Source organism: Klebsiella sp. JB_Kp004 (assembly GCF_040065795.1).
Classification (GTDB): Bacteria; Pseudomonadota; Gammaproteobacteria; order Enterobacterales; family Enterobacteriaceae; genus Klebsiella; species Klebsiella quasipneumoniae.
This window is the reverse complement of sequence record NZ_JBEAKW010000032.1, coordinates 1-109289: the sequence shown is the minus strand read 5'-3', so window position 1 is coordinate 109289 and position 109289 is coordinate 1. Positions and strand designations below refer to the sequence as shown.

97 protein-coding genes, 4 pseudogenes and 1 riboswitch are annotated in these 109289 nt (G+C 57.7%); of the genes and pseudogenes, 48 read left to right on the top strand and 53 right to left on the bottom strand.

Going from position 1 to position 109289, the window contains the following annotated elements:
- Nucleotides 1-164: 164 nt before the first annotated feature.
- From ABLX76_RS14340 to ABLX76_RS14325, 4 genes are all read right to left on the bottom strand, one after another.
- On the bottom strand, nt 165-536 hold the full coding sequence (locus tag ABLX76_RS14340; protein ID WP_017900087.1) for a plasmid partitioning/stability family protein: 372 nt from the start codon (nt 534-536) through the stop codon (nt 165-167).
- A gap of 9 nt (nt 537-545) precedes the next feature.
- Nucleotides 546-1502: a plasmid segregation protein ParM domain-containing protein gene (parM, locus tag ABLX76_RS14335; RefSeq protein WP_032454592.1), complete on the bottom strand. Its 957-nt coding sequence runs from the start codon at nt 1500-1502 to the stop codon at nt 546-548.
- A 275-nt stretch (nt 1503-1777) separates the two neighbouring features.
- The gene (gene melB, locus ABLX76_RS14330) at nt 1778-3193 is read right to left on the bottom strand and encodes a melibiose:sodium transporter MelB (RefSeq protein ID WP_241515946.1); all 1416 of its coding nucleotides are present in this window, start codon (nt 3191-3193) and stop codon (nt 1778-1780) included.
- 92 nt (nt 3194-3285) lie between these two features.
- Complete coding sequence (locus ABLX76_RS14325) at nt 3286-4638, bottom strand: alpha-glucosidase/alpha-galactosidase (RefSeq protein WP_348874703.1); 1353 nt, start codon at nt 4636-4638, stop codon at nt 3286-3288.
- Between the two features lie 239 nt (nt 4639-4877).
- On the opposite strand from ABLX76_RS14325, the gene melR reads away from it, so the two are divergent.
- Nucleotides 4878-5816 carry a transcriptional regulator MelR gene (melR, locus tag ABLX76_RS14320; protein ID WP_004206385.1) on the top strand — a complete coding sequence of 313 codons (939 nt, stop codon included), beginning with the start codon at nt 4878-4880 and terminating at the stop codon, nt 5814-5816.
- A 49-nt stretch (nt 5817-5865) separates the two neighbouring features.
- On the opposite strand, the gene proP is transcribed toward melR, so the two are convergent.
- Nucleotides 5866-7368 (bottom strand): glycine betaine/L-proline transporter ProP, encoded by a 1503-nt coding sequence (proP, locus tag ABLX76_RS14315; protein ID WP_023291673.1) that lies wholly within the window; start codon nt 7366-7368, stop codon nt 5866-5868.
- A gap of 544 nt (nt 7369-7912) precedes the next feature.
- Between proP and ABLX76_RS14310 the strand changes: the two genes are divergently transcribed.
- The 12 genes from ABLX76_RS14310 (at nt 7913) to phnP (ending at nt 16744) form a co-directional block, all read left to right on the top strand.
- Entirely contained in the window at nt 7913-8248 is a 336-nt protein-coding gene (locus tag ABLX76_RS14310) for a zinc ribbon domain-containing protein YjdM (RefSeq protein WP_023291672.1), read from the top strand.
- A gap of 227 nt (nt 8249-8475) precedes the next feature.
- Entirely contained in the window at nt 8476-8910 is a 435-nt protein-coding gene (gene yjdN, locus ABLX76_RS14305; protein WP_023291671.1) for a VOC family metalloprotein YjdN, read from the top strand.
- 155 nt (nt 8911-9065) lie between these two features.
- Complete coding sequence (gene phnF / locus ABLX76_RS14300) at nt 9066-9791, top strand: phosphonate metabolism transcriptional regulator PhnF (RefSeq protein WP_348874701.1); 726 nt, start codon at nt 9066-9068, stop codon at nt 9789-9791.
- On the top strand, nt 9792-10244 hold the full coding sequence (gene phnG / locus ABLX76_RS14295; protein WP_348874699.1) for a phosphonate C-P lyase system protein PhnG: 453 nt from the start codon (nt 9792-9794) through the stop codon (nt 10242-10244).
- On the top strand, nt 10241-10825 hold the full coding sequence (phnH, locus tag ABLX76_RS14290) for a phosphonate C-P lyase system protein PhnH (RefSeq protein WP_348874698.1): 585 nt from the start codon (nt 10241-10243) through the stop codon (nt 10823-10825). The genes phnG and phnH overlap by 4 nt, the downstream gene beginning before the upstream one ends.
- Nucleotides 10826-11890, top strand: coding sequence for a carbon-phosphorus lyase complex subunit PhnI (locus ABLX76_RS14285; protein WP_080901632.1), 1065 nt, complete (start codon nt 10826-10828; stop codon nt 11888-11890). It abuts the gene before it with no gap.
- Nucleotides 11883-12731 carry an alpha-D-ribose 1-methylphosphonate 5-phosphate C-P-lyase PhnJ gene (locus ABLX76_RS14280; RefSeq protein WP_080901633.1) on the top strand — a complete coding sequence of 283 codons (849 nt, stop codon included), beginning with the start codon at nt 11883-11885 and terminating at the stop codon, nt 12729-12731. Before ABLX76_RS14285 ends, ABLX76_RS14280 begins: the two co-directional genes overlap by 8 nt.
- Complete coding sequence (gene phnK, locus ABLX76_RS14275; RefSeq protein ID WP_023291666.1) at nt 12728-13486, top strand: phosphonate C-P lyase system protein PhnK; 759 nt, start codon at nt 12728-12730, stop codon at nt 13484-13486. Before ABLX76_RS14280 ends, phnK begins: the two co-directional genes overlap by 4 nt.
- A 107-nt stretch (nt 13487-13593) precedes the next feature.
- The gene (phnL, locus tag ABLX76_RS14270; protein ID WP_023291665.1) at nt 13594-14274 is read left to right on the top strand and encodes a phosphonate C-P lyase system protein PhnL; all 681 of its coding nucleotides are present in this window, start codon (nt 13594-13596) and stop codon (nt 14272-14274) included.
- Nucleotides 14271-15407 (top strand): alpha-D-ribose 1-methylphosphonate 5-triphosphate diphosphatase, encoded by a 1137-nt coding sequence (gene phnM / locus ABLX76_RS14265; protein WP_348874697.1) that lies wholly within the window; start codon nt 14271-14273, stop codon nt 15405-15407. Before phnL ends, phnM begins: the two co-directional genes overlap by 4 nt.
- Entirely contained in the window at nt 15407-15970 is a 564-nt protein-coding gene (gene phnN / locus ABLX76_RS14260) for a ribose 1,5-bisphosphokinase (protein ID WP_004206368.1), read from the top strand. The genes phnM and phnN overlap by 1 nt, the downstream gene beginning before the upstream one ends.
- 15 nt (nt 15971-15985) lie before the next feature.
- The gene (gene phnP, locus ABLX76_RS14255; protein WP_023291662.1) at nt 15986-16744 is read left to right on the top strand and encodes a phosphonate metabolism protein PhnP; all 759 of its coding nucleotides are present in this window, start codon (nt 15986-15988) and stop codon (nt 16742-16744) included.
- Between the two features lie 22 nt (nt 16745-16766).
- Here the strand turns inward: phnP and yjdP are convergent, their stop codons facing one another.
- Together yjdP and ABLX76_RS14245 are read right to left on the bottom strand one after the other, a co-directional pair.
- A complete protein-coding gene (gene yjdP, locus ABLX76_RS14250; RefSeq protein ID WP_032429059.1) occupies nt 16767-17123 on the bottom strand; it encodes a DDRRRQL repeat protein YjdP in 357 nt (118 codons plus the stop codon).
- Between the two features lie 70 nt (nt 17124-17193).
- Nucleotides 17194-19479: an ATP-binding protein gene (locus ABLX76_RS14245; RefSeq protein WP_348874696.1), complete on the bottom strand. Its 2286-nt coding sequence runs from the start codon at nt 19477-19479 to the stop codon at nt 17194-17196.
- A 179-nt stretch (nt 19480-19658) separates the two neighbouring features.
- Between ABLX76_RS14245 and ABLX76_RS14240 the strand changes: the two genes are divergently transcribed.
- The 4 genes from ABLX76_RS14240 (at nt 19659) to ABLX76_RS14225 (ending at nt 24237) form a co-directional block, all read left to right on the top strand.
- Complete coding sequence (locus ABLX76_RS14240) at nt 19659-21179, top strand: sugar ABC transporter ATP-binding protein (RefSeq protein ID WP_048296446.1); 1521 nt, start codon at nt 19659-19661, stop codon at nt 21177-21179.
- On the top strand, nt 21176-22174 hold the full coding sequence (locus ABLX76_RS14235; RefSeq protein ID WP_348874695.1) for a ribose ABC transporter permease: 999 nt from the start codon (nt 21176-21178) through the stop codon (nt 22172-22174). Before ABLX76_RS14240 ends, ABLX76_RS14235 begins: the two co-directional genes overlap by 4 nt.
- A gap of 30 nt (nt 22175-22204) precedes the next feature.
- A complete protein-coding gene (locus tag ABLX76_RS14230) occupies nt 22205-23146 on the top strand; it encodes an ABC transporter substrate-binding protein (RefSeq protein ID WP_023319512.1) in 942 nt (313 codons plus the stop codon).
- 74 nt (nt 23147-23220) lie between these two features.
- Complete coding sequence (locus tag ABLX76_RS14225) at nt 23221-24237, top strand: carbohydrate kinase family protein (protein WP_032454581.1); 1017 nt, start codon at nt 23221-23223, stop codon at nt 24235-24237.
- 40 nt (nt 24238-24277) lie between these two features.
- Here the strand turns inward: ABLX76_RS14225 and ABLX76_RS14220 are convergent, their stop codons facing one another.
- Nucleotides 24278-25006 (bottom strand): response regulator transcription factor, encoded by a 729-nt coding sequence (locus ABLX76_RS14220; protein ID WP_348874693.1) that lies wholly within the window; start codon nt 25004-25006, stop codon nt 24278-24280.
- A 272-nt stretch (nt 25007-25278) separates the two neighbouring features.
- Between ABLX76_RS14220 and fdhF the strand changes: the two genes are divergently transcribed.
- Together fdhF and ABLX76_RS14210 are read left to right on the top strand one after the other, a co-directional pair.
- The gene (gene fdhF, locus ABLX76_RS14215; RefSeq protein ID WP_077598907.1) at nt 25279-27426 is read left to right on the top strand and encodes a formate dehydrogenase subunit alpha; all 2148 of its coding nucleotides are present in this window, start codon (nt 25279-25281) and stop codon (nt 27424-27426) included.
- 197 nt (nt 27427-27623) lie between these two features.
- Nucleotides 27624-28310: a tetratricopeptide repeat protein gene (locus tag ABLX76_RS14210; RefSeq protein WP_348874691.1), complete on the top strand. Its 687-nt coding sequence runs from the start codon at nt 27624-27626 to the stop codon at nt 28308-28310.
- 34 nt (nt 28311-28344) lie between these two features.
- Here the strand turns inward: ABLX76_RS14210 and gltP are convergent, their stop codons facing one another.
- A complete protein-coding gene (gltP, locus tag ABLX76_RS14205) occupies nt 28345-29658 on the bottom strand; it encodes a glutamate/aspartate:proton symporter GltP (protein ID WP_004206354.1) in 1314 nt (437 codons plus the stop codon).
- Between the two features lie 111 nt (nt 29659-29769).
- Nucleotides 29770-29970 (bottom strand): annotated as a pseudogene (locus ABLX76_RS14200) (hypothetical protein).
- 100 nt (nt 29971-30070) lie between these two features.
- Here ABLX76_RS14200 and acs point away from each other — a divergent pair.
- The 3 genes from acs (at nt 30071) to actP (ending at nt 34177) form a co-directional block, all read left to right on the top strand.
- Nucleotides 30071-32029, top strand: a complete 1959-nt coding sequence (gene acs / locus ABLX76_RS14195) for an acetate--CoA ligase (RefSeq protein WP_080901640.1) — start codon at nt 30071-30073, stop codon at nt 32027-32029.
- A gap of 184 nt (nt 32030-32213) precedes the next feature.
- Nucleotides 32214-32525, top strand: a complete 312-nt coding sequence (locus ABLX76_RS14190; protein WP_004206350.1) for a DUF485 domain-containing protein — start codon at nt 32214-32216, stop codon at nt 32523-32525.
- The gene (gene actP / locus ABLX76_RS14185) at nt 32525-34177 is read left to right on the top strand and encodes a cation/acetate symporter ActP (RefSeq protein ID WP_348874704.1); all 1653 of its coding nucleotides are present in this window, start codon (nt 32525-32527) and stop codon (nt 34175-34177) included. Before ABLX76_RS14190 ends, actP begins: the two co-directional genes overlap by 1 nt.
- 49 nt (nt 34178-34226) lie before the next feature.
- Here actP and ABLX76_RS14180 read toward each other — a convergent pair whose 3' ends face one another.
- The 7 genes from ABLX76_RS14180 to ABLX76_RS14150 all read right to left on the bottom strand — a co-directional run bounded on the left by ABLX76_RS14180 (nt 34227) and on the right by ABLX76_RS14150 (nt 41503).
- On the bottom strand, nt 34227-35318 hold the full coding sequence (locus ABLX76_RS14180) for a type 1 fimbrial protein (protein WP_348874689.1): 1092 nt from the start codon (nt 35316-35318) through the stop codon (nt 34227-34229).
- A gap of 33 nt (nt 35319-35351) precedes the next feature.
- The gene (locus ABLX76_RS14175) at nt 35352-35966 is read right to left on the bottom strand and encodes a fimbrial protein (protein WP_348874687.1); all 615 of its coding nucleotides are present in this window, start codon (nt 35964-35966) and stop codon (nt 35352-35354) included.
- Nucleotides 35963-38554, bottom strand: a complete 2592-nt coding sequence (locus ABLX76_RS14170; RefSeq protein ID WP_348874686.1) for a fimbria/pilus outer membrane usher protein — start codon at nt 38552-38554, stop codon at nt 35963-35965. The genes ABLX76_RS14175 and ABLX76_RS14170 overlap by 4 nt, the downstream gene beginning before the upstream one ends.
- Nucleotides 38508-39194, bottom strand: coding sequence for a fimbrial assembly chaperone (locus tag ABLX76_RS14165; protein WP_048322709.1), 687 nt, complete (start codon nt 39192-39194; stop codon nt 38508-38510). The genes ABLX76_RS14170 and ABLX76_RS14165 overlap by 47 nt, the downstream gene beginning before the upstream one ends.
- 52 nt (nt 39195-39246) lie before the next feature.
- Nucleotides 39247-39783 (bottom strand): fimbrial protein, encoded by a 537-nt coding sequence (locus ABLX76_RS14160; protein WP_017900102.1) that lies wholly within the window; start codon nt 39781-39783, stop codon nt 39247-39249.
- Nucleotides 39784-40410: 627 nt separating this feature from the next.
- A complete protein-coding gene (locus tag ABLX76_RS14155) occupies nt 40411-41100 on the bottom strand; it encodes an LrgB family protein (protein WP_080901797.1) in 690 nt (229 codons plus the stop codon).
- Nucleotides 41093-41503: a CidA/LrgA family protein gene (locus ABLX76_RS14150; protein ID WP_017900104.1), complete on the bottom strand. Its 411-nt coding sequence runs from the start codon at nt 41501-41503 to the stop codon at nt 41093-41095. Before ABLX76_RS14150 ends, ABLX76_RS14155 begins: the two co-directional genes overlap by 8 nt.
- Before the next feature lie 105 nt (nt 41504-41608).
- Between ABLX76_RS14150 and ABLX76_RS14145 the strand changes: the two genes are divergently transcribed.
- Nucleotides 41609-42490: a LysR family transcriptional regulator gene (locus ABLX76_RS14145; protein WP_017900105.1), complete on the top strand. Its 882-nt coding sequence runs from the start codon at nt 41609-41611 to the stop codon at nt 42488-42490.
- 135 nt (nt 42491-42625) lie between these two features.
- On the opposite strand, the gene ABLX76_RS14140 is transcribed toward ABLX76_RS14145, so the two are convergent.
- From ABLX76_RS14140 to soxR, 4 genes are all read right to left on the bottom strand, one after another.
- Entirely contained in the window at nt 42626-44272 is a 1647-nt protein-coding gene (locus ABLX76_RS14140; protein ID WP_004206334.1) for a Na+/H+ antiporter, read from the bottom strand.
- A 147-nt stretch (nt 44273-44419) separates the two neighbouring features.
- Nucleotides 44420-45769 (bottom strand): NCS2 family permease, encoded by a 1350-nt coding sequence (locus ABLX76_RS14135; RefSeq protein WP_004206333.1) that lies wholly within the window; start codon nt 45767-45769, stop codon nt 44420-44422.
- A 390-nt stretch (nt 45770-46159) separates the two neighbouring features.
- The gene (locus tag ABLX76_RS14130) at nt 46160-46828 is read right to left on the bottom strand and encodes a glutathione S-transferase (RefSeq protein WP_080901798.1); all 669 of its coding nucleotides are present in this window, start codon (nt 46826-46828) and stop codon (nt 46160-46162) included.
- A 259-nt stretch (nt 46829-47087) separates the two neighbouring features.
- Entirely contained in the window at nt 47088-47546 is a 459-nt protein-coding gene (gene soxR, locus ABLX76_RS14125; protein ID WP_004206331.1) for a redox-sensitive transcriptional activator SoxR, read from the bottom strand.
- Between the two features lie 84 nt (nt 47547-47630).
- Between soxR and soxS the strand changes: the two genes are divergently transcribed.
- A complete protein-coding gene (gene soxS / locus ABLX76_RS14120) occupies nt 47631-47960 on the top strand; it encodes a superoxide response transcriptional regulator SoxS (RefSeq protein ID WP_023291646.1) in 330 nt (109 codons plus the stop codon).
- On the opposite strand, the gene ABLX76_RS14115 is transcribed toward soxS, so the two are convergent.
- The gene (locus ABLX76_RS14115; protein WP_277476055.1) at nt 47945-49549 is read right to left on the bottom strand and encodes an EAL domain-containing protein; all 1605 of its coding nucleotides are present in this window, start codon (nt 49547-49549) and stop codon (nt 47945-47947) included. The two genes, soxS and ABLX76_RS14115, sit on opposite strands and share 16 nt — an antisense overlap.
- 508 nt (nt 49550-50057) lie before the next feature.
- On the opposite strand from ABLX76_RS14115, the gene ABLX76_RS14110 reads away from it, so the two are divergent.
- Nucleotides 50058-50339, top strand: a complete 282-nt coding sequence (locus tag ABLX76_RS14110; protein ID WP_002885064.1) for a YjcB family protein — start codon at nt 50058-50060, stop codon at nt 50337-50339.
- 46 nt (nt 50340-50385) lie between these two features.
- Here ABLX76_RS14110 and ABLX76_RS14105 read toward each other — a convergent pair.
- Nucleotides 50386-50628 (bottom strand): annotated as a pseudogene (locus ABLX76_RS14105) (ABC transporter permease); the annotation flags it as partial.
- 25 nt (nt 50629-50653) lie between these two features.
- Here ABLX76_RS14105 and ABLX76_RS14100 point away from each other — a divergent pair.
- Nucleotides 50654-50848 (top strand): annotated as a pseudogene (locus tag ABLX76_RS14100) (inositol monophosphatase family protein); the annotation flags it as partial.
- A 27-nt stretch (nt 50849-50875) separates the two neighbouring features.
- Here ABLX76_RS14100 and iraM read toward each other — a convergent pair.
- Both iraM and ABLX76_RS14090 read right to left on the bottom strand, forming a co-directional pair.
- On the bottom strand, nt 50876-51229 hold the full coding sequence (iraM, locus tag ABLX76_RS14095; protein ID WP_023291644.1) for an anti-adapter protein IraM: 354 nt from the start codon (nt 51227-51229) through the stop codon (nt 50876-50878).
- Between the two features lie 269 nt (nt 51230-51498).
- Nucleotides 51499-52446 (bottom strand): LysR family transcriptional regulator, encoded by a 948-nt coding sequence (locus ABLX76_RS14090; RefSeq protein ID WP_080901800.1) that lies wholly within the window; start codon nt 52444-52446, stop codon nt 51499-51501.
- 122 nt (nt 52447-52568) lie between these two features.
- On the opposite strand from ABLX76_RS14090, the gene ABLX76_RS14085 reads away from it, so the two are divergent.
- Nucleotides 52569-53735 carry an L-dopachrome tautomerase-related protein gene (locus ABLX76_RS14085; protein WP_032454566.1) on the top strand — a complete coding sequence of 389 codons (1167 nt, stop codon included), beginning with the start codon at nt 52569-52571 and terminating at the stop codon, nt 53733-53735.
- 287 nt (nt 53736-54022) lie between these two features.
- Complete coding sequence (locus tag ABLX76_RS14080; protein WP_080901801.1) at nt 54023-55603, top strand: lytic transglycosylase F; 1581 nt, start codon at nt 54023-54025, stop codon at nt 55601-55603.
- A 128-nt stretch (nt 55604-55731) separates the two neighbouring features.
- Here the strand turns inward: ABLX76_RS14080 and ssb1 are convergent, their stop codons facing one another.
- Nucleotides 55732-56256: a single-stranded DNA-binding protein SSB1 gene (gene ssb1 / locus ABLX76_RS14075; RefSeq protein WP_004151744.1), complete on the bottom strand. Its 525-nt coding sequence runs from the start codon at nt 56254-56256 to the stop codon at nt 55732-55734.
- A gap of 254 nt (nt 56257-56510) precedes the next feature.
- On the opposite strand from ssb1, the gene uvrA reads away from it, so the two are divergent.
- Entirely contained in the window at nt 56511-59336 is a 2826-nt protein-coding gene (uvrA, locus tag ABLX76_RS14070) for an excinuclease ABC subunit UvrA (protein WP_004206306.1), read from the top strand.
- On the opposite strand, the gene ABLX76_RS14065 is transcribed toward uvrA, so the two are convergent.
- The 6 genes from ABLX76_RS14065 to dnaB form a co-directional block, all read right to left on the bottom strand.
- Nucleotides 59337-59693, bottom strand: a complete 357-nt coding sequence (locus ABLX76_RS14065; RefSeq protein ID WP_023291634.1) for an MmcQ/YjbR family DNA-binding protein — start codon at nt 59691-59693, stop codon at nt 59337-59339. It abuts the gene before it with no gap.
- A 3-nt stretch (nt 59694-59696) separates the two neighbouring features.
- Nucleotides 59697-60113 (bottom strand): secondary thiamine-phosphate synthase enzyme YjbQ, encoded by a 417-nt coding sequence (locus ABLX76_RS14060; protein ID WP_004206303.1) that lies wholly within the window; start codon nt 60111-60113, stop codon nt 59697-59699.
- Nucleotides 60114-60244: 131 nt separating this feature from the next.
- Nucleotides 60245-60958, bottom strand: a complete 714-nt coding sequence (aphA, locus tag ABLX76_RS14055; RefSeq protein ID WP_087848895.1) for an acid phosphatase AphA — start codon at nt 60956-60958, stop codon at nt 60245-60247.
- Nucleotides 60959-61149: 191 nt separating this feature from the next.
- On the bottom strand, nt 61150-62343 hold the full coding sequence (gene tyrB, locus ABLX76_RS14050; RefSeq protein WP_048296433.1) for an aromatic amino acid transaminase: 1194 nt from the start codon (nt 62341-62343) through the stop codon (nt 61150-61152).
- A gap of 177 nt (nt 62344-62520) precedes the next feature.
- Nucleotides 62521-63600 (bottom strand): alanine racemase, encoded by a 1080-nt coding sequence (alr, locus tag ABLX76_RS14045; RefSeq protein ID WP_047718370.1) that lies wholly within the window; start codon nt 63598-63600, stop codon nt 62521-62523.
- Between the two features lie 31 nt (nt 63601-63631).
- Entirely contained in the window at nt 63632-65047 is a 1416-nt protein-coding gene (gene dnaB, locus ABLX76_RS14040) for a replicative DNA helicase (protein WP_002884942.1), read from the bottom strand.
- Nucleotides 65048-65216: 169 nt separating this feature from the next.
- On the opposite strand from dnaB, the gene ABLX76_RS14035 reads away from it, so the two are divergent.
- Nucleotides 65217-66200 carry a quinone oxidoreductase gene (locus tag ABLX76_RS14035; protein ID WP_023291630.1) on the top strand — a complete coding sequence of 328 codons (984 nt, stop codon included), beginning with the start codon at nt 65217-65219 and terminating at the stop codon, nt 66198-66200.
- A 181-nt stretch (nt 66201-66381) separates the two neighbouring features.
- Here ABLX76_RS14035 and pspG read toward each other — a convergent pair whose 3' ends face one another.
- The 3 genes from pspG to ABLX76_RS14020 form a co-directional block, all read right to left on the bottom strand.
- Complete coding sequence (pspG, locus tag ABLX76_RS14030) at nt 66382-66624, bottom strand: envelope stress response protein PspG (protein ID WP_004206297.1); 243 nt, start codon at nt 66622-66624, stop codon at nt 66382-66384.
- Nucleotides 66625-66764: 140 nt separating this feature from the next.
- Nucleotides 66765-67763: a tRNA dihydrouridine(20/20a) synthase DusA gene (gene dusA, locus ABLX76_RS14025; protein WP_072199093.1), complete on the bottom strand. Its 999-nt coding sequence runs from the start codon at nt 67761-67763 to the stop codon at nt 66765-66767.
- 100 nt (nt 67764-67863) lie between these two features.
- A complete protein-coding gene (locus ABLX76_RS14020) occupies nt 67864-68352 on the bottom strand; it encodes a cupin domain-containing protein (protein ID WP_023291628.1) in 489 nt (162 codons plus the stop codon).
- A gap of 247 nt (nt 68353-68599) precedes the next feature.
- Between ABLX76_RS14020 and zur the strand changes: the two genes are divergently transcribed.
- Nucleotides 68600-69115 carry a zinc uptake transcriptional repressor Zur gene (gene zur, locus ABLX76_RS14015; protein ID WP_023291627.1) on the top strand — a complete coding sequence of 172 codons (516 nt, stop codon included), beginning with the start codon at nt 68600-68602 and terminating at the stop codon, nt 69113-69115.
- 95 nt (nt 69116-69210) lie between these two features.
- On the opposite strand, the gene ABLX76_RS14010 is transcribed toward zur, so the two are convergent.
- Complete coding sequence (locus ABLX76_RS14010; protein WP_023291626.1) at nt 69211-69420, bottom strand: CsbD family protein; 210 nt, start codon at nt 69418-69420, stop codon at nt 69211-69213.
- 65 nt (nt 69421-69485) lie between these two features.
- Between ABLX76_RS14010 and ABLX76_RS14005 the strand changes: the two are divergent.
- Nucleotides 69486-69597, top strand: a pseudogene (locus tag ABLX76_RS14005) (hypothetical protein); the annotation flags it as partial.
- A gap of 60 nt (nt 69598-69657) precedes the next feature.
- Here ABLX76_RS14005 and dinF read toward each other — a convergent pair.
- The 3 genes from dinF to ABLX76_RS13990 all read right to left on the bottom strand — a co-directional run bounded on the left by dinF (nt 69658) and on the right by ABLX76_RS13990 (nt 72143).
- Entirely contained in the window at nt 69658-70974 is a 1317-nt protein-coding gene (dinF, locus tag ABLX76_RS14000) for an MATE family efflux transporter DinF (RefSeq protein WP_044525128.1), read from the bottom strand.
- Between the two features lie 69 nt (nt 70975-71043).
- Nucleotides 71044-71652, bottom strand: coding sequence for a transcriptional repressor LexA (gene lexA / locus ABLX76_RS13995; RefSeq protein WP_004206291.1), 609 nt, complete (start codon nt 71650-71652; stop codon nt 71044-71046).
- 122 nt (nt 71653-71774) lie between these two features.
- Nucleotides 71775-72143: a diacylglycerol kinase gene (locus ABLX76_RS13990; protein WP_004206290.1), complete on the bottom strand. Its 369-nt coding sequence runs from the start codon at nt 72141-72143 to the stop codon at nt 71775-71777.
- 128 nt (nt 72144-72271) lie between these two features.
- On the opposite strand from ABLX76_RS13990, the gene plsB reads away from it, so the two are divergent.
- A complete protein-coding gene (gene plsB / locus ABLX76_RS13985; protein WP_348874682.1) occupies nt 72272-74695 on the top strand; it encodes a glycerol-3-phosphate 1-O-acyltransferase PlsB in 2424 nt (807 codons plus the stop codon).
- A 63-nt stretch (nt 74696-74758) separates the two neighbouring features.
- Here the strand turns inward: plsB and ubiA are convergent, their stop codons facing one another.
- The 5 genes from ubiA to malK form a co-directional block, all read right to left on the bottom strand.
- Nucleotides 74759-75625: a 4-hydroxybenzoate octaprenyltransferase gene (ubiA, locus tag ABLX76_RS13980; RefSeq protein ID WP_002884808.1), complete on the bottom strand. Its 867-nt coding sequence runs from the start codon at nt 75623-75625 to the stop codon at nt 74759-74761.
- A gap of 12 nt (nt 75626-75637) precedes the next feature.
- Entirely contained in the window at nt 75638-76135 is a 498-nt protein-coding gene (gene ubiC, locus ABLX76_RS13975) for a chorismate lyase (protein WP_017900123.1), read from the bottom strand.
- Between the two features lie 187 nt (nt 76136-76322).
- Nucleotides 76323-77252, bottom strand: coding sequence for a maltose operon protein MalM (malM, locus tag ABLX76_RS13970; protein ID WP_008807310.1), 930 nt, complete (start codon nt 77250-77252; stop codon nt 76323-76325).
- A 114-nt stretch (nt 77253-77366) separates the two neighbouring features.
- Nucleotides 77367-78656, bottom strand: a complete 1290-nt coding sequence (locus ABLX76_RS13965) for a maltoporin (protein WP_002884747.1) — start codon at nt 78654-78656, stop codon at nt 77367-77369.
- Nucleotides 78657-78741: 85 nt separating this feature from the next.
- Nucleotides 78742-79851 (bottom strand): maltose/maltodextrin ABC transporter ATP-binding protein MalK, encoded by a 1110-nt coding sequence (gene malK, locus ABLX76_RS13960; RefSeq protein ID WP_025713802.1) that lies wholly within the window; start codon nt 79849-79851, stop codon nt 78742-78744.
- A gap of 370 nt (nt 79852-80221) precedes the next feature.
- Between malK and malE the strand changes: the two genes are divergently transcribed.
- From malE to malG, 3 genes are all read left to right on the top strand, one after another.
- Nucleotides 80222-81412, top strand: coding sequence for a maltose/maltodextrin ABC transporter substrate-binding protein MalE (malE, locus tag ABLX76_RS13955; protein WP_004206285.1), 1191 nt, complete (start codon nt 80222-80224; stop codon nt 81410-81412).
- Between the two features lie 129 nt (nt 81413-81541).
- Complete coding sequence (gene malF, locus ABLX76_RS13950; RefSeq protein ID WP_023291623.1) at nt 81542-83086, top strand: maltose ABC transporter permease MalF; 1545 nt, start codon at nt 81542-81544, stop codon at nt 83084-83086.
- Nucleotides 83087-83100: 14 nt separating this feature from the next.
- Nucleotides 83101-83991: a maltose ABC transporter permease MalG gene (gene malG, locus ABLX76_RS13945; RefSeq protein ID WP_002884725.1), complete on the top strand. Its 891-nt coding sequence runs from the start codon at nt 83101-83103 to the stop codon at nt 83989-83991.
- 193 nt (nt 83992-84184) lie between these two features.
- On the opposite strand, the gene psiE is transcribed toward malG, so the two are convergent.
- The gene (psiE, locus tag ABLX76_RS13940; RefSeq protein ID WP_004206282.1) at nt 84185-84595 is read right to left on the bottom strand and encodes a phosphate-starvation-inducible protein PsiE; all 411 of its coding nucleotides are present in this window, start codon (nt 84593-84595) and stop codon (nt 84185-84187) included.
- A 370-nt stretch (nt 84596-84965) separates the two neighbouring features.
- On the opposite strand from psiE, the gene ABLX76_RS13935 reads away from it, so the two are divergent.
- The 6 genes from ABLX76_RS13935 to ABLX76_RS13910 all read left to right on the top strand — a co-directional run bounded on the left by ABLX76_RS13935 (nt 84966) and on the right by ABLX76_RS13910 (nt 88843).
- A complete protein-coding gene (locus ABLX76_RS13935; protein WP_348874680.1) occupies nt 84966-86243 on the top strand; it encodes an L-serine ammonia-lyase, iron-sulfur-dependent, subunit alpha in 1278 nt (425 codons plus the stop codon).
- A gap of 62 nt (nt 86244-86305) precedes the next feature.
- Nucleotides 86306-87046: an AzlC family ABC transporter permease gene (locus ABLX76_RS13930; RefSeq protein ID WP_023291621.1), complete on the top strand. Its 741-nt coding sequence runs from the start codon at nt 86306-86308 to the stop codon at nt 87044-87046.
- Nucleotides 87039-87359 (top strand): AzlD domain-containing protein, encoded by a 321-nt coding sequence (locus ABLX76_RS13925; protein ID WP_004206276.1) that lies wholly within the window; start codon nt 87039-87041, stop codon nt 87357-87359. Before ABLX76_RS13930 ends, ABLX76_RS13925 begins: the two co-directional genes overlap by 8 nt.
- Nucleotides 87360-87379: 20 nt before the next feature.
- Nucleotides 87380-87760: a Rid family detoxifying hydrolase gene (locus ABLX76_RS13920; RefSeq protein WP_047718378.1), complete on the top strand. Its 381-nt coding sequence runs from the start codon at nt 87380-87382 to the stop codon at nt 87758-87760.
- 109 nt (nt 87761-87869) lie between these two features.
- Nucleotides 87870-88379, top strand: coding sequence for a GNAT family N-acetyltransferase (locus ABLX76_RS13915; protein WP_101977424.1), 510 nt, complete (start codon nt 87870-87872; stop codon nt 88377-88379).
- 8 nt (nt 88380-88387) lie between these two features.
- Nucleotides 88388-88843 carry an acyltransferase gene (locus ABLX76_RS13910; protein WP_023291618.1) on the top strand — a complete coding sequence of 152 codons (456 nt, stop codon included), beginning with the start codon at nt 88388-88390 and terminating at the stop codon, nt 88841-88843.
- A gap of 47 nt (nt 88844-88890) precedes the next feature.
- Here ABLX76_RS13910 and pgi read toward each other — a convergent pair whose 3' ends face one another.
- A complete protein-coding gene (gene pgi / locus ABLX76_RS13905) occupies nt 88891-90540 on the bottom strand; it encodes a glucose-6-phosphate isomerase (RefSeq protein WP_023291617.1) in 1650 nt (549 codons plus the stop codon).
- Nucleotides 90541-90888: 348 nt separating this feature from the next.
- Nucleotides 90889-91124, top strand: a riboswitch (Lysine riboswitch).
- Nucleotides 91125-91303: 179 nt separating this feature from the next.
- Between pgi and lysC the strand changes: the two genes are divergently transcribed.
- The 3 genes from lysC to ABLX76_RS13890 all read left to right on the top strand — a co-directional run bounded on the left by lysC (nt 91304) and on the right by ABLX76_RS13890 (nt 94110).
- Nucleotides 91304-92653, top strand: coding sequence for a lysine-sensitive aspartokinase 3 (lysC, locus tag ABLX76_RS13900; RefSeq protein ID WP_348874679.1), 1350 nt, complete (start codon nt 91304-91306; stop codon nt 92651-92653).
- Between the two features lie 138 nt (nt 92654-92791).
- Nucleotides 92792-93721: a ketopantoate/pantoate/pantothenate transporter PanS gene (gene panS, locus ABLX76_RS13895; RefSeq protein ID WP_017900130.1), complete on the top strand. Its 930-nt coding sequence runs from the start codon at nt 92792-92794 to the stop codon at nt 93719-93721.
- A 116-nt stretch (nt 93722-93837) separates the two neighbouring features.
- Nucleotides 93838-94110 carry a DUF3811 domain-containing protein gene (locus ABLX76_RS13890; RefSeq protein WP_004177859.1) on the top strand — a complete coding sequence of 91 codons (273 nt, stop codon included), beginning with the start codon at nt 93838-93840 and terminating at the stop codon, nt 94108-94110.
- On the opposite strand, the gene rluF is transcribed toward ABLX76_RS13890, so the two are convergent.
- Nucleotides 94107-94982: a 23S rRNA pseudouridine(2604) synthase RluF gene (gene rluF / locus ABLX76_RS13885; RefSeq protein WP_023291614.1), complete on the bottom strand. Its 876-nt coding sequence runs from the start codon at nt 94980-94982 to the stop codon at nt 94107-94109. The two genes, ABLX76_RS13890 and rluF, sit on opposite strands and share 4 nt — an antisense overlap.
- Nucleotides 94983-95180: 198 nt before the next feature.
- On the opposite strand from rluF, the gene pepE reads away from it, so the two are divergent.
- Nucleotides 95181-95870: a dipeptidase PepE gene (gene pepE, locus ABLX76_RS13880; protein WP_048336442.1), complete on the top strand. Its 690-nt coding sequence runs from the start codon at nt 95181-95183 to the stop codon at nt 95868-95870.
- Nucleotides 95871-95982: 112 nt separating this feature from the next.
- Here pepE and ABLX76_RS13875 read toward each other — a convergent pair whose 3' ends face one another.
- Together ABLX76_RS13875 and metH are read right to left on the bottom strand one after the other, a co-directional pair.
- Nucleotides 95983-97614 carry a Na/Pi cotransporter family protein gene (locus tag ABLX76_RS13875; protein ID WP_004206824.1) on the bottom strand — a complete coding sequence of 544 codons (1632 nt, stop codon included), beginning with the start codon at nt 97612-97614 and terminating at the stop codon, nt 95983-95985.
- 129 nt (nt 97615-97743) lie between these two features.
- A complete protein-coding gene (gene metH / locus ABLX76_RS13870) occupies nt 97744-101427 on the bottom strand; it encodes a methionine synthase (protein ID WP_218810459.1) in 3684 nt (1227 codons plus the stop codon).
- A gap of 194 nt (nt 101428-101621) precedes the next feature.
- Here metH and iclR point away from each other — a divergent pair, with 194 nt between their 5' ends.
- Nucleotides 101622-102452 carry a glyoxylate bypass operon transcriptional repressor IclR gene (gene iclR, locus ABLX76_RS13865; RefSeq protein WP_004206826.1) on the top strand — a complete coding sequence of 277 codons (831 nt, stop codon included), beginning with the start codon at nt 101622-101624 and terminating at the stop codon, nt 102450-102452.
- Nucleotides 102453-102502: 50 nt separating this feature from the next.
- Here the strand turns inward: iclR and aceK are convergent, their stop codons facing one another.
- From aceK to metA, 4 genes are all read right to left on the bottom strand, one after another.
- A complete protein-coding gene (aceK, locus tag ABLX76_RS13860; RefSeq protein WP_348874676.1) occupies nt 102503-104287 on the bottom strand; it encodes a bifunctional isocitrate dehydrogenase kinase/phosphatase in 1785 nt (594 codons plus the stop codon).
- Nucleotides 104288-104389: 102 nt separating this feature from the next.
- Nucleotides 104390-105694 carry an isocitrate lyase gene (gene aceA, locus ABLX76_RS13855; protein ID WP_004206828.1) on the bottom strand — a complete coding sequence of 435 codons (1305 nt, stop codon included), beginning with the start codon at nt 105692-105694 and terminating at the stop codon, nt 104390-104392.
- Between the two features lie 80 nt (nt 105695-105774).
- Nucleotides 105775-107376, bottom strand: a complete 1602-nt coding sequence (aceB, locus tag ABLX76_RS13850; protein WP_023291609.1) for a malate synthase A — start codon at nt 107374-107376, stop codon at nt 105775-105777.
- 260 nt (nt 107377-107636) lie between these two features.
- Nucleotides 107637-108566: a homoserine O-succinyltransferase gene (gene metA, locus ABLX76_RS13845; RefSeq protein ID WP_004146576.1), complete on the bottom strand. Its 930-nt coding sequence runs from the start codon at nt 108564-108566 to the stop codon at nt 107637-107639.
- Between the two features lie 156 nt (nt 108567-108722).
- Here metA and ABLX76_RS13840 point away from each other — a divergent pair, with 156 nt between their 5' ends.
- The gene (locus ABLX76_RS13840) at nt 108723-109184 is read left to right on the top strand and encodes an acetyltransferase (protein ID WP_065883729.1); all 462 of its coding nucleotides are present in this window, start codon (nt 108723-108725) and stop codon (nt 109182-109184) included.
- The last annotated feature ends 105 nt before the right edge of the window (nt 109185-109289 follow it).

The following is a 109289-nucleotide window of genomic DNA, read 5'->3' as shown; positions in this document are numbered from 1 at the left end:
GGCTACGCCTGACCCGGCCTACAAACTAAGCACAGCGCAAGCCGGGGAATTTCCCAGTCGCGGCGTTCCGCCTTACCCGGGCTACCGGACAGTGTAAACAGTAGCCCGGCTAAGCGCAGCGCAAGCCGGGGAGTTTCCCGGATAGCGCAAACCGCGAATAGCGCTTAGTCCGGCAGCGAACCGGCGAGGTTGCGCGCCGAAACGCTCTCGCTGACCGGCGCGGGCGGCTCCGGCGCCTTAGCCGGGGCGGCCGCTGGTGCGGCTGTCGGGGCGGAAGAGGCCGGCTGGATCTCAAGGAACGAGGCCAGCATCTTGCGCAGCGTTTCCGGTTTCGTGTCTTCCGCCAGCAGCGCCGCCAGCATCGACGGCAAGCGGCTATCGACTTCCCCTAACGCCAGCCCCGCCAGCAGCGCCGTGCGCGACATATCGCCACGGTCGCCGCGATGGTGGGCCTCAATTTTTGCGTCCGCGAAGCGCTCGCTGGCGCTGATATCCGGGCGCAGGTAAATCAACACTTTTCTGCGTTCCAGAGTCATAGACGCTCCTTAGCCAATAATTTTCAGACCACGCACCAGGGCGAACTGCGGCTCTTCAGCCACCACGAAACGGTCCTCACGCAGGCCCATACGTTCACGAATGGCATCGGCAACCAGCGGCGCGCCGCCGCCAATCACGATGGCATGCGAGTAGCCTTTAAAGCTATCGATAGCCGTCAGGACGCGGGTGGTCAGACGTTCGATGCTGTTAGTGATCACCTTTTTCACCTCAGAAACCGCATCCGGATCGTTGATGTTATCGGTCAGGTACGCTTCGTCATGGCGATTGATAATGATCTGGTCGACGTTATAGCTTGAGGTATCGGTATTCGCCCGCGCCAGCGCCAGCTTAACGGCGTCGGTCACCAGCGATACGCCCAGCTTCGGGTCGCCGTAAATGCGCGAAACCGAGGTCATCTGCCCGGCGACCATCGAGATATCGAGCGTGGTGCCGCCGAGGTCGATAATCAGCACCGAATGGGAGGGCTTGAGTTCATCGCACAGGCTAATGCCCGCCGGAATCGATTCCGGGCGCACGGTGACTTTGGTGATATTGAACACCACGCCTTTATTCAGTTTAACTTCGCGCAGCAGGCTCTTTTTCTTACGCTCAATGTTGTCGAGGCGATATTGCGCATCCTCGTCATAAAATTCAGTCAGCGGCAGCGTCACGACTATTTCGACGTCCTGTGGCTCAAGACCGCTGGTCAGCAGCGCGTGATGGACAGCGATGGAGTTCAACGGGCTGTACTGCCAGTCAATATTATTGGTCGGGAGCGCATCGGGAGTGATCAGGTCGAATGAGTACTTTTCATCATCCACGGTGTAGTTAAAGGGCTTCCCGGAACCGAAGGTGGCAGACCAGCCGCGTTTAAAACTGTTGGGGCTGATATGGGTGAAAGTTTCGCCATCTTGCTCCCACAGCATTTTGATATTGGTTGAACCATCATCGATAAAAATGCGCATCGCATTGCTCCATCACTGAGACAAATAAGAGAAAAATGTAACACCCAAAAAGAGTAGCAAGAGTTAAAAAGCAGCGCAAGAGCACGAAAAAGAGACAATTCTGAGTTTTAATTGAGAATAATTGGAGCAAATAACAACTACATGAACCTAAAGAGAGAATATTTTGAGATAAATTAGAGAAATACGTTTTCTCTTTTCGTCCGCTTTCAACGCTCATTTTTGTCCAAAAAAGAGAGCATCCCTCCCCTCTTTCGTCAGCTGTTTTCGAACGCTTTTTACACCTGGTTGGGTACCACAATGGGCCGTTCCGGCTCAGCCACATTTTCCGGTACCCGGCGATATTTATCCAGCAGGTGAATCTGAATGCGACGCAGCATATCGCCGTTGAGCTTGTAATAGCGGAAATAGAGAAACAGCGTCAGGGCAAAAAAGAGCGTCGGCAGCGCTATCATAATCGCCTGCATCCCCAGCAGCGTCTGGGACGACTGGGCCACATTCGGCACATAACCGATGATACCGAGCACGATGGCGATAAACCAGGCCGCGAACGCCGAGCCCGCTTTCACCACCAGCGTCTGCACCGAATAGGCGATACTTTCGCAGCGGATGTTCATCGTATATTCGCCGTAGTCGACGGTATCGGCCACCATAATAACCTGCAGCACCCAGAACAGCGCGGTGCCGATATTCAACAGCACGCCGGCCAGCGAAATCAGCGCGACGTTGTAGATCCCGCTCAGCGCCATCAGCAACAGCACGCCGCAGCCCAGCACCGGCATGATCGAAGCGCCCGCCCACAGAATGCGCCGCGACAGCCCTTTCACCAGCCGCGGAAACAGCACTAACGTCAGCAGGTTCGCCGCGCCGGCGTAGGACATGTAATACGGGAACATCTCCGCGCTGCCAATCACGTAGGTAAAGTAGTAAATCGCAAAGCCAGCGATAATATTCGCCGCCGTGTTATAGGCCAGCGCCATGCCCAACAGGCAGGCCAGCTGATCGTTTTTATAGATCAGCGCCACCATCTGGCGCAGTGAGAGATGGCTGGCATCCTCGCTCACGCCGCTATCCGAGGAGTAAACCTCGTGGACGTTGCGCAGCGTGACGAGGGTGGAAACCACGAAGAAGGCGATCAACACCAGGGTGAACATCTGGAAACCGAAACCGCGGTCGGAGCCGCCCACGGCGCTGACAAACGGCAGCGTGACGCCGGCAGTGACGAATCCCGCCAGGCTGGCGAAAAAGCGTGGATACGGCACCAGCTGTTCACGTTCGCGTTTATCAAGGGTAATGGTCGGCACCAGCGACCAGAACGGCACATCCATGATGGTGTAGGTGAACCCCCACAGCAGATAGGTCAGCCACACCCATGCCAGCAGCGCCCCGCCGGAGAAGTGATGGGCGCTGAACAGCATATACAGCACTACCGAGTTGGTTATCGTGCCAATCAGGATCCACGGTTTGAATTTCCCCCATCGCGATCGCGTACAGTTGACGATCCAACCCATGATCGGATCGGCTATCGCATCGAGGATCCGCGCCACCAGAAACAAGGTGCCGACCACCCCAACCGACAGTCCAACAATATCGGTGTAGTAATACATCAGATACATGTAGACGATACCGATAGCGAAATCTTTACCAAAGGCACCAAATCCGTAGCTGAGCTTTGTTGTCATTGAAATACTCATAGGGTACAGGTCGCTGTCGCCAGCGCCTCCTTCAGTGTTTGATAGAGCATGCAGGACGCCGCCGGGTCGTTGCCCCCGGCGGCATGAGAAGATTAACGATGCAGCCAGGACGGCAGCCAGTCGCCGTGGCTGGCGATCAGATCGTCCACCAGCGCGTAGATCTCTTCGATCCCCAGCACCGCAGCGGTGTGCGGATCCATCATCGTGGCGTAATAGACGTAATCGCGATTTTCGGTGAGGATCGCCTCCGTGAGCAGCGTCTGCACGTTGATGTTGGTCTGCATCAGCGCCGCCAGATGCGCCGGCAGCGCACCCATTTTGGTCGGCTGAATGCCGTTGGCGTCCACCAGGCAAGCCACTTCCACGCAGCAGCCCTGCGGCAGGTTGTCGATAAGGCCGTCATTGCGCACGTTGCCATACACCACGCTTGGCTCGCCGGTCCAGATGGCGTTCATGATGGTGCTGGCATACTCCCGGGATGGCTTCACCTCGATGCGCTCGCCGCGCTGATAGCTCTCCAGCTCCTGATGCCAGTTGGCCAGTTGCTCGACGCAGCGTTTCGGGTATTCATCCAGCGCCACTTTATAGCGGGCGATAAGGTCCTCGCGGCCCGGCTTGATAAACCATGGCGTGTATTCGGCAAAATGCTCCGACGACTCGGTCACAAAGTAGCCGAGCTTTTTGAACATCTCATAGCGGACGATGTTTTCGCAGCGCGGGTTGCCGTGCAGGTTAGGCTTCGGCGCGCGCCCGTCAGCGTAGGCCTGCAGCAGGTCGGGATAAAGGCTGACATAGCTGCCGTCGGCGAGCTTTTTCTCCAGCGAGAGATAGAACGCCATATGGTTAATCCCGGCGCAGCGGTAGCGTAAATCCGCCGGGTTGAGGTCAAGATCGCGCGCCAGTTCTTCCGCCGTTCCCTGCACCGAGTGGCACAGGCCAACCTGTTTAATATGCGGGTAGCGGGCGTAGATGGCCCAGGTGTTCATCGCCATTGGGTTGACGTAGTTAAGCAGGGTGGCGTCCGGGCAGACCTCGGTCATGTCGTCGCAGATAGCCCACAGATGAGGTATGGTGCGCAGGGCGCGCATAATGCCCCCCGGACCCAGCGTATCGGCGATGGTCTGCTCCAGGCCATGGCGTTTACAGACCTCAAAATCGGTGACGGTACAGGGCTCATAGCCGCCAATCTGGAAGGCGACCACAACGAAATCAGCGCCCTGCAGGGCGGTTTTGCGATCGCGATGGCAGCTGATTTCGCCCTTCGCGCCGACGGAATCCATCAGCTTGCGCACCACGGTATGCGACTCTTCCAGCCGGGTGTCATCGATATCCATCAGCGCGACATGCGCCGATTTCAGCGCCGGGCGCTGGAAAACATCACCGAGAATATTTTTAACGAACACCGTCGAACCGGCGCCGATAAAGGTAATTTTTGGGGCGGTCATTACGCTCTCTCCATCAGGTCATTGAACCCTTGCAGAGTGGCACGCCGTTCAGCGTTGCGCTGCCCTGTTCCCACCGGAGCATTCCCGAAAGCTCAGATCGGCCATTAAGCGCCACAAAATCTGAGTTTTCGGGAACAGATTGCGCAAAAAGGAGAGAAAATGGGCCGATTCTTCCGCTAAGCTGTCGTCAGTTCTGGCGAAAAATGCAGCCACTCTGACAATTCAGGAATACGCTAACGATGGAATACCGCTTCACCTCCCTGCCCCCCGATCCCTTTATGTGCAGCAGCGATGAAAAGCAGAGCCGCAGCCCGCTGGCGCTCTACTCTGAGTATCAGCGTATGGATATCGAGCTGCGCCCGCCGCACGCCATGCCTACCAGCCACTGGCATGGCCAGGTGGAGGTCAACGTGCCGTTCGATGGCGACGTGGAATATTTGATTAATAACGAAGTGGTGCGCATAGAGAAAGGCTATATCACTCTGTTCTGGGCCTGTACGCCGCATCAGTTGACCCGCCCGGGGGATTGCCAGCAGATGGCGATCTTTAACCTGCCGATGCATCTGTTTCTCTCATGGCCGCTGGACCGGGAGCTGATCAACCACGTCACTCACGGGATGGTGATTAAATCCCTCGCCGCCCAGCAGCTGAGCGCCTTCGAGGTGCGCCGCTGGCAGCAGGAGCTGAACCACGACAATGAACAGATTCGCCAGCTGGCGATCGATGAAATCGCCCTGATGCTGAAGCGGCTGAGCCTCGCCGGCTGGCAGCCGATTCTGGTCAACAAAACCTCGCGCACCCATAAGAACAGCGTCTCGCGCCATGCGCAGTTTTATGTCAGCCAGATGCTGGAATTTATCGCCGCCCACTACGACCAGGCGCTGACCGTCAATGCCGTCGCCGAGCACGTTAAGCTCAACCCGAACTATGCGATGGGGGTATTCCAGAGAGTGATGCAGCAAACCATGAAGCAGTACATTACCGCCATGCGTATCAATCACGTGCGGGCGCTGCTGAGCGATACCGACAAGACCATCCTGGATATCGCCCTCACCGCCGGTTTCCGCTCCAGCAGCCGTTTCTACAGCACCTTTACCCGCTACGTGGGGATGCCGCCGCAGCAGTACCGTAAACTTAGCCAACAGCGTCGTCACGGTCTGGCCTTGCCGGAGGCATAAAAAATGCCGCCGGGGTTTCCCCAGGCGGCATGATTAGCAGTGAAAACAGTTAGTCGTTGATACGCGGATGCTGCTGCACCAGACGCGACCGTTTTGCCTGCAGATCGGCGATCTCCTGATCGATATCTTCGATTTTTTGCTCGATGTTATCGTAGTGCTCGCCAAGGATTTCTTTCGCTTCCTGAATATCCGACGCCGCCGGGGTCGCCCCTTTCAGCGGACGGTTAGCGGTCTCTTTCATCGACAGGCCCGTCGCCATACCCACCACCGCGATCACCATCAGGTAGTATGCCGGCATCATCAGGTTCTGGGTGGTCTCCACCAGCCACGCCGCCAGGGTTGGCGTCAGACCGGCAATCAGCACCGAGATGTTAAAGGCGCTGGCCAGGGCGCTGAAGCGGATGTGCGTCGGGAACATCGCCGGCAGCGAGGAGGCCATCACCCCGATAAAGCAGTTCAGCACCACCGCCAGCAGCAGCAGACCGGCGAAGATCAGGCTCGTCACGTTGCTGTTGATCATAATGAAGGCCGGGATCGACAGGGCAAACAGCGCCACGCTACCAATCAGGATAAACGGACGGCGGCCGAAACGGTCGCTGAGCATACCGATAACCGGCTGCACAAACAGCATCCCGACCATGATGGCGATGATGATCAGCACCCCATGATCTTCCGAGTAGTGCAGGTTATGCGACAGGTAGCTCGGCATGTAGGTCAGCAGCATGTAGTAGGTCACGTTGGTGGAAATCACCAGACCGATACAGGTCAGCAGGCTGCGCCAGTGCTTAGTGGCAATCTCTTTAAAAGAGACCTTCGGCCCGTCCTGCAGACCTTCACGGTCGCCCTGCTCCATGGTGTCCACATGCTGCTGGAACGCCGGGGTCTCTTCCAGCGCATGGCGCAGATAGAGGCCGATGATGCCTAGCGGCAGCGCCAGGAAGAACGGGATACGCCAACCCCACTCAAGGAAGTTCTGTTCACCCACCACGCTGGAGATCAGGACCACCACGCCGGCCCCCATTACAAACCCGGCGATGGAGCCAAAGTCCAGCCAGCTGCCCATAAACCCGCGTTTACGGTCAGGGGAGTATTCCGCGACGAAGATCGACGCCCCGGTATATTCACCACCGACCGAGAAGCCTTGCGCCATTTTACACAGCAGCAGCAGGATCGGCGCCCAGATACCTATCGTGGCATACGAAGGAATAAGGCCGATACAGAAAGTACTTATCGACATGATCACGATAGTTATCGCGAGAATTTTCTGCCGACCATATTTATCGCCCAGCATCCCGAAGAACAGGCCGCCCAGCGGACGAATTAAAAATGGAACGGAGAAGGTACCGAGTGCGGCAATCATCTGCACGCTTGGGTTGGCATCGGGGAAGAAGACTTTACCTAAGGCGTAGGCCACAAAGCCGTAGACGCCGAAATCGAACCACTCCATCGCGTTGCCCAGGGAGGCCGCGGTGATCGCCTTTTTCAGTTTACCATCGTCGATGATGGTCACATCCTTAAGGGTGATGGGCTTTATTTTTTTCCTTTTAAGCATATTTTTCCTCTGCTACTCCGCCTTGAATGCACGTCTCTTCGCCGAATGGCAAAGCCATTCGCAACGTGCGTCAGGAGCGGTGAATTGCTGTGCTCCTCATTTCAAGCGTAGCAGGTTTGCCTGCACTGTCTGCTGACAGAATGTACAACCGAACCTGTTGACGCCTGCTGTGGCTACTGGTGAATAAATGGAGCGGCTTATCGTCATCATTGATGAAATTGACCTGCTCCCCTTTTTTACCCTAACAGTGTTTATATCTGCGATCAACTTCACATAAATTTACCGCCTAATTACAGAGTCCCAGAAAATAAATAAGTTCATTTCCTGCCGATCGCCCGGAAATTATTTCGTCGATATTGTTCCATCGCCGGCGGTTAATTTCAGCGTTTATTCGCTTCTTCCCGGAATAGCGCCCCGGCTATTTTTTAGCAAAAAAACACCCGACAAAAGTGGGTGATTGCGCTATAATCATAGCCACTTTCGGCTCTCAGCCGCTGTTTAAAGGACCAACGTCCTGTTTTTCGACGACATCACGAGGAACGTCATGCAACTGCCACACTGCCCAAAATGCGATTCGACTTACACTTATGAAGACAACGGCATGTACATCTGCCCGGAATGCGCCCATGAGTGGAACCCTGCCGAAGCCACGGAAGAAAACGACGTTCTGATCGTTAAAGATGCCAATGGCAATTTACTGGCCGATGGCGACAGCGTCACGGTAGTGAAAGATCTGAAGGTTAAAGGCAGCTCATCGATGCTGAAAATCGGCACCAAAGTGAAGAATATCCGCCTGGTCGAAGGCGATCACAATATTGACTGCAAAATTGACGGTTTTGGCCCGATGAAGCTGAAATCTGAATTCGTCAAAAAGAACTGATTTATTTCCGGGCAGGCGACGCGATTATTTTCCCCTATCGCCGTCGCCGCTCCCGATATCCTCACTGCCCTTCGCCTCCCTGCGCATCCAGTTATTTATCCCGCCAGCCGCCGCTATTTACGCTGCCGCCTGCAGCACTATTCCCGCCCCATTTTCGCGCTGCCGTCTGGCTCAATCCCGCTGTGGGCGACTACGCTTTACGGGTTACGGTCACTGAGGTATTCACCATGTCCTTAAGTCCCTACCTTGCCTTTGCGGGCAACTGCGCCGAGGCGATCGCCTTCTATCAGCAGACGCTGGGCGCCGAGCTGATGTTTAAAATGACCTTTGGCGAAATGCCGCCTTCGGCGCAGGAAGCCTCTGACGGCTGCCCGTCTGGCCAGAAGATGGCGGATGACGCCATCGCCCACGCCAGCCTGCGCATCGGCAACGGCGAGCTGATGCTAAGCGACAGCGCCTTCGGGCCCGATGTGCATTACGCCGGCTTCACCCTCGTCCTCGATCCCAACGATGTCGCTGAAGGCCAGCGCTGGTTCGACGCGCTGGCGGTCGGCGGGCGCATTGAGATGGCCTGGCAGGAAACCTTCTGGGCCCACGGCTTCGGCAAAGTCGTCGATCGCTTTGGCGTCCCATGGATGATCAACGTAGTCAAACAAGGCTGACCCCGCCAGGGCGGCCTGGCCGCCCTGTCATCCGTCTGGCATTAACTCTTCATCCTTTAGTCATCATCACTTAACCGAACTGCAACATAAACCGGTCAGGATCGGCTCACAACGCGAGGAGGCTCCTCGCCTATGCTGTGTGAGGCTTGATGACCATGCACCTGTCCAGACATCCGACCAGTTATCCCACGCGCTATCAGGAAATCGCCGCCCGGCTTGAGCAGGAGCTGCGCCACCACTATCGCTGCGGCGACTATCTGCCCGCCGAGCAGCAGCTGGCGACGCGCTTCGACGTAAACCGCCATACCCTGCGTCGGGCTATCGACCAGTTGGTTGAGCGCGGCTGGGTACAACGCCGTCAGGGCGTCGGCGTGCTGGTGCTGATGCGGCCGATCGATTACCCGCTCAATGCCCAGGCGCGGTTCAGCCAGAACCTGCTGGAACAAAGCAGCGATCCCACCAGCGAAAAACTGCTGTCGGTACTGCGCCCCGCCAGCGCGCACGTTGCCGAGGCCTTTGGCATTAGCGAGGGCGAGAATGTCATCCACCTGCGCACCCTGCGCCGGGTCAATGGCGTCGCCCTGTGCCTGATTGACCACTACTTCGCCGACCTGCGCTTCTGGCCGGTGTTGCAGACCTTCAGCCACGGCTCGCTGCACAACCTGCTCCGCGATCGGCTTGACGTCAAACTGACCCGGGTGCGCACCAAAATCAGCGCCCGTCGCGCGCAGGCGAAAGAGAGCAAGCTACTGGAGATCCCCAATATGGCGCCGCTGCTCTGCGTGCGCACCCTCAACAGCCGCCAGGGCGAGCAGGCCGTCACCGAATACTCCGTCAGCCTGACCCGCGCCGACATGATTGAATTCACCATGGAGCACTGAATGCACTTCGATACCGCCACCCGCCAGCGCTGGATATCCGTGCTGGCCCACAGTGAACCGCAAGATCTTCTGGCACGCATGCACGCCCTGCAGCTGGCGCCGGAGTATGAGCTGATCCGCTCTCCCGAGACAGGCCTGGTGCAGCTTCAGGCCCGGATGGGCGGTATCGGCGACCGTTTCTTCGCCGGCGACGCCACGCTCACCCGGGCGGCGGTACGTCTGGCCGATGGTACGCTCGGCTACAGCTGGATCTTAGGCCGCGACCGCCCGCACGCCGAACGCTGCGCGGCCATCGACGCCCTGCTGCAGTCGCCCCGCCATTTTCACAATTTAATGGAAACCCTGATAACCCCGCTGGAAGCGCTACGCAGCGCGCGCACTGAAGCCCGACGCGCCGAAGTCAACGCCAGCCGGGTCGACTTCTTTACCCTGGTTCGCGGAGATAACGCATGACCTTACAACCCGCTTTTACCCTGGCTGTGCAGGATGCCCAACACAGTTTTCGTCGCCTGCTGAAAGCGATGAGCGAGCCGGGGGTGATTGTCTCCCTGCAGCAGTTGCAGCACGGCTGGCAGCCGCTGAACGTCGCCTCCACCAGCCTGCTGCTGACCCTTGCCGATCATGAAACACCGGTCTGGCTCGCCAGCGCCCTGCATAACGATCTGGTGGGACAGAATCTGCGCTTCCATACCGGCGCGCCGCTGGTGGACCAGCCGCAGCAGGCGGTCTTTGCGGTCGCCAATGACGGCATCATCGCCGAGCAGCTCAACGTCCTCTCCGCGGGCACCGTCACCGCCCCGGAGACCGGCGTCACGCTGATCGTCCAGCTCGCCAGCCTGAGCGGCGGGCGCATGCTGCGCCTGACCGGGGCAGGCATTGCCGAAGAGCGAATGATCGCCCCTCAGCTGCCGGACTGCATCATTGACGAACTGACGGAGCGCCCGCACCCGTTCCCGCTGGGCATTGACCTGATCCTCACCTGCGGCGAGCGCTTGCTGGCGATCCCGCGCACCACCCACGTGGAGGTTTGCTAAATGTACGTTGCCGTCAAGGGCGGCGAGAAGGCGATCCGCGCCGCTCACGCCTTACAGGAACAGAAACGACGGGGCGATGGACGGCTTCCCGAACTGAGCGTTGACCAGATAAGCGACCAGCTCAATCTGGCGGTGGACCGGGTGATGACCGAGGGCGGCATCGCCGATCGCGAACTGGCGGCGCTGGCGCTCAAGCAGGCCAGCGGCGATAACGTCGAAGCGATCTTCCTGCTGCGCGCCTACCGCACCACCCTGCCGCGGCTGGCGGTTAGCGAACCGATCGACACCGCCGGAATGCGTCTCGAACGCCGCATCTCGGCAGTGTACAAAGATATCCCCGGCGGTCAGCTGCTGGGCCCTACCTACGACTACACCCACCGCCTGCTCGATTTTACCCTGCTGGCGAACGGCGACGCGCCGTCTGTGCCGAAAGCCGATAGCGAAGCGCCGACCTCGCCGCATGTTTTCCGCCTGCTCACGCAGCAGGGGCTGGCGAAGGCCGAGGAAGATCGCGGCACACCGCCCGACGATATCACCCGCACCCCGCCGGTCTACCCCTGCTCGCGTTCTTCACGCCTGCAGCAGCTGATGCGCGGCGATGAAGGCTACCTGCTGGCGCTGGCCTATTCGACTCAGCGCGGCTATGGCCGCAACCATCCGTTTGCCGGCGAGATCCGCAGCGGCTACGTGCAGGTGGAGATTGTCCCGGAAGAGCTGGGCTTTAGCGTCAATATTGGCGAGCTGCTGCTGACCGAATGCGAAATGGTCAACGGCTTCGTCGCCCCGCAGGATGAACCGCCGCACTTCACCCGCGGCTACGGTCTGACCTTCGGCATGAGCGAGCGCAAAGCGATGGCCATGGCCCTCGTCGACCGCGCCCTGCAGGCGGCGGACTATGACGAAGAGATTGCCGGTCCCGCCCAGGATGAAGAGTTTGTGCTGGCCCACGCCGATAACGTTGAAGCCGCCGGCTTCGTCTCGCATCTGAAGCTACCGCACTATGTCGATTTCCAGGCCGAACTGGCGCTGCTGAAACGCCTGCAACGGGAGAACGAACGTGGCTAACCCACTGACTGGCTATAACTTTGCTTATCTCGACGAGCAAACCAAGCGCATGATCCGCCGGGCTATTCTCAAAGCGGTAGCCATTCCCGGCTATCAGGTGCCGTTCGGCGGTCGCGAAATGCCCATGCCCTACGGCTGGGGCACTGGCGGCATCCAGCTGACCGCCAGCGTCATCGGCGAGAACGACGTGCTGAAGGTGATTGACCAGGGCGCCGATGACACCACCAACGCGGTGTCGATCCGCCAGTTCTTTAAGCGCGTGACCGGCGTCGCCACCACTGAGCGCACTGAAGACGCCACCCTGATCCAGACCCGCCACCGCATCCCGGAGACGCCGCTGGTGGAGGATCAGATCCTGATCTATCAGGTGCCGATCCCGGAGCCGCTGCGCTTTATCGAGCCGCGCGAAACCGAAACCCGCACTATGCACGCCCTGGAAGAGTACGGCGTGATGCAGGTGAAACTGTATGAAGATATCGCCCGCTTCGGCCATATCGCCACCACCTACGCCTACCCGGTGAAGGTCAATGGCCGCTACGTGATGGACCCCTCGCCGATCCCGAAATTCGATAACCCGAAAATGCACATGATGCCGGCGCTGCAGCTGTTCGGCGCCGGGCGTGAAAAGCGGATCTACGCCGTGCCGCCCTATACCCCGGTGGAAAGTCTCGATTTCGACGACCATCCGTTTACCGTCCAGGAGTGGGATGAGCCCTGCGCCATCTGCGGCTCGCGCCACAGCTACCTCGACGAAGTGGTGCTGGATGACAGCGGCCAGCGGATGTTTGTCTGCTCCGATACCGACTATTGCCGCCAGCAGAGCGAGGAGCAGAAAAAATGAGCCAGCCGTTACTTGCCGTCAATCACCTGACCCATCTCTATGCCCCGGATAAAGGCTTCCGCGACGTCTCCTTCGAACTGTGGCCGGGGGAAGTGCTCGGCATCGTTGGGGAATCCGGATCCGGTAAAACCACCCTGCTGAAGGCGATTTCCGCCCGCCTGACGCCGCAGCGGGGCGAGGTGCTGTACCAACAGCGCTCGCTGTACGCCATGAGCGAAGCCGAACGCCGCCGCCTGCTGCGCACCGAATGGGGGGTGGTGCATCAGCACCCGATGGACGGCCTGCGTCGCCAGGTCTCCGCCGGGGGCAACATCGGCGAACGGCTGATGGCCACCGGCGCCCGCCACTACGGCAACATTCGCGCCACCGCCGAAAAGTGGCTGCAGGAGGTGGAGATCCCGCCCTCACGCATCGACGACCTGCCCACCACCTTTTCCGGCGGCATGCAGCAGCGTTTGCAGATCGCCCGCAATCTCGTCACCCAGCCGAAGCTGGTGTTTATGGATGAACCTACCGGCGGGCTGGATGTGTCCGTGCAGGCACGGTTGCTTGATCTGCTGCGCGGTCTGGCGGTGGAGCTGAATCTGGCGGTGGTGATTGTCACCCACGATCTCGGCGTCGCCCGCCTGCTGGCGAACCGACTGCTGGTGATGAAGCAGGGCCAGGTGGTGGAGAGTGGCTTAACCGACCGGGTGCTCGACGATCCGCATCACCCTTACACCCAGCTGTTGGTGTCGTCGGTATTGCAGAACTGACGCTGTTTTGCCGGGCGGCGGCTGCGCCTTACCCGGCCTGCAGATGCGTTATTCGTAGGCCGGGTCAGTGAAGCGCCACCCGGCAACTCAACCCCGTGAGGGCTAACATGATCCGCGTTGAAAACATTCATAAAACCTTTGTTCTGCACCAGCAGCACGGCGTGCGTCTGCCGGTGCTGGCCGACGCCTCGCTGACCGTTAACGCCGGGGAGTGCGTGGTGCTCCACGGCCACTCCGGCAGCGGCAAATCGACCCTGCTGCGCTCGCTGTACGCCAACTATCTGCCGGACAGCGGCCATATTCATATCCGCCACGGCGACGAATGGGTCGATCTGGTCACCGCCACGCCGCGCAAGGTGCTGGAAGTGCGTCAAACCACCATCGGCTGGGTCAGCCAGTTTCTGCGGGTGATCCCGCGCATTTCGGCGCTGGAGGTGGTGATGCAGCCGCTGCTCGACCTCGGGACGCCGCGTGAAGCGAGCGCCGCCAAAGCCGCCCAGCTGCTGACCCGCCTCAACGTTCCTGAACGTCTGTGGCATCTTGCGCCGTCGACCTTTTCCGGCGGCGAACAGCAGCGGGTCAATATCGCCCGCGGTTTTGCGGTCGACTATCCGATCCTGCTCCTCGATGAACCCACCGCCTCACTGGATGCCAAAAACAGTGCTGCCGTGGTCGACCTGATCCACGATGCCAAAGCGCGCGGCGCGGCCATCGTCGGGATTTTCCATGACGAAGGGGTACGCCGCCAGGTCGCCGACCGGCTGCACCCCATGGGAATGACAGCATGATTATCAATAACGTAAATCTGGTTCTCGACGACGACGTGGTACACGGTTCGCTGGAAGTCCAGGGCGGTCGCATTCTCGCCTTCGCGGAAAGCCAGAGCCGGCTGCCGCAGGCGCTGGATGGCGAAGGCGGCTGGCTGCTGCCGGGCCTTATCGAACTGCATACCGATAACCTCGACAAATTCTTTACCCCGCGACCGAAGGTGGACTGGCCGGCCCACTCGGCGATGAGCAGCCACGATGCAATGATGGTCGCCAGCGGCATCACCACCGTGCTCGACGCCGTGGCGATTGGCGACGTGCGCGATGGCGGCGATCGTCTTGAGAATCTGGAGAAGATGGTCAATGCGGTGGAAGAGACGCAAAAGCGTGGTCTTAACCGCGCCGAGCACCGTCTGCACCTGCGCTGCGAGCTGCCGCATCACACCACGCTGCCGCTGTTTGAAAAGCTGATCGAGCGCGAATCGGTGAGCATGGTCTCGCTGATGGATCACTCCCCGGGCCAGCGCCAGTATGCCGATCGCAGCAAGTACCGCGATTACTATCAGGGAAAGTACCATCTGACGCATGACGAGATGGATCGTTTTGAAGACGAGCAGATGGCCCTGGCCGCCACCTGGTCGCAGCCCAATCGCCAGACCATTGCCGCCATGTGCCGCGCCCGCCGTATCGCCCTCGCCAGCCACGACGACGCTACCGAGGCGCATGTGGCTGAATCCCACCAGTTGGGTAGCGTGATCGCCGAGTTTCCTACCACCCTGGCCGCGGCGCAGGCTTCACGTCAGCGCGGGATGCACGTCCTGATGGGGGCGCCGAATATCGTGCGCGGCGGTTCCCACTCCGGCAACGTCGCCGCCCACCAGCTGGCGAACCACGGTTTGCTCGACATTCTCTCGTCTGACTACTACCCCGCCAGCCTGCTGGATGCCGCATTCCGCATCGCCGACGCCGAGGATAACGCCTTCACCCTGGCGCAGGCGATCCGTCTGGTCAGCAAACATCCGGCGCAGGCGCTGGGCCTTGACGATCGCGGCGTCATCGCCGAGGGGAAACGCGCCGACCTGGTGCTGGCGCACCGTCGCGGCGAGCATGTCCACATCGACCATGTCTGGCGCCAGGGAAGGAGGGTCTTTTAATGCCGGGGAAACTGATTTGGCTGGTGGGGCCCTCCGGCTCCGGTAAAGACAGCCTGCTGGCGGCGCTGCGCCAGCGCGAGCACCCGCAGTTGCTGGTGGCGCATCGTTACATTACCCGGCCCTTTAACGCCGGTAACGAAAACCATATCGCCCTCAGCGAACATGAATTTTTTACCCGCGCCGAGCAGCATCTCTTTGCCCTCAGCTGGCACGCCAACCATACTTACTATGGCATTGGCGTGGAGATCGACCTCTGGCTGCACGCCGGCTTCGACGTGGTGGCCAATGGCTCCCGCGCCCATCTGGCGCTGGCGCGGGAACGCTACGGCGAGGTGCTGGTGCCGATCTGTCTCGCCGTCTCGCCGCCGGTGCTGCGCCAGCGGCTGGAGCAGCGCGGCCGGGAAAATGCGGTGGACATCGCCCAGCGTCTGGACCGCGCCGCGCGCTATAAGCCGGACGATTGCCTGACGCTGAATAACGACGGCAGTCTCCGCCAATCGGTCGATGAGTTTTTCCGCCTGCTGCGCAGCCACGCGGTGCGCGAAGCGGATCCGCTGGTATAAACACAAGGTGACACGATGAGCCTGACCCTCCGCTTAACCGGCACCGGCGGCGCTCAGCTGGTGCCGGTCTTCGGCTGCGATTGCGCGGCCTGCCGCCGCGCCCGCCGTGAGGAAAGCCATCGCCGCCGCCCCTGTAGCGGGGTGGTGACGTTCAACAGCGCAGTGACGCTGCTGGACGCCGGCAGGCCGGATCTGATGGAACATCATCCCGCCGGCAGCTTTCAGCAAGTGCTGCTAACCCACTATCACCTGGATCATGTGCAGGGGCTGTTTCCGCTGCGCTGGGGCGTGGGCGGGCCGATCCCGGTCTATGGCCCGCCGGACGACGCCGGCTGCGACGATCTGCTCAAGCACCCCGGCCTGCTCGACTTCAGCCATACCGTCACGCCGTTTGTGGTGTTTGAGCTGCAGGGCCTGCGGGTGACGCCCCTGCCGCTCAACCATTCGAAGCTCACCTTCGGTTATCTGCTGGAGTCGGCCCACAGTCGGGTGGCCTGGCTCTCGGATACCGCCGGGCTGCCGGACAAGACGCTGAAGTTTTTACTCAACAATCGCCCGCAGGCGATGATCATCGACTGCAGTCATGAGCCGCGCGCGCAGACCCCGCGTAACCACAACGATTTCACTACCGTTCGCGCCCTTAACCAGGCGATAGGCTGTCCGCGAGTGATCCTCACCCATATCAGCCATCAGTTTGACGTCTGGATGATGGATAACCCGCTACCGGAAGGTTTCGAAGCGGGCTATGACGGGATGGAAATAGTACTGGATTAAGCGTCGGTCTGCAGCGGGGCGATCAATAGTCATCGTCCAGACGACGCTGATCGCTTTCTAACTGGCGGCGATCGCGATCGAGCTGGCGCTGGCGTTCATCCAGCTGACGGCGGCGATCGTCCAGCTGGCGTTGCCGATCGTCATACTGGCGCTGGCTGTCACGACTCTGCTGGCGGCTCCCTTGATAGCGCCCGTCATCATAACGGCCATCGTCATTGTCTCTGTCGTCGTCGTCACTGGAACGGCTACTGCCCGGGTTATAGGCGTCGTTAATGGCTTGCTGAATATTGCCGATCGCGTCATCGATAATATCGGCGCGAGCGGCCAGGCTGGTCAGCGACAGAGTGCAAAAGAGCAGTGCGGTTGCGTAACGTTTCATCGGGGCCAATCTCATCAGAGTCCTGCCGCTACCTTAATCAACGGCATGCCGCCCGGGTAGCGGAGGAATCTCAAATCCTCGCGTACGCCGCGCTTAGCGCCTGCGCCAGCTGGGCGCGGGTAAAGGGCTTACGCAGCCACTCCACCTCCGGCAGGGCCGGGTTCTGCGCCGGGCGCAAATCCTGACCGCTGATCAGCAGCACCGGCAACGCCGGAAAGCGGCGTCGGGCGGTATGGATCACATCGGCGCCGCTCAGCGCGCCGGGCAGCATCAAATCGCTGATCAACAGGGCGATAGCCGGCGAGGCCTCCAGCAGCTGCAGCGCCGCTTCCCCGCTGGCGGTTTCCAGCGTCAACCAGCCCAGCTGATGCAGCTGCTCGCACAGCGTCTGGCGAACATCCTCTTCATCCTCCAGCACCAGCGCCAGCCGCTCTCCCGCCGGGATGGGTTCGTCTTCCACCGGCGCCACCGCCTTCACGACCTCGGTCATCGCCCGGGGCAGCTGCAGCCGCACCGTCGTCCCCTGCCCCGGCGCGCTCTCCAGCGCCACCCGGCCGCCCGACTGGCGCACAAAGCCATACACCATCGACAACCCCAGGCCGCTGCCGCTGCCGGTGGCTTTGGTGGTGAAGAAGGGTTCAAACACCCGGGCTTTCACCGCCTGCGACATGCCGCTGCCGTGATCGATCACCTCCAGGGCCACCATATCCTGCCGCTGGCCGCTGCTGCGAGTGACCCGCTGATTCCAGGTGCGAATTTTAATGACGCCCGCGCGCCCGGCCATGGCGTCGCGGGCGTTCATCACCAGGTTGATCAGGGCGTTTTCCAGCTGGCCGACGTCTATCCATGCCGGCCATGCCGGCGACTGCGCCTCAATCTCCAGGCTCAAGGTCGCCGGCAGGGAGTGGCGCATCAGCTCGCTGAGGTTCTCCAGCAGCGGCGCCATTGCCACCGCCTGGGGATGCAGCGCCTGCTTGCGCGAAAAGGCCAGCAGCCGCTGGGTCAGAAGCGCCCCGCGTTCCGCCGCCTTCAGCGCCCTGGTGAGGCGCGGCGCATCCTGCGCATTCGGCTCCACCAGCTCAAGGCTGCCGATGATCACCGCCAGCAGGTTGTTAAAATCATGCGCCAGGCCTCCGGTCAGCTGGCCGACGGCCTTCATCTTCTGGCTGTGCAGCAGCGCCTCCTCCAGCTCCTGGCGCTTAATCCGATCGATCTCCATCTGGGTGGTCTTCTCTTTCAGCAGCCGGGTGGTGTGCTCCAGCGACGCCGTATTGCGGGCGAAAACGTTAAAGGCGCGCGCCAGTTCGCCCAGCTCGTCGCGCCGCTGCAGGGCCGGCACCGAGACGTTCGGCTCTCCCTGAGCCAGCCGCGACATCGCCCGCGAGATAGCGGTCAGGTTAGAGCCCAGGTTACGGTAGATGTACCACCCGGCGCAGCCGGTGATCGCCAGCGCCAGCAGCGCGGAAAGCAGAATAAACATGCTGATGGAGCGCAGCTCCCGATGGCTCTGCGCCGCCCGCTGTTCGGAGGCTTCCGCCACCCGGGTCACGTACTGATTGATGTCGTCGTTAAGCAGCGCGACCAGCGCTTTGATGTGGTACATGTACCAGCTGATCGTCAGGTCGCTCTCCTCCAGCTGGGCCGACAGCGGGGCCAGCTTCGCCAGCTCCCGGGTGACGTCGGGAAGAACAAACGCCAGCGCGGGATCGGCGCTATGGGCCGGCAGGTCGCCGCGCAGCTGGTCGAGCTGCAGGACGATCGACCGCGGCGTGACGGTATGGATCGCGGCGACGATCAGCCGGTCCATCTCGGCCAGCCGGCGAGGATCGATCGCCCGCTCCCCGCCGCGATCGTTAAGATCGGCGAGATGGCGCAGGTTGCTCTGATTCTGGTAAAGCGAACTCAGCAGCGCATTGCGCTGCAGATGGCGGCGCTGGCCGCGCTCCAGCATCTCCGCCACGCTCTGCTGCAGCGCGTTGCTGCGGCGAATAATACTGGCCACCAGCGCCTGCTCCTGCTGCGCCAGCGGGGCCGCCGCCAGCTGGGCCAGCGAGTGCTTCAGCGCCTGCTGCGTCGCCAGCAGCCGTTCCGCTTCGCTTTTGTACTCCAGCGCGCCCACCACCTGCGACAGGCGCACCGCCGCCGTGGCGACATTCGCCGTGTCCCGCGCCAGATCCATACTGCCGCGCATATCGTTGAGGGTCTGGCGCTGCACCTGCTCCTGCAGCTGGCTGGCGTGGTGAAAGCCGAACACCGCCACGCCGCTCACCAGCAGGGTGACGACTACCATCAGCAGATTAAAGGAGAGCAGGCGGCCACGGGCGCTGGTGAAAAACGGGTGTCGGCGAGCGGTCATAGCAACTCCGGTGAAGGAACGGTCGGCAGATAAGCGTGACGGTGCAGAAAATGACGCCGCGTAACTGTGATCGCGGTTAACTATTTATCACTATGACAAATATGAATGGATTCTGACATCCTGCATTTATTTTCCGGTGGTGGACTGCAGCTATTGTTCTCGCAGACAGGAGCGCCGTGATGACCGCCACCCCGGTACTGGAAATGCGCCATATCGCCAAAGCTTTTGGCAAATTCTACGCGCTGAAGGGCGTCGACCTGACGGTCTGGCCCGGCGAGATCCATGCCCTGATGGGGGAAAACGGCGCCGGAAAAAGCACGCTGATGAAGATCCTCGCCGGCGCCTATACCGCCACCAGCGGCGAGATCCTGATCGACGGGAAACCACAAACGATCCGCGGCCCCAAGGACGCGCTGGCCGCCGGGATCACGTTGATCTACCAGGAGATGCAGCTGGCGCCGAACCTGACCGTCGCGGAAAACATCTTCCTCGGCAGCGAGCTGGCGCGCGGTGGCCTGGTGCAGCGCAAAGCGATGCTCAGCCAGGCGCAGGCGGTGATCGACCGTCTCGGCGCCCAGTTCAAGGCCAGCGACCGGGTGATGACCCTGACCATCGCCGAACAGCAGCAGGTGGAGATCGCCCGCGCTCTGCACCGTCAAAGCCGCATTCTGGTGATGGATGAACCCACCGCCGCCCTCTCCTCGCGAGAAACCCAGCGCCTGTTCGACCTCATCCTGCGCCTGCGTGACGAGGGCATGGCGATCATCTATATCAGCCACCGCATGGCGGAAGTGTATGAGCTCTCCGACCGGGTCAGCGTCCTGCGCGATGGGCAGTATGTCGGCAGCCTGGTGCGCGACAAGCTCAATGCGCCGGAGCTGGTGCGCATGATGGTCGGCCGTCCGCTCAGCGATCTGTTCAATAAAGAGCGCGATATTCCCCGCGGCCAGCCGCGCCTGCGGGTCGAGGATCTGACCGATGGCGGCAAGGTTAAGCCCAGCAGCCTGGTGGTGCATGCTGGCGAAATCGTCGGCCTCGCCGGGCTGGTCGGCGCCGGACGCTCCGAGCTGGCGCAGCTGATCTTTGGCGTGCGCAAAGCCACCGGCGGGGTGATCGAGATCGACGGCGAGCCGGTGGTGATCCACTCGCCGCGCGAAGCCATCGACCATGGAATCGGCTTTCTGACCGAAAATCGCAAAGAGCAGGGCCTGTTTCTCGAACTGGCGGCCCAGGAAAACATCACCATGGCGACGCTGGAGCGCGACGCGACCTGGGGGATGCTCAATCGCCGTAAGGCGCAAACTATTTCCGATGACGCCATCCAGTTACTTAACATTCGCGTGCCGCACGCCCAGGTACGCGCCGGCGGACTGTCCGGTGGCAACCAGCAGAAGCTGTTGATTTCGCGCTGGGTGGCGATTGGCCCACGCATTCTGATCCTCGATGAACCCACCCGCGGCGTCGACGTCGGCGCGAAAAGTGAGATTTACCGCATCATGAACGACATGGCGCGCCAGGGCGTCGCTATTCTGATGATCTCCAGCGAACTGCCTGAAGTGGTGGGCATGAGCGACCGGGTCTATGTGATGCGCGAAGGGACTATCGCCGGCGAGCTGCAGTCCGGCGATATCAGCCAGGAACAGATCATGACGCTGGCCACCGGCGTGAACGATTCTCACCTTAAGGCAGGGCAACTATGAGCATACCGAAAGAGACCTCCGCGCCGGTCGCGACATCCGCTTCGGCGAAAAAAATGCTGATGGGCGACCTGATGCAGACCGTCGGCATTCTGCCGATCCTCATCCTGATCGTCGCCGTTTTCGGCTTTATCGCCCCCAACTTCTTCACGGAAAGCAATCTGCTGAATATTACCCGCCAGGCCTCGATCAACATTGTGCTGGCGGCGGGAATGACCTTCATCATCCTCACCGGCGGCATTGACCTCTCCGTCGGCTCCATTCTCGGCACCACCGCGGTGGCGGCAATGGTGGTCTCGCTGATCCCGGAGTTGGCGTTGCTGTCAATTCCGGCGGCGCTGATGCTCGGCCTGCTGCTTGGGCTGTTCAACGGCGCGCTGGTGGCCTTCGCCGGGCTACTGCCGTTTATCGTCACCCTCGGCACTTACACGGCGCTGCGCGGCGCCGCCTATCTGCTGGCCGACGGCACCACGGTAATCAACTCCGATATCAGCTTCGAGTGGATCGGCAATGACTACCTCGGCCCGGTGCCGTGGCTGGTGGTCATCGCCCTGGCGGTTATCGCGGTGTGCTGGTTTATCCTGCGCCGAACCACCCTTGGGGTGCATATCTACGCGGTGGGCGGCAACATGCAGGCGGCGCGGCTGACCGGCATCAAAGTCTGGCTGGTGCTGCTGTTTGTCTATGGCATGAGCGGCCTGCTCTCCGGCCTGGGCGGGGTGATGAGCGCCTCCCGGCTGTACAGCGCCAACGGCAATCTCGGGGTCGGCTACGAGCTGGACGCCATCGCCGCAGTCATTCTCGGCGGCACCAGCTTCGTCGGCGGCATCGGCACCATCACCGGTACGCTGGTGGGGGCGCTGATTATCGCCACCCTCAATAACGGTATGACCCTGATGGGGGTCTCCTACTTCTGGCAACTGGTGATCAAAGGGGCGGTGATCATCATTGCGGTGCTGATCGACAAATACCGTACCCGACACCATCAAAGTGCATAACAACACCATCTTACCTGCGAGGAAAAGCGAATGCGTTTAAAACCGATAGTCACCGCGCTGTGTGCTGGCGCGCTGCTGGCCGCCGCCCCCTTTGCGTCGGCCAAAGAGCTGAAAGCGATAGGCGTGACGGTGGGCGACCTTGCCAACCCGTTTTTTGTGCAGATCACCAAGGGCGCGGAGCTGGAAGCCCGCAAACTGGCGGGGGATAACGTCAAAGTGACGCTGGTCTCCAGCGGCTACGACCTGGGCCAGCAGGTGGCGCAGATCGATAACTTTATCGCCGCTAAAGTCGATATGATTATCCTCAACGCCGCCGATTCGAAAGGCATTGGCCCGGCGGTGAAGCGGGCCAAAGAGGCCGGGATCGTGGTGGTGGCGGTTGACGTTGCCGCCGAAGGGGCCGACGCCACTATCACCTCCGATAACACCCAGGCGGGCGAGCTGGCCTGTAAATACATTAGCGATCGTCTGAACAACAAAGGCAACGTGGTGATCATCAACGGGCCGCCGGTATCCGCCGTACAAAACCGCGTCGAAGGCTGCGAAACGGAGTTCAAAAAACACCCGGATATAAAAATTCTGTCCTCCAACCAGAACGCCAAAGGCAGCCGGGAAGGCGGACTGGAGGTGATGACCTCCCTGCTGGCGGCCAATCCGAAGATTGACGGCGTGTTCGCGATCAACGATCCGACGGCGATTGGCGCCGATCTGGCGGCGAAACAGGCGCAGCGCAGCGAGTTCTTCATCGTCGGCGTCGACGGCAGCCCGGACGGCGAAGAGGCGCTGAAGCGTAAGAACTCGCTGTTCGTCGCGACGCCGGCGCAGGATCCCCAGGTGATGGCGGCGAAGGCGGTGGAAATTGGCTACAACATCCTGCAGGGCAAACCGGCACCGACCGCGCCGGTGCTGATCCCGGTGACCATGATCGACAAAAACAACGTCAGCTCCTACAAAGGCTGGACCGTGAAATAAGCGCAACCGGGCGCACAATCGTTCCGCCGATTGTGCGCTACGCTTAACAGGTATGACGGCGCGGAGTAGCGATCATGGAACGCAAAGGCATTATTGCCGCAGGCAACATGCTGGTCGATCATGTCCACCAGATCAGACAGTGGCCGGAGCGCGGCTGGCTGGTGGAAATTATTCACAGCGAACGCGCCACCGGCGGCGCGCCGCTGAATGTCCTGCTGACCCTGGCCAAAATGCACGCCGGACTGCCGCTGCAGGCGGTCGGCCTGATTGGCGAGGATAACGATGGCGACTACATTACCGCCATGCTCGATCAGTACCATATCAATCGCCAGCTTGTGCAGCGCACCAGCTCCGCCCCCACCTCGATGACTCAGGTGATGACCGACGCCGAAGGCCAGCGCACCTTCTTTCACTCTCCCGGCGCCAACCGCCTGCTTGACCTTCCGGCCTTTGAGCCGCTGGATGCGCCGCTGAAAATTTTCCATCTCGGCTATCTGCTGCTGCTTGAGAGTCTCGATCGCCCCGACGAAGAGTACGGCACCCGCAGCGCGCGGTTGCTGGCGCAGATGCGCGAGCGAGGCTATGAGGTTTCCCTCGATCTGGTGTCGCGCAAGGGGGACCCGCGCTACCGCCCGCTGGTCCTGCCGGCGCTGGCGCATCTTGACTACCTGACCATCAATGAGCTGGAAGCCAGCGAGTTTAGCGGGCTGGAGATTCGTCTACCCAACGGCGAGCCGCACGTCGCCCATATCGCCCGCGCAGCCAGCGCATTGCTTGACGCAGGCGTGCGCCAGCGGGTGGTGATCCACTGTCCGGAGGGGGCATGGGGCGTCTCCCGTACCGAAGCCGGGCGCTGGGTGCCGTCATGGCGGCTGCCGCCGGAGGAGATTGTCGGCAGCGTCGGCGCCGGGGATGCCTTCTGCGCCGGCCTGCTGTACGGCAGCCACGAACGCTGGCCGTTAACCGACAGTCTGCAGCTGGCCCACGCCTGCGCCCGCGCCAGCCTGCAGGCTGCCAATGCGATCGACGGCGCCAAAACGCTCTCTGAGCTGCAGGCGTTTATTCAGTTGCAGAATAGTGAGAGGGGTTAACACCGCCAGCAATGGGCAGGCCGGTTAGACAGCCCCCGCCCTACGCCGCCTTCTCGCTGTGGGTCACGTCGGCGGAAAAGACATAGCCCAGGCCGCGCAGCGTTTTAATCAGCGTCGGCTGATGCGGGTTCAATTCGATTTTGCGCCGCAGGCGCATGATCAGCACATCGATGGTGCGGTCGAACACCTCGGTGCTTTCGGTATGGGTTAGCGCCAGCAACTGTTCGCGGTTCAGCACCCGGCGGGCGTTCTGCGCCAGCGCCAGCAGCAAACCGTATTCTCCCTGGGTCAGCGGGATCGCCTGCTGCTGTGGGTTATACAGCTCACAGCGGGTGGTATCCAGCCGCCAGCCGTTGAACGTCAGGCCGGCGACGCCGCCCGGCGCCTCGCTGGCCAGCGCCCCGCTGCGCCGCAGCACCGCCTTCACCCGGGCGACCACCACCCGCGAACTGAACGGTTTGGCGATGTAATCATCGGCGCCCATCTCCAGGCCCACCACCACATCGGACTCGCTGCCCAGGCCGGAGAGCATCACCACCGGCAGCTCAGGCCGCGTGCGCTGCAGCTGCTGGAGCACCTGCAGACCATGGGTATCCGGCAGGATCATATCCAGCAAAACCAGCGCGATGTCCGCCCGCTGCGCCACCGTCGCCAGCGCGTCGCCGCCGGTCTGGCAGACCAGCACCTCCAACGCGTGCGCGCCGAGCACATCGCTGAGCAGCTCGCCCATCGCTATGTCGTCATCAACCACTAAAATAACCGGTTTCATCTTTGCCTCTGCCCGCGGGGAGTTAGTGTCAGTCTGATCGATTCTGCAAGGCTGCGCCGACAAATTCCTCTCCCGGTGACATTTTTTCAAGCGCCGTCACATCTCTAGGGTATCGACACGTCAAATCTGTCGACAGGCTGTTTTTCGTCAGCATTTCGCCCAAAAAAGCCACGTATCATCAAGGAATACCCACAATGAAAATATGGCATAGAAGATGCATAGTGACGGCGCGATAGCGCAAACGCGCCCATTGAATAACTGGAGCAAGACCGATGAAAAAAGTCGTCACGGTTTGCCCGTATTGCGCATCAGGTTGCAAAATCAACCTGGTGGTCGATAACGGCAAAATCGTTCGGGCTGAAGCGGCGCAGGGGAAAACCAACCAGGGAACCCTGTGCCTGAAGGGCTATTATGGCTGGGACTTTATTAACGATACCCAGATCCTGACGCCGCGCCTGAAAACCCCCATGATCCGTCGTCAACGCGGCGGCAAGCTGGAAGCTGTCTCCTGGGATGAGGCGCTGGATTACGTCGCCACTCGCCTCAGCGCCATTAAAGCCAAATATGGCCCGGATGCGATCCAAACCACCGGCTCCTCCCGCGGTACCGGTAATGAAACCAACTATGTGATGCAAAAATTCGCGCGCGCCGTTATTGGTACCAATAACGTCGACTGCTGCGCTCGCGTCTGACACGGCCCTTCGGTTGCAGGTCTGCACCAGTCGGTCGGTAATGGCGCCATGAGTAATGCCATCACGGAGATTGATAACACCGATCTGGTGTTTATCTTCGGTTACAACCCGGCGGATTCCCACCCTATCGTGGCGAATCACGTCATTAACGCTAAACGCAACGGGGCGAAAATTATCGTCTGCGACCCGCGCAAAATTGAAACCGCGCGCATCGCCGATATGCACATTGCGCTGAAGAACGGCTCGAATATCGCGCTGCTCAACGCCATTGGCCACGTGATTATTGAAGAGGATCTGTACGATAAATCCTTCGTCGCCAGCCGTTCCGAAGGCTTCGAGGAGTATCGCAAAATCGTTGAAGGCTATACGCCGGAGTCGGTGGAGGAGATCACCGGGGTCAGCGCCCAGGAGATCCGCGCCTGCGCCCGGATGTACGCCAGCGCCAAATCCGCCGCCATTCTGTGGGGCATGGGCGTGACCCAGTTCTACCAGGGCGTGGAGACCGTGCGTTCCCTGACCAGCCTGGCGATCCTCACCGGCAACCTCGGCAAACCGAGCGTCGGCGTCAACCCGGTGCGTGGCCAGAACAACGTCCAGGGGGCCTGCGATATGGGCGCGCTGCCGGATACTTATCCGGGCTATCAGTACGTTAAGTTCCCGGAAAACCGCGAGAAGTTCGCCAAAGCCTGGGGCGTCGACAGCCTGCCGGCACATACCGGCTATCGCATCAGCGAGCTGCCGCACCGCGCGGCGCACGGCGAAGTGCGGGCGGCGTACATTATGGGTGAAGATCCGCTGCAGACCGATGCCGAACTCTCGGCGGTGCGCAAAGCGTTCGACGATCTGGAGCTGGTTATCGTCCAGGACATTTTCATGACCAAAACCGCCTCCGCGGCCGACGTCATCCTGCCGTCCACCTCGTGGGGCGAGCACGAAGGCGTGTATACCGCAGCGGACCGCGGCTTCCAGCGCTTCTTTAAAGCGGTAGAGCCGAAGTGGGATCTGAAAACCGACTGGCAGATCATCAGCGAAATCGCCACCCGGATGGGTTATCCGATGCACTACAACAACACCCAGGAGATCTGGGACGAGTTGCGGCATCTGTGCCCGGACTTCTACGGCGCCACCTACGAGAAAATGGGTGAGCTTGGCTACGTCATGTGGCCGTGCCGCGATGAGTCCGACGCCGATCAGGGGACGTCGTATCTGTTTAAAGAGAAGTTCGATACCCCGAACGGGCTGGCGCAGTTCTTTACCTGCGACTGGGTCGCGCCGATCGATAAGCTCACCGACGAGTACCCGATGGTGCTGTCGACGGTGCGCGAAGTCGGCCACTACTCGTGCCGTTCAATGACCGGTAACTGCGCGGCGCTGGCGGCGCTGGCGGATGAGCCTGGCTATGCGCAGATCAACACCGCCGACGCCGAACGGTTAGGCATTGAGGATGAAGCGCTGGTGTGGGTGAATTCGCGCAAGGGTCGGATCATCACCCGCGCGCAGGTCAGCGACCGGCCGAATAAAGGCGCGGTGTATATGACCTACCAGTGGTGGATTGGCGCCTGTAACGAGCTGGTATCGGAGAACCTGAGCCCGATAACCAAAACGCCGGAGTACAAGTACTGCGCGGTCAACGTTGAGCGGATTGCCGATCAGCGCGCGGCGGAACAGTACGTGATCGACGAGTACAACAAGCTGAAATCCCGCCTGCGCGAAAGCGCGATGGGTTAAGGTGCGGCGGCCTGATCCGGCTCGCGCGATGCGTAGGCCGGGTCAGGCGCAGCCGCCACCCGGCATACAAGCGGCGCCGTGCCCGCGTACCTGCGGTAGGTAGAGAGAATCCGCTCTACCTACCGATCCCTGTCATTTTCTTCTTTTTCGCCTCCCTTTATACTGCGCGCTATGTTCCTTGCTGATAATAAATACAAATGAAATACCTCTTTTTATTTTTAGTGGTCATTACCAGCGGCGCAGCGGTGGCCACCGAACCGGGTAGCCGGTATCAACAGCAGGCGGAAGCCGGCGATCGACGCGCGCAATATTACCTTGCGGATACCTGGGTGAGCTCCGGCGATTATCAGAAAGCCGAATTCTGGGCACAGAAAGCAGCGGCGCAGGGCGATGGCGACGCGCTGGCCCTGCTGGCGCAGCTAAAAATTCGCAATCCGCAGCAGGCGGACTATCCGCAGGCCCGCCAGCTGGCGGAAAAAGCCGTCGAGGCCGGCAGTAAATCCGGGGAGATCGTCCTCGCGCGGGTGCTGGTGAACCGTCAGGCTGGCCCCACCGACGTGGCGCACGCCATCACGCTTCTGCAGGATGCCGCCCGGGACAGCGAAAGCGATGCGGCGGTAGACGCCCAGATGCTTCTGGGGCTGATCTACGCCAGCGGCGTGCACGGCCCGGAAGATGATGGGAAAGCGAGCGCCTACTTTAAAGGCAGCTCGGCGCTCTCGCGGACCGGCTATGCCGAATACTGGGCCGGGATGATGTTCCAGCAGGGAGAGAAAGGCTTTATCGAACCGAATAAGCAGAAGGCGCTGCACTGGCTTAACGTCAGTTGCCTGGAGGGGTTTGATACCGGCTGCGAAGAGTTTGACAGGATCAGTAAAGGATAAGAAAAAGCCCGGCGCTCGCGCCGGGCTTTGTGTTTTATTGCGCGGTTTTATCAAACTTGCCCAGCACTTCGCGTTCATACGCCAGCGCTTTTTTGCGGTCGAACTTATGCTCCCACTTGGCGATAACCAGCACCGCCAGCGCATTGCCCACCACGTTCAGCGCGGTACGCGCCATGTCGAGGATACGGTCGACGCCGGCGATAAAGGCGAGGCCCTCCAGCGGGATCCCGACGCTGCCCAGGGTGGCCAGCAGCACCACAAAAGAGACGCCCGGCACGCCGGCGATCCCTTTCGAGGTCACCATCAGGGTCAGTACCAGGGTGATCTCCTGCCAGATGGAGAGGTCGATGCCGTACAGCTGGGCGATAAAGATCGCCGCGATGCTCTGATACAGCGTTGAGCCATCGAGGTTAAAGGAGTAGCCGGTCGGCACCACGAAGCTGGTGATCGACGCCGGCGCGCCATAGGCTTCCATTTTCTCGATAATACGCGGCAGCACGCTCTCGGAGCTGGCGGTGGAGTAAGCCAGAATCAGCTCATCTTTCAGGATGCGGATCAGGATCCAGATGCTCAGGCCGCACAGGCGGGCGACAATCCCCAGCACCACCAGCGCGAAAAACAGGATCGCGAAGTAAACCAGCAGCACCAGCTTGGCCAGCGGCCACAGCGAGGCGAAACCAAAGGTGGCGACGGTCACTGAAATCAGGGCGAACACCCCGATCGGCGCATAGCGCATCACCATATGGGTGACTTTGAACATGGTTTCGGAGATGGAGCGGAAGACCGTCACCAGCGGCTCACGGTGCGTCGCCGGCAGCGAGGAGAGCCCCAGACCAAACAGCACCGAGAAGAAAATAATCGGCAGCATATCGCCTTTCGCCATCGACGCCACGATGTTGGTCGGCACCAGCGACAGGATGGTGCCCATCAGGCCATGCGCATGGCTCTGCACCTCAGCGGTGGTGTTCTGGTATTTCGAAATATCAACCGCCGCCAGCTGCGACATATCAATGCCCGTTCCCGGCTGGAAGACGTTGGCCAGGGTGATACCCAGCACGATCGCCACCGTGGTGATCACTTCGAAATAGATAATGGTTTTGGCGCCGATCCGGCCTAACTGTTTGGCATCGCCCACGCCGGCAATCCCGACCACCAGGGTCGAAATAACAATCGGGACCACGATCATTTTAATCAGATGGATAAAGATATCGCCCGCCGGCGTCAGCAAATTGCTAATCAACCAATCGCGACTTTCGGCGTGGTAATGCAGATAACTGCCCAAAAGGATACCCAGCACCAGGGCTAGCAAAATTTGCCAGGCCAGACTGACTTTTTTTGTTTTCTTCACTACAGACTTCCTCAATGAAAGGCACCATTCCTTTTCGTCATGGTACCCACTGCAGGGGGTATGAATTGTGTTGCGTTGCTTTGTGGGGTTATTTAACGCGCAATATCAGTATCATTTGCACGGCATGCTGCGCAAGCCTTTAAGAATAGGGCTTTCTTCTGGTTTTCTGCATAAAGTCACGAATTTTCCCCAGTTACAATGCATAAGTATTTGTAATAAAAAATATTTCACATCTTCCGTTTCTATAAATTCATTTGCGTAATTATTTCACTTCAAAGTTTCATTTGACGAAATTTCACTCAGTTGAATCATTGCGTGATCTGCCCCCCAATTAACAAACAAAGCTGCCAAAACCCCTACTCTTAACGTTTGTTTGACATATATTTAACAAGTTCAAAGGAGAAAAAAAGCCATGAGCCAAATACACAAACACCCTATTCCCGCTAACATTGCGGAACGTTGCCTGATTAACCCGGATCAGTACAAGTCGCAGTATCAACAATCCATAACCGACCCTGATACATTTTGGGGCGAGCAGGGCAAAATCCTTGACTGGATGCGCCCCTACACCCGCGTGAAGAATACCTCCTTTGCGCCGGGTAATATTTCCATCAAATGGTATGAAGACGGCACCCTGAACCTCGCCGCCAACTGCCTCGACCGCCATCTCGCCGAGCGCGGCGATCAAACCGCCATCATCTGGGAAGGCGACGACGCCAGCCAGAGCAAGCACATCACCTACCGTGAACTGCATGCGGACGTCTGCCGCTTCGCCAATGTGCTGCTCGGCCTCGGGATTAAAAAAGGCGACGTGGTCGCCATCTATATGCCGATGGTACCGGAAGCCGCGGTGGCGATGCTGGCCTGCGCCCGCATCGGCGCCATCCACTCGGTGATTTTCGGTGGCTTCTCGCCGGAGGCGGTGGCCGGACGCATTATCGACTCCAGCTCGCGCCTGGTGATCACCGCGGATGAAGGGCTGCGCGCCGGTCGCGCCATCCCGCTGAAGAAAAACGTCGATGACGCGCTGAAAAACCCGAACGTCAACAGCATTGAACACGTCGTGGTCCTGAAACGTACCGGCGGTAAAATCGACTGGCAGGAGGGCCGCGATCTGTGGTGGAGCGATCTGATGGCGAACGCCAGCGCCGAACACCGGCCCGTCGAGATGAACGCCGAAGATCCGCTGTTCATCCTCTATACCTCTGGCTCCACCGGTAAACCGAAAGGGGTGTTGCACACCACCGGCGGCTATCTGGTCTACGCGGCCACCACCTTTAAATACGTTTTCGATTACCACCCGGGCGATATCTACTGGTGCACCGCCGATGTCGGCTGGGTCACCGGCCACAGCTATCTGCTGTACGGCCCGCTGGCGTGCGGCGCCACCACTCTGATGTTCGAAGGGGTGCCGAACTGGCCAACCCCGGCGCGTATGTGCCAGGTCGTCGATAAGCATAAGGTCAGCATTCTGTATACCGCGCCGACGGCGATCCGTGCCCTGATGGCGGAAGGCGACAAGGCTATCGAAGGCACGGACCGCTCCTCACTGCGCATTCTCGGCTCGGTCGGCGAACCCATTAACCCGGAAGCCTGGGAGTGGTACTGGAAGAAGATCGGTAACGAGAAGTGCCCGGTGATGGACACCTGGTGGCAGACCGAAACCGGCGGCTTTATGATCACTCCGCTGCCGGGGGCGATTGAGCTGAAGGCTGGCTCCGCTACCCGCCCGTTCTTCGGCGTCCAGCCGGTGCTGGTGGATAACGAAGGCCTGCCGCTGGATGGCGCCACCGAGGGCAATCTTGCCATCGCCGACTCCTGGCCCGGCCAGGCGCGAACCCTGTTCGGAGATCATGAGCGCTTTGAGCAAACCTACTTCTCCACCTTCAAAAATATGTACTTTAGCGGCGACGGCGCGCGCCGAGATGAAGATGGCTATTACTGGATCACCGGCCGCGTGGATGACGTTCTGAACGTCTCCGGCCACCGTCTGGGTACTGCCGAGATCGAATCGGCGCTGGTGTCGCACCCGAAAATCGCCGAAGCGGCAGTGGTCGGTATTCCGCACAACATCAAGGGCCAGGCTATCTACGCCTACGTGACGCTCAATCACGGTGAAGAACCGACGCCGGAGCTGTATGCGGAAGTGCGTAACTGGGTGCGCAAAGAGATCGGCCCACTGGCGACGCCGGATGTTCTGCACTGGACCGATTCGTTGCCAAAAACCCGCTCGGGCAAAATCATGCGCCGCATTCTGCGCAAGATCGCCGCGGGCGACACCAGCAACCTCGGCGATACCTCGACTCTCGCCGATCCTGGCGTAGTGGAAAAACTGCTCGAAGAGAAGCAGGCCATTACCATGCCATCGTAAGCAAGGACCGATTCCCTACACCCTCTCCCCCACCGGGGAGAGGATAAAAATAAGTCCCTCCCCCAGGATTTCACTCGCAGGAACGCCGTCAGCGAACCGTATCCCGGCCTTTAACGCCGGAGGGGTTGCTGTCGCCAGCGTCCGCTGCGTGGATGACGAAAGGGAGACCTCTGGAGACGCTAAGATGAATGAACAACTTTGTCAGCGGATAGAAAATAGTGCGCATTTCAGGGAGCTGGTGGCATCACGGCAACGGTTTGCCGCCATTCTGTCAGTGATTATGTTAGTGATCTATGTGGGCTTTATTCTGCTTATCGCCTTCGCGCCAGGCTGGCTCGGCACGCCGCTGCACGCCGGGACCAGCGTCACCCGCGGGATCCCGCTGGGCATCGGGGTGATCGTCATTTCGTTTGTTCTCACCGGTATTTATGTCTGGCGGGCCAACGGTGAATTCGACCGTTTGACCAAGAGCGTTCTCAACGAGGTAAAAGCATGATCAAGAGAGTCCTGACGGCGCTCGCCGCCACGCTGCTGCCCCTCGGCGTTCAGGCCGCAGACGCCATTACCGGCGCGGTACAGCGCCAGCCGACCAACTGGCAGGCGATTGTCATGTTCCTGATTTTCGTCGCCCTGACACTGTATATCACTTACTGGGCGTCAAAACGGGTGCGTTCGCGCAGCGATTACTACACCGCCGGCGGCAATATCACCGGTTTCCAGAACGGGCTGGCGATTGCCGGCGACTTTATGTCGGCAGCGTCGTTCCTTGGTATCTCCGCGCTGGTGTATACCTCCGGTTACGACGGTCTGATCTACTCGCTGGGCTTCCTTGTCGGCTGGCCGATTATCCTGTTTCTGATTGCCGAACGTCTGCGCAACCTTGGCCGCTACACCTTTGCCGACGTGGCGTCCTATCGTCTCAAACAGGGACAGATCCGCACCCTCTCCGCCTGCGGCTCGCTGGTGGTGGTGGCCCTCTATCTGATCGCCCAAATGGTCGGCGCCGGCAAGCTGATCCAGCTGCTGTTCGGTCTTAACTATCACGTTGCGGTGGTGCTGGTGGGCGTCCTGATGGTGCTCTATGTCCTGTTCGGCGGCATGCTGGCGACCACCTGGGTGCAGATTATCAAAGCGGTTCTGCTGCTGTTCGGCGCCAGCTTTATGGCCTTTATGGTGATGAAGCACGTCGGCTTCAGCTTCAATAATCTGTTTACCGAAGCGATGGCCGTCCACCCGAAAGGCGCGGCGATTATGAGCCCAGGCGGGCTGGTGAAAGATCCGATATCCGCGCTCTCCCTTGGCCTCGGTCTGATGTTTGGTACCGCCGGCCTGCCGCATATCCTGATGCGTTTCTTTACCGTGAGCGACGCCAAAGAAGCGCGTAAAAGCGTGTTCTACGCCACCGGTTTTATGGGCTACTTCTATATTCTGACCTTTATCATCGGCTTCGGCGCCATCATGCTGGTCGGCGCGAACCCAGTGTTCAAAGACGCGGCCGGGCAGCTTATCGGCGGCAATAATATGGCGGCGGTGCATCTGGCGGATGCGGTGGGCGGCAACCTGTTCCTCGGCTTTATCTCCGCGGTCGCCTTCGCCACTATTCTGGCGGTGGTCGCTGGCTTGACGCTGGCGGGCGCCTCGGCGGTGTCGCACGACCTGTACGCCAACGTCTTCCGTAAAGGGGCGACCGAGCGTCAGGAGCTGAAGGTCTCCAAAATTACGGTGCTGATCCTCGGCGTGGTGGCCATTCTGCTGGGCATCCTGTTCGAAAATCAGAATATCGCTTTCATGGTCGGCCTGGCGTTCTCTATTGCCGCCAGCTGTAACTTCCCGATTATCCTGCTGTCGATGTACTGGTCGAAGCTGACCACCCGCGGGGCGATGATCGGCGGCTGGCTGGGTCTGCTGACGGCGGTGATTCTGATGATCCTCGGCCCGACCATTTGGGTGCAGATCCTCGGTCATGAGAAAGCGCTGTTCCCGTATGAATACCCAGCGCTGTTCTCCATCGCGATCGCCTTTATCGGCATCTGGCTCTTCTCCGCGACCGATAACTCACCGGAAGGGATGCGCGAGCGCGAGCAGTTCCGCGCCCAGTTTATCCGTTCGCAGACAGGGATTGGCATCGAGAAAGGTCAGGCGCATTAAGCTCGCTTCCCCGGCCTGCTGGCCGGGGAAGCAACCCGCGGCATTTAGGTTAATTGTAGGTAAAGTTCAGGGTTCCGTTGGCGTTCGCCTGCCCAGCCTTCACCTCGGAACCGGTTTTATAATAGTTAGTCGTAAAGGAAAGTCTCTCTGTACCTGAAGCCCCTCCCGGGTTGTCCGGATTGCTGAATACGCGGTAACTGGCCTCTGCACCCGAATTCAAAACTGTCGTTCTGCTGGATGAAAACAATGTGAGATCCGTATTCAAGGGTAATGCCTTCCCATTAAGATTCAATTGCACGCCGACACCTGTTGCCGCATCAGGAGCCCATCCCAGGGATATCACGCTATTGTCTGGATTATCTCCTTGAGCTGAAGAGGCCGAGACCTTCAGTGTGACGTTCGTTCCTGGTTCGCAAGTCAGCGTCAGATTTTGTTGTGCAGAACCGACTTTTGTCGCCTTATTAAATTCAGAGGCGCTGACGTTGCCCATCTGAAATAGCAGACTTGTCACGTCAACATCGCACCCCATCGGCACCAGCTGGATTTGCGTGGAACCAGTGACGCGCAAACTGGAAGCTGCCATCGTGCCATCGCCATCTTTGATGGACACCGTTGAGGTTGGGTTACCCAAGGTCAGAGCACTACCGCTGGCGATAGCGCCGCCAGTGGCTATCAATTGCAATTGATAGACAGGGTTGTAGTGAGAGTGGTTATAAAAATAAAACAAGCTCCCCTGCCCCAATAGAAAATTCGCATCTCCTATAAAATGTTCGCTATAGTCAGGTTTGATTTGGGTATTGTAACCCTCCATTTGCCCTGTGACATTAAGCCACACTTTTATTCTGATACCGATCCCCGGGACTGAAGTCGTATAGATATGATCGCTGGTGTGAGAACCCACCATTGAGGAAGCCCATTTAAACTGTGCGTAAATACCACCATTACAATTATTCATCGAAGTTTGCGGCCCGGTGATTTTCCCGGAGTCATAGAGAATGGTCCCAGCCGTATAGTTATTCGCACTCAGCAATATTCTTGGCGGCAGGTTGGCAATGGTGACATCCCCGCCATTTATATAGTTGCTGCAGGCCCAGCCACAAACTGGAGACAGCCACAGCAGCAGTAAAAAAATACGTTTCATACTAACTCCATTTATATGTTTTTATGCGCACTATTATTTGTAGGTCACGTTGAAAGTAACGGTAAAAGCCACCTTTCCCGCTGTTACTTTCCCGTCAGGGGTGTACATTCTGGCAATCATATTAAAAACGCGTTCAGCGCCCTCAGGGAGGGCATAGGTATAAGTATCATTTGGCCCCAGGCTTTTCTGATCCACCGCACTTAGCAGCTGTAACCCTACGTTCTTGGCACCATAAATAAGCTCATCCTGATAAATACTGGGATAGGTACTACTATATGAATTACCGTTAAATGTTATCGTCACCGAGGTCATCCCCGTTGAGCAATGCTCAAAGGCAATGGCAACGGCCGTGGCATCACTACTCGCGCCTGGTTTACCGGTCAGACGTTGAAGGGAAACCGTTCCCAGATCGATAGTACTGGAGGGCTTTACCGACACTTCACATACGGGTTCTTCAATCTTACCGCTGACATTAAAATTAACTTCACTATTGGCGTTAAAGGGCCAGGCAGGTCTTGCGAAAATGAATAAAACCCCAATGCTAATAATAAGCAATAAGCATGGTTTTATGGATAGCCGGCCATTCCCCCTCTTCATCGCCGCTATCCTGAGATTATGAATTAAAGCCTTTATCCTGGTATTCATCATCGGCAATTCTCTGCATAAAAAACGATATCATCCACTGACTGATCAGATGAAAAATCATAATTGAGATAACACTGGCTATTTTGCGTATCACCCCACTTCACAAATAGCCGGCCTTTTTTGGGTAACCCGGTAATATAGACTTGCCCGGCATCGCCGACAATCGAACTACGACGCTCTTTATCATTCAGATTTTCATCCTCAAGCGTCACCACGGCGCCAAAAGGCACCGCTTTATTTTTGTAGTTGATGGTGATCATGGCCTTATAGCCGATCCAGGTATCATATTTGACTTTAACAATCGCATTTCGCGTCGGGACTACCTTTCTGACAATGTTATCAATTTCCGCACCAGAGACCTGCTGCTCATCAAGAGAGAGATTGTTTTCATGGTAGGGGCGTACAAAAGGCACAACGGCGTATCCAAAAGCATCGGTCGTAATATTCGTCTGCCCCCGAACTGCCACATCGCTGACGCCCGGCGCTTCGACCAGCGCCACGCTCTCGCCCAGATAGCGAGAAAGGGTTACCCCGCCAGAATGGGCAACCATCCCGCCGCGAAGCGAGTAATTGTAGTGCGAGCTATAGCTGTCATACCCGTATCCGGCGGCGACTTCGCCTCGGGAACCCTGATAGTTCAGATTGACGTTTCCAGAGGTACTTTTATCGCTGGCGTTGTAGCCTTCCTGCACGTTCCAGTTCAGAGAACGGTCCGCAAACGCAGAACCGCTCAACCCCAGGCTATGGGTCGTGTCGCCCGTCCGGCTGCTGTTCAGGTTGTAGTTAGCCGATATATCCGCGCCAAAAGGCATGCTCATCGTAAGCGATATCATATTATCGCTGGTCGGAGAGCTATCGCTGTTCTGGCCTGTGCTCTGCACATTTCGGCTGTAGGAGTAGTTAATGAAGTAAGAAATGCGACCCAGGGTATTGCTATAGCTCACCCCCAGCGACTCCATACGTGAATTATCCCAATAAGATTCACTGACCAGCGAGAGGGCGAGAGAACCGAACCCGGAGAAAATCTGGGAGGCCGAAGCGTCAAAACGATCTTTAGTCCGCCCCGTTAATGAACAACACCCGCTATGAGCATTTGCCCGGTCAATGAAATTCTGCAGAGAATAATAGCCATGGGTTGAATACCGATATCCGGCAACGGAGAAGTTGGTACCCGTTAATGGAAAATCTTTACTAAAACGCACGCGATAAGACTGCCCCTCGCTGGCAGTGGTATTATCCGCGGTTGGATTTTCTTTTATATCAGCCCAGGACTGAGAAGCATCCAATGAGAGTGCGCCAACAGATCCCAGATTAAACCCAGCTCCCAACAGCGCATTGCTATATTTATCTTCCAGTTGCTGAAAACCGCCGTACAGCGTAACGTTACTCAATGCACCCCAGGCAAGGGTGGATTGCAGAAAATGGTATTCCTTTCCGCCTGAGCTCGCCGAGCGAGTTTTACCGCTGCTGAAAGCATAGTCTATCTGCCCTTCCCGCTGGAGAATCGCCAGCGAGGCAAAAGGCACCACGAAGCTCTGCTCGCCGCCATCAGACTCTTTCACCGTAACATAGAGATCGCCCGCACTCCCCGTTGGATAAAGATCATTTATTTCGAATGCCCCGGGAGAGACCGTGGTTTTATAGATGCTGTATCCATTCTGATATACCGTTACGTCTGCAGTCGTCCGGGCAATGCCTTTGATCACCGGAGCAAAGCCATTCATGCTGTCCGGTAGCATCTCCCTGTCTGCATTCATCTGCACACCGGTGAAGCTGAAGCTGTCAAAGATGCCAGGATAGGTGTAAGTCTGCCCCAGTATCAGCTGGCCTTTCAGAGCATGGATATCGCGCGAAATATAGCTATAGACGGAGTCCCACTGGTTGCCATCATTATCATGATTAAAGGTGCTGTAATTACGTAAACGCCATGGCCCAACGTTCAACCCAGGCTGCAGACTAAGAAACTGACTGGATGTCGATGCGCCTCCGTGCCGCGGATCGTTTTTTTGCCCCGAAAGATTATAGTTAAGCAGCCCGGCGGTAATGCCCTGCTGCCATTGATTCTCGGGGACATAGCCCTGAGGGTGACGCAGCATCGCGACCTGCGGCACGGTAAAATCGACTCGCTGCTGTGAAAGTAAAACCGCCGTTTCCCATCCTGGTATTGCAGGCAGTTTTGCACACTCGGAGCCCTCTATCGTGAGCTCAGGATAATCCTGCGTTTTTATTGACCACTCTTTTAGTTGCGCAACGCTAATACACGGCTCAGCAGACGAATCACTACCTTCCTTTTGTGGCTTAAAGACGATAGTGTCAGAAGCGATAAACTTGTCGTTAATATAAATATCAAGATTATACTGACCAGGAGGTACGGCTTCGCGAGAAATATAAGATAAATCTACGCTTGTCGCACTAGTTTCATTAACTTCAAGTAAATGTGGGTTAAAATACTCCCCAGCGAAAGACGTTAAGGGGATAGCGCCAAGACTGCAAAGTATTGCGATATAGCTAGTTTTCAATGAGAATGCATCATTCCATCTAGCGCTATTGAATGATGGCCTTATATTTTGGTCCCGACATACCATAATCATTGATCACACTCCATGTGATTTCTTTTTTCCCAGCTGGAGAGGCATTAGCTACCGGTATTCTTATCGTTGAATAGGGTGCAACAAACCACGCCTCGGGTACTGCTTTACCATTAATAAAAATCTCAGAGAAATTCATATAGAGAGGAGAATCATTTTTTACCTTAATGGCTCTGCCATCATTTGACCATTGCAGTTTTTGAGCAAATTCTTCCGGAATAGCATTTTTTAAAGCTGCAGGCCGATAAATGAGTTTAATCCTTGAGTTAATCGCAAATTGCACTATATTTTTATCTGATACGTCATCCGTTGCAGGAATTCCTTTAATATTGAGCCATAACATAGACTCTCGATCTTCCGGCATCGGTTTGCCTGTACGAAGAATGCGTACAAATCCTTTTTCTCCTGCCTTCAAGCGAAAAAGAGGCGGGGTGGTAATAAAGGAGTCTTTCGCGGGTGATGTCTCATCAACGATGGCTAACCATGACTGGACGATATTTGTAACATTATCTTTATTCTGAACAGAGACGGTGGTTGTCTTTTTTGTTCCATCAAAGATAACGCGCGTTCCGCCAACAACTACGCTAGCCTGCGAAACTGAAATAGAGAAAAAAAAACACACTAAACATAATAATCTGTTCATAGCCTTGTCCAAACAGGGAAAGCAAACTGCTTTCCCTTGATATAGTGATTAATTAATAATAGGTTACGTTATAGGTTACGGTCGTCTTCACTGGGCCTTTAGTTGGAGCAGAGGAACCTGACTTAGCCATTTTTACGATAAACGGAATGGTCGCTTCCCCAGAAGAAATATCGACATCAGAACCTTCAGTATTGTTCTTTTGCAATACGCCAGCGCCATCAAAAATAGCAACAGCAACATTGGTTGCTGGTGTTCCTGTAGCCTGGTTTCGAAAATAATCACTATTAAACTTATCTGCTTCACCACCAAAGGTAATTCGGGCTTTGGTCAGAGCACCTTCGCCCGTAGGGCAACCGGCCAGTGTGAAAGAGAAGTTCTTCGCGGCGCTATAGACGTTCGCTGTTAAATCTGCTACAGAGACAGTCCCCATTTCAATAGATGAAGCATTATTATCAATACTGGCGGAACATGTGGTTTCGGCCACCGTCCCCGTGAAGTCGATAGTATTATTCGCATGAGACATTGCCACCAAAGAGCAGCCAGAAGATAAAGCTAAAATCTTAGCTAACGTTTTGAAATTTGCTTTCATTTGTATTCCCCTATTTATTCAGAATAACAATCAATCCATCAATTGTTTATGGCAAGCTATTAGCGAATGAGATTGGATACCAACGTTCTTAACTGCTGGTATATTTCTTAGGGAAATGTATGGCTTGCATTTAACATTAGTTCAAATGCAAGAGCTTTAATTCCACTTGAATCCATTCAATAATAAAAGCTCACGCAAACAAGATAACGGAAACCAGGAGCATTCTCAACAATAGAAGAAAGGCTAATTCAAAGTCATAAATGTCTGTCATTAATAACCATCATATATGCATTAAAAATATACAAATAAAATCATTGAGTTATAATATCAAAATATTCATTATTAAAATATTCAAACACATACAAATAAATATAGTAAATAAAAAAATATTCAAATAGAAACATTTGGTTACAAATTATCGATAAATAATTAAGAATAATCATGGCGGATTAAAGAAAAACCAGACAAGGGTTATCAATAAATAATATTAGAACTAAGATTAATTAAGGATTATTTTCCCTGGCAACAATCAGAGATAGTGATAAATCCCCAATCAAGTTGTTCCATTAATCACCATGCCACCAGGTTAATCCGTAAAAAATAGCTGAAATGAGCGCCGAGTGACTTTTAAAACAGTGCCCAGCGCACCAAAGGCGCGGCCAGCACCATCACGACTCCGGAAAGCATCATCACCAGGCTGGCGACGACGCCCTCCTGTGGGCCAAGCTCATAAGATCGTGCGGTACCAGCGCCATGTGATGCTGCGCCAAACCCCGCTCCTTTCGCCATTCCTGCGCGAATAGAAAGTCGCAGAAACAGTACATCACCTATCGCCATACCGAATACCCCGGTGACAACAACAAACAGAGCGACTAAATCAGGCTGGCCGCCCAGCGGCTTCGCTGCGGCAAGGGCAAAGGGCGTCGTTACCGAGCGCACAGCCAGGCTCCGCTGGATCTCATCAGGCAGCGTCAACCATCTCGCCAGCCAGACCGAACTGGTCACCGCAACAACCGACGCGGTGGTCACCCCGGCGGTGAGTGACATCCAGTGGCGCTTAATAATCGCCAGGTTGTCATATACCGGCACGGCGAAAGCAATCGTTGCCGGGCCCAGCAGCCACAGAAGCCAGTGGGTCTCTCCCAGATAGCTTTTATAGGAGATATGGCCAAATACCAGAATCATCACCAACAGGATCGGGGTTAACACCAGCGGCATCAATGGGAGTTTATGGAAGCGGCGATATAGCCGCTTGTTGGCAAAATAAAGCCCCAGTGTGACCAGAAGGCACAGGACGCTCAGCTGAAAATCACTCATGTTTCATCCTGCTAACTTCATAGCGATACACTTTATCAACCACCCAGGCGGTTGCGCCCAGCACCATCATGGTACTTAAACCAATCACCAGAAAAATACGCCAACCATCAACCATCAGCAGCTGCACATAGTTAACGACCGCCACCACTGCCGGCACGAAAAACAGCAGCATTTCCGCCAGCAGCCAGCGGGCGCCGGCCCGCACCCAGTTTAAAGGAATCACCCGGCAGACAATCAGCGCCAGCATGATCAGCATCCCGACCAGATTCGCCGGAAGCGGCAGGCGTAGCCAGCTAACCAAATATTCAGCGCAGACGAACAGTCCGGCATAGATAAGTACCTGAACGGGTACCAGAAGACGTTGCATGACCATGGGCGTCACGCGAGCTGGCGCGAAGGCCATGAGCGATAGTCCTGAAAAAAAGAAGTCAGGCATGCAGTATAGAGAGCCGCCGACGCGGACAGAAATGAATTAAAATCATCGCAGGTATAGTCTCAGGGAATAATTATGGATATCCGAACGCTGCGCTATTTCGTTGAAGTGGTTCGTCAGCAGAGTTTTACTCGCGCGGCGGAAAAGCTGTTTGTCACACAGCCCACCATCAGCAAGATGCTCAAAAATCTCGAAGATGAACTGAACTGCACGCTGTTGATCCGCGACGGCCGCAAACTGCTGCTTACCGATACCGGGCGCGTGGTTTTTGAACGCGGCCAGGCGATCCTCGGCGAGTTCAGCCAGCTGGAGTCAGAGCTGAGCGATATCAATCACCTGCATAAGGGGGTGCTGCGTCTTGGCATTCCGCCGATGGTCGGGATGCTGATGGCGGAGCCGATCAGCCGTTTCCGCCAGCGCTACCCGGGCGTCGAGCTGAAAATCGCCGAGTTTGGCGGCCTGACGGTTCAGCAGGCGGTCAGCAATGGCGAACTTGATATGGCGATGACCGCCCTGCCCATCGAAGAGGGTAGCAGCCTCACCACCCTGCCGTTATTCAACCACCCGTTGTGCGTCCTGACGCCCAGGACCGCGGCGTGGGAAGGCAAAACGTCGCTCTCGCCGGCGGAGCTGGCGGCGCATCCGCTGGTTATCTACAACGAGGAATTTGCCCTCAGCCAGCAGCTGATGCGCCTGTTTAGCGAGCACGACGTGAAGCCGCGGATCGCTGTGCGCAGCGGTCAGTGGGATTTTCTCGCCGCCATGGTGCAGGCCGGCATTGGCGTGGCGATCCTGCCGGAGCCGATTTGCCAGCGTCTCGACCCGCAGAACTTTTGCTGGATCCCATTGCAAAGCGAGCTGCGCTGGGAGCTGGGGATGATTTGGCGGGAAGGCGTGTATATGTCGCGCAGCGCTGAGGCCTGGCTGGCGTGCAGTAAAGCGTTCTGGCTGGAATAACGCCTGGCGGCGCCAGGCTGGTGCGCATCGGGTGGATACCGCGGAGGTTGTCGGCCCGGTAAGGCGTCAGCTGCCCGCGGGCACACGTGCGTTACGAGAGATCACCCGGCGGCGCTACGCCACCGGGTCTGACGATCACTGATCTTCGATCAACAGCGCTTCCAGCAGGTCGAGGTCGTGCAGCAGCTTCTGCAGCGTCTCGTTACTGATCTGCCGGGTGGCGCGCAGATGGTACAGCTCACCGCGCTCAGAGCGCAGCGCCGCCAGGCGGAAGCGCCGCTCCAGGCTCTCTTCGAGCATCGAGGTTTCCACATCGTTACGACCATCGGCGCGGCGGCGCAGGTTACCGATCACCCGCGAACTGACTTCGGTCAGCAGCTGGTTATCGATATTCTCTTTAGTATCCGCCGCCAGCCGCTCTTCCATCTTCTGGATCGCCACAATCGCCACGTCCGCCGTCGCCGCGCGCGCCAGACGCTCCTCTTTCCGCTGCTGCACATTATCGCTCGATTCAATGTGGCGCAGCAGGATCGGCAGCGCAATCACCCCAACGAACAACGAGAACAGGATCACCCCGGCGGCGAGGAAAATCAGCTCATAGCGCGCCGGAAAGACATTCCCGTCCGGCAGCAACAGCGGAATAGAGAGCACACCGGCGAGGGTAATCGCCCCGCGCACCCCGGCAACGGAGGAGATCAGCAGCTCGCGCGTGGTCCAGGAGCCAAACTCCATCGGTTTCTTCTTAAGGAAGCGCTGGCTAAGCTTACGCATCGACCACAGCCAGCCAAAACGCACCAGCATCAGCGCGGCATAGATCAGGATGATGTCGGTAAACAGCATCCAGGTCTCGACATTGGGGTCGGCTTCCGCCGCCACCAGCGAGCTGGAGAGGATATCCGGCAGCTGCAGGCCCAACAGCAGAAACACCATGCCGTTAAAGACAAACTCCAGCATCGCCCAGGTGCTGTTGGCGCGCAGGCGCATCGCCAGCGGCGCGGTACGCATCACGCCGGAACGGGTGATGGTCATCCCTGCCGCCACCGCCGCCAGAATGCCGGAGACGCCGATATGTTCGGCAATCAGATAGGAGGCAAACGGCAGCAGGAACAGCAGGACGATCTGCGTGGCGGGCTCGTCACCGCCCCAGCGGCTGAGGAAGCGCATCGAGCGGCCATACGACCAGCTCACCACAAACCCGGCCAGCACGCCGCCAATCGCCACTTTCAGAAACTCGACGGTGGCGCCGCCGACGGTAAAGACCATGGTGCCCATCGCCACCGCGACGGCAAACTTGAGCGAGACCAGGCCGGAGGCGTCGTTCATCAGCGCCTCACCCTGCAAAATACCCATGATTTTTTTCGGTATCCGCCCTTCCCCGACGATACCCGAGAGCGCCACGGCATCGGTCGGCGACAGCACGGCCGCCAGCGCGAACGCCGGGATCAGCGGAATGCCCGGCACAATCCAGTAGATCAGAAAGCCGATGCCGACCACCGTTACGACCACCAGCGCCAGCGCCAGGCCGAGGATCTCGCGCCCGTGCTCAATGAATTCGCGAGTTGGCGTTTTCCAGCCGTCGGCGAACAACAGCGGCGGGATAAACAGGACCAGAAACAGCTCTGGATCAAATTCAACATGCAAACCAAAGGTCGGCCACGCCAGAAGCGCGCCAATGGCGATTTGCATCAGTGGGAGTGGAACCTGAAAGGGCAGTACGCGCGTCACTACCCCGGAGAGTGAGACCACAAGGGTCATGATGAGGATGGTAAAGAATATTTCCATGTGTTCCCTGTTTGCTGCGTTTTCTTTTATACCTGTGAGGCGTCTTGCCTTTGAATCATACGCTACCCAGATTAACGCAAATGGAAACAGGATGTGGCTTAAAAATAAAACGGGCGGCCTGAGCCGCCCGTGAGGAGCACAAAGGGTTTAAATCGCCCACCCGCCGGCGTAGAACACCACCAGCGCCACAGCGATAATCACCGTGCCGAGGTTCAGCTTGCGCCACTCGCCGGAGACCAGACGGCCGATCACCAGGGTCGCGAAACCGATCATGATGCCGGTCACGATGTTGCAGGTCAGCACGATAAACACCGCGGTGATCAGGCCAGCCATGGCGTCAACAAAGTCATTGAAATCGATCTTCGCCACGTTGCTCAGCATCAGCAGGCCGACGTACATCAGCGCCGGCGCGGTCGCGTAGGCCGGCACCAGATAAGAGAGCGGAGAGAGGAACAGGATCAGCAGGAACAGGACCCCTACCGTCACCGCGGTCAGGCCGGTTTTACCGCCGGCTGCTGTACCCGCCGCCGATTCGATATACACCGCCGCCGGCGCCGCCCCGACTAAGCCAGAGAAGACGCTGCTCAGGGAGTCGGTGGTCAGCGCTTTACCGCCGTTGATGATCTGTCCGTCTTTGTCCAGCAGGTTCGCCTGACCGGCCACCGCGCGGATGGTGCCGGTAGCGTCAAAGACCGCCGTCATCACCAGGGCCAGTACGCTGGGCAGCACGACCGGATTTAGCGCGCCGACGATATCCAGACTGCCAATCAGCGAGTTGCCCTGGTCATCGCTCAGGGATGGCATGGCGAAAATCCCGGAGAAATGGACGTTAGGATCGAAAATCAGGCCGACAATCGACACGCCGATAATGGTCAGCAGAATACCGCCCGGTACCTTCATTTTTTCCAGACCGATGATCACCGCGAGGCCAATCAGCGACATCACCACCGGGAAGCTGTCAAAGTTCCCCAACGCCACCGGCAGACCGTCCAGCGGGTTTTTGATCACCAGGCCAACGCCATTGGCGGCAATCAGCAGCAGGAACAGACCGATCCCGATCCCGGTACCGTGGGCCACGCCCTGCGGCAGGTTGCGCAAGATCCAGCTACGGATGCCGGTTGCCGAGATCACCGTAAACAGGACGCCCATCAGGAATACCGCGCCGAGCGCCACCGGAATACTGATGTGTTGCCCCAGCACCAGGCTGAAGGCGGTGAAAGCGGTCAACGAGATAGCGCAGCCGATGGCCATCGGCAGGTTTGCCCATAATCCCATCGCCAGCGAGCCAACGCCCGCCACCAGACAGGTAGAAACAAACACCGCGGCCGGCGGGAAGCCCGCTTTTCCGAGCATGCCCGGCACCACGATGACGGAGTACACCATTGCCAGAAAGGTAGTAAGACCTGCAACAATCTCCTGACGCACGGTGCTACCGCGCGCCGAAATTTTAAACCAGGCGTCTAATGAACCGCCGGTACGCGCTGAAGGCGTAGACATAGAAAACTTCCCCTGAAAATTTTTATTGTTCGTTGATATGCGTGGTGGACCTTCCACTGCCAGTTAAACGCGATCTCCTTGTACCGAATCGCAGCGCCAGGGGGGCCGCAAAAAAGCAAACGTTTAACTCCGCGCATACACTACAGTGTGTCAACCTTATCAACTCCCCCCGGCTAGCAGAAAAAAGAGGGAGTAAAACAGAAAGGCAAACGATTATCCGGCCTTTAGATAACCCTTTTCAACCGATGTTTATCGTATTTCGCTAAATTTCGCTTATGACGAACAGAAAATAACCAGCCGATGCGCAAACGTTATCGTCCATGCGCAATCCGCTAACAATTTTTTAGTGAGTTGCTTTCATTTAGCCGCGTCATCGGATCCGCTGATACTTCAGGCGCCGGGTAAGGTGAAGGGGCCGCCGCGCTCGATAGCCCGCTGCCAGGCCGGGCGCTGCTCCACCCGCTGTCGCCAGGCCTCAATATGGCGAAGATCATGCATGCCGCCGCGGGCCAGCAGCGCCATCACCGGGAAGCTCATCTGGATATCGGCCATGCTCAGCCGATCGCCGGCAAACCATGGCCGCGTGGCAAGATGGTCGTCAATGAACCGCGCATGGGTGGCCAGCTGAGGATCGAGCCACGCTTTCTGGATACCTTTGCCCAGCAGCGAGCCCAGCGAGCGGACGCCAAAGGGCACCGGGGGTTTGCCGAGGCTGGCAAACACCAACTTCATTAACAGCAGCGGCATCAGCGAGCCTTCGGCATAGTGCAGCCAGAAGCGGTACTGCAGTTTGTCATCCGCGCCCTGTGGCTTCAGCAGCCCATCGCTGTCCCAGCTCTCCTGCAAATACTCAAGGATCGCTCCGGACTCCGCCAGCACATTGCCGTTGTCTTCCAGCACTGGCGATTTACCCAGCGGGTGGATTTTCTTCAATGCCGCTGGCGCCAGCATCGACTTTTCCCGCTGATAGCGGACTATCTGATAAGGCAGCTGTAGCTCCTCAAGCGCCCACAGTACGCGTTGCGATCGTGACTGATTAAGATGATGTACCGTCAGCATGGGCCTCTCCCGTGGTTTGTTCAAATTAACTATAGGAACAGGCGCTGATTGCCGGGAAAATTTCGGCAAAATAGTGAGGAAAAAACGGCGGCAGATGCCATAGTTAAAGTGTCGACGCAAACCGGAACCTCCATCAACAGATTGCGCAATACTGAGGGACGTCGACGTCGGGGGAAACCCTCTCGTGAACCAACGAGATAATGCGAAAGACCAAGACCGGAAAACAACTAAAGCGCCCAGTTGTGGCGCTTTAGTTTTATCACTCCTCCTCCAGCAGCCGGGCGCCGGTCCCCTCTTCCCCCAGTTTATCGCCCGGGTTGCGTAGCGGGCAGTCGCGCCGCGATAAACAGCCGCAGCCGATGCAGCCGTCGAGCTGGTCGCGCAGCGCCGTCAGGGTGTGGATACGCCGGTCCAGCTCCTCGCGCCACTGTGATGACAGCATTTTCCACTCTTTTGCGCTGAGATTGTGCCCTTCCGGCAGCACGCCAAACGCGTCGCCGATGGTGGCCAGAGGGATGCCGATACGTTGCGCAATTTTGATAATCGCCACCGCGCGCAGGACATCGCGCCGGTAGCGCCGCTGATTGCCGGCATTCCGCTGGCTGTGGATCAGCCCTTTACTCTCATAAAAATGGAGGGCCGAGACCGCCACGCCGGTTCGTTTTGCCACTTCCCCGGGCGTCAGCAGCATTTTGATGCGGGGTGATTTCTTTTCCATAAAGCGCTTTACCTCAAGTTAACTTGAGGAATTATACTCGCCCGCAGACAAAACGACGAATCGAGAATTGAGAGAGGCCGCTTTATGTCCCATCAGGATATTATTCAAACACTGATTGAATGGATTGATGAACATATCGATCAACCACTTAACATTGATGTAGTCGCCAGAAAGTCAGGATACTCGAAGTGGTACCTGCAGCGGATGTTCCGCACCGTGATGCATCAGACGCTGGGGGATTATATTCGTCAGCGCCGTCTGCTGCTGGCGGCGGAGGCGTTGCGAACCACCCAGCGGCCGATCTTTGATATCGCCATGGATCTGGGCTACGTCTCGCAGCAAACCTTCTCGCGGGTTTTCCGCCGGGAGTTCGACCGCACCCCCAGCGACTACCGCCATCAGATCTCCGCGTGACGCGACGGCTGAGGCACGTTCACGGGCGCGGGCGCATTGGCTAACCACTGCATAAACTCCCGCGCCGGCATCGCTTTCGCAAACAGCCAGCCCTGGCAATACTGCACGCCGCGCTTGTAGAGCCAGCTTACCTGCTCAGGCGTCTCCACGCCTTCCGCGATAGTCTTTAGACGCAACCCGCGCGCCATCTCGATGATGTGTTCGGCAATCAGGTGGCTGGTGTTGTTGGTGGTCAGCGTATCAACGAAGGTTTTATCGATTTTAAGGATATCGACGTTCAGGGCGTGCAGATTATGCAGATTCGAATAGCCGGTGCCGAAATCATCGATGGCAATTTCATAGCCCGCTTCGCGGAACGCCTGAATCACCGGCGTGGTCTTCGGTACGTCGATAAACCCCCGCTCGGTTACTTCGATTTTGATCTGCCCGATACAGACCGCATAGCTGCGCGCTTTCTCACTGATCTGTGAAATCAGCCGCGCCGAGTGGAAATCCGACGCAGAGAGATTGATCGCCACGTACAGCTGCGGATGGCTGGCAAGAAACTCTCCCATTTCGTAAAACAGCTCATCCACCACGTAGTCCGTCACCTGGGCAATCATGCCTTCATTTTCCGCCAGCGGAATAAACTCCGCCGGGTTCATCACCGGACCGTCAAACCCTGGCCAGCGCAGCAGCGCTTCCGCCCCGACGCAGCGGTTATTTTTAATATCGATAATCGGCTGGTAGTGCAGGCGCAGCTGGCGGCAGCTCAGAGCCCGCTGCAGCATATTGCGCGGCGAGTGATACTGCCGGCGGGTGCGCGACCACACCAGCACCAGTAAAATACTGCAAATGATCCCCAGCGGCAGCGTCAGGCTGGCCTGGTCACAAAAGTTATGATAATAGCTGGCCCGCGAGGTGGACATAATGACGGCGATCGGCCGGATAGCGGAGCGGGCTATCGTATACACCCGGCCATTCTGATTAAAAAAGGTATCGCCTTCGCGAATTAACGCATGGAGCTCCGCGGGCTCGACATTGTTACTCACCGAGAAAAAGAGGTTGGTTTTGGTATCGAACACGCCATAGGCTAAATCGCGATCGCTGGCGATTACCGAGCTGTACGAGAAGGGATTGACCACCACCACATAGGGCCCCTTCTGCATATAATTCATGGCAAAGCCGGGATAAAACGGCGTGTCCCGGTAATAGTAAATCGCGACATCCGGCTTTTTGGTGTAATTGGCCGCCGGCATCCGCCAGCCGGTTTGCTGATGAACGGACGTTGAACAGATAAAGCGCTGGCCGTTAGCGTAGATCAGATCTTCCACATACAGCAGGCCGCGAACAATATGCAATAAATAACGCTGATGGTCCGCTGAGCACAGCTCCCCGCGATACTGGCTGGCTTTCGCCCGAGCCTGATCCGCTTCGCGGATGACCATTTCCGTTTTTTGCAGCGCCAGCTGCGAAAATGAGTGTAATTGATCAATGGTTTCGGCTTTCGCCCGCAGTTGGGCAAACCACAATGCCAGTACTACTGGCAATAAAATAACCAAACCCGTTCCGATGAGCCTTAGCGCCTTTTGCGGCGCACTGTCACCCATTTACGCTTACATCCATGCGATATGCCTTAATTAAGGTAGCCCAAACACGTTAGCAATCGCGACTGCGATAGACATCAGCAGATTTCCGCCAGCCCTCACGGGCGTCAGCTTTACCACTGACAGGGAAGAATAATACTTATTTATCAGGTATTCGGAAGATATTCCGCCAAGATTAAGAATAGACGCGCTTCTGACTCGGTTTCTCCGTGTATTAAACAAGAACAAGTAATAAAACCCGCAGAATAATAATCATTAGCAAGAGAATGAAAATAAGACCATCGGAGTTTACTTACTAATATCCACATAAATAACATTGTTATTAAGCGCAGCGAAAGCTCATTTTTTGACTGGTGAATAAAGCGCCAAGTGTGATATAGTTCACACAAGTTGATGAAACAGAAATGGCGTTTCATCACTCTCTAGTACGCCAGTTGAGACCAGAGCGCTATGCCATCGTCAGTCGCGCCAGGTCGTCCATGGCTCCCCGACTTTCTTTGAGGACAGGTTAATGGCTTCCATTACTACCAGTGTTGTGTTGTTGCGCTGGCCCCTGGTGAGCGCGGTACTGATGTTTCTTGCCAGTTCACTGAATATCCAACTTCGCAAAAGCGATTATGCCGGTCTGGCAGTGATCTGCAGCTGCCTCGGCCTTGCCGCCGCCTGCTGGTTCGCCACCGGTTTGCTCGGCATCACCCTGCTCGATATTGCCAAAATCTGGGGCAATATCAAAGACGTGATGATTGAAGTCATGAGTCAGACACCGCCAGAATGGCCAATGATGATGACCTGAGGTTAAAAAGCTTCCCACCGGGAAGCTTTTTCGTTTTCTGCAGCCCTTATTTCCCCAGTTTCGCCATCATCTCCGGACGCATAAATTTATGGATCACCACCATAAAGAGCAGCGATGGCGCCAGCAAAATCAGCGCGGTAATCGACGAAACCTGATAGTTACCCGATATGCTGGCGTTATAGAGCAGCAGCGGCAGCGTAGTGACATCCGGCGCCCCGACGAAGAAGGTGCCGATAAACTCATCCAACGACTCCAGAAAAACAAAGATGCTGGCGGCAACGATCCCCGGGGTGGATGATGTCTGCTCTGATAACGCCGCCGGCCAGCTCCATGCCTATTATGAAGCGCATATGAACAGCTGGGACGCGCTGGCAGGCATGCTGTTGATTGAGGAGGCGGGCGGAACGTGCAATGCGTTTCTCGCCAATGAGGGGCTGCGGCGAGGTAACCGCGTGCTGGCCGGCTGCGCAGGCGTCCAGCCACGACTGGCCGCCCTGCTGGAGAAATGACGCTACACCGCCCCCGGCGTGGCCTGACTACCGCCAGGTTTCGCTGCGGGGAATATTATTCGGGCAGCGCTTAATCGCGCAAAAGGACTGGTAAAAACAGGAGTCAGACCGCTCGCCGCCGGCATGGTATGGGCACGATGGCCGCTCGCGTAATATTTCCCACTGCGCCTCGTCGTACACCGCAATATTGTAGATTTTTAATGAATGATACTGGTCATTAATTAAAACTCTTGAGGAATAGAGCTTCATTGTCTCGCCAGGCAGCAGGATCACATCGGCCTCGTACCACATAATAAATTTTAAGAAACGCAGGCTGGATATCGCCGAAAAGGCGATGCCGGATTGCGGGCAGATCAGAGTATTAAGAATAGTCCATTTCATATTCCTTCCTTATATAAATGCTACAAATTGTTACCGTATATAGTGATAGCATTCATTAATATAAACTGCAAGCATCCCTGACAATTATTTGACTTAAGACAATTCCTAACAACATACTCAATTATTAGTAACGTTTACTTTTCGTCGAGAGATTAATGATTAGACGCTATAAAAATAGAAACAAATCAACCTAAGAAAAGAAAATACAATAAAAAATAAGATTAAATAAAAATAATTGACAATATGTATTAGTCCCTTTGGATGAGTCTTCATCCATTCGTATCAGACGATGTGGCGCTGAGCGTCGCCAAAGCTTCCGCCGGCAGGGTCAGCAGCGCAATCAACGCCCGTGCGGCGGCTGACTGGCTTTTATGCGGCGGGTAAACGACCGAGAAAGGCCGTGAGCGTCCGGCGAATGCTGGAAGCACAGGGACCAGCTCCCCACGCGCCACCGCCTCCTGCACAATAAACGCATAGCTCTGGCAGATCCCCGCCCCTGCGAGGGCCAACGAGACTACCCCGAGCACATCATCAGAAACATGCAGGGAGGAAGGCGGTAGCCAGTTAATATCCTGGTCATTTTCACGAAATACCCATTCCGCAACTTTTCCCGTCGCCGGCAAAATAAATGTCAGGCATGAATGATGGCGCAAATCGGCTATTTTATTGAGCGGTTGCGTCGTAGAGCATAAATAAGCCGGCGAGGCCACCAGACATAGCCCGGCATCCTCCAGTTTTTTTGCCACCAGACCACTGTCGGGTAAATGTCCCTGGCGCACCACCAGGTCGAAACCTTCGGCGATAATATCGACATTACGGTTGGTCATATTCAGCTCAATCTGTACGTCGGGATGTAATTGACGGAACAGCGCCAGGCGCGGCGGCAGACGGTAGTGTCCCCAGGTGGTGGGTACGCTCAGCTTTACGCGTCCGGACAGCGACCCTTCTTGCCCCTGCGCCTCCCGTTCGGCATTATCCAGCACCTCAAATGCCTGGCGGACCTGAATCAGGTAAGCATTTCCGGCCTCAGTCAGGCTGATCCGCCGGGTGGAACGGCGCAGCAGCTGACATCCCAGGCGCGTCTCAAGACGGGTGACGGCCCGGCTGAGCACCGACGGCGTTGACGATAGCGCCACCGCGCCGGCGGTAAATGACCCGCGCTCGGCCACAGCCAGAAACACTTCCACATCCGAAAGATAATCAAACCGCCGGGCCATTTGGTTCTCCAGAGAACAAATGATTGTCATTCCCGGCATCTTATCTTCGCCAGGGGAATTAATAAAATCCTTTACCAGAGCTAACCAACCCTCTCTCGTTTTTCTGCTTCCTGGAGACCATAATGCATCGTTTTTCACTTGTTATTCTCGGCCTACTGTCCCTGGGACAGAACGCGCTGGCGGCAGGAGCCGACGACCCCGCCCATTTAGCGCTCTGGCGCAGTTATGCCGGAGTAACCTGGGAGCAGCGCGTCGATGCGCGCTCCGTCGATGCCCCCATCGCGGGCTTGCATTTTGACGCCGCTGGCCGGGCGTTTGTCAGTACCCCACGCCTGATCTCGCCCCAGGCGCCCGCTACGCTCAGCCTGCTCGATACCGCGTCGCTGAGCGGCCCCGCACGCCTTACCGCCTTTCCATCCACCGAGGCGAACAGCATCAGCGCCGATCCCCGCACGCACCTGCGCAATGTGCTGGGCTTTTATGTCGACCACCGCAACGGCTGGCTGTGGGCATTAGATCAGGGCTTTGTCGCCGGCGAAAAGACGGCGCCGCCGGAGGCGCAAAAGATCATGATTTATGCGCTCAGCGACGGCAAACTGGTGCAGCGTATTCCGCTCGACAGCGTTGCCGATCGTGAAGGGAGCTTTCTTAACGATATTGTGGTCGATGAAGCGCGCCGGGTGGCCTATATCGCCGACAGCGGCCTGCGCAGCGCGCCGGATAACCAGGCCGGACTGATCGTTGTGGATGCTCAGCGTGGGACGGTTCGCCGGGTACTGAATAAGCACCCGGCGCTGATGCCGGTTGCCGGCCTGCAGGTGACGTCCCATGGGGAAACCGTCTGGCCGGGCAATCCCATTATTCTGGGCATCAACGGTATCGCGCTGTCACCGGACCAGGAAACCCTCTACTGGACGGTCACCACCGGCACCACGGCGCGGACCATCGCCACCGCCGCGCTGCGCGATCCCGCCATGAGCGAACGACAACTCGCCGCCGCCATCCGTACAGCGGGTGAGGTCGGCGGGAATAGCGATGGCATCGTGGTCGATAAGCATGGCGCGCTCTATATCACCGATGTGACCCATAACGGTATTGTCCGGTATCGCCCGCAGAGCGGACAGTTCACCCTGCTGGCCGCTGACGAGCGCGTATACTGGCCCGATACGCCGACTATCGGCCCGGACGGCGCGGTAATGTTCACCGCCAGCCATTTAAACCAGCACTTTGCTCAGGCGGTAAAACCGGGCGAAGAGAAATATACCATCTGGAAAGTGGTGCAGCCCTGATCCACACAGCAGGCAGGCCCAACGGGCCTGCCTGGGGTTTATTCAACCGCAATAATATCTGCCGATAATTAACGCAAACGGAAGCCTTATGACTGGCCCTGAAATATCATCAGATCTTCCTTCTTCGCTATTCTCTTTTCCCTTCCTGCATAGCCAAATAATAATAATCTGCCGAACGATACTCGGCGGCATGTTCAGGTTTATCAGCGTTATTTTCCTATTATTGAATCCGGCTAACGGCAGCCGTTCTGCTAAAATAAACACATCCCCCTGCGGAGTGTTCCTCCATGAACGCCAACTTGCTATCACGCCTGTTTATCGCCTGGCTCACCTGCCTCGCGACGCTGTTATTCGCCCCTATCCTGCTTGCGGCGGAGGCGGAAAAAGCGCCGCCGGTGGCAACCGAAGACAACACGCTGTCAATCCATATCGACGACATGCTGCAGCCGTGGAAAGGCGATCTGCCTGGCATGCTTGATCGGCGCACCATCCGGGTATTAACCACCTACAGCAAGACCTTCTTTTTTATTGATAAGGGAACCCAACGCGGAGCGACGCACGACATTTTCATGGCGCTGGAAAAAGATCTGAATAAACAGCTGGCCAGGGATAAAAAGCTGAAACAGCGCCACCTGAAGCTGCATATCGTTTTCGTGCCGGTCAGCCGGGATAATCTCTTCACCGCGCTCAATGAAGGTAAAGGGGATATCGTCGCCGCCAACCTGACCATCACTTCGTCGCGGGAAGCCCAGGCCGCTTTCGCTCAGCCGCTCTACAGCGGCGTCAAAGAGTTGCTGATCTCCGGCCCGGCGTCGCCAAAGGTCGACAGCCTGGAGCAGCTCTCCGGTCAAACAGTCTTTGTTCGCCGCTCCTCCAGCTATTACGACAGTCTGCAAGCGCTGAACGCCCGATTTGCCAGTGAGTCAAGACCGCCGGTTACCCTGGAAGCGGCGCCGGAAGCGCTGGAGGATGAAGATCTGCTGGAAATGCTCAACGCCGGGCTGGTGCCGTTGATCGTCGTCGATCAGCATAAAGCTGTTTTCTGGAAACAGGTGTTTCCGAAAATCCAGGTCCATGACAACGTGGTGCTGCGCGACGGCGGCAACATTGCGTGGGCGGTACGCCAGGACAGTCCACAGCTGCTGGCGCTGCTGAACAACTTCGTGAAAAAGAATCGTCAGGGCACCACGCTGGGCAATACTCTCCTGCTGCGTTACCTGAAAAACGCTAAATATGTCAAAAATGCCGCAGCGAGTCAGGAACGGCGCAAGTTCCTCGCCATGGTGGACGTCTTCCGTAAATATGGCGATCGCTACGATGTCGACTGGCTGCTGATGGCGGCCCAGGGATACCAGGAGTCGCGGCTGAACCAGTCGGTTCGAAGCCACGTCGGCGCCGTCGGGGTGATGCAGGTGATGCCCAGCACCGGAAGAGAGCTGAAGGTGGGCGATATTAAACAGCTGGATCCCAACATTCATGCTGGCGTGAAATATATGCGCTGGATGATAGATCGATACTATGCTGATGAGCCCATGACCCGGCTGGATAAAGCGCTATTTACCTTTGCTTCCTACAACGCCGGTCCAGCGCGTATCGCCCGCCTGCGCACCATGACCAAACAGCGCGGGTTTGATCCAAACGTCTGGTTCGGTAATGTCGAAAATCTGGCGGCAGAAAAAATCGGCGCGGAAACGGTGACCTACGTCAGCAATATCTATAAGTATTACATCGCCTATCGGCTGATCGTCGATGACATGGCCCGCAAACAAAAAGCGACGGCCGCGCCGCGGCAGAGGCCAGCGACACAGCCCGCCGCACCGCAGCCAGGCGTGGCGACGCCCGCAACCGCTCAGGTGCCCGCGGCCTGAAGCGCTCGCGATCCGCGATCAGTGGTCAAAACGACTCCTGAGGCGGTGGTGGAATAATCATAAAAAAAGCCCCGGCGAAACCGGGGCTTTCTGTTTTAACTACGCGGCTATTGCGTCTAAGGCAAGCCTTAGAACGGGATATCGTCGTCGAAGTCCATCGGCGGTTCGTTGGAAGGCGCTGCCGGAGCCTGCTGCTGCGGACGGGACTGCGCGCCGCCGCTGAACTGGTTGCCGCCCTGCGGCTGCTGAGGCTGACCCCAACCGCCCTGCTGCTGGCCGCCGCCTGCCGGTGCGCCGCCGCCCTGACGGCCGCCCAGCATCTGCATGGTGCCGCCAACGTTCACCACCACTTCAGTGGTGTATTTGTCCTGACCGGATTGATCGGTCCACTTGCGGGTACGCAGCTGGCCTTCAATGTACACCTGAGAGCCTTTACGCAGGTACTCACCAGCGACTTCCGCCAGTTTGCCGAACAGCACAACGCGGTGCCATTCAGTCTGCTCTTTCATTTCGCCGGTCTGCTTGTCACGCCAGGATTCGGAAGTTGCCAGCGTGAAGTTGGCGACTGCGCCGCCACTTGGCATGTAGCGTACTTCCGGGTCCTGCCCCAGATTACCGACGAGAATCACCTTGTTTACGCCTCTGCTGGCCATGATCGAATCTCCTGAATAATACGTTTTGTATAAGTGTAAACCGGGAATTCTAACACCACAAAGGGACAATTTGATAGCTGCTAAGCCAATTCCAGAAAACATGCCGCCGCTATGCAAATTTTCACACGCTTCCCGCAGCGCCATTCCAATACTGTATATCCAGACAGGTTAAATTGTGTCATAATTAGCCGTTTCTGCCGTTTGTCCTTCAAGCAAACCAGGCAATCCGTGTATCTACCTACCGGGAAAGGTGAATGGATAAGATCGAAGTTCGGGGCGCCCGCACCCATAATCTCAAAAACATCAACCTCGTTATCCCGCGCGACAAACTCATTGTCGTCACCGGGCTTTCCGGGTCTGGCAAATCTTCACTGGCTTTCGACACCCTGTATGCCGAAGGCCAGCGTCGCTACGTCGAATCGCTCTCCGCCTATGCGCGACAGTTCCTGTCGCTGATGGAGAAGCCGGACGTCGACCATATCGAAGGGCTGTCGCCGGCGATTTCCATCGAACAGAAATCAACCTCTCACAACCCCCGCTCGACGGTGGGTACGATTACCGAAATTCACGACTACCTGCGTCTGCTGTACGCCCGCGTCGGCGAGCCGCGCTGTCCGGACCACGACGTGCCGCTGGCGGCGCAGACCGTCAGCCAGATGGTCGATAACGTGCTCTCTCAGCCGGAAGGTCAGCGCCTGATGCTGCTCGCGCCCATCATTAAAGAGCGCAAAGGCGAGCACACCAAAACGCTGGAAAACCTCGCCAGCCAGGGCTATATCCGCGCACGGATCGACGGCGAAGTCTGCGATCTCTCGGATCCGCCGAAGCTGGAGCTGCAGAAGAAACACACCATCGAGGTGGTAATTGACCGCTTCAAGGTCCGCGACGATCTGGCGCAACGTCTGGCCGAGTCGTTTGAAACCGCGCTGGAGCTCTCCGGCGGTACCGCCATCGTGGCCAATATGGATGATGAGAAAGCGGAAGAACTGCTGTTTTCCGCCAACTTCGCCTGCCCGATCTGCGGCTACAGCATGCGCGAGCTGGAGCCGCGCCTGTTCTCCTTCAACAACCCGGCGGGCGCCTGCCCGACCTGCGACGGCCTCGGCGTGCAGCAATATTTCGACCCCGATCGCGTGGTGCAAAATCCGGAGCTGTCGCTGGCGGGCGGCGCCATCCGCGGCTGGGATCGACGTAACTTCTACTACTTCCAGATGCTGAAGTCGCTGGCGGAGCACTACAAGTTCGACGTCGAAGCGCCGTGGGGCACTCTCAGCGCCAGCGTGCAGAAAGTGGTCCTGTACGGTTCCGGTAAAGAGAATATTGAATTCAAATACATGAACGACCGCGGCGACACCTCGGTACGCCGCCATCCGTTCGAAGGCGTGCTGCATAACATGGAGCGCCGCTACAAAGAGACGGAATCCAGCGCGGTGCGCGAAGAGCTGGCGAAGTTCATCAGCAATCGCCCGTGCGCCAGCTGCGACGGTACGCGTCTGCGCCGCGAGGCGCGCCACGTGTTTGTGGAAAACACCCCACTGCCGACCATTTCCGATATGAGCATCGGCCACGCGATGGACTTCTTCAACAATCTGAAACTCTCCGGCCAGCGGGCGAAAATCGCCGAAAAAGTGCTGAAAGAGATTGGCGATCGCCTGAAGTTCCTCGTCAACGTCGGCCTCAACTACCTGACGCTCTCCCGTTCGGCGGAAACGCTCTCCGGCGGCGAGGCCCAGCGTATCCGTCTGGCGAGCCAGATTGGCGCCGGACTGGTTGGCGTGATGTACGTCCTGGATGAGCCCTCCATCGGCCTGCACCAGCGCGATAACGAGCGCCTGCTCGGGACCCTGATCCACCTGCGTAATTTAGGCAACACGGTGATCGTCGTTGAGCATGACGAAGACGCCATTCGCGCCGCCGACCATGTGATCGATATCGGCCCTGGGGCCGGGGTCCACGGCGGCCAGGTGGTGGCGGAAGGGCCGCTGGAGGCCATTATGGCCGTCCCGGAATCCCTGACCGGCCAGTTCATGAGCGGCAAGCGCAAAATTGAAGTGCCGAAGCAGCGCGTGCCCGCCGATCCGGAGAAAGTCCTCAAACTGACCGGCGCGCGCGGTAACAACCTGAAAGACGTAACGCTGACGCTGCCGGTGGGGCTCTTCACCTGTATTACCGGCGTTTCAGGGTCGGGTAAATCCACGCTGATCAACGATACCCTGTTCCCGATTGCCCAGCGTCAGCTTAACGGGGCGACCATCGCCGAACCGGCGCCGTATCGCGATATTCAGGGGCTGGAGCACTTCGATAAAGTCATCGATATCGACCAGAGCCCGATCGGCCGTACGCCGCGCTCCAACCCCGCGACCTATACCGGGGTGTTTACGCCGGTGCGCGAGCTCTTCGCCGGGGTGCCGGAATCACGTTCGCGTGGCTACACGCCGGGCCGCTTCAGCTTTAACGTGCGCGGCGGCCGCTGTGAAGCCTGCCAGGGCGACGGCGTGATCAAGGTCGAGATGCACTTCCTGCCGGATATCTACGTACCGTGCGACCAGTGCAAAGGCAAACGCTATAACCGCGAAACGCTGGAGATTAAGTACAAAGGCAAAACGATTCATGAAGTGCTGGATATGACCATTGAAGAAGCCCGTGAGTTCTTCGATGCGGTTCCGGCGCTGGCGCGTAAGCTGCAAACGCTGATGGACGTCGGGCTGACCTATATTCGCCTTGGCCAGTCGGCGACGACGCTCTCCGGCGGCGAGGCACAGCGCGTCAAGCTGGCGCGCGAGCTGTCCAAACGCGGTACCGGGCAGACGCTGTATATCCTCGATGAGCCAACCACCGGTCTGCACTTCGCCGATATCCAGCAGCTGTTGGAAGTGTTGCACCAGCTGCGCGATCAGGGCAATACCATCGTGGTGATTGAGCACAACCTCGACGTGATAAAAACTGCCGACTGGATTGTCGATCTCGGCCCGGAAGGCGGCAGCGGCGGCGGCGAAATTCTGGTTTCCGGTACGCCGGAAACCGTCGCTGAGTGCGAAGCCTCGCACACCGCGCGCTTCCTGAAGCCGATGCTGAAATAATTAGCGGGAAAGCTGCTGCCGGACCGGCTCCGGCAGCATTTTCACCGCCTGCTGGTAAGACGCATCGACCAGGTAGTAGATTTGCGAATCCGGCAGCGAGCCATCCAGAAAGACGGTGCTCCAGTGCGCTTTATTGAGATGCTTGCTGGGCCGGACGTCGCGATGCTGCTGCCGCAGGAGCTCCGCCAGCTCCGGACTCGCCTTCAACGCAACCGCCGGCCGCTGGTCTTCGACCTCCTTCACCATGGCAAACAGCACGTCCGAGACCTTAATCTGCGTGGCTTTCCAGTCGCTGTGGACGCTCTGCTCTGCTCCCGGCTTCGCCATGCAGTACTGCAATAACTCCGAAATTGTCATCTTTTATTCCCCCATGAGCGTCGCAACGATGTGCCGCGAACCGCCGTGTATCCGATGCTCCCCCAGCCAGATGCCCTGCCAGGTCCCCAGCCTGACGCGTCCGTCCTCGACCGGCAGCATCAGCGACACGCCAAGCATCGAGGATTTGATGTGCGACGGCATATCGTCAGGGCCTTCATAATCATGTTCGTACGGCGCATTGTCCGGCACGGCGTTAAGGAAATACTGCTCCATGTCATACCGGACGGTGGGATCGCAGTTTTCGTTGAGCGTCAGGGAAGCGGAAGTATGCTGGAGCAGGAGGTGTAGCAGGCCGACCTTCACCCCGGACAGCCCGCGGATCTGGCCGAGGATTTCGTCGGTGACCAGATGAAAACCACGGGATTTAGGCCCAAGCGTCAGGGTTTGCTGATACCACATCATCGACTCCTTTTTGCGAATGAATCCCTCTAAGTGTGCAGCAATACGTGAAAAGGTAAAACCTTCCACCCCGGATTTTGCATAAAAAAACGGCAGCGTCACCGCTGCCGTTTATCCCGTTCAGGCGCCCATCAGTATTCGGAATTGACGATCACTTCTTCGCCCAGCGCGCCGGCCATCGGCAGCGGCTTGTAGGAGGAGTTGGCGGCGCGCAGCACGCGGATCCCGCGGGCGCCCGCCTCGCGGGCAGCGGTAATGTCGTTATCCGAGTCGCCATAGAAAACCTTTATCTGCTTCGCCTGCAGCCACTGGGTCTTGGTGTTCTGACCCGGCTTATCGCCAGCGAAAATTACCGGGTTCATATTGGCGGCCGGGATGAGGAAATAATCCTGCAGGGTTTTAGAAACGGTTTCTGTTTTGGTCTGGCTGCGGCCGGTGACGAACCAGATGCTGTCGCCACGCTTCACATGCATGGCAATCAGCTGGCGCGCCACCTCTTTTGGCATGCTGAATTCGTCCCAGCCGTTGTTCATTTTTTCCCAGAACTGCGGGTTTTTCAGGTAATCCTCACTGCCGGGGGAGAAGGTTTTTTGCCCGCGCCAGAAACCGGGACTGGAGAAGAGGACGGTGTCATCGATATCAAAACCGACGGCCATCGGCGGGCGCCCCAGCAGGCTGTTCTCAATTTGCGCCACCGAAACCCAGTGGATCGGCGCCTGCTCGGCCAGCTGGGCCACGTTGGTACCGACCCACAGCGGCTGCGGCGTGGAGGCGCGCGCCACGACGGCGCTGTTCAGCGTGAACAGGAGAGAGGCCGCCGCAAGGGCGAGAGTAAGTTTGCGCATATTTATCCCTAAATCTATCAATCATTATTGTTTTCAATAATGTGCATGCTTAGTAACGTCCCGACCTTACCCGCAGGCGGCAGGGATGAAAAGCCTTTTTCGCGCAGATGTCATAGAAAAAGAGGATGATCACAATCAGAGGGGGTTGCCCCTGCCCGTTGACCGGCAGAGACAACCTGCTGGAGAGCGGCTTACATTACCGCGGCAAAGGCTTTCGCTACCTGCTGAACATTACGTGAGTTTAACCCCGCCACGCACATACGTCCGCTGGCAATCAGGTAGACGCCAAACTCGTCGCGCAGGCGATCCACCTGCGCCGCGCTGAAGCCGGTGTAGCTGAACATCCCGCGCTGCTTGAGCAGATAATCCACTTTGCTGCCCGGAGCAACCTGCTGCAGCGCGTCGACCAGCGCCTGACGCATGGTCAGGATATGCGCGCGCATGGCGTCCACTTCCGCCTGCCAGGTGGCTTTCAGCCCGGCATCGTTCAGCACCGTCGCCACCACCTGCGCGCCAAAGCTCGGCGGGCTGGAGTAGTTGCGGCGCACGGTGGCCTTCAGCTGGCCCAGCACGCGGCCTGCGGTTTCACTGTCTTCACAGACCACCGACAGGCCGCCGACGCGCTCCCCGTACAGGGAGAAAATTTTGGAGAAAGAGTTGCTGACCAGCATCGGCATCCCGGCGCTGGCGATGGCGCGAATGGCGTAGGCATCCTCTTCCAGCCCTGCGCCAAAGCCCTGGTAGGCAATGTCGAGGAACGGGATCAGCTGACGCGCTTTCAGGATCTCCACCACACGATCCCACTGTTCCGGCGTCAGGTCGGCGCCGGTCGGGTTGTGGCAGCAGGGGTGCAGCAGCACAATGTCGCGCGCCGGCAGCGTTTGCAGCGTCGCCAGCAGCGCTTCAAAGCGCACGCCGTTGGTGGCTTTATCAAACCAGGGGTAAGTACTTACTTCGAAGCCAGCCCCTTCAAATATGGCGATGTGGTTTTCCCAGGTCGGGTCACTGACCCAGACATGAGACTCAGGAAAGTAGCGTTTGAGGAAGTCGGCCCCGACCTTCAGCGCGCCCGAACCGCCGACCGTCTGAATGGAGGCGATGCGGTTTTGCTTAAGCGCGGTATGCTCTGCGCCAAACAGCAGCGGGGCAATCGCCTGGCGGTAGCCGCTCAGCCCTTCCATCGGCAGATACAGCGAGGCGCCGTGCGGCTCGGCGTTCAGGCGCGCTTCCGCTTCCGCCACCGCCTGCAGCTGCGGGATAATGCCGTCATCGTTGTAATATAGCCCGATACTCAGGTTGACTTTGTCGCTTCGCGGGTCTTCTTTGAAGCGTTCCATCAGAGAAAGAATTGGGTCGCCGGCGTAGGCGTCAACTTTTTGAAACACGCGATGTATCTCCAGGTTTACATAGGGCAGGTTCTTACACAATAAACCGGATATGACGGCAGGTCGAGAGGATGTTGAGGGGAAAGTGACTGCGCAGCGGTATAAACCGCTTTTTTGTCCGCGGCTATACCGATTGCGTACCGGACCAGCGTCTGAGCTATCCGGTACGAACGAGGCTCAGTCGAGGTATTTCATGGCGACGCGGGAGGTCAGTCGCGTAATAAGTTCGTAAGCGCTCACTTTCGTTATCTCGGCGATGCGCTCTACCGGGAGTCCCTCTCCCCATAGCACCACCGCGTCGCCGGCTTTATCCTCGGCCTGCGGGCCGAGGTCAACACAGATCATATCCATCGCCACCCGGCCGACAATCGGCACTTCGCGGCCATTGACCAGCACTGGGGTGCCCGACGGCGCGGCGCGCGGATAACCGTCGCCATAGCCCATCGCGACCACGCCGAGCCGAGTGTCGCGTTCGCTGATCCAGGTGCCGCCGTAGCCGACGGGCTCCCCTGCTTTATGCTCGCGCACGGCAATCAGGCTGGACGTCAGGGTCATCACCGGCTGACAGCCAAAATCTTTCCCGGTGGAGCGATCGTCCAGCGGCGACACGCCATACAGGATAATGCCCGGACGCACCCAGTCATAATGCGACTGCGGCCACAGCAGGATGCCACCCGAGGCGGCAATAGAGCGCCATCCCGGCTTGCCTTCGGTAAAGGTGGTGAAGATATCCAGCTGCCGTTCGGTGGCGCCGCAGGTCGGCTCATCGGCGCGGGCGAAGTGGCTCACCACGTTGACCGGCTGGCGGACGTTTTTGCACTGGCTCAGACGCTGATAAAACGCCTCAGCTTCCTCCGGGCGCACCCCTAAGCGATGCATACCGGTATCCAGTTTCATCCACACGGTCACCGGCTCGGGGAGGTCGGCTTGCTCCAGCGCCGCCAGCTGTTCGGGGCTATGCACCGCCGTATGCAGACGCTGAGCGGCGATCACCGCCAGGTCTTCCGCCGCAAAAAAGCCTTCCAGCAGGAGGATCGGCTGGGCGATCCCCCCCGCTCGCAGGCGCAGCGCCTCTTCCAGGCGGGCGACGCCAAAAGCGTCGGCGTCGGTCAGCGTTCGCGCGGTCTCAAGAAGACCGTGTCCGTAGGCGTTCGCTTTCACCACCGCAACCAGTTTGCTGGCAGGCGCCAGTTCACGCAGACGTTGCAGGTTGTGTCGCAGAGCGCGGCGGTTGATAACTACAGTTGCCGCTTGCATTTGAATTCCTTAATTAAAGAAGGAGGAAGGATTACTCATCATCATACTGAGGGCCAGCATAATTATCGAAACGCGACCACTGGCCGTTGAAGGTCAGTCGCACGGTGCCGATCGGGCCGTTACGTTGTTTACCAATGATAATTTCCGCGATGCCTTTCAGATCGCTGTTCTCGTGATAGACCTCATCACGGTAAATGAACATGATTAAGTCGGCATCCTGTTCGATAGAGCCGGACTCACGCAGGTCGGAGTTGACCGGGCGTTTATCGGCACGTTGCTCCAGCGAGCGGTTCAGCTGCGACAGCGCCACCACCGGCACCTGCAGCTCTTTGGCCAGCGCCTTCAGCGAGCGGGAGATTTCGGCGATCTCGAGGGTACGGTTGTCGGAGAGCGACGGCACGCGCATCAGCTGCAGGTAGTCGATCATAATCAGCCCGATGCCGCCGTGCTCGCGAGCGATACGCCGCGCGCGGGAACGCACTTCCGTCGGCGTCAGGCCGGAGGAGTCATCGATATAGATGTTACGTTTTTCCAGCAGAATGCCCATGGTGCCGGAGATCCGCGCCCAGTCCTCATCGTCCAGCTGACCGGTACGAATGCGGGTCTGATCGACGCGCGACAGCGAGGCCAGAGAACGCATCATGATCTGTTCCGAGGGCATCTCGAGACTGAAGATGAGTACCGGCTTGTCCTGCAGCATCGCTGCGTTTTCCACGAGGTTCATGGCGAAGGTCGTTTTACCCATCGACGGACGGGCGGCGACGATAATCAGATCCGACGGCTGCAGGCCGGCGGTCTTTTTGTTGAGGTCGTCGTAGCCGGTGTTGACTCCGGTAACGCCGTCGTGGGGCTGCTGGAACAGCTGTTCGATACGGGCGACGGTGGCGTCGAGGACATCGGCGATGTTTTTCGGCCCTTCGTCTTTATTGGCCCGGCTTTCAGCGATTTTAAAGACGCGGGACTCGGCGAGGTCGAGCAGATCTTCGCTGGTTCGCCCCTGCGGGTCGAAGCCGGCCTCGGCGATCTCATTGGCCACCGAGATCATCTCGCGCACGACCGCGCGTTCGCGCACGATGTCGGCATAGGCGCTGATGTTTGCCGCGCTGGGGGTATTTTTGGACAGTTCAGCCAGATAGGCGAAGCCGCCCACGCTGTCCAGCTGTCCCTGACGCTCCAGCGACTCCGCAAGGGTGATCAGGTCAATCGGGCTACCCGACTCCTGCAGGCGCGCCATCTCGGTAAAGATATGACGATGCGGACGGGTATAAAAGTCGTCGGCAACGACGCGTTCGGCGACGTCGTCCCAGCGCTCGTTATCCAGCATTAAACCGCCCAACACCGACTGCTCCGCTTCAATCGAGTGCGGCGGGACTTTCAGCCCGGCGAGCTGCGGATCGCGTTCGCGGGTTTCTGTCTGTGGTTTGTTGAAGGGTTTATTTCCTGCCATAGCCTAACGTTTCACCGATACGGAAAAGAGCGTGACAGTATAGCGAGAAAGCCATTGCCGCTAAAGAACCCATTCAGCGTGACTGGCCTGAGGCGGGTAAGAAAATCCGTCGCCGCCGCCGCAGGCTGTTAAGCTTACTGGATAATCTCAGAACAACACAGGAGCGAACATGGCAACACGCATCGAATTTTCAAAACACGGGGGGCCGGAGGTGCTTCAGGCGGTTGAATTCACGCCCCGCGATCCCGCTGAGCATGAAATTCAGGTCGAAAACAAAGCCATCGGTATCAATTATATCGACACCTATGTTCGTGGCGGCCTCTATCCGCCGCCGTCTCTGCCGAGCGGCCTCGGCACCGAAGCGGCCGGCGTCGTCAGTAAAGTTGGCCATGGGGTATCGCACATTAAGGTAGGCGATCGGGTGGTGTATGCCCAGTCGGCGCTCGGCGCCTACAGCACGGTGCACAATGTGCTGGCCGACAAAGCGGCGGTCCTGCCGGACGCCATCTCTTTCGAACAGGCCGCCGCGTCGTTCCTCAAGGGATTAACGGTCTGGTATCTGCTGCGTAAAACCTATGAAATTAAGCCTGATGAGATGTTCCTGTTTCACGCGGCCGCCGGCGGCGTGGGGCTGATAGCCTGTCAGTGGGCGAAAGCGCTGGGGGCGAAACTTATCGGCACCGTCGGCAGCGCGCAGAAGGCGCAGCGCGCCAAAGCGGCGGGCGCCTGGCAGGTGATTAACTATCGCGAAGAACCTATCGCGGAGCGGCTCAAAGCGCTCACCGACGGTAAGAAAGTCGCCGTGGTCTATGACTCGGTAGGGAAAGATACCTGGGAAGCCTCTCTGGACTGTCTGCAACGCCGCGGCCTGATGGTCAGCTTTGGCAACTCCTCCGGCCCGGTAACCGGCGTTAATCTGGGGATCCTGAACCAGAAAGGTTCTCTGTACGTCACCCGCCCATCGCTGCAGGGCTATATCACCAACCGGGAAGAGCTGGCGGAAGCCTGCAGTGAGCTGTTTTCGCTGATCGCCAGCGGCGTGATTAAAGTGGACGTGCCCGAAAGTCAGACCTATCCGCTGACCGAAGCGCGACGGGCGCATGAAGTTCTGGAGAGCCGGGTGACACAGGGGTCGAGTCTGCTGCTGCCGTAAGCGGACAAAGGGACAAAAGTTTAGGGCTTCCACCTGGGAAGCCCTTACTTTTTTTTAGTTCGGCTGTATGTAGGGTACAGCGCGATGAATTCGTTAACGCGCTAATAGTGACAGATTTGCGCAGTAATGCCTACGCGGTTCTGTGCAAAATTGTTCAGGTTGTGACATACCCCTCAATACCTTAGTAACGCCAACGGTTATTGTCGCGAAAAGCGTTTCCGTCCGGGGTTTTCAGTGCCCGAATAACCCACACCACCACCACCGCCAACAGCAGCCACGGCAGCAATTTAATCATTAAAGCAAACAAACCGCCGACGAACATCAGCGCCGTAGCCACCACGATGGCAGCGATAATCCCCAACAGCGATACGCCGGTGACCAGCAGCATGACAAAAAATCCGATGACAAATAACAGTTCCAGCATGGCTCTCTCCCCACAGTCATTAATATGTCGCTCTGCAGGTATTACAAAAAACATGCCAACCATAACCAACTGAATTTAAAAGAAAACGCCTCGCAATGGTGTGCGAGGCGTGGTCAATTTCACCAGGTTTTGGTGAGAAACTAACGCTTATCGGCCACCAGCTTCAGGGCCTGCTCCAGCACCGCAATGTCGGCGCCGGCTTTATGCGCATTCTCGCTCAGGTAGCGACGCCACTGCCGGGCGCCCGGGATACCCTGAAACAGTCCCAGCATATGACGGGTGATATGGCCCAGATAAGTACCCTTGCTGAGCTCGCGCTCAATATACGGGTACATGGCCCGCACGACGGCCACGGGATCGGCATCCGCACCGGCGACGCCGAAAATCTCCCGGTCGACCGAAGCCAGAATGCCCGGATTCTGATAGGCCTCACGCCCGACCATCACCCCATCCATATGCTCAAGCTGTGCTCTGACTTCATCCAGCGATTTGATGCCGCCGTTAATCGCCATCGTCAGATGGGGGAAGTCGCGCTTCAGCTGCCAGACGCGGGGGTAATCCAGCGGCGGGATCTCGCGGTTCTCTTTCGGGCTCAGACCGGAGAGCCAGGCTTTGCGGGCGTGAATAATAAACATCTCACATTCGCCCTTGCCGGAGACCGTCTCAATGAAATCGCAAAGGAATTCATAGCTATCCTGGTCGTCGATGCCGATACGGGTCTTCACCGTGACCGGGATCGACACCACATCGCGCATCGCTTTGATACAGTCGGCCACCAGCTGGGCATTCCCCATCAGACAGGCGCCAAACATCCCGTTCTGCACCCGATCGGAGGGGCAGCCGACGTTGAGATTGATCTCATCATAGCCGCGCGCCTCGGCCAGCTTCGCGCACTGCGCCAGGGCCTGCGGATCGCTGCCGCCGAGCTGCAGAGCAACCGGGTGTTCTTCTTCGCTATAGGCCAGATAGTCCCCTTTGCCGTGAATAATCGCCCCGGTGGTCACCATTTCGGTATACAGCAGCGTATGCCGCGACAGCAGCCGCAGGAAGTAGCGGCAATGCCGGTCAGTCCAGTCGAGCATCGGCGCGATGGAGAAGCGGTGAGCAGGAAAAACAGGTGACGTTGATTCAGGCATCATGGCGAATAAATAAGCATCCGGGTAAAAAGGGGCGCTACTATAGCATAAAGATAAACCACAGGCGCGTAGTGCGCCGCGCTTCGCCCCTTCCCGGTGTCGATTACTTTATCCGCGGTTTGCCATCATGTGGGCCAAAGAACTGCGGCGGATGATCAACCCAGCGATCCTGGCGCGTCGCGGCATAGCCGGGATTGAGCGGGTAGTAAATTCGGTTGTACTTTTTGTTGGCCTCACCCACCACCAACAGACGAACCTCCTGCTCGGTGTTATTGAGAAAAGTGTGGCAAACGCCGGTGCCGGCGGGGAAACCTACGCTATCGCCCGGCTCCAGCTTCCAGAGATAGCCGTTTATCCACACTTCCGGATAGCCCTCCAGCACATAGATGAACTCTTCCTCATCGCTCTCCGCGTGCGGGTAAGAGGTGCGCCGCCCGGGCGGCAGTCTCTCGTGGTGGATCCCCAGCCGGTTGAGGCGTAAACCGCGCCCCAGCGGCGCGCCAATGGAAAAACGCTCCGGGCTGTCGGGATAAGTGGCATCGTCGGGCCCTTCCAGTTCGCGCCAGTGGCGAATGCAATCAGGTCGTTTCATCGTTTTCTCCCGAAAATGAGACACTTCAGATATAGCATACCCTGGGTCAGGCGTGTTGCGATTAAATCGGGCATACGGTTTTAGCGGCCGGCTAAGGCGCAGCCTCCACGAGCGTCAGCGGCCAGCGCCAGGGAGTGGACTGGCGCCGACAATCTGAAGTATGACCCGCATCACCCGTCGGGTCTCGGCGTTTTCCGCGGAACGTGATAAAGTAACAGATTCAATTTCACGCAACCTGAGGATGCTCATGGATAAGTCCCCTTCGCAAGAGATGTTAGCGCATGCTGAAAAGCTGTGTGCGCAACGCGGCGTACGCCTGACCCCACAGCGTCTGGAAGTGTTGCGCCTGATGAGCCTGCAGCAAGGGGCAATCAGCGCCTACGACCTGCTGGATCTGCTGCGCGAGAAAGAGCCGCAGGCAAAGCCGCCGACGGTCTACCGCGCGCTGGAGTTCTTACTCGAGCAGGGTTTTGTCCACAAGGTGGAATCGACCAACAGCTATGTGCTGTGTCATCTCTTTGACCAGCCAACCCACAGCTCGGCCATGTTTATCTGCGACCGCTGCGGCGTGGTGAAGGAAGAGGCAGCTGAAGGGGTGGAAGATATCATGCACACGCTGGCGGCCAGAATGGGCTTCGCCCTGCGCCACAACGTGATTGAAGCTCATGGCCTTTGCGCGAGCTGCGTGGAAGTGGAAGCCTGCAGCACGCCGGGACACTGCCAGCACGATCATACGATTCAGCTCAAAAAGAAAGCCCGCTGAGCGGCAGCCGCAGCGGGAAAAAGGGTTAACGGCGCGTCCCTGCGCCATTTAGACAGGCACTAACACAAATGCTTCATTCTTCGGATCACGGAACGCTACCAGCGATAGTCGTTCTTATGCTCCCAGTCTGAGACTTCTTTCTCAGCCTGATCTTTCTCATAGCCGTAACGCTCCTGAATTTTGCCGACCAGCTGGTCGCGCTTCCCTTCGATTACGGTCATATCGTCATCGGTAAGTTTGCCCCACTGTTCCTTGGCTTTACCTTTCAACTGTTTCCAGTTACCGCCGATTTCGTCTTTATTCATGATAACGTCCTCATCATTCGGTGGGTTTACAGCCCGTTTTGTGCCGGACATGGTATTAACTATAGATGAGAATGCTGGCGCCGATTCGTTATTCGGAATTTTTAACCATAGCCCTCACTGGAAACGCTGAAGGTGGTTTTCCCGGCACGCGCTACGCTCGGCCGGGCTACTGAGTCGCTCCGGCAAGCCTGGCGCGACCGGAGGACGTTCACCGATAACGGCGAGCTAGAGAAAGGGCTAACTAAACCAAGTGCCGCGTCGCCAGTGGCGGCGCCAGATCAGCGCCAGCGACAGGCCTCGCAGCGCGAGAAACACCGCCAGCGCCAGCCACAGGCCGTGATTGCCGAGCGCCGGGACCGTAAGCAGCGTCACGGCGAAGCCGGCCGCGGCGACCGCCATACTGTTCCGCATCTCCGCGCCGCGCGTCGCGCCGATAAACATGCCGTCCAGCAGATAGCACCAGACCCCGACCACCGGCAGGATGGTCTGCCAGATCAGATAGCGATCGGCCAGCTGCTGCAGGGAAGGCAGTGAGGTTAACAGCGCGATGATGTACTCCCCCGCCAGGCTGTAAACCAGGGCAAACGCCAGCGCCACCATACCGGACTGCCGGCAGGCCGCCCGCCATACCTCCAGCAGCTGGCTGCCGTCGCGCGCGCCGTAGGCCTGGCCGGAGTGGGCCTCCACGGCATAGGCAAAGCCATCCAGCGCGTAGGCGGTAAAGGTCAGCATGGTCATCAGTACGGCGTTGACCGCCACGATATCGCTGCCCAGACGGGCGCCGTAGACGGTCAGCGCGCCAAAGCACAGCTGCAGCAGCAGGGAGCGCAGCATGATGTCGCGATTCAACGCCAGCAGACGGCGCATGTCGCCACGCCAGGCGTTTTTCAGCATCGCCAGCGACACGCCGCGCAGCGTCAGCACCCGCTTCGCCATCATCAGGCCGATAATGAGTGTGGCGTACTCCGCAGTGACCGTGGCCAGCGCCGCCCCCTGGACGTTCATCCGCAGGCCCATCACCAGCCACAGGTCGAGCACAATATTCAACAGATTACCGACCACCAGCAAAATCACCGGCGCCCGGGCGTACTGGACCCCCAGCAGCCAGCCGAGCAGCACAAGGTTGGCCAGCGACGCGGGAGCGCTGAGCCAGCGGATATCGAGAAACCGTCTCGCCTGCTCGAGAACCGCCTCGCTGCCGCCGACGATATGCAGGGCGAGGTTAATCAACGGCAGGCGAAACAGGATAATCAACACCCCGGCGCCCAGCGCCAGAGCCAGCGGCTGCACCAGCGCCCGCGCCAGTCGCAGCGGATCTTTGGCCCCCCAGGCCTGAGCGGTCAGCCCGGTGGTGCTCATGCGAAGAAACAGCAGCAGCATAAACAGGAAACTGGTGGCCGTCGCTCCGACCGCGACGCCGCCGAGGTATACCGGGCTGTCAAGGTGGCCGATCACCGCGGTATCCACCAGCCCCAGCAGCGGGACGGTGATATTGGAGAAAATCATGGGGAGTGCAAGGCGCCACAGCGCTTTATCGGCAGCGTTGAGCAGCATGTTCGGAGACCTGATTGAGGACAAACGTCGCAGCGTCATGCATCAGATGACGCTGCGCGGGGGCAGGCGTTACAGCCATTCTCCATTACGGATCACGCCAACGGCCAGACCCTCAATGGTAAAACTCTGCTGACGCAGATCGACAACGATAGGGGTAAATTCGCTGTTTTCCGGCAACAGTTCGACGACGTTGCCCTGCTTTTTCAGGCGCTTCACCGTCACTTCATCGTCAATGCGCGCTACCACCACCTGGCCGTTACGCACATCCTGGGTTTTGTGGACCGCCAGCAGATCGCCATCCAGAATACCGATGTCTTTCATCGACATCCCGCTGACGCGCAGCAGAAAATCGGCGTTGGGCTTGAACATCGACGGGTCGACCTGATAGTGGCCTTCAATATGCTGCTGCGCCAGCAGCGGCTCACCGGCGGCGACGCGGCCGATCAGCGGCAGGCCGTGCTCTTCTTCCGTCAGCAGGCGGATACCGCGCGAGGCGCCGGAGACGATCTCGATTGCGCCTTTACGCGCCAGCGCTTTCAGGTGTTCTTCCGCCGCGTTTGGGGAACGGAACCCCAAGCGCTGAGCAATCTCCGCACGCGTCGGCGGCATGCCCGTCTGGCTGATATGATCCCGAATGAGATCAAACACCTCTTGCTGCCTGGTCGTTAACGCTTTCATTCCGCCCCCTGGGTGTATATACAGTTATGCTGTGAGTATATACAGCTAACGGTGATTTTGGAACCACATGGCACACAAAAATCGGCAGATTGTTTATATTTTGCGAGGGTTAGCGAAGAACGTTAGTGATAATGGCTCCACAGCAGCGTTCCCCAGGTGATCAGCGCGATGATAATCGCCAGCAGGACCGCCGCCGACCCCATGTCTTTGGCGCGCCCTGAAAGCTCGTGATAATCCGAGCCAATACGGTCCACGACCGCCTCAATCGCGCTGTTGAGAATTTCGACTATCATCACTAGCAGGACCGAGCCAATCAGCAATACGCGGGTGATGGCGTCGACGTCCAGCCAGCAGGCTATCGCGACGGCCACGATGGCGGCGACACCTTCCTGACGAAATGCGGCCTCGTTGATCCACGCCGCGCGAAATCCTTTCCAGGAGTAACCTGCCGCCTTAATGATTCGGGTTAACCCGGTGGTATTATTGGCCATCACAAAACCTTTTTATGTAAATGACGTCGATGAGTGTACGCGTTTGCCGCGCGGTAACGGAAATTTTGCCCGCTTTCTGTTATTCTTGCCGCGCATTTGCATGATTAACCAGAGGCTTCACATCGTTTATGTCCGGCTGGCAACGAATTTACTATAAATTACTGAATTTACCATTACGGGTGCTGGTAAAAAGCAAGTCTATTCCGGCAGAGCCTGCTCAGGAATTAGGACTCGATACCTCGCGTCCGGTCATGTACGTCCTGCCCTATAACTCCAAGGCGGACCTGCTGACGCTGCGCGCCCAATGTCTGGCGCATGATTTACCTGACCCGCTTGAACCGCTGGAAATCGACGGCGCCCTGCTGCCGCGCTACGTATTCATCCACGGCGGGCCGCGCGTATTCACCTACTACACGCCAAAAGAAGAGTCCATCAAGCTGTTCCACGACTACCTCGATCTGCACCGCAACCATCCGGATCTCGATGTGCAAATGGTGCCGGTGTCGGTGATGTTCGGCCGCTCGCCGGGTCGTGAGAAAGGGGAAGTTAATCCGCCGCTGCGGATGCTTAACGGCATTCAGAAATTTTTCGCCGTCTCCTGGCTCGGCCGCGATAGCTTCGTGCGCTTCTCGCCTTCCGTATCGCTGCGCCGCATGGCGGATGAGCACGGTACCGATAAGATCATCGCCCAGAAACTGGCTCGTGTCGCGCGGATGCATTTTGCCCGCCAGCGCCTGGCCGCCGTCGGCCCGCGTCTGCCGGCCCGCCAGGATCTGTTTAACAAGCTGCTGGCGTCGAAGGCCATTGCCCGGGCGGTGGAAGACGAAGCGCGCAGCAAGAAAATTTCCCACGAGAAGGCCCAGCAGAACGCGATTGCGCTGATGGAAGAGATTTCCGCGAACTTCTCTTACGAGATGATCCGCCTGACCGACCGCATTCTCGGCTTCACCTGGAACCGCCTGTACCAGGGCATCAACGTGCATAACGCCGAGCGCGTACGCCAGCTGGCGCACGACGGCCATGAGATTGTCTATGTCCCCTGCCACCGCAGCCACATGGACTATCTGCTGCTCTCTTACGTCCTGTACCACCAGGGGCTGGTGCCACCGCATATCGCGGCGGGTATCAACCTTAACTTCTGGCCAGCCGGGCCAATCTTCCGCCGCCTCGGCGCGTTCTTTATTCGCCGCACCTTTAAGGGCAATAAGCTCTACTCCACGGTGTTCCGCGAGTACCTTGGCGAACTGTTCAGCCGCGGCTATTCCGTGGAGTATTTCGTCGAAGGCGGCCGCTCCCGTACCGGCCGTCTGCTCGATCCGAAGACCGGTACGCTGTCGATGACCATCCAGGCGATGCTGCGCGGCGGCACCCGGCCGATCACCCTGGTGCCGATTTACATCGGCTACGAGCACGTGATGGAGGTAGGGACCTATGCCAAAGAGCTGCGCGGCGCCACCAAAGAGAAAGAGAGTCTGCCGCAGATGGTGCGCGGCTTAAGCAAGCTGCGCAATCTTGGCCAGGGCTACGTTAACTTCGGCGAACCGCTGCCGCTGATGACCTATCTGAACCACCATGTGCCGGAGTGGCGGGAAGCGATTGACCCGATCGAAGCGGTCCGCCCTTCCTGGCTGACGCCGACGGTGAATAACATCGCCGCTGACCTGATGGTACGCATCAACAACGCCGGCGCGGCCAACGCCATGAACCTCTGCTGTACGGCGCTGCTGGCCTCCCGCCAGCGTTCGCTGACCCGTGAGCAGCTCACCCAGCAGCTGGAGTGTTACCTCGCGCTGCTGCGCAATGTGCCCTATTCGCCGGATGCCACCGCGCCGTCCGCTTCGGCCAGCGAACTTATCGACCACGCGCTGCAGATGAACAAGTTCGAAGTCGAGAAAGACACCATTGGCGACATCATCATTCTGCCGCGCGAGCAGGCGGTGCTGATGACCTACTATCGCAACAACATCGCCCATATGCTGGTGATGCCGTCGCTGTTAGCCGCCCTGGTGACTCAGCATCGTCATCTCAGCCGCGCCGAAGTGCTGCGCCATGTGGAAACGCTCTATCCGTTCCTTAAAGCCGAGCTGTTCCTGCGCTGGGAGAAAGCGGAGCTGGCCGGAGTGATGGATGCGCTGATTGCCGAGATGCTGCGTCAGGAGCTGATCGTCATCGATGGCGATGTGATGAGCCTCAACCCGTCGCACTCTCGCTCTCTGCAGCTGTTGGCCGCAGGCGCCCGCGAGACGCTGCAGCGCTACGCCATTACCTTCTGGCTGCTGAGCGCTAACCCGTCGATCAACCGCAGCTCGCTGGAGAAAGAGAGCCGTACCGTGGCTCAGCGCCTGTCGGTGCTGCATGGCATCAACGCGCCGGAGTTCTTCGATAAAGCGGTGTTCAGTACCCTGGTATTGACCCTGCGCGATGAAGGCTATATCAGCGATACGGGCGATGCCGAGCCGGAAGAGACCCTGAAGGTCTATCGGATGCTGGCGGATTTGATTACGTCGGATGTACGTCTGACTATCGAAAGCGTCACGCAGGACGACGCGTAACGCGGCGTTTGCTGTCCTCCTCGCCCCCCGGCAAACCGGGGGGCAAGGAGGGGGACAGGGATTTTACAGGTAGCTCATCGCCAGGCCGAGGAACAGCACCAGCCCGACGTAGTTATTGTTCATAAACGCTTTAAAGCAGTTATCGCGGTCGCGATTGAAGATAAGCTTCTGCTGCCAGCCAAACAGACCCGCCGCCACGAACAGCGACCAGTAGTATTCCCAGCCCAGCCCGTTCAGCCAGCCTACCGCGCCCATCAGCGCCAGCACGGCCACCTGCAGGATACCGATAATCAGACGATCGTTTTCGCCGAACAGGATCGCCGTCGATTTAATGCCGATCTTGACGTCGTCATCGCGATCCACCATCGCATACTGGGTATCGTAGGCCACCGCCCACAGAATGTTGGCGAGGAACATCAGCCAGCAGCTCAGCGGCAGCGATTCGCTGACGGCCGAGAAGGCCATTGGAATCGACCAGCCAAAGGCCGCCCCCAGCACCACCTGCGGCAGATGGGTGTAGCGCTTCATAAACGGATAGACCCACGCCAGCGCCAGCGCCGCCACCGACAGCAAAATCGTCATGGTGTTGAGGGTGAGCACCAGCAGGAAGGAGAGCAGCACCAGAACGATAAACAGCGTTCGCGCCTCTTTCTCGGTGACGTCGCCGCTCGGCAGCGGACGGCGGGCGGTACGCTTTACGTGACCATCAAATTTTCGATCGGCATAGTCATTCACCACGCAGCCGGCGGCGCGCATCAGCCAGACGCCGGCGACGAATACCGCCAGGATCCACAGCGGCGGGACGCCCGGCGAGGCCACCCACAGCGCCCACAGCGTCGGCCACAGCAGCAGCAAGGCGCCGATCGGTTTGTCAGTGCGCATCAGGCGATGAAACGCCAACAGCTTATTCTGCGACAGACTCCACTCCATTTTTTCTTCCTCTTAGTACAACGGCGACGCAGGCAAAAACAGCTCGGTCAGCAGCAGGGGTTTGCCGCTCAGCCGCAGACGGGAACGACGCCCCCACAGCGCTGCATCGCGACCAATTTCAATAAAATCGCGGGTTAACGTCGACGACGTGAACAGGTATCGGCCCAGCGGGGTCTGCCCGAGCTGCTGTAGCGCCAGCTCCGGCCCACACAGCGTCGACTCCGGCACCACCGTGCGCCCGGCCAGCCAGGGCTCGCCATCGGCATTGAGTATAATCTCCCGCAGCCAGTAGCGCGGCTCGTCGGGCAACAGAGCCGCTTCGTCAGCCAGCGCCTCACGCCCGATATACCCTTCGTTAACCAGGGTGACGGTGACCTGCTTTCCTTGTTGCTCAAAACGCTGGGTCATTGAGTCCTCCAGCAGCAGCCAGTCACTCAGGGGCGGCGCCAGGGGCGGCATAACGGCAAAATAGCGCAGCGCACGCAGTCGCGTAAGCGCAGGATGGGACATGCCTGATTCTCCGGTACATAACGTGAGAGCATTGTATCGCAGAATAGGCGGTTGGTGGCGGGCAAACGTCAATATACGATCATTCACGCAACAGCCATGCAACAGACCGCCGCGCGTGCAAAAAAAGGTGCATCCCGGAGGATGCACCTAAAGGCTGTGCCTAAACATCAGCATTGTGGGGAGACGATTACCCCTTGCCTTTTACACTGCTGATAAAGGTGGAACGAGCGGATTTGGAGCCGAGGCGCTCAGCTTCGTTCATCAATTTCAGGGCTTTGTCGATGTCACCTTGTTTCACCGCCTGCTTAATACCGTTGTTGAAGTAGGTCTCAGTATCGCTGAGCATCGGTTCGCTTTTGGCGGCCGGCGCCGCAGCGGCTGCGGCGGCTGGCGCAGCTACCGGCGCCGCGGTGTTACCGACGGTGACCGGGCCCGGGCCGGAGGAGCCGAACAGCGGCCCCACCAGCACGCTGGAGGTGCTGTTGGTTTTCACTTTCAGCTTCAGCACGCCATCGGTGGTATGTTTGGCGATCGGATCCGGGATGTCCGGCGCCGCATTGCCTGCGCCTTTGGCATAGGCCTTCGCCGGATCCAGCAGGGTGGTGGTCTGCTGGAGATCTTTCTCAGTGGTAAACACCAGCACATAGAGCTTCTGCTGGCCCAGCGCCGGGGTCAGGCGCATCACACCGCCCAGGCGATCGGCAGTCATCACGCCCGGCTGCTGATAGGTAAAGTAGTTGCTGGGAAAGAACGCCGCTGGCGTCATGTTCTGGTCGAGAATCAGCACGTTCGGCGCAAAAATCTGCTTATGTTTGTTCAGTTCGCTGTCGAGGGTCAGGGTCAGCTCACCGATATTGGCCGGCACGCTCCAGGCGGCGACCGGTCCGACGATCCCTGGAACATCCAGGCGTTGACCGCCGGTGGTTAAATCTACGCTCTGCGTCTTCGATTGATCGGCAGGCGTCCAGATCAGCTGCTGCAGCGCGCTGGCTGGAATAGACGGCGCGGCGCTGGTGTTCTGCGGTACAAAGTTCACATCGGCAAGGCTCATCCCCGGCACGCATGCCAACATCCCTGCGGATAAACACAGAGCGACGAGAGTTTTCTTCATTTTCATTCTTCTCACCTTGGATAGCATCGGTTTAGCGGTAGCCAGGCAATAGCGCGCTAACCCTGAATAGTCAGGAGGGGCCGATGCCCCTCCCAGGTTACACCCGTCCTGCGGACGGTATTACCACCACACTTCCATCTGGGCACCGAAGGTAACTTCGCTGTCGTCACCGCGGCTGGAGGTGAAAGCGCCGCTTCCGCTGCTGTCTTTCGTCTGCAGACCAGAGGTGTTGCTGTAGCCCCAGTTTTCATCCCACTTCGCGTAGGTTGCGAAGATACGGATAGCCGGACGAGACCAGACGCTGTTGCCTGCCTGCCACTGTTGAGCCAGAGTGATTTTGTACTGGTTGTTGTTTTCGCTGGTACGCTGAGATTTCACGTTGTCGTAACCGATTTCCAGCTGGGTGCTCATGATCGGCGTCCATTTGTACATCGGACGAACACCCACGGTGTACCAGGTGGAGCCGTTTTTGCTGTCCAGATCCACGTCCTGGTACATCGCAACGTACATCAGGCCCCAGTCATCGTTGAAGTCCATCGCGCCGTGATCCAGAACGCGGATCATGCTGCCGTTGTTATCGATGCTGGTCCCTTGAGAGTGGCCGCTGTTCCAGGAGGTCATTGCGTCAGTGGCGTACTGAACCACAAACTTGTTGAAGCCGCCCCAGATGGACTGAGTATGTTCACCGGTCCACATCCAGCCGTCTTTCGACGCGCCGTCTTCCAGGCGATAGTCATCCTGCGGGTTCGCACGGCCGTAATCGACGCCTAACTCCAGTACACCGCCCGGGTTGGTTTCCAGGCCCGCCAGACGGATGTCAAAGACGTCGTTGGCAGTTTTCGCAGCATATTTCTTGGTGTCATCGCTGGAGAAAGTATAAGAACCGCCGCTTTCTGAGTTACGGGTAGCGGCCAGAGAGAGCTTACCGAAGCCAAGGTCAACGTTTTCCAGACCTGCACCCGGGCCGGAGATATCCCAGTAGTAGAAGTCGATCATGTGAACGTCATGACGCTGATAGAAGCGTTTACCCGCCCACAGCGTGGAGCCCGGCAGCCAGTCGATCAGGTTTTTACCCTGGATGTTGGCTTCACGGAACGCCGGAGAGGTGCTTTCCCAGTCATCTTCCTGATTCACGGAATAGGCAACGTTAGTATCGAAATAAAAACTCTTATCTCCTTCCTTCCACAGCTCCTGGCCCAGCTTCAGTTCCGCATAGGTTTCACATTCGTTACCAAGACGGTATTTACTTTGAGCGCCGGTCGCTTTGAAGCACTGTTGCTCGCCGCCGCTGCCGGTCCAGCCAATGCCGGAACGCGCGTAGCCATGGAAATCGACAGCCAGCGCCTGAGCAGACATAACGCCTGCCGCGACGGCGACCGCCAGTGGAAGTTTGCGCAGAGTAATCATCATTCTATCTCCTGAGATCATTGCTTTTCTTTGCACGCTTCGCCGGTGTACCGCCAGCCGGGTTCGCGCCTTTTTTTAATGGGAAGCCTTACACGCCCGGCTCTTTATGCAGCCGACGACAAGCGGTGCCATCCTCACGGAATAAATGGCAACGTTCTGGCGGCAAACCGATAGCGAATGTGGCTCCCTCTTCTACCAACACCACGTCGTTCTGGCGGTAGACCAGGTTTTGACGGATGGCGGGGATCTGGATATGAATTTGCGTTTCGTGACCTAACTGCTCGACAACCTGAACCTCGCCTTCGAGGGTCACATCGGCGATATCGCTGGGCAGTAAATGCTCCGGGCGGATACCTAAGGACATGTTGGCGCCCACCTGAACGTTGGCGCTGTCCACCGGTAGCCAGATTTGCTGACGGTTTGGCAGTTCAACCTGCACCTGATCGATAGCCGTCGCGGTAACTTTGACCGGCAGGAAGTTCATCTTCGGTGAACCGATAAAGCCGGCGACGAAGCGGTCAGCCGGATAGTGATAGAGTTCCAGCGGTTTCCCGACCTGCGCCACACGGCCGGCGTCGAGGACCACGATCTTGTCCGCGAGGGTCATCGCTTCAACCTGATCGTGGGTCACATAGATCATGGTGCGGCCCAGTCGCTTATGCAGACGGGAGATTTCGATACGCATCTGAACGCGCAGGGCGGCATCGAGGTTGGAGAGCGGCTCATCCAGCAGGAAGACGCTCGGCTCAGCCACCAGCGTACGGCCAATCGCCACACGCTGGCGCTGACCGCCGGAGAGGGCTTTCGGTTTACGCTCCAGCAGATGGGCCAGCTGCAGCACTTCCGCCACCTGGGTCACTCGCTGGTTAATCAGATCTTTTTTCGCGCCGGCCAGCTTCAGGCCAAACGACATATTTTCCGCAACGGAAAGGTGGGGATAGAGCGCATAAGACTGGAATACCATCCCAACGCCGCGTTCTGCCGGTGGGATCTCGTTCATGCGGGTGTCACCGATAAACAGGTCCCCGCTGGTAATAGTTTCTAACCCGGCAATCATACGCAGCAGGGTAGATTTGCCGCAGCCCGATGGCCCGACAAACACGACGAATTCCCCTTCGTGGATATCGAGATTGATATCTTTCGATACCACCACGTCACCCCAGGCTTTCGTTACATTTCGCAGCTGTACGCTCGCCATGCCCTTCTCCCTTCGTTACAACCTGTCACTAACAGTCACATTCAAGATGGGTCGACTATGCGGCATTCATTAGCCGGGCAAATCCTCCACCCCCCGGCTTTTTTATGGGGGAGGAGATGGGAGGATGAGAGATTGGCTCTCGCCGCGGGGGATGGCGGGCAGCGGGTGATTTCGTGATGGAGGCGACAAAATTGGGCGCTTTTTTCTGTGCTCCAGGACGCAATACGGCCGTTTTTGCAATGGAGATCACACAACCAGCGGGTGGGGCGTAGACCTGGGGAGGATGGAAAGGGGTTGTTAAAAAAGGAAACTCATCATCGTTAAGCCACCGAAGTGTATCCACGAGTACAACACCAAAAAGGACGGGTATATGAAAATCAAAACTGGCGCTCGCATCCTCGCGCTGTCGGCACTGACCACGATGATGTTTTCCGCCTCTGCCCTCGCGAAAATTGAAGAAGGTAAGCTGGTTATCTGGATTAACGGCGACAAAGGCTACAACGGCCTCGCTGAAGTGGGTAAAAAGTTTGAAAAAGACACCGGCATTAAAGTTTCTGTAGAACACCCGGACAAGCTGGAAGAGAAATTCCCGCAGGTTGCGGCGACCGGCGACGGCCCGGACATCATCTTCTGGGCGCATGACCGTTTCGGCGGCTACGCGCAGTCCGGCCTGCTGGCGGAAATCACCCCGGACAAAGCGTTCCAGGACAAACTCTATCCGTTCACCTGGGATGCCGTTCGCTATAACGGCAAACTGATCGCCTACCCGATCGCGGTGGAAGCGCTGTCCCTGATTTACAACAAAGACCTGGTGCCGAACCCGCCGAAGACCTGGGAAGAGATCCCGGCGCTGGATAAAGAACTGAAAGCGAAAGGTAAGAGCGCGCTGATGTTCAACCTGCAGGAACCATACTTCACCTGGCCGCTGATCGCTGCCGACGGCGGATACGCGTTCAAGTTTGAAAACGGCAAGTACGATGTGAAAGACGTCGGCGTGGACAGCGCAGGCGCGAAAGCGGGCCTGACCTTCCTGGTTGACCTGATCAAGAACAAGCACATGAATGCCGATACCGATTACTCCATCGCGGAAGCGGCCTTCAACAAAGGTGAAACCGCGATGACCATCAACGGTCCGTGGGCGTGGTCTAACATCGATAAGAGCAAGGTTAACTACGGCGTGACCCTGCTGCCGACCTTTAAAGGCAAACCATCGAAACCGTTCGTTGGCGTGCTGAGCGCGGGGATCAACGCCGCCAGCCCGAACAAAGAGCTGGCGAAAGAGTTCCTCGAAAACTACCTGATGACCGATCAGGGTCTGGAATCCGTTAACAACGACAAACCGCTGGGTGCGGTGGCGCTGAAATCCTTCCAGGAAAAACTGGAAAAAGATCCGCGCATCGCTGCCACCATGGCGAACGCCCAGAAAGGCGAAATTATGCCTAACATCCCGCAGATGTCTGCCTTCTGGTATGCCGTTCGTACCGCGGTTATCAACGCCGCCAGCGGTCGTCAGACTGTCGATGCTGCGCTGAAGGATGCCCAGAGCCGTATCACTAAGTAATGCTGTAGCGTACGTGCCGGATGGCGGCATGAATGCCTTATCCGGCCTACACAATCCGTAGGCCGGATAAGCGCAGCGCCATCAGGCACTGACGCCGACAGATGTTTAACGCTGTAGAGGATGATCCCCATGGATGCCGTTAAAAAGAGACACTGGTGGCAAAGTCCGCAACTCACATGGTCTGTGATTGGCTTACTGTGCCTGCTGGTGGGTTACCTTGTTGTTTTGATGTACGCCCAGGGGGAGTACCTGTTCGCCATCATGACGCTGATTTTAAGCTCAGTTGGCCTGTATATTTTCGCTAATCGCAAAGCCTATGCCTGGCGCTATGTCTATCCCGGCCTCGCCGGCATGGGCCTGTTTGTCCTGTTTCCGCTGATCTGTACTATCGCTATCGCGTTCACCAACTACAGCAGCACCAACCAGCTGACCTTTGAGCGCGCGCAGCAGGTGCTGATGGATCGCTCCTTCCAGGCCGGCAAAGCCTATAACTTCACGCTGATCCCGGCAGGCGACGAGTGGAAGCTGGCCCTGACCGATGGCGAGAGCGGTAAAAACTACCTTTCCGATGCCTTTAAATTCGGCGGCGAGCAGAAGCTGGCGTTAAAAGAAACTGACGCCCTGCCGGAAGGCGAGCGCGCCAACCTGCGCGTCATTACCCAGAACCGCACCGCGCTGAACCAGCTGACCGCCGTACTGCCTGATGACAGCAAAGTGATCATGAGCTCGCTGCGCCAGTTCTCCGGCACCCAACCGCTGTATACGCTTGGCGAAAACGGCGAGCTGACCAACAATCAAACCCACGTCAAATACCGCCCGAACAACGACGTTGGTTTCTACCAGGCAATCAACGCCGACGGTAGCTGGGGCACAGAAAAGCTGAGCCCGGGCTACACCGTGACTATCGGCTGGGATAACTTTACCCGCGTCTTCCACGATGAAGGCATCCAGAAACCGTTCTTCGCCATCTTCGTCTGGACGGTGGTGTTCTCGGTTCTGACCGTGGTGCTGACCGTCGCGGTGGGGATGATCCTCGCCTGCCTGGTGCAGTGGGAAGCGCTGAAAGGCAAAGCGATTTACCGTGTCCTGCTGATTCTGCCGTATGCCGTACCGTCATTTATTTCGATTCTGATTTTCAAAGGCCTGTTCAACCAGAGCTTTGGTGAAATCAACATGATGCTCAGCGCGCTGTTCGGCATTAAACCGGCGTGGTTTAGCGACCCGACCACCGCGCGCACCATGATCATCATCGTCAACACCTGGCTGGGCTACCCGTACATGATGATCCTGTGCATGGGGCTGCTGAAGGCGATTCCGGACGATCTGTACGAAGCGTCGGCAATGGATGGCGCCGGCCCGTTCCAGAACTTCTTTAAAATTACCTTCCCGCTGCTGATTAAGCCGCTGACGCCGCTGATGATCGCCAGCTTCGCCTTTAACTTTAACAACTTCGTCCTGATTCAACTGTTGACCAACGGTGGTCCGGACCGTCTCGGCACCACCACCCCGGCCGGTTATACCGACCTGCTGGTGAGCTACACCTACCGTATCGCCTTTGAAGGCGGCGGCGGTCAGGACTTCGGCCTGGCGGCGGCTATCGCAACGCTTATCTTCCTGCTGGTTGGCGCGTTAGCGATTGTGAATCTGAAAGCCACACGCATGAAGTTTGATTAAGGGAGATAACGATAATGGCTATGGTCCAACCCAAATCGCAGAAGCTACGTTTATTTACCACGCATCTCCTGCTACTGATTTTTATCGCCGCGATTATGTTTCCGCTGCTGATGGTTATCGCTATCTCGCTGCGCGAAGGCAACTTCGCCACCGGCAGCCTGATCCCGGATACCATCTCCTGGGAGCACTGGCGTCTGGCGTTAGGCTTCAGCGTCGAACACGCGGATGGCCGCGTCACGCCGCCGCCGTTCCCGGTCCTGCTGTGGCTGTGGAACTCGATTAAGGTCGCCGGGATTACCGCGATCGGCATCGTCGCCCTCTCCACCACCTGCGCCTACGCTTTTGCCCGTATGCGCTTCCCGGGGAAAGCGACCCTGCTGAAAGGGATGCTGATTTTCCAGATGTTCCCGGCGGTGCTGTCGCTGGTTGCCCTGTACGCGTTGTTTGACCGCCTGGGCCAGTACATCCCGTTCGTCGGCCTCAACACCCACGGCGGCGTGATCTTTGCCTACATGGGCGGTATCGCCCTGCACGTATGGACGATTAAAGGCTACTTCGAAACCATCGATGGCTCGCTGGAAGAAGCGGCGGCGCTGGATGGCGCGACCCCATGGCAGGCGTTCCGCCTCGTGCTGCTGCCGCTGTCGGTGCCGATTCTGGCGGTGGTCTTTATTCTGTCGTTCATCGCCGCCATCACCGAAGTGCCGGTCGCCTCGCTGCTGCTGCGCGATGTGAACAGCTATACCCTGGCGGTAGGCATGCAACAGTATCTCAACCCGCAGAACTATCTGTGGGGCGATTTTGCCGCCGCGGCGGTACTCTCCGCCATCCCAATCACGGTAGTGTTCCTGCTGGCGCAGCGCTGGCTGGTGAACGGCCTGACGGCGGGTGGGGTGAAAGGTTAAGTTTTTTTTGTAACACCGGCCCCAAATTTCAGATGGGGGCCGACGGTCTAGCCGCAATACACGACCCCAACCGGGTATTGTCGCCGTCGCCCTCAGCTGAAAAAGTAAGGCCAATGCCACTGCTATCCTCAACTGGACCCTACATAAATTCTATTTGTGACTGTTGGTCAGCGGCCCTGGAGGCCGCTTTTTTTTATTCGCGTTTCAGGCGATTGGAGTTACACAGCCAGAGCGTAATCACCAGGATCAGGATCGCGGCGGAGTATATGAGCACCGCCATCGGCGATTCATGATCGATGATGATCAAACGCACAATCGCGGTGATGCCGATATAGACGAAATAGCGCAGCGGGAAGTGGAACCCCGACTGAAAATACTTGACGATCAGCGCGATAAATTCGAAGTAGAGAAAATAGACCACCAGTCCTTCCACCAGCCGGTACTTACTGGTCGGCTCCGGGGTAAAGAGGACATCGGCCAGATGCAGCGTCTCTTTACCGAGGAAGACGATCAGGATAATCCCCAGGCACAGCAGCCCCAGATTCAAAACCGTTTGCATCGCAGTGGCGATAAAATTCACCAGTGGGCGATAAACCGACGACATATTCACACCTCATAATCAGTCCTTGTTGCGTCCGGTATAGCGCAAAAGTGTGATCCAGATCTACAGTTACCTCTCACCGCGTGGGCTTTATACGTTTGCGCCCTCAGGACAGGATTTCGGCAAAAGAGAAAAATGCCCTCCTTAGCGGCGTGTGATCGACATAACTGAATCCCCTTTTTTGTATAAAACTATCCCTGCACAGTCATTGTTAATCAATAACTTAATTTAAATACAGGCCTGCATGTTTAGATAAGGCTAAAAATAAAATTTTTCTCCAGACCTTAATAAATAAAGGGTTATTTGAGAAAGTTTTTTTCTGCCGATTCCCTTAGCATATTTCCTCATCATCTTACGTCCAGGAATCATAATAATGTCTGACCAAGCATCCTCACTTTTTATTCGCTGGCTACAGCGAGAAGTCGCACCAGCATTAGGTTGTACGGAACCTGTTGCTATTTCATTTACCACCGCTTACGCCGCGAAACATTTAGCGACACCCTGCGAAAAAATTAGCGGTTTTATTTCTGCCAACCTGTATAAAAACGCCACGGGCGTCACGATTCCCGGCACGACAGTTAATGGCGTCGCGCTGGCCGCCGCCATCGGCGCCTTTGGTGGCGATGCCGATAAGGGATTACAGACCCTGGCAGGCATTACTTCACAGCATGTGGAACAGGCACAAGCGCTGGTGGATGCCGGCCACGTTACTATTGACGTCCAGGATACGCCTGACTTTATTCATCTCGATCTCACCCTCAGCGCCGGTGACCAGACCTGTCGCGTCGTGGTAAAAGGCACGCATACCAATGTGGTCGAGTTATATATTAATGGCGAACAGCAGCCATTACACGCCGGGGAAAATAGCGCCACAGCGCAGACTGAACTGCCAACTTTCTCTCTCCAGGAAGCGTATGACTTTATTATCTCCACCCCGGTTGAGAATATTACGTTTATTCTGGAAGCCGCCCGCCTCAATAGCGCACTGGCTGCAGAAGGCAAATCGAAAAAGTATGGGTTGAATATTAACGGAACATTCTCTGAAGCCGTTAAAAATGGTTTGTTAAGTAATGACTTAATGAGCGAGGTCATTATCAACACCGTCGCAGCTTCCGATGCGCGTATGGGCGGAGCCCCGGTGGTCGCCATGTCGAACTTCGGCTCTGGCAACCAGGGGATCGCGGCGACCATGCCGGTAGTTACCGTCGCCGAGCATCTGAATGCCGATGAAGAGACGCTCGCTCGCGCGCTGGCGCTCTCGCATCTGACGGCCATTTCCATCCATTCGCGCTATACCCGCCTGTCCGCACTGTGCGCGGCCTCCACCGCCGCCATGGGCGCCGCCGCCGGTATGGCATGGCTGTTTACCCGCAATATCGAAACCATCAACATCGCCATCATCAATATGATTAGCGATGTTACCGGCATGATTTGCGATGGCGCTTCCAACAGCTGCGCGATGAAGGTCTCCTCGGTGGTTTCCAGCGCCTTTAAATCTGTGTTGATGGCGATGCAAAACCGCTGCGCCAGCGCCAACGACGGCATTGTCTGCGCCGACGTCGAACAGTCGATTAATAACCTGTGCCGCCTCGTGATTAAGCCTATGGCGCAAACCGATAAAGAGATCATTCGCATTATGGTCAGCAAATAAGACCAGCCCTTTTGTACCCTACGCAATAATGATTTATTGCCTGCACCAACAGGTATTTTACGATGAATAAAAAAGTCATATTACGCGGCGCCAGCGCCATTATGCCCCTGTGCATCGGGGACTTTCCTTTCTCGTTCATTGTTGGCGCGTTAAGCGTCAGCGCCGGCATGAGCGTCTGGCAAAGTACCGCGTGGTCGGCGATTGTGATTGCCGGCTCGGCGCAGATGCTGGCACTGAATATGTTAAAAACCGGCGCCACGCTCGGCGTGATTATTTTCACCACATTAATTATTAATCTTCGCCACGTGCTGTATAGCGCCTCTATTTCCGGTACCGTGCGCGAAGCCTCATTCTTTAAAAAATGCTTTATGTCCTATGCGCTCACCGACGAGGTGTATGCCACCACCGTTAAAGAGATGGAAGGAAATAAAAAGGAAAAATATCTGTTTTATGGTTCGGCGATGGTCACCTTCTGGGCGATTTGGGTGCTGGCCGATTTTCTTGGCGCGCTGGTCGGCGCCTCGTTTCCCCACATTGAGAAATACGGTCTCGATTTCGCCATGGTCGCCGCCTTTATCGCCATCGTGGTGCCGCAAATTAAAAGCCAGGCCTGCACCGTCGCCGCGGTAGTGGCCGCCGTTTCCGGCGTGCTGTTAGTGGTCCTGCCCTACTCGCTGGGTATCGTTGTCGCCTCCGTGCTCGGCGTCCTTGCCGGCCTGTGCGTCGACCTGGCGGAAGAGCGCAAGCAGATGGCAACAACCGAATCCGATATGCCGTTAGTGGAGGCGCTGGAAAATGAGTAATAGCTATTTTATCGCCCTGACGCTGGGCATGGCCGCGGTCACTTTTCTTATTCGTTTCTCGTTTATCGGCCTGGCCGGCAAGATCCAGATGTCTGAGCGGGTGACCAAAACATTGCGCTTCGTGCCGGTCACCGTCCTGCCGGCCATCATCACCATTCAGATCCTGAGCGTGAATTCCAGCATGGAGTTCGACTTAAAAAATCCGAAGGTGATCGCCGCCATTATCTGTACGCTCGCCAGCTTCCGTTTAGGTCTGGTGTGGGTGGTGGTGAGCGGCGTCGGCTCGCTGGTGCTATTGAATTATTTTCTGTAACTGTTTGAAGGGGTAACCACATGATTATTACTACCGCTGACGCGCCCGCCGCGATTGGTCCGTACGTTCAGGGCGTCAATCTCGGCGCGATGACCCTCACCTCCGGCCAGCTGCCCATTAATCCGCAGGACGGCACCATGCCCGACGACATTGCTGAACAGGCGCGCCAGTCGCTGGAGAACGTGAAAGCCATCGTCGAAGCCGCCGGCCTCACCGTTGGCCAGATCGTCAAAACCACGGTGTTTGTGAAAGACCTGGCGGATTTTGCCGCCATCAATGCCGCCTACGAGGCCTTCTTTACCGAACATCAGGCGGCCTTTCCGGCGCGCTCCTGCGTGGAAGTGGCCAGGTTACCGAAAGACGCTGGCGTCGAAATCGAAGCGATCGCTTTCGCCCGTTAATCCCCCCGGCTGGAGGGAGAACCTCCAGCCCCTTCCCCACCGATTTTTGTCGTTCCACGTTGTTCATATTACAGGCACTATAGCCACTGAACGACCCGAGGAACGCAGCATGTTAACTATCCGAAAGGCATTGCCCGAGGACGCGCCACAACTGAGCGCGATGGGTTATGCCAGTTACCAGCACCACTTCGCCCATCTCTGGCGCAATGCCGATGAACTGGCGTTATTTCTTAAGCAAGAATATGCCGAAGATGCGCTACGTCGGAGTCTTACCGATGCTAACCATCATTGGCTCATCGCCGAAGCCGCTTCCCCCGTTGGTTTCGCTAAATATAGCTATCAGCAGCGAATGGCTGAAGATGGCACGATGGGTACGCTGCTGCATAAGCTCTACCTGATGCCGGGGGAGACTGGCCACCGCTACGGCGAGCAGATTTTTCACGCCGTCGAAACGCGAGCAAAAACGGCCGGCGAACGCTGGCTGTGGCTGGAAGTACTCGCCGCGAATCCCGCCGCGCGCCGTTTTTACGAACGCCAGGGGATGCAGCACATCAGAGACACGACTTTCCATTCCGCCAGCCAGCAAAGCACCTTACATATTCTGGCCAAACCGCTGTGAGAGGAACTATGCCTGAGCTTCGTGATACCGGCGTACGTAACGTCGTCTGTGGGAAAAATGTCGTTATTTACCAGCCCGCCAACCTGTACGACTGCACGCTGGGTGATAACGTCTTCGTTGGACCGTTCGTTGAGATCCAGGGGAATACCCGCATCGGCGCGGAGAGTAAAATCCAGTCGCATACCTTTATCTGCGAGTACGTCACCATTGGCCGGCGCTGTTTTATCGGTCACGGGGTGATGTTCGCCAACGACCTGTTTCGCGACGGCAAACCAAACGCCGACCGCGCCAGCTGGGGGCGGATTGAGATTGGCGATGACGTGTCGATCGGTAGCGGCGCCACGATTCTGGCCGTCAACATCTGCGACGGCGTGGTGATTGGCGCGGGCAGCGTGGTGACGAAGTCCATCACCGAGAAAGGCGTGTGGGCGGGAAACCCAGCCCGCCTGCTGCGGCGGCTGTAAAAAAATGCCGACCATAAGGTCGGCATTTCGTCTTAACGGCGCAAGCGTTATGCGCGCCAGGCTTTATAACGGTTAATCAGACCGTTAGTGGAGCTGTCGTGGCTGCTGACTTCGCTGCCGTCTTTCAGTTCCGGCAGGATGCGGTTAGCCAGCTGTTTGCCCAGCTCAACGCCCCACTGGTCGAAAGTGAAGATGTTAAGGATCGCGCCCTGGGTGAAGATTTTGTGCTCGTACAGAGCAATCAGCGCCCCGAGGCTGAACGGGGTGATCTCACGCAGCAGAATAGAGTTAGTCGGGCGGTTGCCTTCGAACACTTTGAACGGCACCACGTGCTCCAGGGTCGCCGGATCTTTACCCTGATCGCGATATTCCTGCTCCACCACTTCACGGGATTTACCGAAGGCCAGGGCCTCGGTCTGGGCGAAGAAGTTGGACAGCAGCTTCGGATGATGATCGGAGAGCGGGTTGTGGGTGATAGCCGGGGCGATGAAATCGCACGGTACCATTTTGGTGCCCTGATGGATCAGCTGGTAGAACGCGTGCTGACCGTTGGTGCCCGGCTCGCCCCAGATGATCGGGCCAGTTTGGTAGTCCACGGCGTGGCCGTTACGGTCGACATACTTACCATTGGACTCCATGTTGCCCTGCTGGAAGTAGGCGGCAAAACGGTGCATGTACTGGTCGTACGGCAGAATCGCTTCGGTTTCCGCACCGAAGAAGTTGTTGTACCAGATACCGATCAGCGCCAGCAGCACCGGCAGGTTTTTCTCCGCCGGGGTGGTGGAGAAGTGCTTATCCATCGCATGCGCACCAGACAGCAGCTCAACGAAGTTGTCGAAGCCCACGGAGAGAATGATGGACAGGCCAATCGCCGACCACAGGGAGTAACGGCCGCCAACCCAGTCCCAGAATTCGAACATGTTGGCGGTGTCGATGCCGAACTCGCCAACCGCTTTCGCGTTGGTGGAGAGCGCCGCGAAGTGTTTAGCCACATGCTTGTCGTCGCCCGCGGTCGCCAGGAACCAGTCGCGTGCGCTGTGGGCGTTGGTCATGGTCTCCTGAGTGGTGAAGGTTTTGGACGCGACCAGGAACAGGGTGGTTTCCGGGTTCACATTCTTCAGCACTTCGGCGATGTGGGTGCCATCGACGTTGGAGACAAAGTGCATGTTGAGGTGATTTTTATATGGACGCAGCGCTTCGGTGACCATGAACGGACCGAGGTCGGAGCCACCGATACCAATGTTGACCACGTCGGTGATCGGTTTGCCGGTGTAGCCTTTCCAGCTACCGGAGATAATCGCTTCAGAGAAGGCTTTCATCTTCTCCAGCACAGCGTTCACTTCCGGCATCACATCTTTGCCATCAACCACAATCGGCGTATTGCTGCGGTTGCGCAGCGCGACGTGGAGTACCGCGCGATCTTCGGTGCGGTTGATCTTTTCACCGGAGAACATCGACTTGATGGCGCCTGCGAGATCGGTCTCTTTCGCCAGATCCTGCAGTTTAGCCAGCGTCTCTTCGGTGATGCGGTTTTTGGAGAAGTCCACCAGCATCAGATCGTCGAACGTCGCGGAAAACTTAGAAAAACGGTCGCTATCTTTGGCGAACAGCTCGCTGATAGTGACATCTTTCATTTCGTCGAAGTGTTTCTGTAATGCCTGCCAGGCAGAGGTCTGCGTTGGGTTGATGTTTTTCATTAGCAATACTCTTCTGATTTGAGATTGTGACTTCGGTCGATTGTAGCGCCGGTGACGGAAAATTGTGATGATTTTTGTGACTTGTCCCTGACGCCGGTCAGGAATCAGGTCAAAACGGAGTAAAAAGCCCCATTAGTATAGCTATCATAAGGCTTTTTTCTGTTAGCCGCAGGGGCATGAAAAATCCGCATAACCGCAGCGTTGACATAGCTGGCGTTAAGCCTTTATATATCCGCAGTGCTTACGTATTGTAAGTATCTATTGCTCGCGCATTTCACGCTACAGCGAAAGGGTATTCGCGGGGGATATAATGTCCTTATTCCCCCGGCCAGGTGAAAGACGTCGGTAATTGCCAGAAGAGGTGCGTTGCCCAGGTAACCGTATTGGAGGAACCAGTCCGGCGAAAATACGTGAGGGGGAGCAACGCCGAGGTGAAAGAGCGTCTGGTTACGCTCCTCACCGGCCACAGGGGCTGAATCCCCTGGGTTGTCACCAGAAACGTTCGCAGTCGGGCGTTTCATACCCGAACACTTCAGCGCCCAGAGCGGTGAGTCGGGTCTACAAGGTGGAGCACTTCTGGGTGACATCGTAGTTGTTTATCATTCTGCGCCACCCTGTTTATCGCTCTTCCCTTGTGCCATGGCTGAATAATTTGGCCTGGCTTATTAAGACATTTTGTTGCGATCCGGCGGCATCCAGCCCCTGTCAGGATCGGTGTTCAGGAATCGTTTTAATAAGTCAGGCCCCCTGACACGAGGTTGTTATGACAGATTTAGTCGTCGCCAAATTTGGCGGCACCAGCGTTGCTGATTTTGACGCGATGAACCGCAGCATTGATGTGGCGCTGCTCGATGCCAATACCCGTATTGTTGTGCTCTCCGCCTCTGCCGGCGTGACCAACATTCTGGTGGCCTTAGCGGAAGGGCTGGAACCCACCGAACGTTTTTCCCAGCTGGACGCTCTGCGCCAGATCCAGTTCAATATTCTGGAGCGTTTGCGCTATCCGAACGTGATCCGCGAAGAGATTGAGCGCCTGCTGGAAAATATCACCACGCTGGCGGAAGCCGCCGCGCTCGCCTCCTCTAGCGCGCTGACTGACGAACTGGTCAGCCATGGCGAACTGATGTCCACCCTGCTGTTTGTGGAGATTCTGCGTGAGCGCGGAATTCAGGCGCAGTGGTTTGACGCCCGTAAAGTGCTGCGCACTAACGATCGCTTTGGTCGCGCCGAACCGGATATCGCCTCCGTCGCCGAACTGACTCAGCAGCAGCTGACGCCGCGTCTGGCGGAAGGCCTGGTGGTGACGCAGGGCTTTATCGGCAGCGAAGCGAAAGGCCGCACCACCACCCTCGGCCGCGGCGGCAGCGACTATACCGCCGCTCTGCTCGGCGAAGCGCTGAATGCCACCCGCGTCGATATCTGGACCGATGTGCCTGGGATCTATACGACCGACCCACGCGTCGCGCCTGCGGCGAAACGCATCGACGTCATCGCCTTTGAAGAGGCGGCGGAAATGGCCACCTTTGGCGCCAAAGTGCTGCACCCGGCGACCCTGCTGCCTGCCGTGCGCAGCGATATCCCGGTATTTGTCGGCTCCAGTAAAGAACCTAAAGCGGGCGGTACGCTGGTGTGTAAAACCACCGAGAACCCGCCGCTGTTCCGCGCGCTGGCGCTGCGTCGCCGCCAGACGCTGCTGACGCTGCACAGCCTGAATATGCTGCACTCCCGCGGCTTCCTCGCCGAAGTGTTCGGTATTCTGGCGCGCCATAACATCTCCGTCGATTTGATCACCACCTCCGAAGTGAGCGTGGCCCTGACCATGGACACCACTGGCTCAACCTCTGCGGGCGATACCCTGCTGACCCAGGCGCTGCTGACCGAGCTCTCCTCGCTGTGCCGCGTGGAAGTGGAAGAAGACCTGGCGCTGGTTGCCCTGATCGGCAACGAGCTGTCGAAAGCCTGCGGCGTCGGCAAAGAGGTGTTTGGCGTCCTTGATCCGTTTAACATCCGCATGATCTGCTATGGCGCGTCCAGCCACAACCTCTGCTTCCTGGTGCCTGGCGCCGATGCGGAGAAGGTGGTGCAGACGTTGCATCATAATTTGTTTGAATAAAATTCCTTAGCACGATAAACAATACCTATAGCCGGGCTCGAACCCGGCTTTTTTATAACAACATCAACACAACCAGCTGACCTGCTCGCCGCCCTACCGGGACGGCGCGGCCGGTTTGCGTATCGCAAGGAACACAACATGCTCGCAACTCTGACGCGGCTGTTCCCGTTATGGGCACTGCTGCTCTCCGTTCTGGCCTATTACACCCCCACCACCTTCACCCCGATCGGCCCGTGGGTTACCACCCTGCTGATGCTGATTATGTTCGGTATGGGGGTTCATCTGAAGCTGGCGGATTTCAAACGCGTCCTGTCGCGTCCGGCGCCGGTCGCCGCAGGGATATTTCTGCACTATCTGGTGATGCCGCTCGCCGCCTGGCTGCTGGCGCTGCTGTTTCATATGCCGCCGGAGCTCTCCGCCGGGATGGTGCTGGTGGGCAGCGTCGCCAGCGGGACGGCCTCCAACGTGATGATCTTTCTGGCCAAAGGGGATGTGGCCCTGTCAGTGACTATCTCCTCGGTCTCCACCCTGGTCGGCGTCATCGCGACGCCGCTGCTGACCCGTCTGTACGTCGACGCGCACATTCAGGTCGACGTCATGGGGATGTTGCTGAGCATTCTGCAGATTGTGGTCATCCCCATCGCCCTGGGGCTGATTGTCCATCATCTGCTGCCGAAGGTGGTGAAAGCGGTGGAACCGTTCCTCCCCGCTTTCTCGATGGTGTGCATTCTGGCGATCATCAGCGCGGTGGTGGCGGGTTCCGCGGCCCATATCGCGTCCGTTGGCCTGGTGGTGATTATCGCGGTGATCCTGCATAACACCATTGGCCTGCTCGGCGGCTACTGGGGCGGACGTCTGTTTGGTTTTGATGAATCCACCTGCCGTACGCTGGCGATCGAGGTAGGGATGCAGAACTCCGGCCTGGCGGCCGCGCTGGGTAAAATTTACTTCGGCCCGCTGGCGGCGCTGCCGGGAGCCCTGTTCTCCGTCTGGCATAACCTGTCCGGTTCGCTGCTGGCCGGATACTGGTCAGGGAAGCCCATCGCCAAAAAAGCCAGCAAGCGCTGAGCGTGACACGTCCGGGCGCAGGCCCGGGCGTATGCCTGCTTTAGTTGCCATACAGGCTATCAGTAAAATATTCATTGCCGTACACTGGGTGCTCTGGTCTGACTGAGGGCACCACCATGGCACTCCCCCGTATTACACAAAAAGAGATGACCGAGCGCGAACAGCGCGAATTGAAAACGCTGCTTGACCGCGCGCGCATTGCGCACGGCCGCCCGCTGAGCAATGCGGAAACGAACAGCGTGAAAAAGGAATATATCGATAAGCTGATGGCCCAGCGTGAAGCGGAAGCGAAGAAAGCCCGCCAGGTGAAAAAACAGCAGGCTTATAAGACGGATAAGGAAGCGACCTTTTCCTGGTCGGCGAATACGCCGACCCGCGGCAGGCGTTAACGCCCTTTCTTTTTACGTCCCGGCTGGGTGAAACGTTTGCCGTTGCCAGCCGGGCGGCCCTTATCGTTGCTATTTTCCATCTTCACCACCGGGCGCTTGATGCCGGGGGTCGCCGCTTTGGCCTTCGGCTTAGCTTTCGGCTTCGCTTCGGAAGAAGAGTTTTCAATCAGCTTGAACAGATCGATCAGCTCGTCATCGGTCAGATCGCGCCACTCACCCAGCGGGATCCCCGTCAGGCTGACGTTCATAATCCGCGTACGCTCAAGCTTCGTCACTTCATAGCCAAAGTGCTCGCACATGCGACGGATCTGGCGATTCAGCCCCTGCACCAGAGTGATGCGGAAAACGAACGGCGCTTCTTTCTTTACCTTACATTTTTTGGTCACGGTCCCGAGAATCGGTACCCCCGCGCCCATGCCGCGAATGAACTCATCGGTCACCGGCTTATCGACCGTAACCAGATACTCTTTTTCATGGTCGTTGCCGGCGCGCAGGATCTTATTCACCAGGTCGCCGTGATTGGTGAGGAAGATCAGCCCCTGGGAGTCTTTATCCAGACGGCCGATAGGGAAGATACGCTTGCTGTGGTTGACGAAATCGACAATGTTGTCGCGCTCGCCGTCCTCCGTGGTGCTCACAATGCCGACCGGCTTATTCAGCGCAATCAGCACCAGATCATCCGCTTCGCGCGGCTCAATCAACCGTCCGTTAACTTTGACCAGGTCGCCAGGCTTCACCTGATCGCCAATCGTGGCGCGCTTGCCATTGATAAAGACGTTGCCTTGTTCAATAAAGCGGTCCGCTTCGCGACGCGAGCAGATGCCGCTTTCACTGATGTATTTGTTTAATCGGGTTGATGAGTCGGGCAGCATAGATTCTCCTGTAAAAGCGAAATATACCCTACCTTGCGGGCGAGAAAAAACCTGGATTGCGTTATTCATTATTCAACGGCTTCGTCGGGCTCATGAACAGCATTCCGCTTACCCACATCATGCGCCATATCAGCGCGCCGGTATCGGGGCGATGCTAGAATTTCTGCTTCAATAATAGGTTTAAAACAGGAAGAAAAGATGGAACTGCTACTACTCAGTAACTCCACGCTGCCGGGGAAAGCCTGGCTGGAACACGCCCTGCCGCTGATTGCCGGTCAGGTCAAAGGCCGCCGGACGGCGGTATTCATCCCCTTCGCTGGCGTGACGCAAACCTGGGATGATTACACGGCCAAAGTGGCTGCGGTTATGGCGCCGATGGCGGTCAGCGTAACCGGTATCCACAGCGTCGCCGACCCTATTGCCGCCATTGAAAGCGCCGAGATGGTGATCGTCGGCGGCGGGAACACCTTCCAGCTGTTGAAAGAGTGCCGCAGCCGCGGGCTGCTGGCGCCGATTGTCGATGTCGTCAAACGCGGGGCGTTGTATATCGGCTGGAGCGCAGGTTCAAACCTCGCCTGCCCGACCATTCGCACCACCAACGATATGCCGATTGTCGATCCCCAGGGATTTGATGCGCTGGGGCTGTTCCCGCTCCAGATTAACCCGCACTTCACCAACGCGTTGCCGACCGGGCATCAGGGTGAAACCCGCGAACAGCGTATCCGCGAACTGCTGGTCGTGGCGCCGGAATTAACGGTGATTGGTTTACCGGAAGGAAACTGGATCCAGGTCACCGATGGTCACGCGACCCTTGGCGGCCCGAACCCGACGCTGTTGTTCAAAGCGGGGGAAGCAGCGGTAACCCTGCCTGCAGGCCACCGCTTCTGAGCTGGTATGGCTAACGTTTCCCGGATAGCGGCGCGTTGCGCCTTATCCGGGCTGCCTCAACGGAACGTCCAAACGCATAACCCCGGTTAGCGCAGCGCCGCCGGGGAAGGTCTCAATAGTCATCCCGTTCGTCGTCTTCATCCGGTTGCTCCATCACGCTGTAAGCCACCGAGCAGAACAGGCTGTTCAGGCGCTTCATATCCCCCAGCAGCGCCAGGTGCAACGTACTGGTTTCGATACTCTGCACGTTCTGCTGATGCAGACGGTCAACGTGCGCATGCGAGTAGCGGCGGTTAAGAATGCGGAACCGGTGTTTACTGCGCCGCAGGCGACGGGCGCTGGGCACATCGCTGGAGAAGAAGACCGACATCGCCAGCTGCAGGTTGCTGAGCAACAGATCGTACAGGGCGTCCAGCTCCTTTAACCCTTCCACCGAGAAGGCGCGCCGCGCCGCCAGCGATTTATCAGCGATCTCGCTGCCCATCCGCTCGACGATATCGGAGGCCTGTTCGAGGTTTAACGACATCTCAATAATTTCCGCCCAACGCCGGGACTCCTCTTCCGCCAGCTCATCCTTTGGCATTCGCGCCAGATAGAGCTTAATGGCGGTGTAGAGTACGTTGATATCGTCCGCCATGCGGCGTAGCTCTTTCTCCTGACGCGGTTCGCCATGCATCACCTTATGCAGGCTCTCCAGCATTTGCTCCATCGCGTCACCAATGCGCAGCGTCTCGCGCGCGGCATTGGCCAGCGCCAGCGCCGGGGTGTCCAGCGCCGACGGGTCGAGATGCTTGGGTTTGAGATGGTTATCCAGCTCGGGTTCATCGCGGATCATGCGCTGGCACAGCTTCGCCATCGGCCCGGCAAAAGGCACCATCGCGATGCAGCGCAGCAGGTTGTAAAAAACGTGGAAGTAGATAACCAGCTCGGACTCGGCCAACGGCAGCTTGTGCATCGCCGCCGCCAGCGGATGGACGAACGGCAGAATGATCAGGCTCCCCACCAGCTTAAACAGCAGGCTGCCCAGCGCCACCCGGCGCGCCGCCGCGTTCGCCGCGCTGTTGTTGAGCATCGCCAACAGCCCCGATCCCAGGTTTGCGCCAATCACCAGGCACAGCGCCACCGGGAAAGAGATCGCTCCTGCCGCGGTCAGCGTCGCGGTCAGCAGCACCGCCGCCAGGCTGGAGTAGCTGATGATCGCGAATACGGCGCCAATCAAGGCATCCAGCATAATATCCCCGGTCAGCGAGGCAAAAATCACCTGCACGCCGTTGGCCTGGGTAATGGGGTGGACGGCCTGCACAATCAGCTCCAGGGCCAACAGGATCAGCCCAAGGCCAATCCCCACTCGCCCCAGCTGCCCGGCGCGGGTCTGCTTACGGCCGAGGAAGAAAATCACCCCGATAAATATCAACAACGGCGACAGCCACGACAGGTCGAAGGTCAGCACCCTCGCCATCAGCGCCGTCCCGACGTCGGCCCCCAGCACCATCACCAGCGCCGGCGTGAGGCCCACTAAATCCTGGGCGACAAACGAGGTCACCAGCATGGTGGTGGCATTGCTGCTTTGCACCAGCGCAGTCACGCCAAGACCCGCGCAGAAGGCGAGCGGCTTTTTCTCTACGCTGCTACTGAGAACGGTACGCAGGCGAGCGCCATAGACGCGCATCACCCCGGTACGCACGATATGCGTGCCCCACACCAGCAGAGCGACCGCGGACAACAGGTGTAGCAGAGTTAACACGGAATCAGCTTCTCCTTATCGTTATAGGTGTTCCGACGTTCTGGAACCTATCTCAGTATAAGGGGTTAACCTCAATAAAGAGACAAGGCGCTCACAGAGCGCCTTGTTTGTTGTAAGGAAAGATGACGACTAGTCCGCATCATAGCCCAGATTAGGGGCTAACCAGCGCTCGACTTCCGCCGGGGTCATCCCTTTACGCAGCGCGTAGTCTTCGACCTGGTCGCGCTGGATCTGCGCCACGGCGAAGTATTTGCTGTCAGGATGGCTGAAGTACCAGCCGGAAACCGATGCCCCCGGCCACATGGCGAACGATTCGGTGAGCTTCATGCCGGTATGGGCTTCGACGTCCAGCAGCTGCCAGATGGTGCCTTTTTCGGTGTGCTCCGGACAGGCCGGATACCCCGGCGCCGGACGGATCCCCTGGTAATTCTCGCGAATAAGCTCCTCATTGCTGAGGTTCTCATTGGCCGCATACCCCCAGTAGACCTTGCGCACTTTCTCGTGCAGATACTCGGCGAAGGCTTCTGCCAGACGATCGGCGATGGCCTTGATCATGATCTTGTTATAGTCATCATGCTGCGCTTCATAGGCTTCCGCCAGCGCGTCCTCTTCCAGGCCGCCGGTGACGGCGAAGGCGCCGATATAGTCCGCTTTGCCGCTCAGCTTCGGCGCCACAAAGTCGGCGAGGCAGTAGTTGGCGAAGCCGACCTTCTCCGTCTGCTGGCGCAGGTGATGGCTCACCGTCAGCACGTGGGTGCGGGTTTCATCGCGATAGATTTCAATATCGTCGCCCACGCGGTTGGCCGGGAACAGGCCCACCACGCCGCGCGGGTTGAGGGTTTTCTCTGCGCTCAGCTTATCCAGCAGCTCGTTAGCGTCTTTGAACAGGCGCTGCGCCTCTTCCCCTACCACGTCATCTTCCAGAATGCGCGGATATTTGCCCGCCAGCGACCAGGTCATAAAGAACGGCGTCCAGTCGATGTAGTTGCGTAGCGTCTCGATACTGGCTTCCACCTCCTGAATCCCCAGGCGATGGGCCACCGGCGGAGTGTAGCTCTCCCAGTCAAAGGCCAGATCGTTTTCCCGTGCGGCGGCCAGGGTCACCGGCGGGGTGCGCGGTTTTTTACGCCCATGCTGGATACGCACGGTTTCATACTCTTTGCGCGTACGGGCGACAAACTCATCGCGCTGCGTGTCCGAGAGCAGCGCAGCCACCACCCCGACGGTGCGCGAAGCGTTCTGTACGTAAACGGTCGGGCCGCTGTAGTTCTGCTCGATTTTCACCGCCGTATGCGCTTTAGAGGTGGTCGCGCCACCGATCAGCAGCGGGATGGTAAAGCCCTGGCGCTCCATCTCTTTCGCCACGTTAACCATTTCGTCGAGCGACGGGGTAATCAACCCGGAAAGGCCGATGAGATCCGCGTTCACCTCTTTGGCGGTTTTGAGAATTTTATCCGCCGGGACCATCACGCCAAGATCGATAATTTCGTAGTTATTGCACTGCAGCACCACGCCGACGATGTTTTTGCCGATGTCATGAACGTCGCCTTTTACCGTGGCAATCACCATTTTGCCGTTACTGGAGCCCTGCTCTTTACTGGCTTCAATAAACGGCTCCAGGTAGGCCACCGCCTGTTTCATGACTCGGGCGGATTTCACCACCTGCGGCAGGAACATTTTGCCTTCGCCGAACAGATCGCCGACCACGTTCATGCCGTCCATCAGCGGCCCTTCGATCACCTCAATCGGGCGAGCGGCCTGCTGACGCGCTTCTTCGGTGTCCTGTTCAATAAATTCGGTAATGCCCTTCACCAGCGAATATTCGAGGCGTTTTTTCACCTCCCAGCTGCGCCATTCCGCCTGCTGGGCATTTGCGCCGTCGTCAACTTTACTGCCGCGATATTTTTCCGCCAGCTCGAGCAATCTTTCGGTGCTGTCATCGCGGCGGTTGAGAATCACGTCCTCCACCGCGTCACGCAACTCGGCGGGAAGATCGTCGTAAATCGCCAGCTGGCCGGCGTTGACGATGCCCATATCCATGCCGTTACGGATCGCGTAGTAGAGGAATACCGCGTGGATCGCCTCACGTACCGGGTCATTGCCGCGGAAAGAGAAGGAGACGTTGGAGACGCCGCCGGAGATCAGCGCGTGCGGCAGCTCGCGTTTGATGTCTTCGCAGGCGCCGATAAAGTCCTGGGCATAGTTATTGTGTTCTTCGATACCGGTCGCCACCGCGAAGATATTCGGGTCAAAGATAATATCTTCTGGCGGGAAGCCGACCTCTTCGGTGAGGATTTTGTAGGCGCGACGGCAAATCTCAATTTTACGTTCGCGGGTATCGGCCTGACCCACTTCGTCAAAGGCCATCACCACCACCGCGGCGCCGTAGCGGCGCACCTTTTTCGCATGCTGGATGAACGGCTCAACGCCCTCTTTCATCGAAATCGAGTTAACGATGCCTTTGCCCTGAATGCATTTCAGGCCCTTTTCAATGACTTCCCACTTGGAGGAGTCGATCATGATCGGCACGCGGGCAATGTCCGGCTCGCCGGCAATCAGGTTGAGGAAGCGCGTCATCGCCGCTTCGGCGTCGAGCATCCCCTCGTCCATGTTGATATCGATGATCTGCGCGCCGCTTTCCACCTGCTGACGCGCCACGTCCAGCGCTTCGCTGTACTTCTCTTCTTTGATTAAGCGTTTAAATTTCGCCGAGCCGGTAACGTTGGTACGTTCGCCGACGTTAACGAACAGGCTGTCATCGCCGATATTCAGCGGCTCCAGGCCGGAAAGACGGCAGGCGACGGGGATCTCCGGCAGCTGGCGCGGCGGCAGGCCGGCCACCGCGCGGCTCATGGCGGCGATATGTTCCGGCGTGGTGCCGCAGCAGCCGCCGACGATATTGAGGAAACCGGCTTCCGCCCATTCGCGGATCTGCGCCGCCATGGTATCGGCATCCAGATCGTATTCGCCGAAGGCATTGGGCAGGCCAGCGTTCGGGTGCGCGGTAACGTAGCACTCAGCGATACGCGACAGCTCCTGGACGTACTGGCGCAGTTCGTCCGGCCCGAGGGCGCAGTTCAGACCAAACGATAAGGCTTCGGCGTGACGCAGCGAGTTATAGAAAGCTTCGGTGGTCTGCCCGGACAGCGTGCGGCCGGAGGCATCGGTAATGGTCCCGGAGATCATCAGCGGCAGGTCAACGCCCAGCGCCTCCAGCTCCTCTTTCACCGCATAGATGGCCGCTTTGGCGTTCAGGGTGTCAAATACCGTTTCAATCAGGATCAGATCCACGCCGCCTTCCACCAGCGCCCGGGTGGATTCGCGATAGGCAGCCACCAGCTGGTCAAAGGTAATATTGCGGAACGCCGGATCGTTCACATCAGGCGAAATAGAGGCGGTGCGGTTGGTTGGGCCAAGCACGCCCGCGACGTAGCGCGGTTTTTCCGGCGTGCGGGCCGTCCAGGCGTCGGCGCTGGCGCGGGCCAGCTTCGCCGCCGCAAAGTTGATCTCTGCCGACAGGGATTCCATCTGGTAATCCGCCATCGCAATGGTCGTCGAGTTAAAGGTGTTGGTCTCAATGATATCCGCGCCGGCCTCGAAGTAGGCGTCGTGGATCTCGCGGATCACCTCGGGCTTGCTGAGCACCAGCAGGTCGTTGTTGCCTTTCAGGTCGCACGGCCAGTCAGCAAAGCGCTCACCGCGAAAGTCCTGCTCACTCAGACGGTAGCCCTGGATCATGGTGCCCATGCCCCCATCCAGAACCAGAATACGTTCTTTTAACTGCTGATGCAGTTGCTCAACTTTGCTGCTCACACTTGCTCCCGACAACGCTCAACACAGGCCAAATAGCCAACAAACCATACTGGCATAAACCACCGGAGCGGAAAAGACAACAACGGGCAATATGAGACATGTTCAGCTTCACTCCTCCGATGAGTCCGGTTGTGATTGCATTATCGCCAAATAAAACGAAAATCATTTCCACGATACAGAAAAAGGAGTCCGCGATGGCCACTACCCCCGTTCCCGCAAAACGCGGCAGAAAACCCGCGGCTGCCACCGCCCAACAGGCTGGCGGTCAGGTTCAGTCGCTGACCCGCGGCCTGAAATTGCTCGAATGGATTGCCGAGTCCCACAGCAGCGTCGCGCTGACCGAGCTGGCGCAGCAGGCGGGTCTGCCCAACTCAACCACTCACCGCCTGCTGACCACCATGCAGCAGCTGGGTTTCGTTCGCCAGGTCGGCGAGCTGGGCCACTGGGCCGTCGGCGCGCATGCCTTCGTGGTCGGCAGCAGCTTTCTGCAAAGCCGCAATCTGCTGGCGATTGTCCACCCGATCCTGCGCCAGCTGATGGAGGATTCCGGTGAAACGGTGAATCTGGCGGTGCTTGACCAGAGCGACCACCAGGCGATCATTATCGACCAGGTGCAGTGCACCCAGCTGATGCGTATGTCGGCGCCAATCGGCGGAAAACTGCCGATGCACGCCTCCGGCGCCGGGAAGGCGTTCCTCTCGCAGCTGAGCGAAGAGCAGGTGACCAGCCTGCTGCACCGTAAAGGGCTGCATGCCTATACGCATGCCACGCTGGTCTCGCCGCTGCATCTGAAGGAAGATTTAGCGCAGACCCGCAAGCGGGGCTACTCGTTCGATGACGAGGAGCACGCGCTCGGCCTGCGCTGCGTCGCCGCCTGCATTTATGATGAACACCGCGAACCGTTCGCGGCAATCTCCATCTCCGGTCCCATCTCACGCATGACCGATGATCGGGTGACCGAGCTGGGCGCGCTGGTGATCAAAGCGGCGAAGGAAGTGACGCTGGCATACGGCGGGGTTAAATAAAAAAATGCCCCGCAGGGGCATTTTAAGTAGGCCTGATAAGCGTAGCGCCATCAGGCAGATCGGCGCACCTTGCCGGATGGCGGCGTAAACGCCTCATCCGGCCTACTGTCGGCGCCATAGCGCACGCTAAAACGCTGCTTACGCCGGTAAGCATAGACATCTTCCACATGACCGTTTTTAATCCGCGTCTGCAGTTCGCGCCAGTAGTCGGCACGCAGCAGGTCGGCATGCATCTCCTCAAACAGCGGCCCAATGCGCGGGTCAGCGCACAGCCAGTGGCGGAACTCCTCCGGAAACACATCCCCCGGCGAGACGCTGTACCACGGCTCGCTGGCCAGCTCATCCTCGGGATAGCGCGGCGGCGGGATCTGGCGGAAATTCACCTCCGTCATATAGCAGATTTCATCATAGTCGTAGAACACCACCCGGCCGTGGCGGGTGACGCCGAAGTTTTTAAACAGCATATCGCCGGGAAAGATGTTGGCGGCGGCCAGCTGGCGGATAGCATTCCCATACTCTTCTACCGCATCGCGCAGCGCCTGGCCGTTAACCTGCTCCAGCCACAGGTTGAGCGGCACCATTCGCCGTTCAATATACAGATGACTGATGACAATCCGGTCGCCGAGGTCGGTCAGTTTGTTCCCCGCTTCCGCCTGCAGCAGCGCCAGCAGCGCTGGCGCGATTTGTCGTTTCTCCAGCACGAAGTTTTCAAACTCCTGCGTGTCCGCCATCCGCCCGACGCGGTCATGCTCCTTTACCAGCTGATAGCAGGCGCGCACGTGGGCGGCGGTCATCTCCTTCTGCGGCGCGAAGCGGTCTTTGATCACCTTGAACACCCGGTCAAACCCCGGCAGGGTAAACACCAGCATCACCATCCCGCGAATGCCCGGCGCCTCGATAAACTGCTCATCGCAGCGAGCGATGTAGTGCAGATATTCGCGATAGCTTTCGGTTTTGGCGTGCTTCTGGCAGCCAATCGCCATATACAGCTCGGCCGTGGTTTTACCCGGCAGGATCTCGCGCAGCCATTCCACCAGAGCGCCGGGCAGGGGCGCATAAACCATAAAATAGGAACGCGCGAAGCCAAAAACGATGCTCGCTTCGGCATGGGTGGTCAGGCAGGTATCGACAAACAGCTCGCCCTCGTCGCTGCGATGGATCGGCAGCAAGAAGGGCAGCGTGGTCATCGGCATCACCAGTTTGCCCACCAGCCAGGCGGCTTTGTTGCGATAGAACAGCTCATTGGCGACCTGTAGATGACAGGTGGCGAGCGGCTCCTCCCCCAGCGCCTCCTGCAGACTGGCAATGATATAGCCGATATCCCGCGCTTTATTTTGCCACGGCAGCCGCAGCGGCAGATCGGACAGCACTTTACCCAGCAGGTGCGACCAGCCGCGCTCTGGATAGAAATCTTTCGCCAGCGGGCGCGGAAGGGTGCGAAAAGGACGCTCGGGCTGCGAGCTGAAAATAAAGAGCCGCTCGGGGGTCAGCGAGCGGTGGTCAAACAGGCGGCAGTAGACCGAATTGAAAAAGCTCTCGGCAATTTCAAAACGAGGGTAATCCGGCAGCAAACGGGTGTAGTGGGCTTTCACCCGCAGCAAAAAGTCGGCATCCGTGCTTTTTCCCTCCGTGATGCAGCGCAGCTGCTCCACCACCAGACCCACATGGTGGTCATAGAGATGGATCCGCTGTTTCATCGCCTGCTGCACCGCATGCCAGTCGGCCTGTTCAAAGCGCTGCTGCGCGCCGGAAGTCACTTCGAGAAAACGCCCATACTGAGCGTCAAATCCCTGCAATATCGTTTGGGCAATCAGTAATTCCAGACCACGCGTCATCGAACTCCCCCATCCGGTACCACGTCAGGCCGGATGGCGCGCTCGCTTATCCGGTCTGGATCCCTTCACAGGCCCGGTGAGCGTCGTGCCACCGGGCATGGCTCAAAACTGATCTTCTTCGGTCGAGCCGGTCAGCGCCGTCACCGACGAGGCGCCGCCCTGGATAATGGTAGTGACCTTGTCGAAGTAGCCGGTGCCCACCTCCTGCTGATGCGAGACGAAGGTATAGCCTTCCGGCCCGGCGGCGAATTCCGGCTGCTGCACTTTTTCAACATAGTGGCGCATCCCCTCACCCTGAGCGTAGGCATGGGCGAGGTCGAACATGTTGAACCACATGCTGTGGATCCCGGCGAGAGTAATAAACTGGTATTTGTACCCCATGTCCGACAGCTGCTGCTGGAAGCTGGCGATGGTTTTATCATCGAGATTTTTCTTCCAGTTAAACGACGGCGAGCAGTTATAGGCCAGCAGTTTGCCCGGGAAACGCGCATGAATGGCTTCGGCAAAGCGACGCGCCTGCTCGAGATCCGGTTTCGACGTTTCACACCACACCAGGTCCGCATACGGCGCGTAAGCCAGCCCGCGGCTGATCGCCTGCTCGATCCCGGCATGGGTGCGGAAGAACCCTTCGCTGGTGCGATCTCCGGTAATAAACTCACGATCGTACGGATCGCAGTCTGAGGTAATTAAATCAGCAGCGTCAGCATCGGTACGGGCGATCACCAGCGTCGGGACCCCCATCACGTCGGCAGCCAGACGCGCCGCCACCAGTTTCTGTATCGCCTCCTGGGTTGGAACCAGCACTTTACCGCCCATATGACCGCACTTCTTCACCGACGCCAGCTGATCTTCGAAGTGAACAGCCGCTGCACCGGCTTCAATCATCGATTTCATCAGCTCAAAGGCGTTCAGGACGCCGCCGAAACCGGCCTCCGCATCCGCCACAATCGGCAGGAAGTAGTCGATAAAGCGCGGATCGTTCGGCTCAATCCCGGCTGACCACTGGATCTGATCGGCGCGGCGGAAGGTATTGTTGATCCGATCCACCACCGCCGGTACCGAGTTGGCCGGGTACAGCGACTGATCCGGGTACATGCTGGACGCCAGGTTAGCATCCGCCGCCACCTGCCAGCCGGAGAGATAAATGGCTTCGATGCCGGCCTTCGCCTGCTGCAAGGCCTGGCCGCCGGTCAGCGCGCCAAGGCTGTTGATGTACCCTTTCTTCGCCTCACCGTGCAGCAGACGCCACATTTTCGCTGCGCCAAGCTGCGCCAGCGTGCATTCCGGGTTCACCGAGCCGCGTAATTTCACCACCTCTTCCGCGCTGTACGGGCGGGTAATCCCTTCCCAGCGCGGGTTCGTCCACTCTTTGTTTAATTCTTCGATTTGTTGGGTACGGGTTTTCATGTGCAGATGCTCCATATTATTTCCTGGCTCCCCAGGCGTCATTGGTGAAGGACTAAATGGCGAACAACACCATCTGGCGATTAGGCCAGCAGGCGGTAGCCCGGTAATGTCAGAAAATCAATCAGTTCGTCGGAGGTGGTGATCTGCTCCATCAGCCGCGCCGCATCGTCAAAGCGGCCATGGCTGAAGCGGTGCTCCCCCAGCTCCTCCTGAATGACCATCAGCTCTTCCGCCAGCCACTGGCGGAACAGCGCTTTCGTGACCGGCGTGCCGTCGTTCAGGGTTTTCTGATGATGGATCCACTGCCAGATAGAGGTGCGCGAGATCTCGGCCGTCGCGGCGTCTTCCATCAGGCCATAAATCGGTACACAGCCGTTGCCGGAGATCCAGGCTTCGATATACTGCACCGCCACGCGGATGTTGGCGCGCATCCCGGCTTCCGTGCGCTCGCCCTCGCAGGGGGCCAGCAGCTGTTCGGCAGTAATTGGCGCGTCCTCGCTACGGGTCACCGAGAGCTGATTCGGCTTGTCGCCGAGCACGCGGTTAAACACCGCCATGGCGGTATCCGCCAGCCCAGGATGGGCGATCCAGGTGCCATCGTGACCGTTGTTCGCCTCCAGCTCTTTGTCGGCGGTGACTTTATTCAGCACCTGACGGTTACGCTCGGCCTCTTTACTCGGGATAAAGGCCGCCATTCCACCCATCGCAAACGCCCCGCGTTTGTGGCAGGTCTTAATCAACAGCCGTGAGTAGGCGCTGAGGAAGGGTTTATCCATCGTCACCACCTGGCGGTCCGGCAGTACGCGGTCAGGATGGTTTTTCAGCGTCTTGATATAGCTGAAGATATAGTCCCAGCGGCCGCAGTTCAGGCCGACGATATGGTCGCGCAGCGCATGCAGGATCTCATCCATCTGGAACACCGCCGGCAGTGTTTCAATTAGCAGCGTGGCCTTGATGGTGCCGCGCGGCAGGTCAAAGCGATCTTCAGTAAAGCTGAAGACATCGTTCCACCATGCCGCCTCCTGCCAGGCCTGGGTTTTTGGCAGATAGAAGTAGGGACCACTTCCTTTCGCCAGCAGCGCCTGGTAGTTATGAAAGAAATAGAGCGCAAAATCGAAAAGACTGCCGGGAATGGCCTCATTACGCCAGGTCACATGCTTTTCCGGCAGGTGCAGGCCGCGCACACGGCATACCAGCACAGCGGGATTGGGCTGCAGTTGGTAGATTTTGCCAGCCTCATTGGTGTAGCTGATGGTCCCGTTCACGGCATCGCGTAGGTTGATTTGGCCATCAATGACTTTACGCCAGTCCGGCGCCAGCGAATCCTCAAAGTCCGCCATAAAGACTTTTACGTTAGCATTCAGCGCGTTAATGACCATCTTGCGCTCGACGGGGCCGGTGATTTCAACGCGGCGATCCTGCAAATCCGCCGGGATACCGCGAATGGTCCAGTCGCCATTTCTAATGGAAGCAGTTTCCGAAATAAAATCCGGCAGCTGCCCATCGTCAATGGCCTGCTGCTGCTGCAGACGCGCGGCCAGCAGTTTATTGCGCGCCGGCGTAAAGCGGCTCACCAGTTCCGTCAGGAATTCTACCGCCTCAGGCGTTAAGATCTGCTTCTCCTGCTCGCCATAGGGCTGACTAAAGGCCAGTTCATCGGTGATTGTCGCCTGCTGCGTCATTGTGCTGCTCCTCTTGGTTGATCCGCTGGAAGCGAGCGAAAGATCGTTGTGCAGTTTTCGCTCAGCACAATTAAGACTACTCAATTAATTTTCAAAATCAAAAACAATTTCCATTTTAATTTTAAAATGAGATTAACATATTGATAACAATGAAATTAAAGTTATCATCAGCCATGAGGTGAATTTCGGAAATAAAAAAGGCACCCGAAGGTGCCAGGGGCAAAGTGCTGAAACGCTTTAGGATCGTTTCGTGCGGAGTATTACTCCAGCGTTGGATTCATATGACGCAGATCGTATGGTGTAATCTGGTAGACGTAATAGTTCAGCCAGTTAGCGAACAGCAGATTACCGTGGCTCCGCCAGGTGGCGCGCGGTTTGTTCTGCGGGTCGTTTTGCGGAAAATAGTTGTGGGGAATCTCAGGGTTCAAACCGGCTTCCACATCGCGGAAATATTCACTTGCCAGGGTATTGGCATCGTACTCGGGGTGGCCGGTGACAAAGGCTATACGCTTATCTTTACTGGCGAACAGATACGCATCGCCCTCTTCCGTCTCCGCGAGGATCTCGAGATCGGTATAATCCCGGATAAGCCCTGCAGGAAAGTCAGCATAGCGTGAGTGTGGGGCCAGGAAAGAGTCGTCGAAACCGCGGGTCAGTAAAGCGTGTGGATGAAGAATATGGTGTTCATAAACGCCAGAAATCTTTTCGGCGCGGGTCTGCTTGGGAATGCCGTACAGAATATTCAGCGCGGCCTGAACCGCCCAACAGACGAACAGCGTCGAAGTGACGTGATCCTTGGCCCACTCCAGCACCTGTTTGATCTGCGGCCAGTAAGCGACATCATTAAATTCAACCAGGCCTAAGGGAGCGCCGGTGACGATCAGGCCGTCGAAGTTCTGATCGCAGATCTCATCGAAATTGCAGTAAAAGTTATTCAGATGCTCCGCCGGCGTATTACGTGACTCACGCGCATCGATACGTAATAACTGGATGTCCACCTGCAGCGGAGAGTTTGACAGCAGACGCAGGAACTGATTCTCCGTCTCGATTTTCTTCGGCATCAGGTTGAGGATTAACACCTTCAGGGGGCGGATTTCCTGAGTTGTTGCACGCGTTGTCGTCATCACAAAGACGTTTTCATTGCGCAAGAAATTGACGGCTGGTAGCTCGTCCTGCACCCGAATTGGCATAACTCTATTACCTCATAGCATACGTATAAACGTTTAGACATCCAGATAGCTGAAGATAACCAGGAAACGGGTGAATGTCGAGTCTGCATGTTCACGGTGAGAAAATTTCACGGCGCGCATTGAGTTAGAATATAAGAATGAAGAAAAGGAGAAAATATGGTTATTAGCATCCGCCGTTCCCGGCCTGATGAAGGGGATAAACTGATTGCGATCTGGTGTCGGTCAGTCGACGCCACGCACGATTTTCTGTCAAAAGCGTATCGGAGAGAGCTGGAGGAGCTGGTACGTGCCTTTTTACCGGAGGCTCCGCTGTGGGTGGCGGTTAACACGGAGGACCAGCCGATCGCCTTTATGCTGTTGACCGGAGATCATATGGATGCGCTGTTCGTCGATCCGGATGTCCGCGGCTGCGGTGTGGGGAGATTGCTGATCGCGCATGCGCTGTCGTTAACGCCAACACTGACGACCAACGTAAATGAGCAGAATGAACAAGCGGTCGGGTTTTATCGGAGAATGGGTTTCAAAGTGACAGGTCGCTCTGAAACGGACGATCTGGGTCAACCGTATCCGTTATTGAATTTGATACATGAGCAGCAGGCTGAAGCAGACTACGATTGACGTCGGTAACTTTGCGGCATTGATGTCCCCTCGGCCAGCTGGTGGCCGAGGATCCGTAGCCCCGGTAAGCGCAGCGCCACCGGGGAGGCATACCCCACACAGCAA

Coding starts and splice junctions, on each gene's coding strand:
- ABLX76_RS14340 (WP_017900087.1), bottom strand. CDS start 536: ATGACTCTGGAACGCAGAAAAGTGTTGATTTACCTGCGCCCGGATATC.
- parM (WP_032454592.1), bottom strand. CDS start 1,502: ATGCGCATTTTTATCGATGATGGTTCAACCAATATCAAAATGCTGTGG.
- melB (WP_241515946.1), bottom strand. CDS start 3,193: ATGAGTATTTCAATGACAACAAAGCTCAGCTACGGATTTGGTGCCTTT.
- ABLX76_RS14325 (WP_348874703.1), bottom strand. CDS start 4,638: ATGACCGCCCCAAAAATTACCTTTATCGGCGCCGGTTCGACGGTGTTC.
- melR (WP_004206385.1), top strand. CDS start 4,878: ATGGAATACCGCTTCACCTCCCTGCCCCCCGATCCCTTTATGTGCAGC.
- proP (WP_023291673.1), bottom strand. CDS start 7,368: ATGCTTAAAAGGAAAAAAATAAAGCCCATCACCCTTAAGGATGTGACC.
- ABLX76_RS14310 (WP_023291672.1), top strand. CDS start 7,913: ATGCAACTGCCACACTGCCCAAAATGCGATTCGACTTACACTTATGAA.
- yjdN (WP_023291671.1), top strand. CDS start 8,476: ATGTCCTTAAGTCCCTACCTTGCCTTTGCGGGCAACTGCGCCGAGGCG.
- phnF (WP_348874701.1), top strand. CDS start 9,066: ATGCACCTGTCCAGACATCCGACCAGTTATCCCACGCGCTATCAGGAA.
- phnG (WP_348874699.1), top strand. CDS start 9,792: ATGCACTTCGATACCGCCACCCGCCAGCGCTGGATATCCGTGCTGGCC.
- phnH (WP_348874698.1), top strand. CDS start 10,241: ATGACCTTACAACCCGCTTTTACCCTGGCTGTGCAGGATGCCCAACAC.
- ABLX76_RS14285 (WP_080901632.1), top strand. CDS start 10,826: ATGTACGTTGCCGTCAAGGGCGGCGAGAAGGCGATCCGCGCCGCTCAC.
- phnK (WP_023291666.1), top strand. CDS start 12,728: ATGAGCCAGCCGTTACTTGCCGTCAATCACCTGACCCATCTCTATGCC.
- phnL (WP_023291665.1), top strand. CDS start 13,594: ATGATCCGCGTTGAAAACATTCATAAAACCTTTGTTCTGCACCAGCAG.
- phnM (WP_348874697.1), top strand. CDS start 14,271: ATGATTATCAATAACGTAAATCTGGTTCTCGACGACGACGTGGTACAC.
- phnN (WP_004206368.1), top strand. CDS start 15,407: ATGCCGGGGAAACTGATTTGGCTGGTGGGGCCCTCCGGCTCCGGTAAA.
- phnP (WP_023291662.1), top strand. CDS start 15,986: ATGAGCCTGACCCTCCGCTTAACCGGCACCGGCGGCGCTCAGCTGGTG.
- yjdP (WP_032429059.1), bottom strand. CDS start 17,123: ATGAAACGTTACGCAACCGCACTGCTCTTTTGCACTCTGTCGCTGACC.
- ABLX76_RS14245 (WP_348874696.1), bottom strand. CDS start 19,479: ATGACCGCTCGCCGACACCCGTTTTTCACCAGCGCCCGTGGCCGCCTG.
- ABLX76_RS14240 (WP_048296446.1), top strand. CDS start 19,659: ATGACCGCCACCCCGGTACTGGAAATGCGCCATATCGCCAAAGCTTTT.
- ABLX76_RS14235 (WP_348874695.1), top strand. CDS start 21,176: ATGAGCATACCGAAAGAGACCTCCGCGCCGGTCGCGACATCCGCTTCG.
- ABLX76_RS14230 (WP_023319512.1), top strand. CDS start 22,205: ATGCGTTTAAAACCGATAGTCACCGCGCTGTGTGCTGGCGCGCTGCTG.
- ABLX76_RS14225 (WP_032454581.1), top strand. CDS start 23,221: ATGGAACGCAAAGGCATTATTGCCGCAGGCAACATGCTGGTCGATCAT.
- ABLX76_RS14220 (WP_348874693.1), bottom strand. CDS start 25,006: ATGAAACCGGTTATTTTAGTGGTTGATGACGACATAGCGATGGGCGAG.
- ABLX76_RS14210 (WP_348874691.1), top strand. CDS start 27,624: ATGAAATACCTCTTTTTATTTTTAGTGGTCATTACCAGCGGCGCAGCG.
- acs (WP_080901640.1), top strand. CDS start 30,071: ATGAGCCAAATACACAAACACCCTATTCCCGCTAACATTGCGGAACGT.
- ABLX76_RS14190 (WP_004206350.1), top strand. CDS start 32,214: ATGAATGAACAACTTTGTCAGCGGATAGAAAATAGTGCGCATTTCAGG.
- ABLX76_RS14180 (WP_348874689.1), bottom strand. CDS start 35,318: ATGAAACGTATTTTTTTACTGCTGCTGTGGCTGTCTCCAGTTTGTGGC.
- ABLX76_RS14175 (WP_348874687.1), bottom strand. CDS start 35,966: ATGATGAATACCAGGATAAAGGCTTTAATTCATAATCTCAGGATAGCG.
- ABLX76_RS14170 (WP_348874686.1), bottom strand. CDS start 38,554: ATGATTATGGTATGTCGGGACCAAAATATAAGGCCATCATTCAATAGC.
- ABLX76_RS14165 (WP_048322709.1), bottom strand. CDS start 39,194: ATGAACAGATTATTATGTTTAGTGTGTTTTTTTTTCTCTATTTCAGTT.
- ABLX76_RS14160 (WP_017900102.1), bottom strand. CDS start 39,783: ATGAAAGCAAATTTCAAAACGTTAGCTAAGATTTTAGCTTTATCTTCT.
- ABLX76_RS14155 (WP_080901797.1), bottom strand. CDS start 41,100: ATGAGTGATTTTCAGCTGAGCGTCCTGTGCCTTCTGGTCACACTGGGG.
- ABLX76_RS14150 (WP_017900104.1), bottom strand. CDS start 41,503: ATGGCCTTCGCGCCAGCTCGCGTGACGCCCATGGTCATGCAACGTCTT.
- ABLX76_RS14145 (WP_017900105.1), top strand. CDS start 41,609: ATGGATATCCGAACGCTGCGCTATTTCGTTGAAGTGGTTCGTCAGCAG.
- ABLX76_RS14140 (WP_004206334.1), bottom strand. CDS start 44,272: ATGGAAATATTCTTTACCATCCTCATCATGACCCTTGTGGTCTCACTC.
- ABLX76_RS14135 (WP_004206333.1), bottom strand. CDS start 45,769: ATGTCTACGCCTTCAGCGCGTACCGGCGGTTCATTAGACGCCTGGTTT.
- ABLX76_RS14130 (WP_080901798.1), bottom strand. CDS start 46,828: ATGCTGACGGTACATCATCTTAATCAGTCACGATCGCAACGCGTACTG.
- soxR (WP_004206331.1), bottom strand. CDS start 47,546: ATGGAAAAGAAATCACCCCGCATCAAAATGCTGCTGACGCCCGGGGAA.
- soxS (WP_023291646.1), top strand. CDS start 47,631: ATGTCCCATCAGGATATTATTCAAACACTGATTGAATGGATTGATGAA.
- ABLX76_RS14115 (WP_277476055.1), bottom strand. CDS start 49,549: ATGGGTGACAGTGCGCCGCAAAAGGCGCTAAGGCTCATCGGAACGGGT.
- ABLX76_RS14110 (WP_002885064.1), top strand. CDS start 50,058: ATGGCTTCCATTACTACCAGTGTTGTGTTGTTGCGCTGGCCCCTGGTG.
- iraM (WP_023291644.1), bottom strand. CDS start 51,229: ATGAAATGGACTATTCTTAATACTCTGATCTGCCCGCAATCCGGCATC.
- ABLX76_RS14090 (WP_080901800.1), bottom strand. CDS start 52,446: ATGGCCCGGCGGTTTGATTATCTTTCGGATGTGGAAGTGTTTCTGGCT.
- ABLX76_RS14085 (WP_032454566.1), top strand. CDS start 52,569: ATGCATCGTTTTTCACTTGTTATTCTCGGCCTACTGTCCCTGGGACAG.
- ABLX76_RS14080 (WP_080901801.1), top strand. CDS start 54,023: ATGAACGCCAACTTGCTATCACGCCTGTTTATCGCCTGGCTCACCTGC.
- ssb1 (WP_004151744.1), bottom strand. CDS start 56,256: ATGGCCAGCAGAGGCGTAAACAAGGTGATTCTCGTCGGTAATCTGGGG.
- uvrA (WP_004206306.1), top strand. CDS start 56,511: ATGGATAAGATCGAAGTTCGGGGCGCCCGCACCCATAATCTCAAAAAC.
- ABLX76_RS14065 (WP_023291634.1), bottom strand. CDS start 59,693: ATGACAATTTCGGAGTTATTGCAGTACTGCATGGCGAAGCCGGGAGCA.
- ABLX76_RS14060 (WP_004206303.1), bottom strand. CDS start 60,113: ATGTGGTATCAGCAAACCCTGACGCTTGGGCCTAAATCCCGTGGTTTT.
- aphA (WP_087848895.1), bottom strand. CDS start 60,958: ATGCGCAAACTTACTCTCGCCCTTGCGGCGGCCTCTCTCCTGTTCACG.
- alr (WP_047718370.1), bottom strand. CDS start 63,600: ATGCAAGCGGCAACTGTAGTTATCAACCGCCGCGCTCTGCGACACAAC.
- dnaB (WP_002884942.1), bottom strand. CDS start 65,047: ATGGCAGGAAATAAACCCTTCAACAAACCACAGACAGAAACCCGCGAA.
- ABLX76_RS14035 (WP_023291630.1), top strand. CDS start 65,217: ATGGCAACACGCATCGAATTTTCAAAACACGGGGGGCCGGAGGTGCTT.
- pspG (WP_004206297.1), bottom strand. CDS start 66,624: ATGCTGGAACTGTTATTTGTCATCGGATTTTTTGTCATGCTGCTGGTC.
- dusA (WP_072199093.1), bottom strand. CDS start 67,763: ATGATGCCTGAATCAACGTCACCTGTTTTTCCTGCTCACCGCTTCTCC.
- ABLX76_RS14020 (WP_023291628.1), bottom strand. CDS start 68,352: ATGAAACGACCTGATTGCATTCGCCACTGGCGCGAACTGGAAGGGCCC.
- zur (WP_023291627.1), top strand. CDS start 68,600: ATGGATAAGTCCCCTTCGCAAGAGATGTTAGCGCATGCTGAAAAGCTG.
- ABLX76_RS14010 (WP_023291626.1), bottom strand. CDS start 69,420: ATGAATAAAGACGAAATCGGCGGTAACTGGAAACAGTTGAAAGGTAAA.
- dinF (WP_044525128.1), bottom strand. CDS start 70,974: ATGCTGCTCAACGCTGCCGATAAAGCGCTGTGGCGCCTTGCACTCCCC.
- lexA (WP_004206291.1), bottom strand. CDS start 71,652: ATGAAAGCGTTAACGACCAGGCAGCAAGAGGTGTTTGATCTCATTCGG.
- ABLX76_RS13990 (WP_004206290.1), bottom strand. CDS start 72,143: ATGGCCAATAATACCACCGGGTTAACCCGAATCATTAAGGCGGCAGGT.
- plsB (WP_348874682.1), top strand. CDS start 72,272: ATGTCCGGCTGGCAACGAATTTACTATAAATTACTGAATTTACCATTA.
- ubiA (WP_002884808.1), bottom strand. CDS start 75,625: ATGGAGTGGAGTCTGTCGCAGAATAAGCTGTTGGCGTTTCATCGCCTG.
- ubiC (WP_017900123.1), bottom strand. CDS start 76,135: ATGTCCCATCCTGCGCTTACGCGACTGCGTGCGCTGCGCTATTTTGCC.
- malM (WP_008807310.1), bottom strand. CDS start 77,252: ATGAAAATGAAGAAAACTCTCGTCGCTCTGTGTTTATCCGCAGGGATG.
- ABLX76_RS13965 (WP_002884747.1), bottom strand. CDS start 78,656: ATGATGATTACTCTGCGCAAACTTCCACTGGCGGTCGCCGTCGCGGCA.
- malK (WP_025713802.1), bottom strand. CDS start 79,851: ATGGCGAGCGTACAGCTGCGAAATGTAACGAAAGCCTGGGGTGACGTG.
- malE (WP_004206285.1), top strand. CDS start 80,222: ATGAAAATCAAAACTGGCGCTCGCATCCTCGCGCTGTCGGCACTGACC.
- malF (WP_023291623.1), top strand. CDS start 81,542: ATGGATGCCGTTAAAAAGAGACACTGGTGGCAAAGTCCGCAACTCACA.
- malG (WP_002884725.1), top strand. CDS start 83,101: ATGGCTATGGTCCAACCCAAATCGCAGAAGCTACGTTTATTTACCACG.
- psiE (WP_004206282.1), bottom strand. CDS start 84,595: ATGTCGTCGGTTTATCGCCCACTGGTGAATTTTATCGCCACTGCGATG.
- ABLX76_RS13935 (WP_348874680.1), top strand. CDS start 84,966: ATGTCTGACCAAGCATCCTCACTTTTTATTCGCTGGCTACAGCGAGAA.
- ABLX76_RS13930 (WP_023291621.1), top strand. CDS start 86,306: ATGAATAAAAAAGTCATATTACGCGGCGCCAGCGCCATTATGCCCCTG.
- ABLX76_RS13925 (WP_004206276.1), top strand. CDS start 87,039: ATGAGTAATAGCTATTTTATCGCCCTGACGCTGGGCATGGCCGCGGTC.
- ABLX76_RS13920 (WP_047718378.1), top strand. CDS start 87,380: ATGATTATTACTACCGCTGACGCGCCCGCCGCGATTGGTCCGTACGTT.
- ABLX76_RS13915 (WP_101977424.1), top strand. CDS start 87,870: ATGTTAACTATCCGAAAGGCATTGCCCGAGGACGCGCCACAACTGAGC.
- ABLX76_RS13910 (WP_023291618.1), top strand. CDS start 88,388: ATGCCTGAGCTTCGTGATACCGGCGTACGTAACGTCGTCTGTGGGAAA.
- pgi (WP_023291617.1), bottom strand. CDS start 90,540: ATGAAAAACATCAACCCAACGCAGACCTCTGCCTGGCAGGCATTACAG.
- lysC (WP_348874679.1), top strand. CDS start 91,304: ATGACAGATTTAGTCGTCGCCAAATTTGGCGGCACCAGCGTTGCTGAT.
- panS (WP_017900130.1), top strand. CDS start 92,792: ATGCTCGCAACTCTGACGCGGCTGTTCCCGTTATGGGCACTGCTGCTC.
- ABLX76_RS13890 (WP_004177859.1), top strand. CDS start 93,838: ATGGCACTCCCCCGTATTACACAAAAAGAGATGACCGAGCGCGAACAG.
- rluF (WP_023291614.1), bottom strand. CDS start 94,982: ATGCTGCCCGACTCATCAACCCGATTAAACAAATACATCAGTGAAAGC.
- pepE (WP_048336442.1), top strand. CDS start 95,181: ATGGAACTGCTACTACTCAGTAACTCCACGCTGCCGGGGAAAGCCTGG.
- iclR (WP_004206826.1), top strand. CDS start 101,622: ATGGCCACTACCCCCGTTCCCGCAAAACGCGGCAGAAAACCCGCGGCT.
- aceK (WP_348874676.1), bottom strand. CDS start 104,287: ATGACGCGTGGTCTGGAATTACTGATTGCCCAAACGATATTGCAGGGA.
- aceA (WP_004206828.1), bottom strand. CDS start 105,694: ATGAAAACCCGTACCCAACAAATCGAAGAATTAAACAAAGAGTGGACG.
- aceB (WP_023291609.1), bottom strand. CDS start 107,376: ATGACGCAGCAGGCGACAATCACCGATGAACTGGCCTTTAGTCAGCCC.
- metA (WP_004146576.1), bottom strand. CDS start 108,566: ATGCCAATTCGGGTGCAGGACGAGCTACCAGCCGTCAATTTCTTGCGC.
- ABLX76_RS13840 (WP_065883729.1), top strand. CDS start 108,723: ATGGTTATTAGCATCCGCCGTTCCCGGCCTGATGAAGGGGATAAACTG.